Origin of the sequence: Klebsiella sp. K5-45, from assembly GCF_030128605.1 — a bacterium.
GTDB lineage: Bacteria > Pseudomonadota > Gammaproteobacteria > Enterobacterales > Enterobacteriaceae > Klebsiella > Klebsiella quasipneumoniae.
Map to the genome: position 1 here is coordinate 224,622 of NZ_JAKUZW010000004.1, position 115,343 is coordinate 339,964.

Genomic DNA, 115,343 nt, shown 5'->3' on the forward strand with positions numbered 1-115,343 from the left:
TAATCGGATAGCCGTTAAACTCCTGAATTTTCCCGCGCGGCGGCGCCTTCGGATAGAAGTCGAGATCGATATACAGCGCGCCGGTCACCAGGTTACCGGTTTTCAGCGAGCCGCGCAGTCCGCGGTTGATCAGATCGTCAATGTGGGCACGAATATTCGGATCGCCGCCCAGCTGGTTAATCAGACGTTGCGGTTCCACCCGCACTTCCACCGGAATGCGATAATCGTCGTTCAAACGCTGCTTCAGACCGGGAATGAAGAACGGCACTTTGCCGACGGTTCCCAGACGGATGCCGCGGAACTCCACCGGCGCGCCCGGCTGCAGGCCGCGAACCGAGTCTTTGAAGAACATGACATAATCGATATGCTCGGTAAAGACCGAATCCTGGATGCTCTTCTGATCGTCAAATAAATGGTATTCCGTTTTATTTGCCACCGGCTCGCCGAGATCCAATCCTTCAGGAATATCGAAGCTCACGCCGCCGCCAAACAGCGTCGACAGCGAACCCATCTCGACGCGCATCCCCGCCGAAGTCAAATCTACAGCGATGCCGCTGTCCTTCCAGAAGCGGACATTGGTGGTCACCAGGCGGTCATTGGGCGCATTGATAAACAACTGATAAGTGATACGACGTTTCTGGGTGTCGAAGGTGCTGGTTTCCACCGACCCCACGCGATAGCCGCGGAACAGCACCGGATCGCCCGGCGACAGCTGCCCCGCCTTGCTGCTTTCCAGCAGAATACGGATCCCCTTGGCATCCGGCGAGGCCAGCGGCGGAGAATCCAGTAGCGGATACCGCGCTGGCACCGAACCTTTTGTCCCCGGCTGCAGTTCAATATAGGCCCCGGACAACAATGTCCCAAGACCGCTGATCCCCTCGCGACCTACCTGCGGTTTCACCACCCAAAAGACGGAATCGTTGTGCAGTAATTTCTGCATCCCTGAGTTGAGGCGGGCTTTGATTTCCACGTGGGTTAAATCGTCGGTCAGCGTCGCGCTCTCCACTACCCCAACGTCCACGCTGCGGCTCTTGATGCGGGTTTTTCCCCCTTCAATCCCTTCCGCGTTGGTGGTGATCAGCGTGACCTCAGGGCCCTGATGGCTGTAATGATAGAACAGGATCCACGCCCCGATCAGCGCAGTGACGATAGGAAAGATCCACACCGGTGACCAGTTCTTCACCTTCTGCACTTTCGCTTCTCCGCTCTTATTTTCCATGTTGTTGTATTTCCTCATGGCTTGAATCTGGCTCACGATCCCACAGTAAACGGGGATCAAACGTCATGGCTGAAAACATGGTCATCACCACCACCAGCGCAAACATCACCGCGCCGATAGCGGGATAGATATTCATCAACCCTCCCATGCGCACCAGCGCAGAGAGTACGGCGATGACAAAAACATCAATCATTGACCAGCGGCCAACAAATTCCACCACTTCATAGATCAGATGCATACGTTCCGAATCGCGCTCACCGTTGCCATTGGCGTTCCAGCACAGCCAGGCAATAGCGATCATCTTCAGCGTCGGCACCATAATACTGGCGATAAAGATCACCAGCGCCACCGGATAAGAACCTTCGCTCCACAGTAAAACTACCCCAGCCATAATGGTCGACGGCATTTTATCGCCCAACAGATCGGTGATCATGATCGGCATAATATTGGCAGGAAGATAAAGGATAAATGAGGTCACCAGCAGCGCCAGCGTCCACTGCAGGCTGTTTTTACGCCGCGCCGTTCCTTTACTGTGACAGCGCGGGCAGATCGTCAGATCGGCCGGCAACACCGCCGTGCAGCACGCGCAGGAGCGCAGCCCCTGGCGGATACCGGCCACACCGACCTTCAGCGGTTGGGTAATGGCTGGCATGGGGGCGATATCATCCCACAGCCAGCGGCGGTCGACGCACTGAAAAGTACGTAACTGCAGCAGGCAAAACATACACCACGGCACAAAACTCAGACCGATGCCGATATCGCCGTAGGCCATCAGCTTGACGAAGCTCACCAGCACGCCGGCAAGAAAGATCTCCGCCATGCCCCAGGTTTTCAGGTGGAACAGAATACGCGCAAGGAACGCCTTGAGACCGGCGGGCATTCTGACCCGATTGACCAGCAGCAGAATGGTGACCAGGCAAAACGCCGGTACCAGCTGCACAAAGAGTAAAAAGAAAGTGCCGAGGCTGGCGTAATCCTCGGTAAATAACACATTGGGAATTTCCAGTAGCTCTATTTCGCTGCTGATCCCGCCCACTTTCATATAGATGAACGGAAAGAGGTTGGCCAACAGCAGCATAAACAGCGCAACCAGCGCATACGCCGTGGGACGCTGGCGAGGCGCGTCCCACGTGGTGGTTAATGTTGTACCGCAGCGCGGACAAGCGGCTTTCTGGCGATGCTCAAGCTGCGGCAAAGCCACCAGCAAATCACATTGGGGACATAAAATATGTCGCGCAGCATGATGATGATCGCACATGACAACTCCTCGGCTCAGGCGCCGTTCTTTAATCCTTCGAGATATTCCCAGCGTTCAAAGGCCGCTTCCAGCGCCTGTTCCGCTTCGGCCAGCTTTGCCAGCACCTGCTGCGTGCGATCGTGCGGTTGTCCAAAGAAGTCGGGATCGGCCACCTGCTCCTGCAGCGTCTGCAGTTCGGCCTCGAGGGCTTCCAGCTTCTGCGGCAGCTGTTCCAGCTCGCGCTGCAGGTTATAGCTTAGTTTGTTCCCGCCGCGTTTGACAGTTTCTGCTTTTGGCTGAGCGACTTCCAACGTTTTTTTCGCTGCCGGCTGCTTCTGCGCCAACGACTGGGCCTGCTGTCCGCGGGCGTCGTGATAGCCGCCGATATACTGGCCGATGCGACCGCCGCCTTCGAAGATCCAGCATTCGGTTACGGTGTTATCCACGAACTGACGATCGTGGCTCACCAGCATCACGGTGCCCTGATAGCCATCGATCAGCTCTTCCAGCAGCTCCAGCGTTTCGACATCCAGGTCGTTTGTCGGTTCATCGAGAATCAACAAGTTGCTGGGTTTCAAAAACAGCCGCGCCAGCAGCAGGCGGTTACGTTCCCCGCCAGAGAGCGCCCGCACCGGAGTCATCGCCCGTTTCGGATGGAACAGGAAGTCCTGCAGATAGCCCAGCACATGGCGCGGCTTACCGTTAACCATCACCTCCTGCTTACCTTCCGCAAGGTTATCCATCACCGTCCGGTCCGGATCCAGCTCTGCGCGGTGCTGGTCGAAGTAGGCAACTTCCAGTTTGGTACCAACGTGGATCCGCCCGCTGTCGGCCTGCAGCTGGCCAAGCATCAGCTTCAGCAGCGTGGTTTTCCCACAGCCGTTGGGGCCAATCAGGGCAATCTTGTCGCCGCGCTGGATCTGCGCGGAGAAATCTTTCACCAGCACTTTGCCATCAACCTGATAGTTGACGTTCTCCATTTCGAAAACGATTTTGCCGGAGCGCGAAGCCTCTTCAACCTGCATCCTGGCGCTGCCCATCACTTCCCGGCGCTCGCCGCGCTCACGACGCATCGCCTTCAGGGCGCGAACGCGGCCTTCGTTACGCGTGCGGCGCGCTTTGATCCCCTGACGGATCCACACCTCTTCCTGAGCGAGCTTGCGGTCGAATTCCGCATTCTGCAGTTCTTCAACCCGCAGGGCTTCTTCTTTATCCAGCAGATACTGATCGTAATCGCCCGGGTAGGTCACCAGCTTGCCGCGATCGAGGTCGACGATGCGCGTCGCCATATTGCGGATAAAGGAGCGGTCGTGCGAAATAAAGATAATGGTGCCTTTAAAGGTTTTCAGGAACCCTTCCAGCCAGTCGATGGTTTCGATATCCAGGTGGTTGGTAGGTTCATCGAGCAGCAGCACGCGCGGCCCGCTGACCAGCGCGCGGCCCAGCGCCGCTTTACGCAGCCAGCCGCCGGACAGGGAGGCCAGCTGCGCATTGGCGTCAAGGCCAAGCTGCTCAATCACTTCGTTAATGCGGCTGTCCAGCTGCCACAGCCCCAGGTTATCGAGCTGCTCCTGCAGGCGCGCCAGTTCATTTAAATTTTTGTCGCTCGGATCGGTCATGACCTGATGTGATACGTCATGGTAGGCCTTCAGGTAGGCCGCCTGCTCGGCGATGCCTTCCGCGACAAAATCGTACACCGTACCGGCGACATTACGCGGCGGATCCTGCTGCAGACGCGCCACAATCAGATCCTGTTCATAAATAATGCGCCCGTCATCCAGCCCCTGCTCGCGGTTGAGGATCTTCATCAGGGTCGATTTACCGGCGCCGTTGCGTCCGACGAGGCAGACGCGTTCGTTATCTTCGATATGCAGCTCGGCATTATCCAGCAGCGGCGCATCGCTGAAGGAAAGCCAGGCGCCATGCATACTAATCAGTGACATTCTTTATTCCTTTCAGGCTGCGGTAATCAGCCAGCAGTTGTGGATCTGACGGTTGCGGGCAAAATCCTGCGACAGCGTTTTTTGCGAAATCTCTTGCGCCTTCAGGCCAAGCGCCGCCAGCCCGTCATGATCCATACGGAAACCGCGTTTGTTATTCGAGAACATAATGGTGCCGCCTTTACGCAGCAGACGTTTCAGATCGGTCATCAGGCGAATGTGATCGCGCTGGACGTCGAAAGCATCTTCCATTCGTTTGGAGTTGGAGAAGGTCGGCGGATCGATAAAGATCAGATCGAACTGCTCGGTGCTCTCCCGCAGCCAGCCCAGGACGTCCGCCTGCATCAGGCGATGCGCGCGGCCGGTCAGGCCATTGAGACGCAGGTTGCGTTCCGCCCACTCCAGATAGGTGCGCGACATATCCACCGTGGTGGTGGAGCGAGCGCCGCCGAGGCCGGCGTGGACGCTGGCGCTGCCGGTATAGGAGAACAGGTTGAGGAAATCCTTGCCTTTGCTCATCTGGCCAAGCATACGGCGGGCGATCCGGTGGTCGAGGAACAGACCGGTATCCAGGTAGTCGGTGAGGTTGACCCACAGACGCGCGTTGTACTCCTGCACCTCGATAAAGTCGCCTTTCTCCGCCATCTTCTGATACTGATTTTTCCCCTTTTGCCGCTCGCGGGTCTTCAGCACCAGCTTGTTCGGCGCGATTCCTAACACCGCGATAGTCGCGGCGATAATATCGAACAGGCGCTGGCGCGCTTTATGCGCGTCGACAGTTTTCGGCGGGGCATACTCCTGGACCACCACCCAGTCGGCGTAGCGATCGATGGCCACGTTGTATTCCGGCAGGTCAGCATCGTACAGGCGATAGCATTCAATGCCTTCCTGACGGGCCCATTTTTCAAACTTCTTCAGGTTCTTACGCAGACGGTTAGCAAAATCTTCTGCCAGCATCGCCGGCTTGCCGCCTTCGCTCTCCGCCAGGTGATAATTCTTCTGCACGCAGTCCAGCGGGCCGTTCTTGGCTTTAAACTGTTTGTCGGCGCGCAGCTGCAGGCAGCTTAACAGCTCCGGCGAGGCGCTGAACACCGACAGGTTCCAGCCGCCAAACTGACTTTTCATGATCCGGCCCAGCAAGCTGTGCAGGGCGATCAGCGCCGGCTCGCTTTCCAGACGCTCGCCGTACGGCGGGTTGCTGATCACGGTGCCGTACGGGCCTTTCGGCAGCGGATTATTCAGTTGGGCGACGTCTTTGACTTCAAAATCGATCAGCTCGCCGATGCCGGCCCGACGGGCGTTGCGGCGGGCGCGGTCAATGACGCGTGCGTCGACATCGGATCCATAGAAGCGTGACCCATATGCCGCCAGCCCCTGACGGGCGCGGGTTTGCGCTTCCGCTTTGACCTCTTTCCAGATGGCGTCGTCGTGCTGCGCCCAGCCGCCAAAGCCCCAGTGGCCGCGGTGCAGGCCCGGCGCGCGGTCGGTCGCCAGCATCGCCGCCTCAATCAGCAGGGTACCGGAGCCGCACATCGGATCGAGCAGCGGGGTGCCCGGCACCCAGCCGGAGCGCATCACGATCGCCGCCGCGAGGTTTTCTTTGATCGGCGCCATACCGGTGCCATCGCGGTAGCCGCGCAGGTGCAGACCTTCGCCGCTCAGATCCAGCGAGATGTGCGCCGTCTCTTTGTTCAGCCAGACGTTGATCCGCAGATCGGGCGACTCACGATCGACGTTCGGGCGCGGCAGATTCTTACGGGTGAAGCTGTCGACAATAGCGTCTTTGACCTTCAGCGCGCCGTACTGGCTGTTGCGGATCTCCTCATTGAGGCCGCTAAAATGCACCGCGAAGGTGGCGCCAGGGTTGAACATCTCCGTCCACGGAATGGCCTGTACGCCGAGGTACAGATCCAGATCGCTGTATACGCGACACTCGCCCAGCGGCAGCATGATGCGCGAAGCCAGCCGGCTCCACATCAGGCTCTGATACAGCAGGCGCGTATCCCCCTGAAAATGGACCCCGCCCTGGACTACCTGGCAGTCCGTCGCGCCAAGCCCTTCCAGTTCAGTTTTTAACAGCTCTTCCAGCCCACGAGCCGTACTGGCAAACAGAGAATTCATATCGTCACTTTTACTTAAAGAAAATTGGTGCGCATTATAGCCAATATGTGCCCTATGTCATAAAGTTATAGGCTTATTTTTGGAACCCGGAGGCAGCGTATGGTAACGCTCTCGCGTCTTTTTATTCATCCCGTTAAATCCATGCGCGGCATGGGCCTGACCCACGCCTTTGCCGATATCAGCGGCCTGGCCTTCGATCGCCTGTTTATGGTCACCGAAACCGACGGCACCTTTATTACCGCCCGTCAGTTTCCGCAAATGGTGAAATTTATTCCGGCGCCGCTGCATGATGGCCTTCACCTGACCGCACCGGACGGCAGCAGCGCCGTGGTGCGTTTTAACGATTTCGCCCCTCAGGCCGAGCCGACAGAAGTCTGGGGCAACCATTTTACCGCCCTTATCGCGCCCGCAGCGGTTAATCAGTGGCTCAGCGGCTTTTTCAATCGCGACGTCCAGCTGCGCTGGCTGGGGCCACAGTTAACCCGCCGGGTGAAGCGCCACGATGCGGTACCGCTCTCCTTCGCCGACGGCTACCCTTACCTGCTGGCGAACGAAGCCTCCCTGCGCGATCTGCAGCAGCGCTGCCCGGCCAGCGTAAGCATAGAACAGTTTCGCCCTAATCTCGTGGTCACCGGCGCGGCGGCCTGGGATGAAGATAGCTGGAAAGTGATCCGCGTCGGCGAGGTGGTATTTGACGTCGCCAAACCGTGCAGCCGCTGCATTTTTACCACCGTCAGTCCGGAGCGCGGGCAGAAGCATCCCAGCGGAGAGCCGCTGGAAACCTTAAAGCGCTTCCGCACCGCGCAGGATAATGGCGATGTCGACTTTGGTCAGAACCTGATTGCCCGTAACAGCGGCGTGATCCGGGTGGGGGATGAAGTGGAAATCCTCGCCCGCGGCCCGGCGAAAGCCTACGGCGCCGGCGAAAGCGACGATACCCCGGCTCCCGAGGCGCAGCAGCAGGCCACGGTTGCCATTGAATGGCAGAGTCAACAATTTACCGGCAATAACCAGCAGGTGCTGCTGGAACAACTGGAGCAACAGGGCATTCGCGTACCCTACTCGTGTCGGGCGGGGATCTGCGGCAGTTGCCGCATCCGTCTTGAAGAGGGGGAAGTGAGTCCGTTAAAGAAAAACGCGGTCGCCGGAGATGGCACCATTCTTGCCTGCAGCTGCGTGCCGAAAACGGCGCTGCGCCTGGCGCCTTAAACCGCCTGCCCCAGGCTGCAGCTGACCGCGCTCTGCGCCGGCTGCAGCCTGTCGTTCATGATTTTAATGACATCGCCCAGCTGCATAACCCGGCCGGCAAGCGTAAGACCCGGCTGAGCCAACAGACAGAGCGCGGCGTTATCGCCCGGCTCCACCACCAGTAAATTCACCTGCTCGCCGGTATCGCTCAGCCAGACGCAGGCCGCGTCGCCGCCGCTCGGCTGCCAGTGATGGGTATGGGCGATAAAGTGCCAGCTTTTCGGCATCTGCGGTTTGAGAAAACGGATGGCGGTGAGCGCGTTAAGGACTAATTCCGCCCGCTGCTCTTTCGATAGCTCGAGATCGCGACATTTTTCTTCAAAAGAGAAATAGAGCGCGGCGTCATCAACGCAGAATCCCGATGGGGCAAAGGCGTCCGGCGTCAGCATGCGCCGGGCGAAGCGCGAGCGAAATAACATGCCATTGGCCAGATCGAGCATCATGCGGTCGTGCTCTTCATCGTAATACCAACGCCAGTTATCGTCAGGTTTAATCCGCATTTTTCCCCCTGTCCCCTTTCATACGCCTCTGCAAAGCTGTTGCGACTTACCGCAGAATATTTTCTAAAATTAAGAAAAGTCTAAAATGTTTAAATAAGCAACAGTGAGGGAATATAAAACAACCAGGGCCGGAAATAAAGCCCTGGGGGGATTCAAAGGGGTAAAAGATTAGATGTGGGTAACAATTTCTTTAATCAGCGGCGGACCTTTAAAAATAAATCCGGAATAAATCTGCACCAGCGATGCCCCAGCGGCCATCTTTTCCCGCGCGGCAATCACGGAATCAATACCGCCCACGCCAATGATAGGCAAACGGCCATTCAACTCTGCGGAGAGCATGCGAATAATTTCGGTACTCTTTAATTGTAATGGACGACCGCTAAGCCCGCCGGTCTCATCGCAATGTTTCATTCCCTGGACCAGAGAACGATCGAGAGTAGTATTGGTGGCAATCACCCCATCAATATTATGACGCACGAGGCTATCGGCAACCTGGATCAATTCCTCAGGCAAAAGATCCGGCGCGATCTTCACGGCGACCGGCACATATTTTTGATGCTTCTGCTGCAGCTCAAGCTGTTTATTTTTAATACCGGAGAGTAAATCGTCGAGCGCTTCGCCGTATTGCAGCGTGCGCAGCCCCGGGGTGTTCGGCGAGGAGATATTAATGGCGATATAGCCGGCGTAGGGATAGACTTTTTCCATACAAATCAGGTAATCATCTTTCCCGTGCTCAACCGGCGTATCTTTATTTTTACCGATATTGATGCCCAGCACGCCGTCAAAATGCGCCTTTTTCACGTTCTCGACCAGGTTATCGACGCCATGGTTATTAAAGCCCATGCGGTTGATCAACCCCTCAGCATCCACCAGACGGAAGATCCTTGGCTTATCGTTGCCCGGCTGCGGACGCGGCGTCACGGTGCCGATCTCAATGGAGCCAAAACCCATCGCGCCCAGCGCGTCAATGCATTCCCCGTTTTTATCCAGCCCGGCCGCCAGACCCAGCGGGTTTTTAAAGGTCAGCCCCATGCAGGTGACAGGCCTGGCCGGCACCTTCTGGCGAACCAGGATTTCCAGCGGCGTCCCGGTGACACGGCGTAATTGTTGAAAAGTAACTTCATGAGCGCGCTCAGGATCGAGCTGAAAAAGGGCTTTACGAACGAAGGGGTAGTACATGAACTCTCCTGGATTCCCGGTGTGCAAACCGGGGGCGTATTATGTGCGATCTGTTGCGGAAAGGGAATTGACCTGCGACAAAAAATCCCCCATCAGCGCAAACGATTACCTCCCCGCGCGCCGTTATGCGCTTTTCGGCTATCTAACGGTGGATAAATCATTTAGGGAAATAATGGCCCTCTGTCACACTCACTATAAATGTTATCAATTATAGATAAATGCAAACATTTAGTTATAAGGAGAGAGAGATGCGCGTCATTACGCTTGCGGGCAGCCCGCGTTACCCTTCCCGTTCCAGCGCCCTGCTGGAATATGCCAGAGAGACGCTCACCGCCGCCGATATCGAAGTCTGCCACTGGCATCTGCAGAACTTTGCCCCGGAAGACCTTCTCTACGCTCGCTTTGACAACCCGGCGCTGCAGACGCTCAATGAGCAGCTTGCCGGGGCTGACGGCTTGATCATCGCCACGCCGGTGTATAAAGCCTCGTTTTCCGGCGCCCTGAAAACGCTGCTCGACCTGCTTCCTGAGCGGGCGCTGGAGGGCAAAATCGTACTGCCGCTGGCCACCGGCGGCACCATCGCCCACATGCTGGCGGTGGACTACGCCCTGAAGCCGGTGCTGAATGCCCTCAAGGCTCAGGAGATCCTCCACGGCGTCTTCGCCGACGACAGCCAGGTGACCGATTACCAGCACAAGCCGCAGTTTACCCCGAACCTGCAGCGGCGCCTCGATGAAGCCCTCGAGACCTTCTGGCAGGCGCTGCACCGCCCCAGCAGCCGCGCGCCGTCATTAACGTCTCTGCGTGGGGTGGAACATGCTTAATCCTCTCCGCGCTCTGACCCTCGGCGGACTGCTGCTCTTTTCCACCCTGGGCCACGCCGCCCCGGCGGCGCCTGACGCCCTGCGCATCGGTTATCAGAAAGGCAGCGTCAGCATGGTGCTGGCGAAAAGCCATCAGCTGCTGGAGCAGCGCTACCCAAAGACCCATATCTCGTGGATAGAATTCCCGGCCGGTCCGCAGATGCTGGAGGCGCTGAACGTTGGCAGCATCGATATCGGCAGCACTGGCGACATTCCGCCTATCTTTGCGCAGGCGGCGGGCGCCGATCTGGTGTATATCGGTTCGGAACCGCCCAAGCCCAAAGCGGAAGTGATTCTGGTGGCGCAGGGCAGCCCGATTCATAACGTTGCTGAGCTGAAAGGAAAAAAGGTCGCTTTTCAGAAAGGCTCCAGCTCCCACAATCTGCTGCTGCGCGCCCTGCAGCTGGCAGGTTTGAAGTTTAGCGACATTCAGCCGGTCTATCTCGCCCCCGCCGATGCGCGCGCCGCCTTCCAGCAGGGCAATGTCGACGCCTGGGCGATCTGGGATCCGTATTACTCCGCCGCGCTGCTGCAGGGCGGCGCCCGGGTGCTAACCGACGGAACCGACCTGAAACAGACAGGATCCTTCTATCTCGCTTCCCGCCCTTACGCTGAACGCAATGGCGCCTTTATTGAGGGCGTACTCGATACCTTTACCCAGGCCGATGCCCTGACCCATAGCCAGCGCGCGCAAAGCATTACGCTGCTGGCGAAAACGATGGGGTTACCGGAGGCGGTGATCGCCAGCTACCTGGACCATCGTCCCCCCACCTCGGTTACCCCGGTGAGCGCCGAAACCGCCGCTCGCCAGCAGCAGACGGCCGACCTGTTCTATGAGAACAAGCTGGTGCCGAAAAAAGTAGATATCCGGGCCCGCATCTGGCAGCCCGCCGCCGCACAAGGAGCGAAATCATGAGTCTGAATATGTTCTGGTTTTTACCGACCCATGGTGATGGTCGTTATCTGGGTACCGAAGAGGGAGCCCGTCCGGTCGATTATGGCTATCTGCAGCAAATCGCGCAGACGGCGGATCGGCTGGGGTTCACCGGCGTACTGATCCCGACCGGGCGCTCATGTGAAGATGCCTGGCTGGTTGCGGCCTCGATGATCCCGGTAACGCAGCGGCTGAAATTTCTTGTCGCCCTCAGGCCAAGCGTGGTGTCGCCGACGGTGGCCGCGCGCCAGGCGGCGACCCTGGACCGACTGTCAAACGGCCGGGCGCTGTTCAATCTGGTCACCGGCAGCGATCCCGCCGAGCTGGCTGGCGACGGTGTCTTCCTCGACCACACCGAGCGCTATGAGGCCTCGGCTGAATTTACCCACATCTGGCGCAAGCTGATGGAAGGGGAAACTGTCACCTTTAACGGTAAGCATCAGCGCGTTCGCGACGCTAAACTGCTGTTTCCGCCGCTCCAGCAGCCGCGTCCGCCGCTCTATTTCGGCGGCTCGTCTGAGGTGGCGCAGGATCTGGCCGCTGAGCAGGTCGATCTCTATCTTACCTGGGGGGAACCACCGGCCCAGGTGGCAGAGAAAATTGCTCAGGTGCGGGAGAAAGCCGCCCGGCACGGTCGCCGGGTGCGTTTCGGCATCCGCCTGCATGTGATCGTGCGGGAAACCAATGAGGAAGCCTGGCAGGCAGCGGACAGCCTTATCTCTCATCTTGATGATGAGACTATCGCCCGCGCCCAGGCAGCCTTCGCCAGAACCGACTCCGTCGGCCAGCAGCGGATGGCGGCCCTGCACAATGGCCGACGCGATAAGCTGGAAATCAGCCCCAACCTGTGGGCTGGCGTCGGTTTAGCGCGCGGCGGCGCCGGGACCGCGCTGGTGGGCGATGCCGCCACCGTGGCCGAACGGATCAATGAGTACGCCGCGCTGGGTATCGATAGCTTTATCTTCTCCGGTTATCCGCATCTGGAAGAGGCGTATCGGGTCGGCGAACTGCTGTTCCCGCTGCTCGACGTCGCGGTGCCGTCTGTCCCGCAGCCGCAAAGCCTGCGCCTGCAGGGAGAAGCCGTCGCTAACGAGTTTATCCCGCGTAAAGTGGCGCAGAGCTGAGGAGGTCGTGATGGCAAAATCAACCCATCCCCTGTTATTACGCCTCGCCCCCTGGCTGCTGCCGGTGGGAACGGTCATTGTCTGGCAGCTGGCCTCGTCCGTCGGCTGGCTGTCGACGCGGGTGCTGCCCTCGCCGGAGGGCGTATTGAAAGCGTTCTGGACCCTCTCGGCCAGCGGTGAGCTGTGGCAGCATCTGGCCATTAGCTCGTGGCGGGCGCTGGTCGGCTTCGCCATCGGCGGCTCCATTGGGCTGGTGCTCGGCTTGATCAGCGGTCTGTCACGCTGGGGCGAGCGCCTGCTGGACACGTCGATCCAGATGCTGCGCAATGTGCCGCATCTGGCGCTGATCCCGCTGGTGATCTTGTGGTTCGGCATCGATGAGACCGCCAAGATCTTCCTCGTATCGCTGGGCACCCTGTTCCCGATCTATATCAACACCTGGCACGGGATCCGCAATATCGACCGCGGACTGGTGGAGATGGCGCGCAGCTATGGTTTATCCGGCTTTGCTCTTTTCCGTCACGTGATTTTACCCGGCGCCCTACCCTCGATTATGGTCGGCGTGCGTTTCGCCCTCGGTCTGATGTGGCTGACGCTTATTGTCGCCGAAACCATCTCGGCGAACGCCGGTATCGGCTACCTGGCGATGAATGCGCGTGAATTTCTGCAAACCGACGTGGTGGTGGTCGCCATCATTCTTTACGCCATTCTTGGCAAACTGGCCGACGTCAGCGCCCAGCTGCTGGAGCGGCTCTGGCTGCGCTGGAACCCGGCGTATCATCTTCAGGAGGCGAACGCATGAACACTGCCCGTCTAAACCCAGGTATCCCGCTGCTGCTGAACGGGGTGACTAAACGCTATGGCGACAACACCATTCTTAACGAGCTGGATCTGCATATCCCCAGCGGCCAGTTTGTGGCGGTGGTGGGCCGCAGCGGCGGCGGCAAAAGTACCCTGCTGCGCCTGCTGGCGGGCCTGGAAACCCCGAACGCTGGCGAGCTACTGGCGGGCGCAACGCCGCTGGCGGCGATCCAGGACGACACCCGGATGATGTTTCAGGATGCGCGCCTGCTGCCGTGGAAAACGGTGATTGATAACGTGGGGCTGGGGTTAAAAGGCGCCTGGCGCGAAGCCGCCCTGCAGGCACTGGCCAGCGTCGGACTCGAGAGTCGCGCGCAGGAGTGGCCGGCGGCGCTGTCGGGCGGGCAAAAGCAGCGCGTTGCGCTGGCCCGCGCCCTGATCCATCGCCCGCGTCTGCTATTGCTGGACGAGCCGCTGGGGGCGCTGGACGCCCTCACCCGTCTGGAGATGCAGGAGCTGATCGTCTCCCTGTGGCAGGAGCATGGCTTTACGGTCCTGCTGGTGACCCACGACGTCAGCGAAGCGGTGGCGATGGCCGACCGGGTGCTGTTAATTGAAGAGAAGAAGATCGGTCTCGATTTGAACGTGGATATTCCGCGACCGCGGCGCACCGGTTCGGCGAAGCTGGCCGAGCTGGAGGCGGAGGTACTGGATCGGGTGATGAAGCGCGGCAAGAGCGAGAGCGTGCCGCGTTTATTTAGTCATGGCTGACCGGAGTAACGGTCTGCTGTCAGAACGGGGGCATATCGTCATCCGACATGTCCCCGGCTCGCGCTTTGCTCAGCCGGGCGACCAACGACAAATCTGCCGCGTATTCCAGACCGGGTAAGCATCGCGCCACCCGACAACATCACTGCGGCACCAGGTAACCCGGACAGGGCGCAATGTGCGCCGCAATCCGGGTTTACGCCACGGTTACGCCAGCGCCTTACTGATTTTCTCGTACAGATCGCCTGAGAGATCCTTCAGACCCTTCAGCTGCTCCAGCGCGGCGCGCATCAGCGCCTGGCGTTTCACATCGTAACGCTTCAGGCGAATCAACGGCTCAATCAGTCGCGATGCGACCTGCGGGTTGCGCTGGTTAAGCTCGGTCAGCATCTCCACCAGGAACTGGTAGCCGCTGCCGTCTTCCGCATGGAACGCCGCCGGGTTGCTGCTGGCGAAAGCGCCGATGAGCGACCGCACGCGGTTCGGGTTGCTCATGCTGAACGAACGATGGTTCAGCAGACCGCGTACCGTTTCGACCACATTGGCCGCCGGGCTGGTGGACTGCAGGATAAACCACTTGTCCATCACCAGGCCGTCCTGATGCCATTTGTCGTCATACTCCTGCATCAGCGCATCGCGGCACGGCAGCTCAGCGGCAACCGCCGCCGACAGCGCGGCCAGCGCGTCGGTCATGTTATCCGCCTGGTGATACTGCGCCGCCACCAGCTTATCGCCCAGCGTCGGTTCTGCGAATGCCAGATAGCGCAGGCAGGTATTGCGCAGGGCGCGCTTACCGATATCGGCATGCTCCACCCGGTAGCTGTCGAGCTTATTGGCGTTATATACCGCGAGGAATTCGTCCGCCAGCTCGTTCGCCAGGGTGCGGGTGAGCGCCTCGCGCACAGTGGCGATGGCGATAGGATCGATAATGGCGAACATCTCGGCGATTTCGTTGGCCGACGGCAGGGTTAAGATCTCGGCGGCCAGCGCCGGGTCAATCTTCTCGTCGAGCAGAATCGCGCGGAAGGCGTCCGCCACGTGCACCGGCAGCGACAGCGGCTGTCCCTGCTGATGACGGTTAACGTTCAGCTTGATGTAGGTCGCCAGCAGACTCTGCGCCGCATCCCAGCGCGAGAAATCATTCCGCGCATGGCGCATCAGGAAGGTGAGCTGCTGATCGCTCCACTTGTATTCCAGTTTCACCGGTGCTGAAAACTCGCACAGCAGGGCCGGTACCGGCTGGAAATAGACATTATCAAAGACGAAGGTCTGCTCAGCCTGAGTCACATTAAGCACCGGGTGCAGCGGATGGCCGCCCTTCTGCAGGGGGATCACCTTACCTTCGTTATCGTACAGCTCGATGGCAAACGGGATATGCAGCGGCTGCTTCTCGGCCTGCTCGGCGGTCGGCGGCGTACGCTGGCTGATGGTGAGCGTATACTGCTCGGTTTCCGGGTTATAGTCGTCATGGACGGTGACGATCGGCGTACCGGACTGGCTGTACCAGCGGCGGAAGTGCGACAGATCGACGTTCGAGGCATCTTCCATCGCCTGGACGAAATCGTCGCAGGTGGCGGCGCTGCCGTCATGACGTTCAAAATAGAGCTGCATCCCTTTCTGGAAGTTTTCTTCACCCAGCAGGGTGTGCAGCATGCGGATCACTTCGGCCCCCTTTTCATAGACCGTCAGGGTATAGAAGTTGTTCATCTCGATAACCATATCCGGACGGATCGGGTGCGCCATCGGGCTGGCGTCTTCGGCAAACTGCAGCCCGCGCATAGTGCGCACGTTGTTGATGCGGTTCACCGCCCGCGAGCCGAGGTCGGAGCTGAACTCCTGATCGCGGAACACGGTTAGCCCCTCTTTCAGGCTGAGCTGGAACCAGTCGCGGCAGGTGACGCGGTTGCCGGTCCAGTTATGGAAATATTCATGACCAATCACGCGCTCAATATCGAGGTAGTCTTTATCGGTGGCGGTATCGGTACGGGCCAGAACATATTTGGAGTTAAAGACGTTCAGCCCTTTGTTCTCCATGGCACCCATATTAAAGAAGTCGACGGCGACAATCATATAGATGTCGAGGTCATACTCGAGGCCAAAGCGCTCCTCATCCCATTTCATGGAGTTTTTCAGCGAGGTCATCGCCCACGGCGCGCGGTCGAGATTGCCGCGATCGACGTACAGCTCCAGCGCCACTTCACGCCCGGAGCGGGTGGTAAAAGTGTCGCGCAGGACGTCGAAATCACCGGCCACCAGCGCAAACAGGTAGCACGGTTTCGGGAATGGATCCTGCCACTGTACCCAGTGACGACCGTTCTCCAGTTCCCCTTCCGCCATACGGTTGCCGTTGGAGAGCAGGAACGGATATTTGGCTTTATCGGCGATAATTTTGGTGGTAAAGCGCGCCAGCACGTCCGGACGGTCCAGATACCAGGTGATGTGGCGGAAACCTTCCGCTTCACACTGGGTGCACAGCGCTTCGCCTGACTGATACAGGCCTTCCAGCGCGGTGTTCGCCGCCGGGCTGATCTCATTGACGATGGTCAGGGTGAAATGCTCCGGCAGGCCGCCGATCACCAGCTGATTGTTTTCTTCTTTATAGTCGCTCCACGGCTGTCCGTTCACCTGCAGCGAAATCAGAGTCAGATCTTCGCCGTCCAGGCGCAATGGCACATCAGACGCTGCCGCGTGGCGGGAGACCTTGCTCTCGGCCGTAACAACGGTTTTTGCGGCATCCAGGTCAAAGGTCAAATCGATATCGCTAATCAGATACTCCGGCGCACGATAGTCGTGGCGGTATTTGGCTTGGGGCTGTTGTGTCATAAAAAACCTTTCGCATCTTCGGTAAAGTGTCGTCCCAGTCTATTCCCGTTGTGTCAATCGCGCTATGCAGAATCTTCATCTTTTCAACGTGAAACACGGAAATCGCTACATTTTCTTAACACTCGCGGCACGAAATGCCCTCGACCCGACGCAAAGCTTGTGGTGTGATCCATGTTCAATATATTAAACTAGGCCTCGCAAATGACCGTCAGCGTCGCCATTGCTCGCCATCGCGGGACAGAGCCGGGTAATAAAGGTATACTCCGCCTCCTTTTTCCGCGTTGGTTTCGATGGAACGCTCCAGTGAGAGGATGCTACTGCGCACCATGACACAATTCACTTCTCCTGTACTGCACTCGCTGCTTGATACGGATGCCTACAAGCTGCACATGCAGCAGGCTGTCTTCCACCGCTACGGCGATGTACATGTGGCGGCGGAGTTTCGCTGCCGCGGAGACGACCTGCTCGGCATCTATGCCGACGCGATCCGCGAGCAGGTGGAGTCCATGCGCGACCTGAGGCTGCGGGATGATGAATATCGCTGGCTGTCCACCCTTCCTTTTTTTCGCCAGGATTACCTCGACTGGCTGCGCGATTTTCGCTATGACCCACGCCAGGTCACGGTCACCAATGACAATGGCAAGCTGAACATTCGCCTTACCGGCCCATGGCGGGAAGCCATCATGTGGGAAGTCCCGCTGCTGGCGGTGATAAGCGAGCTGGTACATCGCTACCGTTCACCCGAGACGGGCGTGGAACAAGCGCTAAACGCGCTGGAACATAAGCTAGGCGACTTCGCCACCATGACCGCTGGCCTCGACATGAGCGCCTTCCGTCTGATGGATTTCGGCACCCGCCGTCGTTTTTCACGCGAGGTGCAGGAAGCTATTGTGCAACGCCTGCAGCAGGAGCCATGGTTTGTTGGCACCAGCAACTACGATCTGGCGCGCCGTCTCAACTTAACCCCGATGGGCACCCAAGCCCATGAGTGGTTCCAGGCTCATCAGCAGATCAGCCCGAACCTGGCCAGCAGCCAGCGGGCGGCCCTCGCCGCCTGGCTGGAAGAGTATCCTGACCAACTGGGCATCGCACTGACCGACTGCATCACCATGGATGCGTTCCTGCGCGATTTCGGTCCGGAGTTCGCCACCCGCTATCAGGGTTTGCGCCACGACTCCGGCGACCCGGTGGAATGGGGTGAAAAAGCCATCGCCCATTATCAGAAGCTGGGCATCGATCCGCTGAGCAAAGTGCTGGTCTTCTCCGATAATCTCGATCTGGCGAAAGCCGTCGACCTGTATCGCCACTTCGCCTCGCGGGTGAAGCTGAGCTTTGGGATCGGCACCCGTTTAACCTGCGATCTGCCGCAGGTTAAACCGCTCAATATCGTGATTAAGCTGGTGGAATGTAACGGCAAGCCGGTGGCGAAACTCTCCGACAGCCCGGGGAAAACCATCTGCCACGATAAGGCCTTCGTCCGCGCCCTGCGCGAGGCGTTCGACCTGCCGCCGATTAAAAAAGCGAGCTAATTTTCTTAAGGAGCCTTTCAGGCTCCTTTTTCTTTATTATTTATTGCCGAATTATCCGCTTATGATGCGAAATCTACTTGTCTGATGGAAGATGACAGGTAACATAGATATCCCCCCGCTGTAGGGGGAAGAGACTTTTTTATTGGACTATATAGAGAGATTATTATGAGCGTTGTGCCTGTAGCCGACGTACTCCAGGGCCGCGTTGCCGTTGACAGCGAAGTCACGGTCCGCGGATGGGTGCGTACCCGCCGAGATTCAAAAGCTGGCTTTTCATTCCTCGCCGTCTATGACGGTTCCTGCTTTGATCCTGTACAGGCCGTTATTAATAATTCTCTGCCCAATTACAATCAGGAAGTGCTGCGTCTGACCACCGGTTGCTCGGTGATTGTCACCGGTAAAGTCGTGGCTTCCCAGGGCCAGGGTCAGAGCTTTGAGATCCAGGCGACCAACGTGGAAGTGACCGGCTGGGTGGAAGACCCGGACACTTACCCGATGGCGGCCAAGCGCCACAGCATCGAGTATCTGCGTGAAGTGGCCCACCTGCGTCCGCGCACCAACCTGATCGGCGCGGTTGCCCGCGTGCGTCACACCCTGGCGCAGGCGCTGCATCGCTTCTTTGATGAGCAGGGCTTCTTCTGGGTCTCCACCCCGCTGATCACCGCCTCCGATACCGAAGGCGCCGGCGAAATGTTCCGCGTGTCGACGCTGGATCTGGAAAACCTGCCGCGTAACGATCAGGGCAAAGTCGATTTCGACAAAGACTTCTTCGGTAAAGAGTCGTTCCTGACCGTTTCCGGCCAGCTGAATGGCGAGACCTATGCCTGCGCGCTGTCGAAGATTTACACCTTCGGCCCGACCTTCCGCGCGGAAAACTCCAACACCAGCCGCCACCTGGCGGAGTTCTGGATGCTGGAGCCGGAAGTGGCCTTCGCCAATCTGAACGATGTTGCCGGCCTGGCGGAAGCGATGCTCAAGTACGTCTTTAAAGCGGTACTGGAAGAGCGCGCGGACGACATGCAGTTCTTCGCCGAGCGCGTTGATAAAGACGCTATCGACCGTCTGCAGCGCTTTATCACCGCTGATTTTGCGCAGGTGGATTATACCGACGCCGTCACCATTCTGGAAAACTGCGGCAAGCAATTCGAGAACCCGGTGTACTGGGGCGTGGATCTCTCCTCCGAGCACGAACGTTACCTGGCTGAAGAACACTTCAAAGCGCCGGTGGTGGTGAAAAACTACCCGAAAGATATTAAGGCGTTCTACATGCGCCTTAACGAAGACGGTAAAACCGTCGCGGCAATGGACGTCCTGGCGCCGGGTATTGGCGAGATCATCGGTGGTTCCCAACGTGAAGAGCGCCTCGACGTGCTTGACGCGCGTATGGCCGAGATGGGCCTGAATAAAGAAGACTACTGGTGGTATCGCGATCTGCGCCGCTATGGCACCGTTCCACACTCCGGCTTTGGCCTGGGCTTCGAGCGTCTGATCGCCTACGTGACCGGCGTGCAGAACGTCCGCGATGTCATTCCGTTCCCGCGGACCCCGCGCAACGCGACATTCTAAATTTTTCTGACATAAACCTGAAAGGCCAGCGCAAGCTGGCCTTTTTTTATGTCAATTACTGTTATCAAAATTCAACAAACTTAAACATCAAGGCCTCGAATTCACATTTATGTTACGCACTGTTTCGGTGCATCCTGGTGATACAGATCGCACTTTTTGTTCATAACAGAGCAAAACCCCTGATTAATTTGCTCATTTTTTAACCATGCGCCGCACATCTTGCCAAGACAAAGGCTGAATAAAAAGAAGGCGAATTCAACACATAAAATGAGCAAATTTACCTTTATCCAAATTAATCATAAATATTTCATATAGATAGATATGGAAGGGCGATTTACCTCACCATGTGGAACGGAATTTTGATTAAGTTCACAAAGTTCCCAAAAATACATATTTAGTTACATGTTTTTTCGTTTTGTTACTCATATGAGATATTAGTTGCATTTTCCGGCTAGCGAAACGTTGTCGCGGATGGAAAGATGCCTTCAGACACCAAACTCTCATCAATGGTTCTGTAAGTTTTTATTGACAGAACTTATTGACGGCAGTGGCACGTGTTCATATAAAAAATATTAATGAGGGTAATAAATAATGATGAAGCGCAATATTCTGGCAGTGGTGATCCCTGCCCTGCTGGTAGCCGGTGCAGCTAACGCTGCAGAAATCTATAACAAAAACGGCAACAAACTGGACTTCTATGGAAAAATGGTCGGCAAGCACGTCTGGACCACCAATGGCGACACCAGCAGCGACGATACCACCTACGCCCGTATCGGCCTGAAAGGCGAAACTCAGATCAACGATCAGCTGACCGGCTACGGTCAGTGGGAATACAACATGGACGCCTCCAATGTTGAAGGTTCCCAGCCGACCAAAACCCGTCTGGCGTTCGCAGGTCTGAAAGCGGGCGAGTATGGTTCATTCGACTACGGCCGTAACTACGGCGCAATCTACGACGTCGAAGCAGCAACCGATATGCTGGTTGAATGGGGCGGCGACGGCTGGAACTACACCGACAACTACATGACCGGCCGTACCAACGGCGTGGCAACCTACCGTAACTCTGACTTCTTCGGTCTGGTTGACGGCCTGAGCTTCGCGCTGCAGTACCAGGGTAAAAACGACCACGACCGTTCGATTCACAAGCAGAATGGCGACGGCTTCAGCACCGCGGCGACCTACGCGTTCGACAACGGTATTGCGCTGTCTGCTGGCTACTCCGGTTCCAACCGTAGCGTAGATCAGAAAGCTGACGGCAATGGCGACAAAGCCGAAGCCTGGGCAACCTCTGCAAAATATGACGCCAACAACGTTTACGCGGCCGTCATGTACTCCCAGACTTACAACATGACCCCGGAAAACCAGGGTAACTACTTCGCTGGCAAAACCCAGAACTTCGAAGCCGTTGTACAGTATCAGTTCGACTTCGGCCTGCGTCCGTCCATCGGCTACGTACAGACCAAAGGCAAAGACCTGCAGGCGCGCGGCGGCTTCTCCGGCGGCGATGCGGATCTGGTTAAATACGTCGAAGTGGGTACCTGGTACTACTTCAACAAGAACATGAACGTCTATGCGGCGTACAAGTTCAACCAACTGGACGACAACGCTTATACGCGTGAAGCTGGCGTAGCGACCGACGACCAGGCGGCCGTGGGTATCGTTTACCAGTTCTAATTTGCAGTACACCCCTTCGTGATATGCCTTCAGAGCAGGACTTCGGTCCTGCTTTTCTCTATTCGTGAGGCAAAGATCGTATCTTTCGAAAACCTTCGCGCTTTTTGTCGCAAACGGTTGGCAATTCGTTGTTCTCCCGTTAACCTGATAGCGGATTTCCCTTCAGTAATCACAATGGAACCTCGTCATGTTTGAGAACATTACCGCCGCCCCAGCCGACCCGATTTTAGGTCTGGCCGATCTGTTTCGTGCCGATGACCGCCCTGAAAAGATTAACCTCGGAATTGGTGTTTACAAGGATGAAACTGGTAAAACCCCCGTTCTGACCAGCGTCAAAAAAGCAGAGCAGTACCTGCTGGAAAATGAAACGACTAAAAACTATCTGGGCATCGATGGTATTCCTGAATTTGGTCGCTGCACCCAGGAGCTGCTGTTCGGTAAAGGCAATGCGATTATCGCCGATAAACGCGCCCGCACCGCGCAGACCCCGGGCGGTACCGGTGCACTGCGCGTCGCCGCAGACTTCCTCGCCAAAAACACCGACGTGAAACGCGTGTGGGTAAGCAACCCGAGCTGGCCAAACCATAAGAGTGTGTTTACCTCCGCCGGGCTGGAAGTGCGTGAATATGCCTACTACGACGCGGCTAACCACGCGCTGGACTTTGATGGTCTGCTTGCCAGCCTGAACGAAGCCCAGGCGGGCGACGTGGTACTGTTCCACGGCTGCTGCCACAACCCGACCGGTATCGATCCCACGCTCGATCAGTGGCAGACGCTGGCGCAGCTGTCGGTCGAGAAAGGCTGGCTGCCGCTGTTCGATTTCGCCTATCAGGGCTTCGCCCGCGGCCTGGAAGAAGATGCTGAAGGGTTGCGCGCCTTTGCTGCTCTGCATAAAGAGCTGCTGGTCGCCAGCTCCTACTCGAAAAACTTTGGCCTGTACAACGAGCGCGTCGGCGCCTGCACTCTGGTCGCCGCCGATCAGGAGACTGTAGACCGCGCATTCAGCCAGATGAAGTCGGTGATCCGCGCTAACTACTCCAACCCGCCTGCGCACGGCGCGTCCGTGGTGGCGACCATTCTGAGCAACGATGCGCTGAGGGCGATCTGGGAGCAGGAGCTGACCGATATGCGCCAGCGCATTCAGCGCATGCGACTGCTGTTCGTCAACACCCTGCAGGAGAAAGGCGCGAGCCGCGACTTCAGCTTTATCAGCAAACAGAACGGTATGTTCTCGTTCAGCGGCCTGACGAAAGAGCAGGTGCTGCGTCTGCGTGAAGAGTTCGCCATCTATGCGGTCGCGTCCGGCCGTATCAACGTGGCCGGCATGACGCCTGACAACATGGCGCCGCTGTGCGAAGCCATCGTCGCCGTGCTGTAAGCAATATTATTCGATATCAAGAAAAAGGCCGCGAATGCGGCCTTTTTTATGTTCGCGTCAGGTGGGTTACCAGACCGGCATCTCATCCTGCAGGAACGGGTTGTTGCGGCGTTCCTCACCCAGCGTCGACAGCGGACCATGGCCGGGAATAAAGGTCACGTCATCGCCCAACGGCAACAGCTTATCCTTAATGGCAGCGATCAGCTGCCCATGGTCGCCGCGTGGAAAATCACTGCGCCCCACTCCGCCTTTGAAAATCACATCCCCGGAAATAAGCAGTCGGGAAGCGTCATCAAAGAAGACCACATGACCCGGCGTATGACCTGGGCAGTGCAGCACCCGCAGCGCCACATTCCCTACATTAACCACATCGCCTTCATTGAGCCAGCGATCCGGACGCAGCGGCTGGCAATCCTCCAGGCCGAACATCCGGCTTTGCGCCGGTAAGCCTTCCAGCCAGAACTCATCTTCTTTTTCCGGACCAATAACCGGCACGCCATAATGCTCCGCCAGTTCCGCAGCGGCGCCGACGTGATCGAGGTGGCCATGCGTCAGCAGAATCTGCATCAGCGTGACGCCAGCCTCCGTCACCACCGCTTTGATACGTTCAGCATCGCCGCCAGGATCGACCAGCGCCGCCAGCCGGGTTTGTTCGCACCAGATAAGAGAACAGTTCTGCGCGAACGCGGTAACCGGAATAATACGATAGTTCATGACGCTCCTTTCGTTACCAGTGCCTTACGGGACCGGTATCAATATGCACAAAGTTACTACGTGGGTAATATCCTACACCACCTGCGCGCATAGATAACGCCGCTTTGCGAATATTGCTTAACGAAATACCTTCAATATGGAAATCCATTGCCTGCCCCTTGGTGTGATAGCTGTGTTTTGCTACACCACGGCTTCGTGCGCGAAGCTCATCATTGGTATCGAGGGAACGATAGCCAGAGATAAGCTGGACAGGTTTGTTGGTGCCAAGTAGTCCCTGCAACCGATAAAGATGATCGAACAGATTTGGATCGATGGACTTAATTTTATTCGCGCGGTAATCACGGAAAAAATGGTTAAGTCTTGCTAATTCATCCTGAATATAGCCTCTGCCATCGAAAAACTCCGCCTTGAGTGATTCACCAGTATGCAGGTTATTCAGCGTCAAAATACGCGGACGGGGGGTCGAGAGGGTGGCAAATGCCGGCGCAGGGAGAATGGCGGCAGCACCCAGCGCAGCACCACCCAACGCCAGCAATCTGCGGCGATTAGCGTCAAATTTGTCCATGATAATCAGGTCTACAGTCAATGAATCGTTATATACTTTTTCCGCCTTGCGCGATGCTGAACCTCAGCACGCCATCGCTCGCCACAGCCGTGATGCAGCCCGGCAAAAGAGAACGTTCGCGCTGACCGCGCCACGCATTGAGCGGAATGATATGTATATGCACTTCTGGCGCACGAAAGGCACCTTACCGGGCATTATTGCCAACGTCAAGGCAGCCTCACCCCAGGAAAATCGGGCGCTGCAGAGGAGCAGCGCCCTTTTTTACCCAGTGCTAGGACAACAAAATCCATTGAACTACTTCATTTACCTGATTAATTGTTCAGCTTTCGTCAGAATTTGTGCGCTGGATCGCGCGGTGATATCGTAATTGTAAATATCTGTTCGATATTGTGTACGTCCATCAGCGTCCACAAACGCCGTTAAGTAATATAAATTCACCGGTATATTTTGCCGAATATTGACATAGCGCGTGTCCCCTTGCTTCAGGGCATCAGAAATACGCGAGTCATTCCAGCCCGCATCCTGCAGCAGCATATTGGCCAGCTCCGAAGCCTTATTCACCCTCACACAGCCGGAACTGAGCGCACGAACATCCTTCTGGAACAGATTATGGTTCGGCGTATCGTGCAGGTAGATGGCATCGGAGCTCGGCATATTGAACTTGTAGCGTCCGAGCGAGTTACGCGCCCCGGGCGCCTGCTGGAAGCGGAACGGTAAGTTGTTCTCGGTGATGGTCGACCAGTCAACCCGATAAGGATCGATGGTCTCTTTACTGTTCCAGCCGCGCATCACGGTGTAGCCATGCTGCTCCAGATAGCCTGGATTGTTACGCACCTTCGGCAGGATATCTTTGCGCGCCAGGGTTGGCGGCACGTTCCACGGCGGATTGACCACCACGTTATTCAGCGCGCTGCTCATCATTGGCGTTTTGCGGTCCGGACGCCCCACAATCACCCGCGAGGCCAGCACCTGGCTGCCGTCCTGGTAATAGACCAGCGAGAACGCCGGAATATTGACCATAATGCCGGTGGATAGTTTGCCCGGCAGTAAGCGTAAACGCTGAATATTCAGGGCCAGCACCCCTGCGCGCTGCGCGGAAGAGACGTTGAGCCAGTCGCGAGTCGACTGGCCGATGACGCCATCCGCCCCCAGCCCCTGCATCGCCTGGAAGCGCTTAACCCCCTCCACCAGCTGGCGATCGTACACGCCGCGCGCCGCGGGTTTGCTCTTTTTCTTCGCCGACGGGCTCACCACATCGCCAGGCAGAACGATATTGGCGGTATTGTCCAGCATCCCGGTACGCTGGAGGATCTCGCGCAGGGCACCGATATCATTGCTCCATTCGCCGGGGCGCAGCGAGCCGCTGCCGGTCATCTGCGGCCACGGGCGAGAATCAGCCACCAGCGCCAGCAGCGACTGATGCATGGCTTCATACTGCGGATGATGCGGCGCCAGGCCGGCGATAAACGCCGGCAGGGAGCCATTGTCCAGCGCCAGCTGCCACTGGTTAATCACCGACAGCGGCGGGGTCGCCATCTTGTACGGCGTTGAACTGTACAACCAGCGGGTCCCCTGGGTGGGGATGCCGCTGATAAAGTGCAGATAGCCCATCATGGCGTCCGACAGCACCACATCGCGCGCCATACCGCTGACGGCGGGATCGGTCAGCAGACTGACCCAGGTGGTAAACTGCGGCTGAAAACCGGCGATGGCGATCTCCGCCAGCTGCTGCTGGAACGCCTGCACCGCCTCGCGGTTTTCCCACATCGGTTTCATATCCCTGGCGGCGTACAGCGACACCAGCGGATTCATAAAGACGGGTTTATACCCTGCCGGCAACAGCGCCTCGATCTGAGCGCGACTGTTTGCCGCCGTCGCCATCGACAGCGGCTGCTCACCGGCCAGCTTCGCGACCGCCGGCGATTGCCCATCGCTTTGCGCCAGCGCGACAGAGACCTCAGCGGGCGTCGCGGAACTGTCGCCGGGTACGACTTCAGGCTCTTCGGCCTGGACATTGAACAGCGGAGCAAATGCCAGTGCCAGGCTCAGGCTGAGCGCTGACAATGGACGACCATACCGTTTCTTTAGCAACATCCCTTGCCCCCTGTTGTCACACATTGCAGCCCACAAAATTGGGGCTCTTTTTTCAGTATATAAAGACGAAAAGGCTTTTGCCTTACCTAATGTAAAGAAGTTTAAAGATTATACCACCCTCGCATACCGGGCTGGATAGAAAAAAAGGGCAACGTAACGTTGCCCTCTTCACCACTTAGCCGCCAGAATGTAGCCGCAGCCTCAGGAGGCGTCGGCTGTTCCCGGCAGCGCTTCCGGCAGCGGCGCGGCAAACCCGCGCAGCCCCACCACGTGGACGTGTTCGTGATTATTGAACACTTTACGCACCAATTTATAGGTGGTGCCTTTCTCCGGACTGATGTTCTCCGGCGCCGCGATAATCAGCTGCATCTCCAGACGTTCGCACAGCTCGAACAGCGTGGCGATGGAGCGGGCGTCGAGACGCGCCGCTTCATCGAGGAACAGCAGACGGCAAGGCGAGATATCCTTGCCGCGCAGGCGGCGGGATTCATCTTCCCAGCTCTGGACGACCATCACCAGAATCGACATCCCGGTACCGATCGCTTCCCCGGTGGACAGCGCGCCGGACTCCGCGCGCAGCCAGCCGTCGGAGCCGCGGTTAACTTCCACTTCCATCTCCAGATAGTTGCGGTAGTCGAGCAGCTCTTCGCCGATGGTTTGCGGCGTGCGCTGCCCCATGTCGATCTGCGGATTCAGGCGCTGATAGAGCTTAGCCAGCGCTTCCGAGAAGGTCAGGCGGTTGCTGTTGAAGAGATCCTGATGCTGTTCATGCTGCTCGGAGAGCACATCGAGCAGCATCGAATGGGTCTCACGCACATTGACGTTCAGACGCACGCTGTTGACCTGGCCGAAGGAGACGCTCTGCAATCCCTGATTGAGCATCCGGATACGATTCTGCTCACGCTGAATGGTTTTGCGAATAATGTTGGCCACGCTGCGGGAGCTGATGGCCAGCTTCTGTTCGCGGTTTGTTAGCTCTTCGGTCAGGCGGCTGAGCTCAATCTCCATCTGCTCGATCGCTTCCACCGGATCATCGGTGCGGATAATATCCTGGCGGATACGCTCGCGCAGATGCTGGTAGACGGCAACGAAGAACTGAATTTTGCGCTCCGGACGCTTCGGATCTTCCGAGATACGCAGCACGTCGCGCAGATGTTCGTTATCAGCGACAGCCAGACGCAGCGCACCGAGCGCCTTATCCGACATGGAGCGCAGCTCGTCGGCGGAAAGATAGGCCAGCTCGCGACGGTGCAGACGACGCTCGACGCCGTTGTCTTTCACCAGGCGCATCACCGCGCACCAGCCCGCCTTGGCGGTCACCACCTGCTCGCGCATTTCGCAATAATCGCGCTCTAACTTGCGCAGTTTGCGGGTCAGGTTGTCCATTTCCGCTTCGCAGAAGGTCAACGCTTTCTCCAGCTGATTGCGACGGGAGCGGTTATTGCTCAGCTGCATGTGCAGCTCATCGCGACGCGCACGGGCCCGCTCTTCCGCGCCGGCATCGGCGCGTACGCCAATGTCCTGCAGCTCTTTATACAGATCGTTAAGCAGCTCTTTCTTGGTGTCATACGAGCTCTTCAGCGAGGCCAGCACCTGATTGTACTGGCTAAGCTGCGCCGCATGGGCACGCATCGCGTCGCGCGCGCGGCTGCGTTCGGTTTCCGCCTGCTCCAGACGCTGGCGCAGCTTCTCGTTGAGATCGCTGTTGCCGCTGAGCATTTCCGCCGAATCGGAGTAACTGAAGTGGGCCCGGCGCTGGACGACCTCCGCCAGGGCAAAAGCCTGCTGGCGCGCATCGCGCTGGGTCTGCTGCGCATAGGCGTAATCTTCTTTCAGCTGCTCAAACTGCTCCGGATCGCTCTGCAGCACCGAAACAATAGGCTCCAGCTTCGCCAACTGATTGCCGTGCTGCTGAATAAAGCGCGCGGCCTCCTGCGCTTCATCCAGACGTTCCTGGATCTCGTCCACGCGGTCGGCCAGCGTATCATCCGCCAGCAGATTCAGGCGCGGCAGCAGGCGGTTAAGCGCCGACACGCCCTCTTTCGCCTGCTCATACTGCACGCGGTTCTGTTGGTTATCGCTTTCATGGGCGCTCAGCGCGCGCTCCAGCTCGCCGCGGCGGCTGTTGAGTTTGCGGATCTCTTCTTCCGGATCGTCCTCGAAGGCCACCGCCAGATGGCTGCCGATGAAGCGGCTAAAAGCCTGATGCAAACGCTGTGTTTTCTGCACGTCAAACGACAGGGTCGCAAAACGCTCGGACAGCGATTCACGCTCGGCATGCAGGGTTTCAATGCGGTTTTCACGCGCGGCGCGGCCAAACAGCGGCAGCGACGGAAAGCGCGAATAACGCCACTGGCGGTCGGCAATCTTCACCACCACCGCTTTTTCCAGCTCGTCCACGCTGAATACGCTATCGTCAAAGGACTGCGGATCGCCTTCGATCAGATAGAGATCTTCCGGACAATCCTCCAGCCCTTCAAGCTGCTCGGCAACCTGCGACAGATCCGGCACCACGATGGCATGGCGCGACGGACCGTACAGCGCGGAGAAGTACGGCGCATCGTCAAGGCTAACATCATCGTAGATCTCGGACAGCAGAACGCCGCCGAACCGTTCCGCCAGCGCGTTGAGGCGCGGATCTTCCGAACCGCCCGGCTGGCTGAGACGCTCGATTTCTTCGTCGATGGCGCGCTTGCGGGCGCCGACCTCGTCACGTTCAACGATAGCTTCGCGCTCGCGCTCCAGCAGCTGCTGCAGGTATTCGGTAACCTCCTGGCCGGACTCAAACTGCTCGCCGCTCTGCTCGCACAGCTGGTTAAGGCTATTCTGCGCCGCCAGCCAGACCGGCGCCCGGCGCATCAGCGTCTGAGTGCGCGACTGCAGCTGCTCCAGCTCCTGGCGCAGGGTCATGCGCTGTTCCTGAGCGTTAGAAACGCTGTCGGCCAGCGAAGCGATGCGCGCTTCCAGCTCCTGATGCAGCGTTTCCAGATCGTCGATATCGTAGCGTTTGCCCTGGCGTTTGCAGAACTCAGCCAGCTGGCGCTCGGCGTCCTGCTGCTCGCGCAGGCGCTGCTCCAGCTCGTTGAGGCGGCTGCGCAGCCCCTGCGCCTGCTCGGCCTGGTGGCGCTGGTTCACGCCGTCGCGCAGCAATTCGCGCGCCACGTCCCAGGCTTCATTGCGCGCCAGCGGGCCGTTAATCGCCGCCACCAGCTGGTAGGCCTGTTCAAACTGGCTGTGCGCGGTTTGCGCCACGCTCATTTTCTGTTCCAGCGACAGCATTTTCTCCGTCGCTTCCTGCTCTTTCGCCTGGAAGGTTTCCAGCCACTCGTCGGCGCTCTCCGGCGTCAGGTCCGGCAGATGGCACAGCGCCTTCGCGCGCTCCAGCGCCTGCAGCGCCTGGTGATACTGAATGGCTCGGGTCTGCTGCACGTCAAGCGCCTGCTGATAGTCGGCGAGCTGGTTTTTCAGCTCATCCACTTCCAGCTCGGCGGCCTCGGCGCGGGCTTCGTTCTCTTCCTGGCGATCGATGGCTTCCGCCACCACTTCGTTCTGCTCTTCCAGACGGATCTGCAGCTCGTCAAGATCCGCTTCGTAGCGCTCGATTTTTTCCTGCTGACGCAGCGCGGTCTGCACCAGGTTCAGGTGATCGCTGGCGGCCTGGTAATCCGCTTCCAGATCGCCTTCTGCGCCGTTATGCTCCTGCAGCTCGCGCGCCATGTCGACGTGCTTATACTGCTCCGCCGCCAGTTGCGAACGCGAGGTAAAGAGATCGCGACGATACTCCAGCGCCTTATCAAGATGAATACGCCGCTCGTTGGCGTGACGCATATAGTCCGCCGCCACGTAGTTGGTGGCTTCGCTAATCAGATGTTTGAACAGATCGCGATCGGACTGGGTGACGCGGATCGCCTCGAGAGTCATGCGGTTTTCCCGCAGCGCCGCTTCCATATCCTGGAATGCCTTACGCACGCCGCTGTTTTCCGGCAACAGGTAGTCGCGCAGCGAGCGGGTAATGGTGCTGGAGATCCCGCCGTATAGCGAGGCCTCGATCAGGCGATAATATTTACTTCGATCGGAGGCGGAACGCAGACGGCGCGCCACCACGCCCAGATCGAACATCAGCGAATGATACTCGGTGATCGAGTTGAACTGCTTAAACTGGACCCCTTCCATCGCCTCGAGCTTTTCTTTCAGCTCATTGAGACTGACTACGCGCGCCTGGCGATCGTTCAGCGTTTCGGTTAACAGCTGGGTCGGCAGGATAGAGGTGGGCAGCCCCTGAATGGCGAAAGGCTTGATATCGACTTTGCGATCGCGCCCGGCAACCTGCTGCAGGCGCACGCCGACCACCACGCGCTGATGGCGGGAGTTGATAACGTCGAGCACTGAGTAACAGACGCCGGCGCGCAGCTTACCGTGCAGGCCTTTATCGCGTGAGCCGCTGGTGGCCCCCGCTTCGGTGGTGTTACGGAAGTGCAGCAGGGTTAAATCGGGGATCAGCGCCGTGACGAAGGCCGCCATGGTCGTCGACTTACCGGCGCCGTTCCCCCCGGAGAGGGTGGTGACCAGTTCATCAAGATCAAAGGTCCGGGCAAAGAAGCCGTTCCAGTTAACCAGCGTCAGCGAGCGAAACTTACCGCGTTCAATCATTACTCTTCCTCCCCGCTATCCGGCTGGTTCTCTTCATTCTCATCATTGAGTTGCAGGTGATTTTCCAGGGCCATCGCTTCCCCGTCGCGGATCAGGCGGCGCTGCGCCTCGCGCGGGTCGTCGCCGGCGCGTACATCGGCGCCAAAGCGGAATACCGATTCGGTAATGCGGAACTTACTGCTGTCGTGGCCCATAAACCACACCATCCCCAGACGGCGCAGGCGGTTTAGCGACGCGCGCATTTTTTCCTGCAGCTTCTGACGGTCCAGATCCGAACCGGTGGAACGGTTGTTGACCAGCTTCAGCAGCCTGGATTCATCCGCCAGGGTCAGCAGCTCGTCATACAGCTCCTGCTGGGTGAAAATTCCTTCGTTTGCCAGGCGCTCCGGGCTGAGATAGAGATAGCAAAGAATTTTGCCCACCATCATATCCAGTTCGGACAGCACCGAGCGTGAAATCAGGGTTGTGGAACGCGGGCGCAGGTAGAAAAACCCCTCCGGCGCGCGGATCAGCTCGACGTTATAGCGAGCGTAAAACTCTTCCAGATAATCCTGGAAGTCCATCAAAAATGCGTGATTATCCAGCTCGTCGAGGCCGATATGTCGGCCCGCGCGCAAGGCGCTGTCCAGCGCCGGAAATAACGGATTGGCTAACGCCTGCGCCAACTTAACCGGCATCACTTGTTCAATATTTGTCAATGACATGCGCCTGTACCTTGGCTCCGTAATCATTAATCGGCTGCCATTTGGCTGGCAGTCCGGTGAAATCTGCCTGGGCGACGCCCAGCTGTACCGCCTGATCCACGACGATCCGCGCCACGTCGAAGTGACGCCCGCGCGGATACTGCGCCAGGAACTCCCGCGCCACCAGGCCGAGATCCAGCGGTATTCCTTTCTCTTTATAGACCGCCAGCTGCGCTTCGATCAGCGCCGCCAGCTGCTCGCGAATTTCGTTAAACTCTTCAAATTCGAGGTCCGCCGGCAGCTCGCCGGTGACCTCTTCATCGCGCAGGGCCATCTCCTCGTCGCGCATATCCAGCAGACGGTCGGCGTTGGCGTAAGTCAGCGCCCACGGCTCATCAAAATAGGTCTGTACCGACTGGCGCAGACGCTGGGCGAAGACGCGGTTCTTATCCATATCGATAGCGGTACGGATAAACTTGTGCACGTGGCGGTCATAGCCGATCCACAGGTCAATCGCCTGTTGGCCCCAGCTGACGATGCGGTCGAGCTTGCTTTGCAGGTCGAACACCAGCCGGTCGACAAAATGGAGATCGTCGCGCGCCATGGTCGAATCCTGAATGCGCAACAGATTCGCCTGCAGCTTATCCCCCGCCGCATCCAGCGTATCCTGCAGTTCACGCAGGGTGCCGGAGGTTTCCGACAGCAACAGTTCACAGCTGGAAATCGCCGCGCGCCAGTCTTTGTTCAACAGCTGCGCGATATCGTCTTTCACCAGCTGCTGCTGCTCATCCATGATGCGCTGCGTCAGGTCGATGCTGTCGAAAATTTCCGCTACCGAATACTTCAGCGGGGCAAAAACGTTGCGATGCCAGTGAAACTCATCGCCGCCCTCTTCCGCGGCATCCGCTGCGCGCTTCAGCTCGCCGGCGACGATCGACAACTGCATCGAGAGACGCAGCGTCGAAAATTCGCGCTGCCGGATATAATAATCGGTGATCCCGATCCCCAACGGCGTCAGACGATAGATTGCATTGCCTTCGGTAATTTCGCTGGTAAAGCGGTTCAGCAGACGCTGGCGCACCAAATCGTTGATGGCGTTATTGGCGCGCTGGCTGATGGTTTCGCTGGTCTGCTCAAACGCATCACTCACGTGGCGGAACGCATCCACCAGTTCTCCCTCGCTCATTTCCCCTTCCAGCCGTTCGCCATTCAGGGTGGCGATCGCCAGCAGGAAAGAGAGTCTGTCGACCGGCAGCGAGATAGAAAAATCATTTTTCCTGGCCCAGGCAACCAGTTCGGGGACTGTCTGGGAAAATTCACTCATACTTTATCCTTGCATCTGCGGCTATGAGCCTGGCTCTTAAGCGCGGTGACATGAATATAACGGCCCAGGCTGAGGTACGGCTCCTGACGACAGTAGCGCGTCTCCAGCTCCAGCAGCGCCGCATAGCTGTCATGCTGTTGGCGTTTTTCACGCAGATAATCATGAAACACTCGCACGCCGGTTTTGCTGACAATCTGCCAGCCAATCTCTTCCAGCCAGTGATAAACCTGCTGCGGCTCACGCGGATAGTCCGGCGACAGCGTGCGTTTTTTCTTTTTTGGCATGCCCAGTTGTACGTAATCGAAATTACCGGCAACCATATTGTGCATCAGCAGGCCGTTAGCATTGTAGAACATCAACGACAAGCCGCCGCCAGGACGCAGCGTCGACCACAGGGTACGCAGCACCGCCTGGGGCTCCGCCACCCACTCCAGCACCGCATGAAACAGTACCAGATCGACCGGGCTTTCCAAGTGCTGCGCAATATCCTGAGCCGCGCATTGTACAAAATGCATGTTGTCGATCACACCTTTATCGACAGCAGCCTGGCGGGCGCGGGCCACCATTTCAGCGGAGAGATCGCACAGCGTCACGTGATGACCCAGTTGCGCCACTTTAATGGCCGTTTGCCCTTCGCCGCCGCCGGCATCCAGTACTCTCAGCGGCCCCGGCCCCAGCTGCGCCAGCAGCGGCTCCAGATCCTGCCAGAGGATCGCCTGGCGCAGCTGGCCTTTTGTGGTGCCGTAAATATTGCGCGAAAACTTTTCAGCAATGTCATCGAAATTGCGATCCTGCACGGGCGACTCCACAAGCCAACACAAAACTGCTATTTTGTCATACCCACGCCGAGAATGAAGCGATCTGTTATAAGATCCGAACATAACTTTGGTTATATGGTTAAAAAAGGAACCATCTGGCATGCTTTTCACGCTAAAAAAGATCGTCGGCGGTCTGCTGCTACCGCTTCCTGCCCTGCTGTTGCTGATCGGTATCGGGATCGCCCTGTTATGGTTCAGCCGCTTTCAACGTACCGGGAAGTTTTGCGTGAGCCTCGGCTGGCTGTTGCTGACGCTGCTGAGCCTGCAGCCCGTGGCAGACAGCCTGCTTAAACCGATAGAAGATCGCTATCCCACCTGGCGCGGCGAGCAGCCGGTGAGCTACGTGGTGGTGCTGGGCGGCGGCTATACCTGGAACCCGGAGTGGGCGCCTAGCTCTAACCTTATCAGCAACAGCCTGCCGCGCCTGACGGAGGGCATTCGCCTGTGGCAGGAGAATCCGGGATCGAAAATGATCTTTACCGGCGCGGCGGCAAAAACCAACCCCGTCAGCACGGCGGAGGCCGGGGCGAGAGTGGCGGAAAGCCTCGGCGTACCGCGCAGCGATATCATCGTGCTCGATAAGCCGAAAGATACGGAAGAGGAAGCGCTGGCGGTGAAGGGCGCCATCGGCGACGCCCCCTTCCTGCTGGTCACCTCGGCGTCGCATCTTCCGCGGGCGATGATCTTCTTTCGCCATGCCGGTCTGGATCCGCTGCCCGCGCCGGCTAATCAGATGGCGGTCACGTCACCGCTCAATCCGTGGGAGCGGGTCATTCCTTCACCGGTGTGGCTGATGCACAGCGACCGGGTCGGCTATGAAACGCTTGGTCGCGTCTGGCAATGGCTGAAAGGCAGCTCAGGCGAGCCAGGGCAGGAGTGATTTTGCAGCGAGGTCGAAACGGGCGCGGTCAAAGCGCCCGGTATTGACCAGGCTATCCACCTCATCCCACAGCAGATAAAGCCAGCGCCGCCAGACAAAGGCCTCGGAGACCGGCGCCTGCTGCAGGTAACGCCATAGCAGCTGCTCGGCCTGGCCCCCCTCCGCGAGACGGAACAGTTCGTACTCCCGCGGCGCCCACAGCATCATCCCCGGACCAACCATCGCCAGCAGCTGATCGCTGCGCGGATCTTTCAGCATGCTGCGCAGGGTGAAATTGCCGTGCACCAGTACGGCATTATCATTGAAATCGCGGAACAGCTCCGGCAGACACTCGCGGGAGCGGAACAAAACCCGCTTATCCTGCATGGTCAGACCGGTGTCCTGATACAGGTTCAGGGTGCTCCACAACATCGCCACCCGCTGCCGGTACCAGTTCGGCCACAGATTGTCCTGGGTATTATCGACCATCCCCACGCAGCCGCCGCTGTCCTGACGATGCCAGGCCAGCAGCGCCTCGACGATCTGCTCCTGCAGCTGCTCCCAGCGCGCCGGGGTGCGGGTGGGCGCCTCCACCGGGACGCCGCGCAGGCGCTCAAGCAGCAGCACGTCCGGCCCGGGATGCTCTTCATGCGTCATCACGCCATAGACCACCGGCATGCGCACCGTACCGCTGCGCGCCAGAGTGGAGATCTTCCAGGCCAGCTGCCGCGCCACGCCGGGGGTGGTGAAACTTCGCGCCAGCAGCGGCATCGGATTTCCCTGCGCGTCATACAGGGACCACAGCGCCGTAGCGGCTTTTTCACTGACACACTCCACCCGGCTCAGCTTTTCGCCAAGCAGGTGACTCAGTTCGGTTCGCAACTGTTCCATTGTCGATTACCCCTATGAACACTACTGATTTCATAATGAGCGCCCGCACCAGGGTTGTCATCGGATAAGATCAAAAATGGGCAAAAAAAGCATAAAACCGGTGGGAATATCCCCTCCTGCAAGGAGGGGACAGAGGACTAACGCAGTTCAGCGCGGACGCGCGCCAGATCTTCAGGGGTATCGACGCCGGTGCCGGGCACTTCGGCCGCCACGGCGACATGGATCTTCTCGCCATACCACAGCACCCGCAGCTGCTCGAGCATTTCTATCTGCTCCAGCGGGCTTGGCGCCCAGCTGACATAGCGGCGAATAAAGCCGGCGCGATAGCCATAGATGCCGATGTGGCGCAGCAGAGAATCACCAATGGCGTCGCGGGAGTGGGCAAAGCGATCGCGATCCCAGGGAATGGTGGCGCGGGAGAAATAGAGCGCATAGCCCTGCGCATCCATCACCACTTTGACCGCATTTGGATTAAACGCCTCTTCCGCATCGTGGATCGGTACCGCCAGCGTCGCCATTCCGCTGGTGCTGGCAGCCAGATTCTCCGCCACCTGGCGGACGATAGCCGGGGGGATCATCGGCTCATCGCCCTGGATATTGACGATGATGGTGTCATCGCTGAACGCGCACTTCTCCACCACCTCCGCCAGCCGTTCGGTGCCGGATTGATGGTCGGCGCGGGTCATGCAGACCTCGCCGCCGGCGGCTTCAACCGCCCGGGCGACCTCTTCGTGATCGGTGGCGACAATAATGCGATCCGCGCCGGATTCGCGGGCGCGCTCCAGCACATGGACAATCATCGGCTTGCCGTTAATGTCCTGCAGTGGTTTTCCCGGCAGGCGCGTGGAGGCGAAACGCGCAGGAATAATGACCACGAAACTCATGAGTGACTCTCTTCTACCGCCAGCGGACGCGCTTCTGTCTCCAGCAGCACAGGGATACCGTCGCGCAGTGGAAACGCCAGACTATCAAGTTTGCAAATAAGTTCTTGCTTATCCTGACTGTAATACAGCTTACCGTTACAGACCGGGCAGGCGATGATTTCAAGTAAACGGTGATCCATGTTTCCTCCTGATGGACCGGATAGATTTCTCAGCAGCATAACACAGGAAGGTCGGCGCCGGGATCAATCGGCATCGATTTCCCATCCTCGCTCCTGGCCGACAAACAGCCCTTCCGGCAGGCGTCGACACAGGATCCGGTCTGCCGATTGCCAGCGTGCGAAGTCGTTGATCGCCCGGCGCAGCCCCTGCTCCAGACCACGGGTGATCTTCACCTCATCCTCCAGCCACAGGGCGAAGATCTCCAGCTCCCGGCTTTTGCGATGCATTTTACTGTCCATCCGCCCGACCAGTTTCCCCTGGTGCAGCAGAGGCAGTACGAAGTAGCCATACTGACGCTTCGGCGCCGGGGTATAGCACTCCAGGCGATAGCTGAAGTTGAACAGTTGCTCAGCGCGCTTCCGATCCCAGACCACCGGGTCGAAGGGCGAGAGCACGGCGCTATGGCTGGCGGTAAGTTTACCGCCGGGCGCTGACTCCAGCTGCGCCAGCGCGTCGCGATGCAGCCACATCTCGCCAAGCGCTTCCACGTCGACTGGCACAACCAGGCCCTCTTCCTGCCAGGCCGCCAGCAAACCCGGTAGCGCCGGCTGACGTAAACGATAGTAATCCGCCAGCCACTGGGGGCGAAAGATGCCGAGGCTGCGGGCGCTGTTGCGCAGCATGATGGCCTCCGCAGCGTCGCGGGGCAGCGCATCGCGCTCGTCGTCCCAGTGCGGCATCACCCGCCGGGTTAAATCATACACGCGGTGAAAGTTGCGCCGCTCCACCACCATCACTTCACCGGCGGTAAACAGCCCTTCCAGGTGGCGCTTATGCGGTTTCCACTCCCACCAGCCGCTGGCGCCTTTGCGCGGGTGGGCAAAATCCGCCGAGCGAACCGGTCCGTTTTGTCCGATATGCGCCACCAGCTCTGCAATACTTCCGGCATGCTCCTCCATCCACGCGCGATGATATTTCCAGCCCATCTTGTCGGGGTTCAACATTCGGTGGCGCACAAGGGCGAAATCGCTGCGCGGCAGAAAACAGGCTTCATGCGCCCAGTATTCCATCAGCTCGCCGCTGCGTAATGACTCATCCAGCCAGTGCTGCGGATAGCTGCCGAGGCGGCTGAACAACACCAGGTAGGGGCTGCGGGCCACCACGTGTATGGTATCGATTTGCAGCAGCGACATCTGCTGGATGGTGGAAAGGATGTCATTCGGGCGAGCGCGACGCCGGGGCTTTTTTAATAACCCCTGCGCCGCGAGATGGAGGTGGCGCGCCTCATTAAGCGATAGTTGCAATACCGACATGCAGGTTCTCCGTCAGGAATTCCAGCACAGCGGCGAGCAAAGCCGGCGCGTCGGTTAACGTTGCGCCAACGTCGCTAAGTCCGCAAGCAACCGCTGTGCGCGTTCATCGGCCATTATGGCGTCGACCGGTAAATACCACCAGTTCGCAGCGGCGAAATCGCGACATTTCACGGCGTCTTTCTCGGTCATCAGCAGCGTCTGCCCGGCGGTTACCAGAGCGGCGACATCGGCCTGGCTCAGCGCCTGATGGTCCGCCAGCGCCACGGTTTTGACCGGCTGGACGCCACAGCTTTCGAGGGTGGCGAAAAAGCGCGGCGGATGGCCGATGCCGGCCATTGCCACTACGTTAGTGAAGGTAGAGACATCGCGACGTTCGCCGGTGAGCAGGTTGACCGCCATTCCGGGACGCAGCTGCATCGGGATCTCTCCCGGACGCGACACGCCGCCGTTGACGATAATCGCATCAACGCTTTGCAAGCGCGATGCCCGCTCACGCATCGGCCCGGCAGGCAGCCACCAGCCGTTGCCAAAGCGGCGCACGCCGTCGATGACGACAATTTCCCGGTCCCGCGCCAGCTTATAGTGCTGCAACCCATCGTCGGTGACGATAATCTGCAGCTCGTGCGCGCTGAGCAGCGCTTTCACCGCGTCGCTGCGCAGCGGAGAGACCGCCACCGGCGCGCCGGTGCGCTGATGGATGAGCACCGGTTCATCGCCTGCCTGCGCCGTACTGGTCCGGTCAGTTAATACCAGCGGGTAGCGTTCGGCTTTACCGCCGTAGCCGCGAGAGACCACCCCAACGCGAATGCCGCGCTGCTGCAGTTGCTCCACCAGCCAGATCACCACCGGCGTTTTACCGTTGCCGCCGGCGGTCAGGTTACCGACCACCACCACCGGCACCGGCGCGCGCCAGGCTTTTTTCCACCCCAGCTGATAGCTGAGGCGAATCAACGCGCTCACCAGGCCATACAGCCAGGAGAGCGGCAGCAGCAGGCGCCACAGCGGCGACTCACCGGACCAGATGCGCGCGATCATTCGCCGAATTGCATCTTATGCAGCTGGGCGTATACGCCTTTATGCTCCAGCAGGTCGTGGTGCGTTCCGCGCTCCACGATCCGCCCGTCTTCAACCACCACAATCTCATCAGCCTGCTCAATGGTTGACAGACGGTGGGCAATAACCAGCGAGGTGCGGTTTTTCTGCAGCTCATCCAGCGCCGCCTGAATCGCACGCTCGGACTCGGTATCCAGCGCCGAGGTGGCTTCATCGAGGATCAGGATCGGGCTGTTACGCAGTAGCGCACGGGCGATAGCAATACGCTGGCGCTGGCCGCCGGACAGCATCACGCCATTTTCGCCGATGATGGTATCCAGGCCATTGTCCATCTTGTTGATGAAGTCCATGGCGTAGGCCATTCGCGCAGCCTCTTCAATCTGCTCGCGGCTGTACTCTTCAGTACGGGCATAGGCGATGTTATTGGCGACGGTATCATTGAACAGGTGCACGTTCTGTGAAACCAGCGCTACCTGGTCGCGCAGCGAGCTCAGCTTGTACTCGCGCAAGTCATGGCCATCCAGCAGGATCTGCCCATCGTCGACATCGTAGAAGCGCGTGATCAGGCTGGCGATGGTCGATTTACCCGAACCGGAGCGTCCCACCAGCGCCACAGTTTTCCCTTCCGGGATATCGAGATTGATATTGCGCAGCGCGGCCACTTCGCGACCCGGATAGGTAAAGGTGACGTTCTCGAACTTGAGATTGCCTTTCGCCCGCTCAATGACGCGGGTACCTTCGTCTTTCTCCTGCTCGGAATCGAGGATCGCAAACAGCGTCTGGCATGCCGCCATCCCGCGCTGGAACTGGGCATTGACGTTGGTCAGAGACTTCAGCGGACGCATCAGCGCAATCATGGAGGAGAAGACCACGGTAATGGTCCCAGCGGTCAGGGTGTCCATCACGCTCGGGAAGCTGGCGGCATACAGGACAAAGGCCAGCGCCAGGGAGGCGATAAGCTGAATGATCGGGTCGGAGATAGACGAGGCGGAAACCATTTTCATCCCCTGCAGGCGCATTTTATTGCTGACCTTATCAAAACGTTTGGTTTCCACTTCCTGGCCGCCAAACATCAGCACCTCTTTGTGCCCTTTCAGCATCTGCTCAGCGCTGGTGGTGACCTGCCCCATCGTGTTCTGCATATTCTTACTGATATTGCGAAAACGCTTGGAGACCACGCGGATTGCTACCGACACGATCGGCGCCAGTACAATTAGGATCAACGACAGCTGCCAGCTGTAATAGAACATCATCACGAACAGGCCGATAATCGATGCCCCTTCGCGGACCACGGTGATCAGCGCGCTGGAAGAGGAGGAAGCGACCTGTTCAGAATCATAGGTGATACGTGACAGCAGCGTCCCGGTAGACTGCTTGTCAAAGAAAGCCACCGGCATGCCCATCATGTGGCCGAACAGGCGACGACGCATGGTCATTACCACTTTGCCGGAAACCCAGGAGATACAATAGCTCGAGATGTAGCTGGTGATCCCACGCAGCACCATCAGCCCGATAACCACCAGCGGCATCCATAGCAGCACTGAGCGATCCGTTTTACCAAAACCATCATCCAATAACGGTTTAAGAAGCGATAACATGAAGGTGTCACTGCCCGCGTTAAGCACTAACGCCACCGCCGCTACGATTAGCCCGGCTTTAAACGGTGCAATAATCGGCCAAAGTCGGCGGAAGGTCTGCCACGTGGAGAGATCTTTATCGTTCTGCATTCAATAAACCAGCTTGTGTTGAAATAGCCGCATATTCTACCCGTTATCGGCGGGCGCGCCAAACCACTGATGATACCAACGAGGTAAAACTTGATACCGTAAGCTATGGATTTGCCACCCTTCTGCAGAAAAAACCACCGTTATCTGCCCCTGCTGCGGCGTGGCGAACCAGCGATACCCCCGCTGGCGATAGCGCTGAACGACCTTGTGCGAGGGCATCCGCCACGCATTGTAGCGCGAAGCGGAAACCAGCGCGGCCGCGCCATCCACCCGCCGGACCAGCAGTTCGCTGGAAGAGGTGTTGCTGCCGTGATGGGGAACCTGAATAAGTGTAGACGCCAGATGCTGCCAGTAGCGGCTGATCATCGCCTGCTCCGCCTGACGTTCTATATCGCCGGTCAGCAGGATGCTGGAGCGACCATCATCGATTCGCACCACGCAGGAGTGATTGTTTCCCTTTGCCGCGCTGCCCGGCAGCGGCCACAGCGCCTGGAAAGTGAGTCCCTGCCACTGCCAGCGTTCGCCGCGATGGCACGGCAGATGATGCGCCCAGCCTAAAGGGCTGCGCACCCACGCCTGCGGCCAAGCCTGCAGCACAGATTCGAGGCCGCCGCGATGGTCAAGATGCTCGTGGCTCAGCATAATCCCCTGCAGCTGCAGATGGTGCCAGCGCAGCCAAGGGATAATCACCTGTCGACCGCTGTCGCCCTGCGGCCATGCCGGCCCGGTATCGTACAATAACGCCTTGCCGTGACGTTCGATCACCATCGCCAGCCCCTGTCCGACATCCAGCATCGTCACCCGCCATTGGTCCGCGGGCGGTTGCCGGCTGAATGGCCGCGCCAGCAAAAACAGCACACTCAGGCACAGCGCCGGAGTATACCGCCAGCTCTGAAAACGCCAGCCCATCACCAGCAGCCACGGCAGGCTACTGATCCAGAGCCAGCGGGCATCCAGCGTCAGCCAGCCGTCCGGTAAACGTCGTAACCCCCAGAACAACACCGCCAGCACGCGATCGGCTGCCAGCCAGATCAGCGACGCCACCACTTCCGGTCCAGTGAGATGCAGGAGCATTCCGGCGAGAATGAGCGGCACCGCCAGCAGGGTCACTAACGGTACCGCCAGCAAATTAGCGGCCATCGACGTCAGGCTTATGCCATGGAAGAGCAGCAGCTGCAGTGGCATCAGCAGCAGCGTCACACCAGCCTGCAAATGCACGAGGGCGAACAGCGCTTTCCACGGCCAGCGCCAGCGACTGTCAGGCAGCGGTAACCACTGGAACCAGAAGATCAGCCCCGCCACCGCGAAGGCGGATAGCCACAGGCTTTGCGACAACACCGCCAGCGGATCGGCAACAAGAATCGCTCCCAGACAGCAGAGCCACACCTGCCACGCCGTCCAGCGTTGACCCGACAAACGTAAAGCACAACAGACTGCAAGCCCTACGCAAGTGCGCAGGGCCGGTGGCTGCATACCGGTCAGCCAGGCATAGCCGACTGCGCCCGCCAGCCCAGCCAGCAGCGGTAGCCGCCAGCCGATCCAGCGCCCCGGGAAAAGGGACTGTAAACCGCGCAGCAGGAGCACGATCAGGGAAGCCGCAAGAGCAATATGCAAACCGGAGATAGCCATCAGGTGGGAGGTGCCTGTGTTCTGCATCAGGACTTTGATCTCCGCCGGCAGCGCCAGCCGCTCCCCCATCCCCAGGCCCAGCATCACCGGATGCCAGGGATAAGTCTGCAATCGCCGGGTCAGCGACGCCAGGTAGCGGGCGCGCAGACTGCAGCGGGTATCCAACGCGGAAGCGGCGACGATCCCCCCGCTCAGCGGCCGATGCTGGGCCAGCGCATAGCGCTGGCTGTCGAAGCCTCCGTCATTGAGCTGCCCATGCACCGGCCGCAGGCGCAGCGTCATCATCCAGCGCTGCCCCGCACAGACGGGGGCTGGTGCAAGTTCCCCGTATAACGTCACGCCAACCGGGGGGAACAGGAAGCGGTCCGCCAGGCGCACAATCTGTCCGCGGTGCAGAGTCTGGCCATCCGTCTCGTGGAGGAACACTTCCGCCTGCCGGGCGGCGCCGGTGAGGTGCTGCGTTGGCCACAGCGCCTGATATGCGCTCAATACTCCCCAGACCATCAGCAGAAGCGTCATCGCCACAACGGCGATGACCGTCCCGCGCAGACGGGTCAGCAACAGCGCCAGTACGCCGGCGAACGCCAGAATGCCCGGGCCCGGCAACGCGGGTAGCCAGAGTAGCGGCAGTATCGCGATGATGGCGCATCCGGCAAGCCATGGTAGACGCATAAACACCTCCCTGTGAGCGGGCAGTGTTACGCAAAGCGAAGCTGACGTCCTCGGGCAGAATTCAGGCGCGCGTGCAGCGTTCCAGACAATCGTCACGCTTGCAGTCAGGCGCTTTTTTTTTGCGAAGCGGGACGTAAATGGCGGGCACAAAAAAAGCACCCGAAGGTGCTTTTATCGTCAGGCCGGTTGCACGTCGTGCAACTCACCCTTCATAAATATTGGCGCGGTCACGTAATTCTTTCCCGGGCTTAAAGTGCGGAACGTACTTACCTTCCAGTTCGACTTTATCACCAGTTTTCGGGTTACGTCCGGTGCGAGGTGCACGATAGTGCAGAGAGAAGCTGCCGAAACCGCGGATTTCAATGCGCTCACCTTGAGCAAGCGTTGAGGCCATATGTTCCAGCATTTCTTTAACAGCATCTTCCACCGCTTTCGCCGGAATGTGAGATTGCTGGCTGGCAAGTCTTTCAATCAATTCTGACTTGGTCATTATTCCTCCGGTTTCCTTCAAGGCAAAAATTAGCTAACAGCTTAAACAAGGGCGGCCGTAGCCGCCCTTTGTGCTTGATTACAGGACGAATCCTGCAATCTGTCAAGTAAACTCGTCACTATTCAGGTTGTTATTACCTGAATGACAAAGATTACTCGCCTTTCGCTGCTTTGAACGCTTCAGCCATGGCGTTGTTGGAGAAGTTCGCGTCTTCCTGCTTGTTCACGGTAGCGATAGCGTCTTTTTCTTCCGCTTCGTCTTTCGCACGTACAGACAGGCTCACTACGCGGTTCTTACGATCCACGCCAGTGAATTTCGCTTCAACTTCGTCGCCAACGCTCAGAACCAGAGTTGCGTCTTCAACGCGGTCACGGGATGCTTCAGAAGCACGCAGGTAACCTTCTACGCCGTCAGCCAGTTCTACGGTTGCGCCTTTAGCGTCAACTGCAGTGACTTTACCAACAACGATAGCGCCTTTCTTGTTCAGAGCAACGTAGTTGTTGAACGGATCTTCCGCCAGCTGTTTAACGCCCAGGGAGATACGCTCACGCTCTGCGTCAACCTGCAGAACAACTGCTGCGATTTCGTCGCCTTTTTTGTATTCACGAACTGCTTCTTCGCCTGCAACGTTCCAGGAGATGTCAGACAGGTGAACCAGGCCGTCGATGCCGCCGTCCAGGCCGATGAAGATACCGAAGTCAGTGATAGACTTGATTTTACCTTCAACACGGTCGCCCTTGTTGTGGGTTTCCGCGAACTGCTGCCATGGGTTAGATTTGCACTGCTTCAGACCCAGGGAGATACGACGACGTTCTTCGTCGATATCCAGAACCATCACTTCCACTACGTCGCCAACGTTAACAACTTTGGACGGGTGGATGTTTTTGTTGGTCCAATCCATTTCGGAAACGTGAACCAGGCCTTCAACGCCTTCTTCGATTTCAACGAAGCAGCCGTAGTCGGTCAGGTTAGTCACGCGACCGGTCAGTTTGGTACCTTCCGGATAACGTTTAGCGATAGCTACCCACGGATCTTCGCCCAGCTGTTTCAGGCCCAGGGATACACGGGTACGCTCGCGGTCGAACTTCAGCACTTTAACAGTGATTTCGTCGCCAACGTTTACGATTTCGCTCGGATGCTTAACGCGTTTCCAGGCCATATCGGTGATGTGCAGCAGGCCGTCAACGCCGCCCAGATCAACGAATGCACCGTAGTCAGTGAGGTTCTTAACGATACCTTTGACTTCCATGCCTTCCTGCAGGTTTTCCAGCAGCTGATCGCGCTCTGCGCTGTTTTCGGATTCGATAACGGCACGACGAGAAACAACAACGTTGTTACGCTTCTGGTCCAGCTTGATGACTTTGAACTCAAGCTCTTTGCCTTCCAGGTGCAGCGTGTCGCGCACCGGACGAACGTCTACCAGGGAACCCGGCAGGAACGCACGAATACCGTTCAGCTCAACAGTGAAGCCACCTTTAACTTTGCCGTTGATAACACCGGTAACAGTTTCAGCGTCTTCGTAAGCTTTTTCCAGCGTGATCCAAGCTTCGTGACGTTTAGCTTTCTCACGGGACAGCAGAGTTTCACCGAAGCCGTCTTCTACTGCATCCAGAGCAACGTCAACTTCGTCACCAACCTGGATTTCCAGCTCGCCCTGGGCGTTTTTGAACTGCTCAGCCGGGATGGCGGACTCAGATTTCAGACCGGCGTCAACCAGTACTACGTCTTTGTCGATAGCAACAACAACACCACGAACGATGGAACCCGGGCGGGTTTCGATTTCTTTTAAGGATTCTTCAAACAGTTGAGCAAAAGATTCAGTCATGTTTAATCTTCAGGTTAATATTAACGTCCACCTGGCTCCGTGCCGGATGGGGTTGTTTCACATACCCGCTGACCATCCATTGCCGCGGGGTACTGCTATAATTCGGAGTCTTCGGCGCGTTACCGGTTAAGGCTTACGCAACGGCCAATTTTTCGCGCGCATATTGTAGCGCTTTTTCAATCACTTGCTCAATGTTTAGTTCGGTTGAATCGAGAACTAATGCATCGGCAGCCGGGACAAGCGGCGCCACGGCGCGATTTCTATCGCGATCGTCACGCTCTTTTATCTCGGACAAAAGACGTTCAAAGTTAACATCAAAGCCCTTTTCCTGCAACTGCCGCATGCGGCGATGCGCTCGCTCATCGGCCGAGGCATCGAGGAAAATTTTCACCGGCGCGTCCGGGAAAACCACCGTGCCCATATCTCGCCCGTCGGCGATAAGCCCCGGCAGTTCACGAAAGGCGCGCTGGCGGCGCAGCAGCGCTTCGCGAACGCGAGGGAAAGCCGCCACCTTGGAGGCGGCGTTCGCGACCTCCTGGGTGCGAATTTCGCCGCTGACATCTTCCCCTTCCAGCACCACTTCCAGGTTGCCGTCAGTAGAAATAAAGCGCACGTCAAGATGGGCAGCCAGGGGCACCAGCGCCTCTTCGGACTCCACGTCAACATGATGATGCAGCGCCGCCAGCGCCAGAACGCGGTAGATCGCGCCTGAATCTAACAGATGCCAGCCCAGCGCTTCCGCCATTGCCTTGCACAACGTACCTTTACCCGCACCGCCAGGCCCATCAATGGTGATTACCGGAATATTCGCCGTCATCTTTTTCTCCTTCAGCAAGGCGCATGGAATATAAACGCCGCGCATTATACGCATCAATACGCCGGAAAGTGAGCATTGCTTGTAAATTACGGACTACAGGAAATGAAAAGCAGAAGTTTTGCGCAATTATAGCGGGCTGACAGGACATCAGCCCGCGGGATGACAAAGTTTTACTCAGGCAAGGGTACTGATCCGCGCCAGTTGCTCAAAATAGTCGGGGAACGTTTTCGCCGTACATTTGGGATCAAGGATAGTCACCGGCGTATCAGACAGCGCCACCAGCGAGAAGCACATCGCCATCCGGTGGTCGTTATAGGTGCCGATTTCAGCAAACTTCAGCGTCGCCGGCGGGGTGATGCGAATATAATCTTCACCCTCTTCCACCTCGGCGCCTACTTTACGCAGTTCTGTCGCCATGGCGAACAGACGGTCCGTCTCCTTGACCCGCCAGTTGTAGATATTGCGCAGCGTGGTAGTGCCTTGCGCGAACAGCGCGGCGGTGGCGATGGTCATCGCGGCGTCCGGAATATGGTTCATATCCATATCGATAGCCTTGAGCTCGCCACGGGTGCAGGCGATGAAATCGTCGCCCCAGGTGACGGTGGCGCCCATTTTTTCCAGTACGTCGGCGAAACGAATGTCGCCCTGTACGCTGCCGCGGCCAATACCGGTGACCTTCACCGTGCCGCCCTTAATGGCGCCAGCGGCGAGGAAATACGAGGCCGATGAAGCATCTCCTTCCACCAGGTAATCCCCCGGTGACTGATACTGTTGCTTGCCGAGCACTACAAAGCGCTGATAAGACTGGTTGTCCACCTCAACCCCGAAGGTTTTCATCAGGTGCAGGGTGATGTCGATATAGGGTTTCGACACCAGATCGCCCTTAATGGCGATTACGGTATCCTGCGGCGCCAGCGGCGCGGCCATCAGCAGCGCGGTCAGGAACTGGCTGGAGACGCTGCCGTCAACGTCGACGTTGCCCCCCTGGAACCCCCCGCGCAGGCGCAGCGGCGGATAATTTTCCTGCTCCAGATAGTCGATCTGAGCGCCGCCCTGACGCAGGGCATCTACCAGATGGCCAATCGGGCGCTCTTTCATTCGCGGCTCGCCGGTCAGCACGATATCGTTGCTGCCAAGGCACAGAGCTGCCGCCAGCGGGCGCATCGCGGTACCGGCGTTGCCGAGGAACAGCTCCAGCGCCGCTGCGGCATGCAGCGGGCCGCCGTTGCCGGTCACTTCACAGCGGGTACGGTCAGCAGACAGGGTGTATTGAACCCCCAGCGCACTCAGGGCATTCAGCATATGGCGCACATCGTCGCTGTCCAGCAGGTTGGTCAGCACCGTCGTGCCGCGAGCCAGGGCGGCCAGCAGCAGCGCGCGGTTGGAGACGCTTTTCGAACCTGGCAGGTTCACGGTGCCCTCTACGCGTGCGATGGGTTGTAACGTCAGGGATTCCATCAAACTTCACTCTCAAACAAACAGAATAAAAACCCCGCAGACAGGCCGCGGGGAGGAAGAAAGAAACGGGCGATTAACCGTGGCGGCGTTCGAAGTCCAGCATAAAATCGGTTAACGCCTTCACGCCGTCCAGCGGCATCGCGTTGTAGATGGAGGCACGCATGCCGCCCACCACCCGGTGGCCCTTCAGCGCGTGCAGCCCGGCGGCAAACGACTCTTCAAGGAACAGTTTATCCAGCGCGCTGTCCGCCAGCTGGAACGGCACGTTCATGCGGGAGCGGTTGGCTTGCGCCACATCGTTACGATAGAAGCCGCTGTTATCGATCACGCCATACAGCAGTTCGGCTTTCTGCTGGTTGATCTTGTCCATCGTGGCGACGCCGCCCTGCTGTTTCAGCCACTTAAACACCAGACCGGCCAGATACCAGGCGAACGTCGGCGGCGTGTTAAACATCGAGTCATTCTCGCTTAACACGGTGTAGTCGAGGATTGACGGGCAGGCCACGCTGGCTTTACCCAGCAGATCTTCACGCACGATAACCAGCGTCAACCCTGCCGGGCCGATATTCTTCTGCGCGCCAGCGTAGATCACGCCGTAGCGGTTGACGTCAATTTCGCGAGACAGAATAGTGGAGGAGAAATCGGCGGTCACGATGACGTCGTCGCCGAAGTTCGGCGTATCGTCAATCGCGATACCGTCAATGGTTTCGTTCGGGCAGTAGTGCAGATACGCCGCGCCCGGCGTCAGCTGCCACTCGCTCATTGGCTTGACCGCGCGCTTGCCGTCGACGGTGATTTTCGCGTCGATGACGTTAGGCGTGCAGTATTTCTTCGCCTCTTTGACCGCGCTGGCCGCCCAGTAGCCGGCGTCCACATAGTCAGCGACGTTTTTATCGCCGAGGATGTTCAGCGGGATCCCGGCGAACTGGCCGCGGCCGCCGCCATGGCAGAACAACACTTTATAGTTGGAAGGGATGTTCAGCAGAGAACGGAAGTCCTGTTCTGCCTCTTCTGCCACCTGGATGAATTCCTTACCACGGTGACTGATTTCCATGACCGACGTACCCAGACCGTGCCAGTCGCACAGTTCCTGCTGAGCCAGTTTGAGTACTTCCGCCGGCAGCATTGCCGGGCCCGAACTGAAGTTATAGACCTGAGCCATTTCCCCTCACCACGTTGCTATGTTGTTTTGCCCGCGAACCGCCGCGGGCATAAGTTATTCCTGTGGCTATCGGTTTTATCATTCAGTGACACGGTCCGCAATGGCTAAAACTCGCCGACGGCAAAACGCGGCAGCCGTCACACAACAGAATCTATCGGCTTGACGTAATAAAACCGACATATTTGCTGTCAGGTGAGCCGTTTCGCCCGGCTGGCCTTCGACCATTCTGCATTTGCGCAGCGGGGACATATTCGCTTTTCTCCCGCCTGCATCGCCATCACGATGCTGCAGCGTACGCAGGCGTAGATCCCTTCCTGAGGAATAGTGGTATAGCGCGTGGTGCAGTGCGTCGGGAGGATCGACAACCCGGCCCTCACCTCGTCATCGGGATAATAAAACACGCTGATCTGGCCGTTGGTTTCAAGGATCGCCAGCCGCACCTGGCCGAGCTGCTCGACGCTGTTGACCCGCAGCTCCATAAAAAATTCGAATTCGGTCATATTTTCCGCATGCAGTTTCTCCCAGGCCAACTGCCCCTCCTCCACCACCACGATAGGTTTCCCCTCCAGCAGATCCTCCAGCTTTTCGCTATGCCCCATCAGCCACATGATGCCGCGATAAAGCAGCGCCAGCGTGACGAAGACCACCAGCACCGGCAACAGCGGGACATCGTCATAAAACGCCACGTCTCCCGCCGCCGAACCGAGGGTCAAAATAATCAGCACCTCAAACAGCGACATCTGCCGCACGCCGCGCCGTCCGGTAATTTTGAGGAAAATAAAGACCAGAACGAAGGTGTAGAGGCTGCGCAACGCCACCTCGCCGAGAAATTCCACCGGCACTTTATCGAGCGCCATCCGCTGCCAGTCAAAGGCTTTCATTATCATCTCCCTGAGCATTAAAAGATGTCTCTAAGCATAGCCAGATGATGGAGATAGCACCTGTCAGATAAAAGCCGTATCATTGCGCGCTTTCCGTACGACAAAAGTGATCGCCATGACCCAAACGTTTATTCCCGGCAAAGATGCCGCCCTGGAAGATTCCATCGCTCGCTTCCAGCAAAAATTGCTCGACCTCGGATTTGATATCGAAGAGGCCTCGTGGCTGAACCCGGTGCCGCACGTGTGGTCCGTTCACATTCGCGATAAGGAATGCGCGCTGTGCTTTACTAATGGTAAAGGCGCCACCAAAAAGGCAGCCCTCGCCTCCGCGCTGGGCGAATATTTCGAGCGCCTGTCCACCAACTATTTTTTCGCTGACTTCTGGTTAGGCGACACTATCGCTAATGGCCCGTTCGTTCACTACCCGAACGAAAAGTGGTTCCCGCTGACCGAAGACGACGAGGTCCCGGAAGGCCTGCTGGATGCTCGTCTGCGCGCGTTCTACGATCCGGACGATCAGCTGACGGCCAGCATGCTGGTGGATCTGCAATCCGGTAATGATGAGCGCGGCGTGTGCGGCCTGCCCTTTACCCGCCAGTCCGACGGCGAAACGGTCTATATTCCTATGAATATCGTCGGCAACCTGTATGTCTCCAACGGCATGTCCGCCGGCAACACCCGTAATGAAGCTCGCGTGCAGGGCCTGTCCGAAGTCTTTGAGCGCCACATCAAAAATCGCATCATCGCCGAAAGCATCAGCCTGCCGGAGATCCCGGCGGAGGTCATGGCGCGCTATCCGGGCGTCGTGGAGTCGATCGCCAAACTGGAAGCCGAAGGTTTCCCGATCTTTGCCTATGATGGCTCGCTGGGCGGCAAGTATCCGGTTATCTGCGTCGTGCTGTTTAACCCGGCAAACGGCACCTGCTTCGCCTCTTTCGGCGCCCACCCGGACTTCGGCGTGGCGCTGGAGCGTACGGTCACCGAACTGCTGCAGGGCCGTAGCCTGAAAGATCTCGACGTCTTCACGCCGCCGACCTTCGACGATGAAGAAGTCGCCGAGCACGCTAACCTCGAAACCCACTTTATCGACTCCAGCGGCCTGATTTCCTGGGATATGTTCAAGCAGGATGCCGACTATCCGTTCGTGGACTGGAGCTTCTCCGGCACCACAGAAGAAGAGTTCGCCACCCTGATGGCCATCTTCAAGGCCGAAGATAAAGAAGTATATATCGCCGACTACGAGCACCTGGGCGTTTACGCCTGCCGTATCATCGTCCCGGGGATGTCGGATATTTACCCAGCGGAAGATCTGTGGCTGGCGAACAACAGCATGGGCGCTCATCTGCGCGACACCATTCTGTCCCTGCCGGGCAGCGAGTGGGAAAAAGAAGATTACCTGGCGCTGATCGAGCAGATGGACGATGAGGGTCTGGATGATTTCACCCGCGTTCGCGAACTGCTGGGCCTCGCCACCGGCAAAGACAACGGCTGGTATACCCTGCGCGTCGGGGAGCTGAAAGCCATGCTGGCCCTGGCCGGCGGCGATCTGGAGCAGGCGCTGATCTGGACCGAGTGGACCATGGAATTCAACGCTTCGGTCTTCAGCGCCGAACGTGCTAACTACTATCGCTGCCTGCAGACCCTGCTGCTGCTGAGCCAGGAAGAGGAGCGTCAGCCGCTGCAATACCTGAACGCCTTCATCCGTATGTACGGCGCCGAGGCGGTCGAAGCCGCCAGCGCGGCGCTGAGCGGGGAAGCGCCGTTCTATGGCCTCCAGGCTGTCGACAGCGATCTGCAGGCCTTCCCGGCCCATCAGTCGCTACTGAAGGCTTATGAAAAACTGCAGCGGGCGAAGGCAGCGTTCTGGGCAAAATAAGCCCTAAGCGCGCCATCGTGGTTGCCAACAACGGAGCCCAATGTGGCTCCGTTGATTTCACCTGACGAGGTGGCCACTATAGTTTGTAGTTGTAAAGTTAATTAATAGTAAATAACGCGCATATAACATTTACCATTCGTTAATTTTAAATAAAATACTCCATATTAATTAACTCAAGAAATGGCGTAAAAACGAAAAAATTCAACATAATTTATAAATTTTAAAATTTATTTTCCTCATAATATTCAATCACTTAATTCAATAAATCACAAAAACCACACACTAAAAAGGCATATAGTTCCGGTGAGATATGATCTATATCAATTTCCCTTCTATAATGCTTTGTTAGTATCTCACCGCCAACTTATATAAAGAGAGAGTTAGTGTGAAAGCTGACAACCCTTTTGATCTTTTGCTCCCTGCCGCGATGGCGAAAGTCGCCGAAGAAGCAGGTGTCTATAAAGCAACGAAGCATCCGATGAAGACCTTTTATCTGGCGATCACCGCTGGCGTTTTCATCTCCATCGCTTTCGTATTCTATATCACCGCGACCACCGGCACTGCCGCGATGCCTTATGGGATTGCCAAGCTTATCGGTGGGGTCTGTTTTTCCCTGGGTCTGATTCTGTGCGTTATCTGCGGCGCTGACCTCTTTACCTCTACGGTATTGATCGTGGTGGCGAAAGCCAGCGGTCGAATTACCTGGGGGCAACTGGCAAAAAACTGGCTCAACGTCTATTTTGGTAACCTGGTGGGCGCACTGCTGTTTGTGCTGCTGATGTGGTTATCAGGCGAATATATGACTTCCAACGGCGGTTGGGGGCTTAATGTCCTGCAGACCGCTGACCACAAAATGCACCATACTTTTGTGGAGGCCGTGAGCCTGGGTATCCTCGCTAACCTGATGGTTTGTCTCGCCGTATGGATGAGCTATTCCGGTCGTAGCCTGATGGATAAAGCGATGATCATGGTCCTGCCGGTAGCGATGTTCGTTGCCAGCGGCTTTGAGCACAGCATCGCCAACATGTTTATGATCCCGATGGGTATCGTAATCCGCAACTTTGCAAGCCCGGAATTCTGGACCGCAATCGGTTCGACTCCGGAAAGTTTCTCTCACTTGACCGTTATGAACTTCATCACTAATAACCTGATTCCGGTAACTATCGGGAACATTATCGGCGGGGGTCTGCTGGTCGGGTTGACATACTGGGTCATTTACCTGCGTGGCAATGACCATCACTAAGGGTTGTTTCAGGCAGTAAATAAAAAATCCACTTAAGAAGGTAGGTGTTACATGTCCGAGCTTAATGAAAAGTTAGCCACAGCCTGGGAAGGTTTTGCGAAAGGTGACTGGCAGAATGAAGTCAACGTCCGTGACTTTATTCAGAAAAACTACACCCCATATGAAGGCGACGAATCCTTCCTGGCTGGCGCGACTGAAGCGACCACCAAGCTGTGGGACACCGTAATGGAAGGTGTAAAACAGGAAAACCGCACTCACGCGCCTGTTGATTTTGACACTGCCCTGGCTTCCACCATCACCTCTCACGACGCAGGCTATATCGAGAAAGGTCTGGAAAAAATCGTTGGTCTGCAGACCGAAGCGCCGCTGAAACGTGCGATCATCCCGTTTGGTGGTATTAAAATGGTTGAAGGTTCCTGCAAAGCGTACAATCGCGAACTGGACCCGATGCTGAAAAAAATCTTCACCGAGTACCGTAAAACTCACAACCAGGGTGTTTTCGACGTCTATACTCCGGACATCCTGCGCTGCCGTAAATCCGGCGTACTGACCGGTCTGCCGGATGCTTACGGCCGTGGTCGTATCATCGGTGACTACCGTCGCGTTGCGCTGTACGGTATCGACTTCCTGATGAAAGACAAATTCGCCCAGTTCAACTCACTGCAAGCGAAACTGGAAAGCGGCGAAGATCTGGAAGCGACCATCCGTCTGCGTGAAGAAATTGCTGAACAGCACCGTGCGCTGGGCCAGATCAAAGAGATGGCGGCTAAATATGGCTACGACATCTCCGGTCCGGCAACCACCGCTCAGGAAGCTATCCAGTGGACCTACTTCGGTTACCTGGCTGCCGTGAAATCTCAGAACGGCGCGGCAATGTCCTTCGGTCGTACCTCCAGCTTCCTGGATATCTACATCGAACGTGACCTGCAGGCGGGTAAAATCACCGAGCAAGACGCGCAGGAAATGGTTGACCACCTGGTCATGAAACTGCGTATGGTTCGCTTCCTGCGTACCCCGGAATACGATGAACTGTTCTCCGGCGACCCGATTTGGGCAACGGAATCCATCGGCGGTATGGGCGTTGACGGCCGTACTCTGGTGACCAAAAACAGCTTCCGCTTCCTGAACACCCTGTACACCATGGGGCCGTCTCCGGAGCCGAACATCACTATCCTGTGGTCTGAAAAACTGCCGCTGAGCTTCAAGAAATTCGCGGCTAAAGTGTCCATCGATACCTCTTCTCTGCAGTATGAGAACGATGACCTGATGCGTCCGGACTTCAATAACGACGACTACGCTATCGCATGCTGCGTAAGCCCGATGGTTGTTGGTAAGCAAATGCAGTTCTTCGGTGCTCGCGCCAACCTCGCGAAAACCATGCTGTACGCTATCAACGGCGGCGTGGATGAAAAACTGAAAATGCAGGTGGGTCCGAAATCTGAACCGATCAAAGGCGACGTCCTGAACTTCGACGAAGTCATGGAGCGCATGGATCACTTCATGGACTGGCTGGCTAAACAGTACGTCACTGCGCTGAACATCATCCACTACATGCACGACAAGTACAGCTACGAAGCCTCTCTGATGGCGCTGCACGACCGTGACGTTATCCGCACCATGGCGTGTGGTATCGCGGGTCTGTCCGTTGCTGCTGACTCCCTGTCTGCTATCAAATATGCGAAAGTTAAACCGATTCGTGACGAAGACGGTCTGGCTGTTGACTTCGAAATCGAAGGCGAATATCCGCAGTTTGGTAACAACGATGCTCGCGTCGATGACATGGCCGTTGACCTGGTTGAACGTTTCATGAAGAAAATTCAGAAACTGCACACCTACCGCAACGCGATCCCGACTCAGTCTGTTCTGACCATCACCTCTAACGTGGTATATGGTAAGAAAACCGGTAACACCCCAGACGGTCGTCGCGCTGGCGCGCCGTTCGGACCAGGTGCTAACCCGATGCACGGTCGTGACCAGAAAGGCGCTGTTGCCTCTCTGACCTCCGTAGCGAAACTGCCGTTTGCTTACGCGAAAGATGGTATCTCTTACACCTTCTCTATCGTACCGAACGCGCTGGGTAAAGATGACGAAGTTCGTAAGACCAACCTGGCGGGTCTGATGGATGGTTACTTCCACCACGAAGCGTCCATCGAAGGTGGTCAGCACCTGAACGTGAACGTGATGAACCGCGAAATGCTGCTCGACGCGATGGAAAACCCGGAAAAATATCCGCAGCTGACCATCCGCGTATCTGGCTACGCTGTACGTTTTAACTCCCTGACTAAAGAACAGCAGCAGGACGTTATTACCCGTACCTTCACTCAGACCATGTAATTCCCTGTCTGACTGAAAAAGCGTACAATAAAGGCCCCACATCAGTGGGGCCTTTTTAACAAGCAATCCCCGCCCTAGCCTGCTTTGCCAGTTATCTATACTTTGGGTATCTGTCAAAACAGACTCGACACAGCCGCTGAGCTGTGCACCAACACGGCCCCGGATGGGCCACATCTGGAGAAAACACCGCAATGTCAGTTATTGGTCGCATTCACTCCTTTGAATCCTGTGGCACCGTTGATGGCCCGGGCATCCGCTTTATTACCTTTTTCCAGGGCTGCCTGATGCGTTGCCTGTACTGCCATAACCGTGATACATGGGATACCCACGGCGGCAAAGAAATCACCGTTGAAGAGCTCATGAAAGAGGTGGTGACCTATCGTCACTTTATGAATGCTTCCGGCGGCGGCGTCACCGCATCGGGCGGTGAGGCGATCCTGCAGGCGGAGTTTGTTCGCGACTGGTTCCGCGCCTGTAAGAAAGAAGGTATTCATACCTGTCTCGATACCAACGGCTTTGTCCGTCGCTACGATCCGGTTATCGACGAACTGCTGGAGGTAACAGACCTGGTGATGCTGGATCTCAAGCAGATGAATGATGAGATTCACCAGAACCTGGTCGGCGTCTCTAACCATCGTACGCTGGAATTCGCCCAGTATCTGGCGAAGAAGAATATCAATGTCTGGATCCGCTACGTGGTGGTTCCGGGCTGGTCAGACGATGATGACTCCGCGCACCGCCTGGGTGAATTTACCCGCGATATGGGCAATGTCGAAAAAATCGAGCTGCTGCCCTACCATGAGCTGGGCAAACACAAATGGGTAGCGATGGGCGAAGAATACAAGCTGGACGGCGTCCATCCGCCGAAGAAAGAGACCATGGAGCGGGTAAAAGGCATCCTTGAGCAGTATGGTCATAAAGTGATGTACTAATCCCACCCGGGCCGGTGAAGCACCTATGCCGGCCTGCAACGGCGTGGGAAGCCGTGTCCGTCCAGCCGTTTCTCATGCAAAGCGGCAGGTTGGCTGTACAGCAGCAAGCTTAGGTAATTGAAGCGGATGACGCGCAGCATGCGCTGCGCGTTACAGGATCAGGCGTGCGCCACCGGCGTTGGATGATGCCCGGCTTTGCGCAGCAGGGTCAGCAGATAGATAAACGACACGCTGGCGATCATGATAAACAGCAGGTTATCCGAGAAGTTCTGCATCAGCATCGCCGTCAGCGTCGGGCCCAGCAGGCTGCCGATGGTATAGCTCATCAGCAGCGCCTGGTTCATCGCCACCAGCTGATGGTGCTCCACTTTCTCACAGGCCCAGGCCATCGCCACCGGATACAGCGTGAAACCGGATGCCCCAAGCACAAACAGCGCCGGCGCCATTGCCGCCTGGCTGAGCATCGCCAGACATCCCAGAATCACCACAAAAACCTGCACCCGCAGCACCAGCAGGCGACCGTAGCGGTCTGCCAGCCGCCCTACCGGCCATTGGCCGAGGATCCCCGCGCTCACCATCACCGCCATCCAGAAGCCAATGCCGGCGTCGCTGACGCCCTGATGGTTCAGCCACAGCGGCATCAGGCCATACAGCGAACCGAGGACAATCCCCGAGATAATACAGCCATTGACCCCGTGGCGCGCCTGGCGCAGCTTAAGCATCGGCCAGATCCGTACCGTTTCATGCGGCTCTTCGGCCTGCCCCATAATGCGGGTAAACAGCAGCGGCAGGATCGCCGCCAGCGCCAGGCCCGTCACCCACGGCAGGACGCTCATTAAATCTGTGGGTAGTTTACTGACCATCAGCTGGCCCAGTACGGTCCCGACGTAATAAACCATCATGTACGCCGCCAGCAGACGACCGCGGCTGCGAGAAGTGCCGCTGCAGACCAGCGCGCTTTCCACTACCACCCAAATCATCGCGCAGCCTACGCCGGCGATAAACCGCCAGCTCAGCCACGTCCAGAAGCCCACGGTGATCCCCAGCCCTACGCAGCCGACGGCGAAGATTAACGACGCGAGATAATAGCTGCGGTTAAACCCCAGGCGCTTGATCACCCAGCCGGCAAGCAACGTACCGGCCAGGTTGCCGGTAAAATAAGATGACCCCACCATGCCGACCTGCCAGGTTGGCATATTTTCATGGGCGAGCCACAGCGGGACGAGCGTATTCAGCACCGCTATCGCCAGGGTCAGTAAAAGCAGGCCACAGAGCAGCATTTGCACTGGCCGGGTGTAGATGGTCATGGGTAAAAACCGTGAGGAATGTTCAGATCGCGAGCGCATCATGCCACCGCTAAAAACATTGTCAATCCACCTGAAATCAGGCCTGACGCGGTTTTGCAGGGCACGATAGAAGTTTTTTATCCACAGAAGGGGGAAAGGTGAGGCAACAAATAATACGCTATTGTTTTTCTTAATTTATTAATAAATCCCGGCGTTAATTTCAGTCGAAAAATTTCATCTATCAACAGCACGTTTTCATCATGCCGGCACGCCTGCGCCGGCATGATGACGCTGATTAACTGGCGATAGCCATCCCGACGGTCATATGCAGACCATAGAATACGCCGCGGCCAATCATCTCTCCCGCCAGCACCAGAACAAACGCCAGGCCGAGCAGCGAGAGCGCCGGCTTGCGGCCGCGAATCTGCGGCACGTACCAGCAGGCCAGGGCCAGCGCCAGCAGCACCACGCGCCAGGCCATAAGCAGCCCATAATCCGGCACCAGGGCGGAGGCCTGCTGAATTGAGCTGCGGATGGTGGCAAGTTCACTTCCCTGCATCACGACCACCATAATACTGACCAGCAGCGCCAGCAAACTAACCACCGGCAGCAGGCGCATCGCCCAACCGTCGACGCCTGCGACGCGCAGCAGCAGATAGCCCAGCAGCGGGCCGCCGATAAACAGCGTCAGGAAGAAGCTCAGCGGCGTCCAGACGGTATACCAGGTCGGCACCGTGTCGATGGTGTTATAGACCCGCACCATCATCCAGACGAAGATCACCCCCAGCGCCATGGTCACTACCAGCCACAGGCTACGCAGTCCGGCAGGCAGCTTTTTGCACACGGCCAGCAGCCAGCCAATCCCGCCAATGGCGAAGAAGATCGCCCCGCTGGCTATCTCATTACTCAGCGACGAGGCCCCCACGCGATTGAGCGAGTTAAAGGCCCGCAGCGGCGAACCGAGGTGCATTGTCGAGGCGATAAACCCGATCCCCATCAATACCCACAGGCCGAACATGCTGCCCACCACGCGCTGCTCCTGCTCACGGGGAAGCTTACCCGTCATCAGCGTCAGCGCCAGGACGATGAAGCCGCCCGCGACGCACTGGCCGAAGACCGTAAAGATCATCAGCGGCCATTCATGCCATCCGTTTCCCATCTCACACCTCCTTCGGGTTCGCCAGGTAACCAGTGGTATCGCCACACGGCCGGGCATTGGCGTTAGGTTTGATCACGATGCTCGGCCGGGTAAAGTGCGCCGAAGGCAGCGGCGCCACCGCCGCCAGCTGGCCGTGCTTAGCGCGCAGTTCGGCAATCGGCCCGAAATCGAGCGCCCGCAACGGGCAGGACTCGACGCAGATCGGCTTTTTCCCTTCGGCGACGCGCTCGTGGCAGCCGTCGCACTTAGTCATATGGCCTTTATCGGCGTTATACTGCGGCGCGCCGTACGGACAGGCCATATGGCAGTAACGGCAGCCAATGCAGACCTCTTCGTTGACCACCACAAAACCGTCTTCGCGCTTGTGCATCGCACCGCTCGGGCAGACTTTGGTGCAGGCTGGATCTTCGCAGTGGTTACAGGCGATGGAGAGGTAATAGGCGAACACGTTCTGATTCCAGACGCCGTTATCCTCCTGCCAGTCGCCGCCGGCATATTCATAGATGCGGCGGAAGCTGACCTCCGGGGTCAAATTTTTGTAGTCCTTACAGGCCAGTTCGCAGGTCTTGCAACCGGTGCAACGGGCGGAATCAATAAAAAATCCATACTGAGTTGTCATCGGTTACTCCTTACAGCTTCTCAACCTGGACGAGGTTGGTATGCGACGGGTTTCCCTTCGCCAGTGGCGAGGGGCGCTGGGTGGTCAGCACGTTAATGCTGCCCGCCTGATCCACGCGCGAGGCGTCCGGGTTATACCAGGCCCCTTCCCCCAGCGCGACCACGCCGGGCATCATGCGTGGGGTCACCTTCGCTTCGATATGCACTTCCCCACGGTCGTTGAAGATGCGAATGCGATCGCCGTTGGCAATGCCGCGCTGGCGGGCATCGATCGGGTTAATCCACATCTCCTGCCGACAGGCGGCCTTCAGTACATCAACGTTGCCGTAGGTCGAGTGGACGCGAGATTTATAGTGGAAACCGGTCAGTTGTAGCGGGTATTTTGCCGTCAGCGGATCGTTGTAGTTTTCGAAGCCCGGGGTGTATATCGGCAGCGGATCGATGACATCCCCTTCCGGCAGCTCCCAGGTGGCGGCGATATTCGCCAGCGCCTGCGAATAGATTTCAATTTTTCCTGAAGGCGTGGTCAGCGGATTAGCCTGCGGATCCTCACGGAAGGCTTTGTAAGCCACATGGTGCCCTTGCGGATCGCGCTGCTTATAGATGCCCTGCTGACGGAAGGTGTCGAAATCCGGCAGGTCTGGAATCGCTTTGCGCGACTGCTCATACAGATAGCGCATCCAGCCTTCCTGGGTACGGCCTTCGGTAAATTTCTCCTCGACGCCAAGGCGCTTCGCCAGCTCGCTGGTCATCTCATAGATGGTTTTACATTCGAAACGCGGCTTGATGGCCTGGTCGGCAAAAATGACGTAGGACATGTTGCCGCAGGAGGCATCCAGCGCAAAATCCATCTGCTCAGAGGCGGTGCAGTCCGGCAGCAGAATATCGGCGTATTTCGCTGACGAGGTCATATGGCAGTCGATGACCACAATCATCTCGCACTTCTTATCGTCCTGCAGGATCTCGTGGGTGCGGTTGATCTCAGAGTGCTGGTTGATCAGGCAGTTGCCCGCATAGTTCCAGATCATTTTGATCGGCACATCGAGCTTATCTTTGCCACGCACCCCATCGCGCAGGGCGGTCATTTCCGGGCCGCGCTCAATCGCATCAGTCCACATAAACATCGAGATGCTGGTCTGAACCGGATTCTCCAGCGTCGGCATACGTTCAAACGGCAGACTGTAGGAGCCCTCGCGCGCGCCGCTATTGCCGCCGTTGATCCCGACGTTACCGGTCAGAATGGCGAGCATCGCGATAGCCCGGGTGGCGATTTCGCCGTTGGCATGACGCTGCGGCCCCCAGCCCTGGCTGATATAGGCCGGTTTAGCGGTGGCAATTTCCCGCGCCAGTTTAACAATGCGTTCGCGCGGAATACCGGTAATGGTCGAGGCCCACTCCGGCGTTTTGGCGATACCGTCAGTGCCCTCGCCAAGAATGTAAGCTTTGTAATGACCATTGGCTGGCGCACCGGCGGGCAGCGTTTTCTCGTCGTATCCCACGCAGTATTTATCGAGGAACGGCTGATCGACCAGATTCTCGGTGATCATCACCCACGCCAGACCCGATACCAGCGCCGCATCGGTGCCGGGGCGAATCGGGATCCATTCATCTTCGCGTCCGGCGCCGGTGTCGGTATAGCGCGGATCGATAATGATCATCCTGGCATTGGATTTCTGGCGCGCCTGCTCAAGATAGTAGGTCACCCCGCCGCCGCTCATCCGCGTTTCCCCGGGGTTGTTGCCGAACAGCACTACCAGCTGGCTGTTTTCAATATCCGACGGGCTGTTGCCATCTGCCCAACCGCCGTAGGTGTAATTCAACCCGGCAGCAATCTGCGCGGATGAATAGTCGCCGTAATGATTGAGATACCCGCCGCAGCAGTTCATCAGACGGGCAATCAGGGTTTTCCCCGGCGGCCAGGAGCGGGTCAGCGTGCCACCCAGCGTGCCGGTGCCGTAGTTCAGATAGATGGACTCGTTGCCGTAATCTTTAATCAGCCGCTGCGTCGTGCTGGCGATGATATCGAAAGCCTCTTCCCAGCTGATTTGCTCGAATTTACCCTCACCGCGTTTACCTACGCGCTTCATGGGGTATTTCAGCCGATCGGGGTTATAAACCCGGCGGCGCATAGAACGTCCGCGCAGGCAGGCGCGCACCTGATGCAGGCCGTCATAGTTATCGTCACCGGTATTATCGGTTTCAACGTATTTAATCGCGCCATCCACCACGTGCATGCGCAGCGGGCAGCGGCTACCGCAGTTGACGGTGCATGCGCTCCAGACCACCTTCTCACTGGCCGGGGCTGGCGTGTCGGCGGCATGGGCCATACGGGAAAAGGGTAACGTTAGTGCGTTGCTGGCCAGCGCCAGGCCGCCTATTGCCGTGGTTTTCATCAGACCACGGCGGCTTACCTCAGCAGCCAGTAAAGCATCGGGGGCTTTAATTTTCATGGATACTCGCTTTGGTTGCTCACAATAAACTGATAAGCGCTATATAGCCATATATATAATGCTTTGAAATATTATTAGTTTTTTATGCTGATTTAATCCAAAGGGAGTATCACTGCATTCGCGGAAGGGATTATTGCCCGGTATCAATAAGGGTGTAAAAAAAGCGCCCGCAGGCGCTTTTAAGGGAGATGGTAAAAATTAACCGATATATTCGAGGCCGCGCATATACGGGCGCAGGATTTCCGGGATCTCGATACGGCCATCGGCCTGCTGATAGTTTTCCATCAGCGCCACCAGCGTACGACCAACCGCCAGGCCAGAACCATTCAGGGTATGAACGAGACGGGTCTTCTTGTCGGACTTGCTGCGGCAGCGAGCCTGCATACGACGCGCCTGGAAATCCCAGACGTTAGAGCAGGAAGAGATCTCACGGTAGGTGTTCTGCGCCGGGACCCACACTTCGAGGTCATAGGTTTTGCAGGCGCTGAAGCCCATATCGCCGGTGCACAGCGCGACCTTACGGTACGGCAGGCCCAGCAGCTGCAGCACTTTCTCGGCGTGGCCGGTCATCTCTTCCAGCGCCGCCATGGAGTCTTCCGGACGGACAATCTGCACCATCTCAACTTTATCGAACTGGTGCATACGGATCAGACCGCGGGTGTCGCGACCATAAGAACCCGCTTCGGAACGGAAGCACGGCGTATGGGCGGTCATTTTGATCGGCAGATCGTCTTCATCGATAATTTCATCACGCACCAGGTTGGTCAGCGGCACTTCCGCCGTCGGGATCAGCGCGTAGTTGCTGCTGTCAGCCTCTTCTTCCAGCGGGCGAGTATGGAACAGGTCGCCGGCGAATTTCGGCAGCTGGCCGGTGCCATACAGGGTGTCCTGGTTTACCAGGTACGGGACATAGTTTTCGCTATAGCCATGCTGTTCAGTGTGCAGATCCAGCATGAACTGCGCCAGGGCGCGGTGCAGACGGGCCAGCTGGCCTTTCATCACCACGAAGCGCGAACCGGTGAGCTTAACGGCGGCGGCAAAATCCAGCCCGCCGTGCATTTCACCCAGCGTCACGTGATCGCGCACGTCAAAATCGAACTGGCGCGGCCTGCCCCAGCGGCTGACTTCAACGTTGTCGTTTTCGTCACGGCCAACCGGCACGTCATCGTGAGGAATATTCGGGATCGCCAGCGCGATATCGCGGATTTCCGCCAGCAGCGCTTCCAGCTCGGATTTTGCGGCATCCAGCTGTTCGCCGAGTTTGTTCACTTCCAGGCGTAATGGCTCGATGTCTTCCCCGCGCGCTTTCGCCTGGCCAATGGATTTCGATCGGGAGTTGCGCTCCGCCTGCAGGTTTTCCGTTTGCACCTGCAGAACTTTACGACGCTCTTCAAGCGCGCGAAGTTTATCTACATCCAGCTTAAAGCCCCGGCGTGCCAGTTTTTCTGCGACTGCGTCTGGCTCGGTACGCAGCAGATTGGGATCGAGCATGCTTATCCTGTGCTTATCGAATTAAAAAAAGAAAAGTGGCCGCAGGCTACGGCCACGGAAATAGTGTAATAACCTTACCGCAACGCCTCAATTAGCGGTAGCGTTTTATCGGGCTATTTTGATCCTGTTCAGCGAGCCAGGCGAGCTTTTCGCCAATTTTGCCCTCAAGCCCCCGGTTTGTCGGGTGATAATAGCGCGTTTGCGCCATTTCCTGCGGGAAGTACTGCTCGCCGGCGGCGTAGGCGTTAGGTTCGTCATGAGCGTAGCGATACTCCTGCCCGTAGCCCATCTCTTTCATCAGCTTCGTCGGCGCATTGCGCAGATGCACCGGAACGTCATAGTCCGGACGGTCTCGCGCATCGGCCAGCGCCGCTTTAAAGGCGGTGTAGACCGCATTGCTCTTCGGCGCGCAGGCCAGATAGACAATAGCCTGGGCAATCGCCCGTTCGCCTTCCGCCGGCCCGACGCGGGTGAAGCAGTCCCACGCCGATATGGCCACCTGCATCGCCCGCGGATCGGCGTTGCCGACGTCTTCCGAGGCAATCGCCAGACAACGGCGGGCAACATACAGCGGATCGCCCCCGGCGGTGATGATCCGCGCGTACCAGTAAAGCGCCGCGTCCGGCGCGCTACCGCGCACCGACTTATGCAGGGCGGAAATCAAATCGTAGAAACGGTCGCCTTTATTATCAAAGCGCGCGCTGCGCTCGCCGGCGATCTCGGTCAGCAGTTCCGCCTTCAGCACCCGCTTGCCCGCATCATCGCTCTCGGCCATATCGGCCATCATTTCCAGGGTATTCAGCGCCCGCCGCGCGTCGCCGTTCACCAGTTCGGCGATGGCCCTGCGGGTCTCATCCGGCAAAACGATATCCTGGCCGCCGTAGCCGCGGGTTTTATCGTTCATCGCCTGGTCAAGCACCCGCTCGATATCGTCGGTAGTGAGCGATTTCAGTAAATAGACGCGGGCGCGGGAGAGCAGCGCTGAGTTAAGCTCAAAGGAAGGGTTTTCGGTGGTCGCGCCAATAAAAGTGATAGTGCCATCTTCAATATGCGGCAGAAAGGCATCCTGCTGGCTTTTATTGAAGCGATGCACTTCGTCAACAAACAGAATCGTTCGTCGGCCGGCGTTGCGATTCTGCCGCGCGCGCTCAATGGCCTCGCGGATCTCTTTCACCCCGGAGGTCACCGCCGAGATCCTTTCGACATCGGCGCTGGCATAACGGGCGATAACTTCCGCCAGGGTAGTCTTGCCGGTACCCGGCGGCCCCCAGAGGATCATCGAATGCAGGTGCCCGGCTTCGATCGCCCGCGGCAGGGGTTTGCCCGGCGCCAGCAGGTGCTGCTGGCCAATATACTGCGCTAAATTTTCTGGCCGCATGCGAGCGGCCAGAGGTTGAAACGCGTTGTCGGAAAAATCGAGCGACAGATTGCTCACTTTCGCCTCTACTTACGTTGATCGTCCACCGTCACCCCTTTCGGCGGCGTAAAGGTGAACTTAGATGCGTCGACGGCGCCGTTCTGCTGCGATTTCAGCTGATAGCTGCTGCGCTGATCGTCCTGCTCGACGGCGCTGAATTGATGGATGGTGCCGTCCCGACCGACGTTGATCGTGAACTGCTTCAGGTTGCCGCTGCCGCTTTTCGGCGTCAGCACAAAATCATCGCCGTTTTGTTTGATATTGTACTGCTGCCAGTCGCTGGACTGGTTGCGGGCAATCAGCATAAACGGCGTGTTGCTGGTGGCGTCTTTCAGCCAGGTCGCCGTGGCCTGCTCGACGAACGGGTTATAGAACCACAGGGTTTTACCATCCGAAACGAGGACGCTCTCATCCGGCTGGGTCATATGCCAGTTAAACAGATTCGGGCGTTTTACCCACAGGTCGCCCTGTCCGTCCTGCACGGCGTTGCCGCTGCCGTCGGTGACTTTTTGCGTGAAGCTGGCATGGAAGCTGCTCACTTTATCAAGACGGCTTTTTAAGTCACTGGCCGCATCTGCCCAGACCTGGCTGACGACCATACCAGACAGTAATGCACAGGTGATTGCGAGTTTTTTCATTGTTCTTCCTTAATGTGCGTCACTCCCGACGCGGGAGCCTCTTCTGCCCCTAATGTAGGACCGCCAACGGCGGCGGGACAGAAGAATTGGCTGATTTTGCGCTTATTTACCCAACTTTGCACTCATTCAAAGGGCGGCGGCGCCAGTACTTCGCGGTTACCGTTATGGCCCTGCTCGCTGACAATGCCCTGCGCTTCCATCTGTTCGATGATACGCGCGGCACGGTTATAGCCAATGCGGAACTGGCGCTGCACCCCGGAAATCGACGCTTTACGCTTCTCGGTCACAAAGCTGACCGCCTGATCGAACAGCGGATCCAGCTCTTCACCGCCGTCGAAACCGCCGCCGCCGCCTTCGCTTTCGCTGTCGGAGGTAATGCCGTCAACATACTGCGGACGACCGCGGGCTTTCCAGTCCTGAACCACAGCGTGGACTTCCTGGTCGCGAACAAACGCCCCATGGACGCGCACCGGCGTGGTGGAGTTCGGCCCGGAGTAGAGCATATCCCCCATCCCCAGCAGCGATTCCGCACCGCCCTGATCGAGAATGGTACGCGAGTCAATTTTACTCGACACGGTAAAGGCGATACGCGTCGGAATGTTGGCCTTAATCAGACCGGTAATGACATCCACCGACGGACGCTGCGTCGCCAGCACCAGGTGGATCCCCGCCGCACGCGCTTTCTGCGCCAGGCGAGCGATCAGCTCTTCCACCTTCTTACCGACGGTCATCATCAGGTCGGCGAATTCGTCCACCAGCACCACTATGTACGGTAGCTTTTCCAGTACCGGGTGCATGGCGTCCATACTGTCGCCTGGCTTCCAGTATGGATCCGGGATCGGACGGCCCATGCGTGCCGCTTCAGCAATCTTCTCGTTATAGCCCGCCAGATTACGTACGCCCAGCGCCGACATCAGCTTGTAGCGACGTTCCATCTCGTTGACGCTCCAGCGCAGCGCATTGGCGGCGTCTTTCATGTCGGTGACCACTTCCGTCAGCAGATGCGGAATACCTTCGTAGACCGACAGCTCGAGCATTTTCGGGTCGATCATAATGAAACGCACATCTTCCGGCTGCGCTTTGTAGAGCATGCTGAGGATCATGGCGTTGACGCCGACTGACTTACCGGAACCGGTGGTACCGGCCACCAGCAGGTGCGGCATTTTCGCCAGATCGGCCACCACCGGATCGCCGGCGATGTCTTTACCCAGCACCACGGTCAGCGGCGACGGGTTATCACGGAACTTGCTGTTGTCGAGCACTTCACGCAGGTAGACGGTCTGGCGCTTTTTATTCGGCAGCTCAAGCCCGACATACGGTTTACCCGGGATCACTTCCACCACGCGCACGGCGACCGTGGACAGCGAACGCGCCAGATCCCGTGACAGGTTAGAGATTCGCGCCGCTTTGACGCCAGGCGCCAGATTCAGTTCGAAACGGGTGATCACCGGCCCCGGCGAGTAGTTCACCACATCCGCTTTAATGCGGAAGTCGGCGAGTCGCGCTTCCACCAGTCGTGCCATCTGCTCAAGAGCAAAGGTATCGACCGGCTCGACTTCACTGGGCGGCGGCGTGAGCAGATCCAGCGACGGCAGCGGCGTTGTCGGCTTTTGCAGCGGTCGACTATCGCCATTGCGCATCAGCAGCGGGTGGATCAGGCTCTCCTGCGGCGCAGGCGCGGCAGGCTGGTGCCCCTGCGGGGCAACCGGCTGTTGCGGCTGCACGGGCTGCGTCGCAGTCTGGTAAGGCTGCTGCGGCACTGGCTGAGGGTGTACCGGCTGGTGCTGCGCAGGTTGATAACCCTGCTGCGGAGCGGCGGCCGGTTGTTGATAGTGCTGGGCTGGCTGCTGCGGCTGTACTTCCGGTGTCGGCGTAAACAGCGGCTCGCTCGGACCCTCATTGACCAGCGTTTTCATCGGCGAGAATTCATAATCCGCCGGCGAGAACGGATTAGCGCCCGGCGGCTGCTCGGAGGCGTAGCGCTGCTGCTGGGTGGCGGCAAACTGGCGCGCCAGCTCCGCTTCCGCCGCGGCATCGGCGTCATCGTCATCAGTCGAGTTATCGTCTTCCCAGCGATGGCCATAGCGCTGCTGTTGAGTGGCGGCGAACTGGCGAGCCAGCTCATCCTGCTCCATAGCATCCGCTTCCTCATCCGAGAGCAGCTCATCATCATAATGGGGGTCGCGCTCGGCCTGCCGCGCGCGCTGTTCAGCTTCCCGCTGCGACGGTAGCTTGATGCCATAGGAGGCCAGTTCCCGACGCGTCGGGACACGAACGCGATTTGGCCGCGGTAGTTTTGGACCAATGCCCTCTTTCACCTGGACCCGCGGTCCGCTGGAGGCCGGGCTGAACAATGGCGCTGTCGCTGCGGACGCGGCGGTCGCCGTCTTCGCAGCGGCTGCGCCGCCGCTGGCAGCCGTTGCCTGATGCACTCCGGCCGCCACCGCAGAAACTACGGTTGACTCCACGGGCGGTTTGGACGGCGAGGCGGGCGGCGTCAGCGGTTTGGTGGCGATCGGACTTTCCGGCTCCGGAATAGGCTGATACCAGGAAGCCAGCAGCTCGCGTTCGCGCGCCCGCTTCTCTTCCACTTCCTCGAAATAATAGAGCGGCGGACGTTTCACTTCTTCCTGCACGACCTCAGGCTCTGGCTGCGCGGCAGGTACCGGCGCGGGCTCAGGCTGATACGCCTGCGGCGCAGGCTGACCGGCATGCGGATCGTAAGCCGGCTGCTGATACGGTGCAGGTTCGGGTTGATAGCCCTGCGGCGCAGGCTGGACAGCATGCGGATCGTAAACCGGCTGCTGATACGGCGCAGGCTCGGGTTGATACCCCTGCGGCGCAGGCTGAGCAACATGAGGATCGTAAACCGGCTGCTGATACGGCGCCGGCTCTGGATGATACCCTTGCGGCGCAGGCTGACCGGCATGCGGATCGTAAACCGGCTGCTGATACGGCGCAGGCTCGGGTTGATACCCCTGCGGCGCAGGCTGACCGGCATGCGGATCGTAAGTCGGCTGCTGATACGGCGCAGGCTCGGGTTGATACCCCTGCGGAGCCGGCTGACCGGCATACGGATCGTAAACCGGCTGCTGATAAGGCGCAGGCTCGGGTTGATACCCCTGCGGCGCAGGCTGGCCGGCATACGGATCGTAAACCGGCTGCTGATACTGCACTGGCTCAGGCTGATACGCCTGCGGTGCCGGCTGACCGGCATGAGGAGCATAAGCAGGCTGCTGATACGGTGCCGGCTCTGGCTGGTAGGGCTGCGGCGGGTAACCAGCTTCCGGCTGATAAACCGGCGCAGCGCCCTGATGACCAGCCGGTGATTCGGCCCACGGCTGCGGCGCGGCAGTGGCCGCCGCCGCTGCGCCCACCGGCTCAGCGATACTCTGGCCGTTCAGCAACGGATCGTAAGGGTCGAAATCGCCCGGGCGCGCGGCGCTGGCGCCGGAAAACAGTACATCGTCGGCGGCAACAGGCGCACCGCTGGCGCTGTACTGCACTGCCTCTTCCCCGTCATCCATCCGTTTGCCGGAGAAAAGCGCCGCGTCGGTTTTACGCCCCATGGGGTTGGTAAACTTCTCAGCGAGACGTTTACGCCGCGCCAGTGCGCTGCGCAAGATACGGGCGCGACGCGACTCCTGGGGGGTTGCCGCCTCTTCGTCGTCGTACTCTTCATCGTCGTCTTCGTATTCGCCTTCATCGACCCAGGTATCATCCCGACGGGTACGATTGCTGGCAAAGGTGAGTACGGACAGGATGCCGCCGCCCAGTTTTTCCGCAATGCTGACCCACGACCAGCCGGTAAACAGCGTCAGGCCGGCCGCCCAGATGCACAACAGCGCGATGGTGCCGCCGCTGCTGTGCAGCAGCGGTTGCAGGGTGGTGCTGAGCAGGCTGCCAATCACCCCGCCAGAGGCGAAGTACCAGATATCATCGGCGTTAATCGCCGCCAGACCGCAGGAGGTCAGGATCAGGGCTAACGCACCGATGAGGCGCAGCGAAACGGCGAAATAATCAATATATTCGTCATTTTCCTGATGCCGCCAGGCAAACCAGCATCCGCCGATGATGATCACCGGGATGGTGTAGGCCATGACGCCAAAAATGAAAAAGAGGGTATCGGCAAGCCACGCGCCGGGGGCGCCGCCTAAATTATGGATAGGCTCATGCCATGCCGTTTGCGACCAGCTTGGGTCCGAGGGGTTAAAGCTCAGTAATGCCGCCATCAGCCAGATGGCGAAGAGGGAGCAAAGGATGAGCATCGCCTCGAGGAGTCGGCGCCCGCTGCTGAGTTTGGTAAGTTTGACTTCTTTGTCTTCGGTGTATTCCTGGCTCAAGAAAGGCTCTCCAGGTATCAGGCTGTTTCCTGCCTGCTGCTAAAACGGACAACAGCGCCGGGTCTCCCCGGCACTGTTGCTGTATGGATTAACAGGAGTGTAATCAAACTACGTCGAGTTTGCACCTGTTCCGTGTTAGCGCGTCTTAATAACCAGACGATTACTTTGCTTGACTTCTTCCATTACCACATAGGTACGGGTGTCGTTAACGCCCGGCAGGCGCAGCAAGGTCTCGCCCAGTAATTTACGATACGCTGACATATCCGGTACGCGGGTTTTCAACAGATAGTCGAAATCACCGGAAACCAGATGACACTCTTGAATTTCTTCAAGTTTTTGCACTGCGGCGTTAAATTGCTCAAACACATCCGGTGCGCCACGATTCAGAGTAATCTCAACAAATACCAGAAGTGATGCATCCAGATAATGCGGGTTGAGCAGCGCCGTATAGCCCTGAATAAAACCCTGTCTTTCAAGACGACGCACACGCTCAAGGCAAGGCGTCGGAGAAAGTCCCACCCGTTTAGAAAGCTCGACGTTAGAAATTCGCCCATCTTTTTGCAATTCATTCAGGATGTTACGATCAATGCGGTCGAGATCTTTGCCAGGGCGCTTCTTGCTATCTACCATTATTATTGTCTCTCTGTATTCCTTCCCTACTCCTGTTCCGGCTCTGTGCCTTCACTGCCAGAGCCCATCCTGTTATTACCCGTACGACATTGGGTAACCCAGGGGTACGTGAGAAGCCCGTTGCCTGACGGCAGTCACCGACATCACGCATGGCGTCTGTCCACACCATGCGTAGATTTCGTTAACCCGGATAAAAATGGCATTTGCGTGCATGAAAATTCGCCGCACGCCAAATACTGCTTTTCTTCTTCCTTGAATGTTTTCGCAAAAGCACAGGGGATTGTCAAAGCAAAACATCGATTTTTAGTACAAGATGCCAGATATTCATCATCTACCCTGGTTGATTCTCATTTTTTCGTCTTATAATTGTCCCGCCAACAGTAGAAATAGTTATATTCCTTGCCGGGAAAATCGCCAATTCATCGGCCGCTTCTATTGCACACATCGTTAACAAAATCGCTGCGCTCTTTTTTTACGACAACAAATTCCCTACAATCCCAGCCCAATGTATGCCAATTATTATGGGGATCTCATGGGCACAGCCAAACACAGTAAACTGCTTATCCTTGGTTCTGGACCTGCGGGATACACCGCGGCGGTCTATGCCGCACGCGCCAACCTGCAGCCGGTGCTGATCACCGGGATGGAAAAAGGCGGTCAGCTGACCACCACGACGGAAGTGGAAAACTGGCCAGGCGATCCGAACGATTTGACCGGTCCGCTGCTGATGGAGCGCATGCACGAGCATGCCGCGAAATTTGAAACCGAGATTATTTTCGACCATATCAGCCGCGTCGATCTGCAAAACCGGCCGTTCCGTCTGACCGGCGACAGCGGCGAATACACCTGTGACGCGTTGATTATCGCCACCGGCGCTTCCGCCCGTTACCTGGGCCTGCCTTCCGAAGAAGCCTTCAAGGGCCGCGGCGTTTCCGCCTGCGCCACCTGTGACGGATTCTTCTATCGCAACCAGAAAGTAGCGGTGATCGGCGGCGGCAACACCGCGGTTGAAGAGGCTCTGTATCTGTCAAACATCGCCTCTGAGGTACACCTCATCCACCGTCGCGATTCCTTCCGTGCGGAAAAAATCCTCATCAAACGCCTGATGGACAAAGTGGCAAGCGGCAACATCGTGCTGCATACCGATCGCACCCTCGAAGAGGTGACCGGCGACCAGATGGGCGTCAGCGGCCTGCGTCTGCGCGATACCAAAAACAGCGACAACGTCGAGTCCCTGGAAGTAGCCGGTCTGTTTGTCGCCATCGGCCACAGCCCGAACACCGCCATCTTTGAAGGTCAGCTGGAGCTGGAGAACGGCTACATCAAAGTGCAGTCCGGTATCCATGGCAATGCGACCCAGACCAGCATCCCGGGCGTGTTCGCCGCCGGCGATGTCATGGACCATATTTATCGTCAGGCTATCACCTCCGCCGGCACCGGCTGCATGGCGGCGCTGGACGCTGAACGTTACCTCGACGGTCTGGCTGACGCCTGCAAATAATCTTTACAAGTCAGTAACAAAGGTAAAGAAGGCGACGAAAAGTCGCCTTTATTTTTGCCGCGATGTAACATTGCCGTGCCCAATATTCCGATAACGACACCTGCAAAGCGCGCAATGAATAAAACCCGTCAACAAGAGTTAACCCGCTGGTTAAAACAGCAAAGCATTATCTCCCGTCGCTGGTTGATGATTTCCCGCCTCCTTGGCGTGGCGAGCGGTCTGCTGATCGTGGCGCAGGCCTGGTTCCTGGCGCGGATCCTGCATCGAATGGTGATGGAGAATATTCCTGCGACCGCCCTGCTGCTGCCGCTAACCCTGCTGGTGCTGACCTTTGTGCTGCGCGCCTGGGTGGTCTGGCTGCGTGAACGGGTCGGCTTTCAGGCCGGGCAGCATATTCGCTATGAAATTCGCCGCCAGGTGCTCGACCGCCTCCAGCAGGCGGGCCCGGCGTGGATCCAGGGCAAACCGGCTGGCAGTTGGGCTACGCTTATCCTCGAGCAGATCGACGATATGCATGACTATTATGCCCGCTACCTGCCGCAAATGACGCTGGCGGCCTGCGTACCGCTGCTGATCGTTATCACTATTTTCCCGATTAACTGGGCCGCCGCGTTGATCCTCCTCGGCACCGCCCCGCTGATCCCGCTTTTCATGGCGCTGGTCGGGATGGGCGCCGCCGATGCCAACCGGCGTAACTTCAAGGCGCTGGCCCGCCTCAGCGGCCACTTCCTCGACCGCCTGCGCGGCATGGAAACCCTGCGTATTTTTCACCGCGGTCAGGCAGAAATCGATAATATTCGCGACGCCTCGCAGGATTTTCGCCAACGCACCATGGAAGTCCTGCGCCTGGCGTTCCTCTCCTCCGGGGTACTGGAATTTTTCACCTCGCTCTCCATTGCGCTGGTGGCGGTCTATTTTGGCTTCTCATACCTTGGCGAGCTGAACTTCGGCCACTATGGCGCGGGCGTCACGCTGATGGCGGGCTTCCTGACGCTGATCCTCGCCCCGGAATTTTTCCAGCCGTTACGTGACCTGGGCACCTTCTACCATGCCAAAGCCCAGGCCGTGGGCGCCGCAGACAGCCTGAAAACGTTTATGGAAACCCCATTGACCCAGCTGGAGCGCGGCGAAAAAACCTTAAATGACAACGATCTGATTGGCGTGGAAGCGCGCGACCTGCTGATTAAATCTCCCGAAGGGAAAGTCCTGGCCGGGCCGCTTAACTTTTCACTGCCTGCAGGCGCGCGGGTGGTGCTGGTGGGTCAGAGCGGCTCCGGGAAAAGTTCACTGCTGAACACCCTGCTCGGCTTTTTGCCCTATGAGGGTTCGCTGAAGGTCAATGGCGTGGAGCTGCGCGAGCTGGACGCCGATCGCTGGCGTCGCCTGTTAAGCTGGGTGGGGCAGAATCCCCAGCTTCCTGCCGCCACGCTGCGGGAAAATGTGCTGCTGGCGTGGCCGGAAGCCAGCGATGCCCAGCTTCGACTGGCGCTGGACAAGGCCTGGGTGAGCGAGTTTATCGCTCTGCTGCCGGATGGGATCCATACCGCCGTGGGCGATCAGGCGGGCCGTCTGTCGGTCGGCCAGGCGCAGCGTATCGCGGTCGCCCGCGCGCTGTTGGTGCCGTGCCGCCTGCTGCTGCTAGATGAACCCGCCGCCAGCCTCGACGCCCACAGCGAACAACGGGTCATGCAGGCATTGACCCACGCCTCCACCCAGCAAACCACGCTGCTGGTTACCCATCAGCTTGAGGGACTGGCGGACTGGGATGCCGTCTGGGTGATGCAGGACGGACAGATTATCGAACAAGGCGACTACGCCACGCTGGCCCGCGCCGGCGGGGTCTTCTCGGCGCTGCTGGCCCATCGTCAGGAGGAGATTTAAATGCGCGCGCTCTTACCCTATCTGGCACTGTACAAACGCCACAAATGGATGCTGCTGCTCGGCATCGTACTGGCTATTGTGACCCTGCTGGCCAGTATCGGCCTGCTGACGCTCTCCGGCTGGTTTCTCTCCGCCTCTGCGGTGGTGGGCGTCGCCGGGATCTACAGTTTTAACTATATGCTGCCCGCCGCGGGCGTCCGCGGCGCAGCGATTATCCGGACCGCCGGACGCTACTTCGAGCGTCTGGTCAGCCACGACGCCACCTTCCGCGTGCTACAGCACCTGCGCGTCTTCACCTTCAGCAAACTACTCCCCCTCTCTCCGGCGGGGCTGGCGCGCTTTCGCCAGGGTGAACTGCTCAACCGCGTGGTAGCCGACGTCGACACCCTGGATCATCTCTACCTGCGGGTCATTTCGCCGCTGGTCGGCGCGCTGGTGGTGATTGTGGTGGTGACCTGCGGATTAAGCCTGCTCGATGTCACCCTCGCGCTAACGCTCGGCGGTATCATGCTGGTGACCCTGCTGGTTATGCCGCCGCTGTTCTATCGCGCCGGTAAACCGGCCGGAGAGAGTATGACCCAGCTGCGCGGCCAGTATCGGCAACAGCTTACCGCCTGGCTGCAGGGCCAGGCGGAGCTGATGGTGTTTAACGCCAGCGACCGCTATCGCGCGCAAATGGAAAAGACCGAGCTCAGTTGGCAGGAGGCGCAGCGTCGCCAGGCCGAGCTGACCGCGCTTTCGCAGGCGCTGATGCTGTTGATCGGCGGTATCGCCGTGGTGGCCATGCTCTGTCTGGCCTCAGACGGCGTCGGCGGCAACAGTCAGCCCGGGGCGCTGATCGCCCTGTTCGTCTTCTGCGCCCTGGCGGCTTTCGAAGCCCTGGCGCCCGTCACCGGCGCTTTCCAGCATTTAGGTCAGGTGATCGCCTCCGCGCTGCGGATCTCGCAGATCACTGACCAGCAGCCGGAAGTCTCCTTCGTCGAGGGCGAGGCCAGCAAGCCTGCGCAGGTGGCCTTAGCTTTCAGGCAGGTCACCTTCCGCTACCCGCAGCAGTCCTCCCCCGCTCTGGAGAACATCTCCCTGCAGATTGCCGCCGGGGAACATATTGCTATTCTTGGCCGAACCGGCTGCGGAAAGTCGACGCTGTTGCAGTTACTCACCCGCGCATGGGATCCGGCGCAGGGTGAAATATTGCTCAACGACCAGCCGCTGTCCGGGCTCAGCGAAGCCACCCTGCGGCAGTCAATGAGCGTGGTGCCGCAGCGCGTGCACCTGTTCAGCGCCACCCTGCGCGACAACCTGCTGCTGGCGGCGCCTGAGGCTGATGACACTCTGCTCTGCGCCACCCTTGAGAAGGTAGGCCTGGAAAAACTGCTGGAAGATGGCGGACTTAACGGCTGGCTGGGCGAAGGCGGACGCCAGCTTTCCGGCGGCGAACTGCGCCGGCTGGCCATTGCCCGCGCGCTGCTCCACGATACGCCGCTGATGCTGCTGGACGAACCGACAGAAGGTCTGGATGCGGCCACCGAAAGCCAGATCCTGCATCTGCTGGCGGAAGTCTTACGCGAGAAAACCGTGCTGATGGTCACCCACCGCCTGCGAGGCCTGGCGCGTTTTAATCAGATAATAGTCATGGACAACGGCCAGATAATTGAGCAAGGTAGTCACGCGGAGCTGCTCGCTAAACAGGGCCGGTACTTCCAGTTTAAACAGCGTCTGTAGGCTATTATCTAATTTTTGCTGATGCGTATTGAGGTTAAAATGCGTCTGGTTCAGCTCTCCCGGCATTCTATCGCCTTCCCTTCTCCGGAAGGCGCCCTGCGTGAACCTAACGGCCTGCTGGCGCTCGGCGGCGATCTGAGCCCCGCGCGCCTGCTGATGGCCTATCAGCGTGGTATTTTTCCCTGGTTTTCCCCGGCGACCCGATCCTCTGGTGGTCGCCCGATCCCCGCGCGGTGCTCTGGCCGGAACAGTTCCATCTCAGCCGCAGCATGAAGCGCTTTCATCAGCGTTCGCCCTACCGCGTCACGCTCACCCACGCCTTTGGCGAGGTGATTGAGGGCTGCGCCAGCGATCGTGACGAAGGCACCTGGATAACCAGCAGCATCGTTCGCGCCTACCACCAGCTGCATGAGCTGGGGCATGCCCACTCCATTGAAGTCTGGCAGGAGAATACTCTGGTGGGGGGAATGTACGGCGTGGCACAGGGGGCGCTGTTTTGCGGCGAGTCGATGTTCAGCCGGGCGGAAAATGCCTCCAAAACCGCGCTGCTGGTATTTTGCCAGGACTTTGCGCAGAGCGGCGGTAAATTAATTGACTGTCAGGTGCTGAACAACCATACCGCATCATTAGGCGCGGTGGATATTCCCCGCCGCGATTATCTGGACTATCTGTCAGTATTACGCGGCTACCGTCTGCCCGAGCGATTTTGGGTACCGCGGGTGCTATTTCCGGGCGGACAATAAAATGTTTTCAGCACATTTTGCGTCAGGATGGTATAATTGCGCGGTAGAGTAGCTTCTGCCTGTTGCCCCGCCGCCGTTTGGGAATAATAAGAGTCAGATAACGCCCATCGTTCTGTCACTCCCCTTTACGTTTGCGCCTGTCACGCGGCATAGCCGTGTGTGTCCCGGGCAATGCGCCAAAACTACTTCGGCGATTCATACCCGTCATATTTCCATTGCCGGCGTGCTGACTGCGCGCCTTGCGGCAAGGTGAATGATTCAGGGTAGACACGTAAAACTTTACTTACATGATGAACTTCGGCATTATCTTGCCGGTTCAAAACTACGGTAGTGATACCCCAGAGGACTAGATGGCCAAAGAAGACAATATTGAAATGCAGGGCACCGTACTTGAAACGTTGCCTAACACTATGTTCCGCGTAGAACTGGAAAACGGTCACGTGGTAACCGCGCATATCTCCGGTAAAATGCGTAAAAACTACATCCGCATTCTGACGGGCGACAAAGTGACTGTTGAGCTGACCCCGTACGACCTGAGCAAAGGCCGCATTGTCTTCCGTAGTCGCTGATTATTTTCGCCCTTAAGGCGTCAGATGCTGAAGGCCGGGATAATTCCCGGTCTTTTCATTTCTACCGCCAGCAGGCAAAAAAAAACCGGCCCCTGGCCGGTTTTTTACATTGAAGATATCGCCTTAATGGGCGGCTTCCGGTTTGTGCTTCGGCGCGCTCTGGAAGTCGTAGGTCAGCGTATTTTTCGCGCTGTCCAGAGAGACCGTCACCTGCCCGCCGTCGACCAGCGAGCCAAACAGCAGCTCGTTCGCCAGCGGTTTTTTCAGGTTGTCCTGAATGACGCGTCCCATTGGACGTGCCCCCATTGCCCGGTCGTAGCCTTTTTCCGCCAGCCAGTCGCGCGCTTCCTGGCTGACTTCCAGGGAGACACCTTTCTGATCCAGCTGAACCTGCAGCTCGACGATAAACTTGTCGACAACCTGATGGATCACCGTGGTGGAGAGGTGATCGAACCAGATGATGTTGTCGAGACGGTTACGGAACTCCGGCGTAAAGATCTTCTTGATCTCATCCATTGCGTCCGGACTGTTGTCCTGCTGGATAAGGCCAATCGATTTACGCTCGGTTTCCCGCACCCCGGCGTTGGTAGTCATCACCAGCACCACGTTGCGGAAGTCCGCTTTACGTCCGTTGTTATCGGTCAGCGTGCCGTTGTCCATCACCTGCAGCAGCAGGTTGAACACGTCCGGATGCGCTTTTTCGATCTCATCGAGCAGCAGCACCGCGTGCGGATGTTTTATCACCGCATCGGTCAGCAGCCCGCCCTGGTCGAAGCCGACGTAGCCCGGAGGCGCCCCGATTAAACGACTGACGGTATGACGTTCCATATATTCGGACATATCAAAACGCAGCAGCTCAATACCCAGCGCCTTCGCCAGCTGCACGGTCACTTCGGTTTTCCCCACCCCGGTCGGCCCGGCGAACAGGAATGAACCCACCGGCTTGTGCTCATGGCCCAGCCCGGCGCGCGCCATCTTGATGGCTTCCGTCAGCGCCTCGATGGCCTTATCCTGACCAAAGACCAGCATTTTCAGTCGATCACCAAGGTTTTTCAGCGTATCGCGATCGCTGCGGGAGACGCTCTTCTCAGGGATCCGCGCAATGCGCGCCACCACGGACTCGATATCCGCCACATTGACCGTTTTCTTACGCTTGCTGACCGGCATTAAGCGCGCCCGCGCCCCCGCCTCGTCAATTACGTCAATCGCCTTATCCGGCAGATGGCGATCGTTAATGTATTTCACCGCCAGCTCAACCGCCGCACGCACCGCCTTGGCGGTATAACGCACATCGTGGTGCGCTTCGTACTTCGGCTTCAGGCCGTTGATAATCTGGACGGTCTCTTCCACCGACGGTTCGGTAATATCGATTTTCTGGAAACGGCGGGCCAGCGCACGATCTTTTTCAAAGATGTTGCTGAACTCCTGGTAAGTGGTGGAGCCAATCACCCGGATCTTGCCGCTGGAAAGCAGCGGTTTGATCAGGTTAGCCGCATCGACCTGGCCGCCAGACGCCGCTCCCGCACCGATGATGGTGTGGATCTCATCAATGAACAGGATGCTGTTGGTATCCTGCTCCAGCTGTTTCAGCAACGCTTTAAAGCGTTTTTCAAAATCGCCACGGTATTTCGTCCCGGCCAGCAGAGAACCAATATCAAGCGAGTAGATGGTGCAGTCAGCCATGACTTCCGGCACATCGCCCTGCACAATACGCCAGGCAAGGCCTTCGGCGATGGCGGTTTTACCGACGCCGGATTCCCCCACCAGCAGCGGGTTATTTTTACGCCGACGGCACAGGACCTGAATGGCACGCTCCAGCTCTTTTTCACGGCCGATCAGGGGATCGATGCCGCCAACGCGAGCAAGCTGATTGAGGTTGGTGGTGAAGTTTTCCATACGTTCCTCCCCGCCGGCTTGCTCTTCATTGCCAGGCTGGCTTCCGCTGTTATCGGAAGACTGGCTCGGCTCATCTTTGCGTGTACCATGAGAAATGAAGTTCACCACATCGAGTCGGCTCACTTCATGTTTACGCAGCAGGTAGGCGGCCTGCGACTCCTGCTCGCTGAAAATGGCCACCAGCACGTTGGCGCCGGTCACTTCGCTGCGGCCAGAAGATTGCACGTGGAAAACGGCGCGCTGCAGCACACGCTGGAAGCTCAGCGTCGGCTGGGTGTCGCGCTCTTCTTCCGTGGCTGGCAGGACGGGTGTGGTTTGTTCGATGAAGGCTTCAAGTTCCTGACGCAATGCCACCAGGTCCACTGAACACGCTTCCAGGGCCTCACGGGCCGAGGGGTTGCTTAGCAGAGCCAGCAGCAAGTGCTCGACGGTCATAAACTCATGACGGTGCTCGCGCGCTCTGGCGAAAGCCATATTTAAACTGAGTTCCAGTTCTTGATTGAGCATAGGCACCTCCCCCAATTTTCATGCCTGAATTCAGGCTTTTTCCAGCGTACACAGCAATGGATGCTCGTTCTCCCTCGCGTACTGATTCACCATAGCGACTTTGGTCTCCGCCACTTCCGCGGTAAACACGCCACAAATCGCCTTACCTTCATAGTGAACCGTGAGCATCAGTTGCGTTGCACGTTCAACATCATAAGAAAAGAATTTTTGTAACACGTCAATAACAAACTCCATTGGAGTGTAGTCATCATTGACCAATATCACTTTATACATAGATGGCGGTTTAATCGCATCACGAACTTCGTCGTCAACCAGGTGCTCGAAGTCCAGCCAATCTCTCTTACTCATCGTCAGTGTTCATCATCGGTTGCTGTTGCCAACAGGCGGAGGCCTGTCGATGACCAGAGGTTATGCTCATCACAAATCTACAACAGATCATAGATAACTATCATCTATCGCTTCTATCCGCGACGGCTGTCACATTCCCCGGCAATAGCGTTAACTGCTTCAAATTTTGACGCATTTTTCGCCGTTCCCCCTCCTCAATCGCTTGACGCGTTTTCGTATTTCTCTAAATTGTAGTGGCGAGAGTTGGCGAGCAATTGAACAACTCGTCACTCCACCACCGGTTCATTCCATCTTACTAATAAAGATTTACGAAGGATGTCGAAGTATGGAAATGGGTACTGTTAAGTGGTTCAACAATGCCAAAGGGTTCGGTTTTATCTGCCCTGAGGGCGGCGGCGAAGACATTTTCGCCCATTACTCCACCATCCAGATGGATGGTTACAGAACGCTAAAAGCCGGACAAGCCGTTCGGTTTGATGTTCACCAGGGGCCAAAAGGCAACCACGCCAGCGTGATCGTCCCTGTGGAAGCGGAAACGGCTGCATAACTCTTTTGCTTCATTGTGTACATCCTGCTAATAAAATGCCAGTCCTTCTGACTGGCATTTTTATTTCTCATCCCGACTACTCCCGCGCCAGGGCATCCACCGGATCGAGCCGCGCCGCATTGCGCGCCGGCAGCCAGCCAAACAGCACCCCGGTTAACGTCGAACAGAGAAACGCCGTCACCAGCGCCAGCGGCGAAAAACCGATCTCCCAGCCCGGGAGAAACAGCTGAAGAATAAACGCGATCATCAGCGACAACGTTACCCCCAGCGCGCCGCCGACCAGGCAAACCAGCACCGCCTCGATGAGGAACTGCTGCAGCACATCGCTGGCCCGCGCGCCAACCGCCATGCGGATGCCGATCTCCCGCGTCCGTTCGGTCACCGACACCAGCATAATATTCATTACGCCAATCCCGCCGACCACCAGGGCAATCACCGCCACCAATGTCAGGAACAGCTGTAAGGTATGTGTGGTCCTTTCGGCGGTTTTCAAGACGCTGTCCATATTCCAGGTGAATACATCTTTTTTACCATGCCGCAGCTCCAGCAGACGCAGCAGCTGTTTCTCTGCGGTTTCACTGTCGTAGCCTTCATGAACGCGCACAGTGATGGAGTTCAGCCACGACTGGCCCATTACTCTTCCCGCCATGGTGGTGTAGGGCAACCAGACGCGGAGAATTTTGCTGCTGCCGAACATCGACTGCTTTTCATCCGCAACGCCAATCACCGTGGCCGGCATATTGCCCACCAGAATCACCTCGCCCACCACTTTCGCTTTATTGGGAAACAGCTGCCGACGGGTATTGCTGTCGAGCACTACCACCTGTGCCCGACTGTTGAGCTGCAGTTCATTGAAGGTATTGCCTTCGCTAAAGGTCATGCCGTAGACATTAAAATACTGTGGACCGACCCCCTCCGCACTGGCGGCAACGTCAATATTGTTGGCGCGCAGGCGCAGGCTTTTTGAAACCGCCGGCGTGGCGGAGCGCACCCACGGCTGCTTCTGGATCGCCAGCAAATCGTCATACTTCAGCGCCTGCTGGTAGCGCGGGTCGTCGTCGCCAAAATCCTTACCAGGATACACATCAATGGTATTGGTGCCGATGGCGCGAATATCTGCCAGCACCATCTGCTTGGCGGCATCCCCCACCACCACGATCGACACCACCGAGGCAATACCGATAATAATGCCGAGCATGGTCAGCAGGGTACGCATTTTATTCGCCGCCATCGCTCTCCAGGCCATCACCAGCGCTTCGCGAAAGCCGCTGGTAAACTGACGCCACGCCGAAGGCTCCGCCTGCGGACGGGCGCGCAGTCCGCCGCCCTGGCGGCTGGCGGGCGGGTTGCGGACGATCTCGCCATCGCGGATCTCGACGATCCGCTCCGCCTGAGCGGCGACCTGCGGATCGTGGGTCACAATGATGACCGTGTGCCCCTGCGCTTTTAGCTGGTGCAGGATCGCCATTACCTCTTCGCCGGAATGGCTGTCCAGCGCGCCGGTGGGCTCATCGGCGAGGATCACTTCCCCACCGTTCATCAGGGCGCGGGCGATACTGACCCGCTGCTGTTGGCCGCCGGACAGCTGCGACGGCTGATAGTCGGCGCGATCGCCAAGCCCCAGGCGCGCCAGCAGCTCATGCGCGCGCGCCAGGCGCGCGCGCCGTTCACTGCCGGCATACACCGCCGGCACTTCGACATTCTGCGCGGCGGTCAGATGGGACAGCAGATGGTAGCGTTGAAAGATAAAGCCAAAGTGTTCCCGCCGCAGACGGGCCAGCGCATCGCCATCCAGCTGCGCGATATCGGTTCCCGCCACCCGATAGGTGCCGCTGGTGGGTTTGTCGAGGCAGCCAAGGATATTCATCAGCGTCGATTTTCCCGAGCCGGAGGCCCCGACGATCGCCACCATCTCCCCGGCATGGATACTGAGGGTGATCCCCTTGAGGACCTCAACGCTGCCGTCGCCGGAAGGATAGCTGCGACGAATATCACGCAGCTCGAGCAGGGCCGTCATTTTGCCGCCCCGCTCGCGCTCTCGCCGACGATCACCTCATCCCCCTCTTCAAGTCCCTGCACCACCGCGACGTCGGTATCATTGCGCGCGCCAATGACAATCTCACGCTCTTTGACCTCGCCGGTACGCAACAGCCGGACGTGGTAGCGGTTATCACCGACCGCATCACCCAGGGCGCTCAGCGGGATGGTGATCACGTTCTTCACCTCGGCCAGTTGGATATGCACCTGCGCGGTCATGTCGAGGCGCAGAATTCCCTGCGGGTTCGGGACCTCGAAGCGGGCATAATAGAAGATGGCGTCGTTGACTTTTTCCGGCGTCGGCAGAATGTCCTTCAGCTTGCCTTCATAGCGAGTTAGCGGGTCGCCCAGCACGGTAAACCACGCCTTTTGTCCCGGTCTGAGGTGGATGACATCCGCTTCGGAGACCTGCGCTTTCACCAGCATGGTGCTGAGGTCCGCCAGGGTCAGAATGTTCGGCGCCTGCTGGGCAGCGATCACCGTCTGTCCCTGCAGGGTAGTAATTTGCGTCACTTCACCAGCCATCGGCGCCAGGATCCGCGTGTAGTCGAGGTTGGTCTTCGCCGTGTCGAGCGTTGCCTGGTTGCGCTTAATTTGCGCTTCAATGGTGCCGATTTGCGCCTGTTTCACCGCCAGGTCGGTGGCCGCGGTATCGAGGTCTTGTCGCGAGACCAGCTGGCGCTGCGCCAGCTGCTGCTGACGGGCCAGGGTCACCTGCGCCAGCTTACTCTCCGCGCGCGCCTGATTGAGCTGGGCGCGCAGCTCCATCAACGTCGCTTCCACCTCTTTGATCTGGTTTTGCGCCTGCTCAGGATCGATAACCCCCAGCAGTTGGTCCTTTTTGACCTTATCGCCGATATTCACGTGCAGCGTCTTCAGCTGTCCGCTGACCTGGGCGCCGACGTCAACTTTTCGCAGGGCATCCAGCTTGCCGGTGGCCAGCACGCTCTGCTGGAGATCGCCTTTGCGCACCACCAGCGTCTGGTAGTGCGGTAGCGGCGCATTGAGAATCCGCCATCCCCAGACAGCCAGACCCAGCACAACGATCGCCAACAGCCACCAGACGGTCCTGCGTTTTCCCTTCACTTTCATATTCCGATTCCTGCTGTTTCCCTGCCGCTCCAGGCGGTGATTCTATCGAAACCCGTCGGCAACAGGACACCCATTTTTCGCGCCAATGATGTTTTGTTTAGCTGCCGGAGAGCTTTGCGCCGCCGAAATTCCCGACGGCGAAGAGATTAATCAGCGCGACCGCGGGCCAGCCACAGTACCCGCGAGAACATTTTTTTCAGCAGCGTCGGCACAGCGTCCACCCCACGGCGGCCGGCTTCCATTGCCACCTCAATCGCCAGGTCCGGCTTGGATGAGCGATGGATGGCCTTGGTGATCACCCGCCGCATATTCATGGGCACATTATCCGGGATCTGCGCCACCCGGTGGTAAACGTCATCAAATCCCTGACGATACATAAAGTGTTCCATATCCAGCGCCGGCAGAGCGGTCAGATGGTCGCGCTCCAGCTCGCGATCGTTATTCAGCAGACCGCGTACGGTCGCGGCATATTTTTTTCCTGCCTCATCGCCATCCACCAGCACGTGCCACTGGATCCCCATCCGGCGGGCGAATTTGATCAATGGCTTCAGGCCCGACTGGGCGAATTCAATCACTTTCACCCCTTCAGCATCAAAATGATGGCCGCACTGGCGGGCCAGCTCGTTGATAACCCAGGTTTCCGTCTCCCCCTCCACCAGCAGCCAACAGCGGGCGAAGAGCGATGAGGCGCGATTGAAGCGGATGTGAAAGGCAATGCGTCGACTCTCTTCGGCATTCATTCCGCCCGGCCCCAGCCGCCATGCCGACACCCGCGACGATTCACGCACCAGCCGACAAACCTGCTCCACCGGCGTCAGGGACAGCAGCTCTCCGGAGTTGGTGGTGGTCACACGCTGCAATGGCAGCAAATTCAGCAGATGCCAGGCGACGGAGAGCATGATCGGGTGCAGGCGGGTCTCGGGATCCTCAATCAACAGCAGCGGCCGCGCGTCGCGATCGAGGCGCACCGTCCCTTTCGCCTGCAGCAGGGTAGCAAACAGCCCCAGCAGGATCACCCGATGGCTGCGCCCGCCGGGCTTGTCGATCATGCGGTTGATAATATCCAAATAACGCCAGCTACGCTGCTCATCATGGGAACGTCGACGCATCAGGCGATGTCGCGTCTGGGCGCTGCTTTGCTCGGCAAAGTAATGCTCCAGCAGTTGCACCATGGCCGACAACCCCTGACGGATCTGACCGTCGGATAAATTTTGCGGATGGCTGACCAGTTCGCGGGACAGAAAATCCAGCTGGCGGGCGGTGATCTCAATCTGCGGCGAGTGCGGTACCGTTCCGTTATGAATGCGCCGCATAAAGCGCGCATCGCGCAGGCGCAGCACTGGCATCAAACGCACCAGGTGTCTGGCCAGCTCATCGATATCCTCCAGCGCCAGCGCTTCGCCTTCGCCATCGATAAAACTGCGCAGGGTCATCACGCTGTCGTCATCGGCGAGTTCGCCTTCCAGGCGGTAGAAGACCCGGTGATACCCGTCATCACAGGGCACCCAACAGCGCTGAAGCGGACGGAAACGCCGCACCCGATGGCGCCCCGGCTCGGTTTCACGAAAGGTCAGAATAATATGCAAATGGTGCTCGCGCCCCTGGATGTCGCCTGCGGGAAACCAGAAGTCATCGCGGACAAAGTGATAAAGATCGAACTCTGGCGACAAAAGCAGGGTCAGCGCATCAAGCAGACTGGACTTCCCCCACGCGTTCTCCCCGATCAGGACGTTATTTTGCTCCAGCATCAACGACAGACGATTGATACCGCGAAAACCGACGATTTCTACGCGCTCAAGAAGCATATCCCCTCCGCTACACCACCACTCTCCTTCAGTAATCAACAGTATAGCGAGGGCGGCGGCAAGATGACACTCCGCTTAATCACCTCTGCGCATCCTATTCAGGAGATTAAATATATTCATAAAATTACGCACTTATCGTCTATTAACGGCTATTGATTATTCATCAAACAAAATAGTTTTATTTCAGACGTTATGTTCTACACTATTGATAATCTTGGATGGATATAGGAAGAGTTAAACTGGCAAACGCAATCCCTTCACCTTGCCCTAAATCAAATAATATCAATATATTTAACTGGCTCTGGGATGGCGATTATCTCTAGAATAACGCCGCTTTATTTTTATCGTCGTCCCTTATCACGATAAATAAAGACCGGCACGGTCCGCTCGTGCACGTATACATTTAAATTGAGGTGGTTATGTTCAGAAAATTAGCAGCCGAATGCTTCGGCACCTTCTGGCTTGTATTTGGCGGCTGCGGTAGCGCCGTACTTGCCGCAGCATTTCCCGAGTTGGGTATCGGTTTTGCCGGCGTGGCGCTGGCATTTGGTTTAACCGTATTAACCATGGCGTATGCGGTTGGCCATATTTCCGGCGGTCATTTCAACCCGGCGGTAACCTTAGGCCTGTGGGCCGGTGGTCGTTTCCCGGCGAAAGAGGTCATTGGCTATATTATCGCCCAGGTGGTCGGCGGAATTATTGCCGCCGCGGTGCTGTACGTGGTGGCCAGCGGTAAAGCCGGCTTTGATGCCGCCGCCAGCGGCTTTGCCTCAAACGGCTATGGCGAACACTCCCCGGGCGGCTTCTCTATGCTGTCGGCTATCGTTATTGAAATCGTACTTACCTGCGGCTTCCTGCTGGTTATCCATGGCGCGACCGACAAACACGCGCCGGCGGGCTTCGCGCCGATCGCTATCGGCCTGGCGCTGACTCTCATCCATTTAATCAGCATTCCGGTCACCAACACTTCCGTCAACCCGGCGCGCAGCACCGCGGTGGCGATTTTCCAGGGCGGTTGGGCGCTGCAGCAGCTGTGGCTGTTCTGGGTCATGCCGATCGTCGGCGGGATCCTTGGCGGCGTGCTGTACCGCACTCTGCTGGAAAAACGCGATTAATCCTTTCTAAGCCCGGGTCTCCGGGCTTTTTCTTTCTGGCGACAGCTTTACTCGGCCCGGCTATTTGGGTAGTGTCATGAGCGCTATTCTCATCATGCAAGGGCTGCATCGTTCATGTTCTCGGGACTGTTCATCATTCTGTTGCCGCTGGTCGTCGGCTATTTACTGCCTCTTCGTCACTCCTCTGCGCTAAAACTGATTCACCGGATGCTGAGCTGGATTGTCTATGTGATCCTCTTTTTTATGGGTATCAGCCTGGCGTTTCTCGACAATCTGGCCAGCAATCTGCTGGCGATATTGCATTACGCCGCGGTGAGCGTGGTCATCATTTTACTGTGTAATATTACCGCTCTGCTGTGGCTGGAAAGAAAAATGCCCTGGCGCAGTCTGCATCGTCAGGAGAAATTACCCTCGCGCCTGGCCATGGCCCTGGAATCACTCCAGCTGTGCGGGGTGGTGGTCCTCGGTTTTTTGCTTGGCCTGACCGGCCTGCCTTTTTTACAACACGCCACCGAAGCCAGCGAATATACGCTGATCTTTCTCCTGTTCCTCGTCGGTATTCAATTACGCAATAATGGAATGAGTCTGCGACAAATAATCCTTAACCGCCGGGGAATGATCGTCGCCGTGGTGGTCACGATCAGTTCATTACTCGGCGGCATCCTCAACGCCTTTATTCTGGATTTGCCGCTAAAGACCGGTCTGGCGATGGCCAGCGGCTTCGGCTGGTATTCACTCTCCGGTATTTTACTGACCGAATCCTTTGGCCCGGTAATCGGCAGCGCGGCGTTCTTTAACGACCTGTGCCGCGAGCTGCTGGCCATCATGTTAATTCCGGGCCTGATTCGCCGAAGCCGCTCCACGGCGCTGGGTCTGTGCGGCGCTACCTCCATGGACTTCACCTTACCGGTGCTGCAGCGTTCCGGCGGCGTGGAGATCGTCCCTGCCGCCATCGTACACGGTTTTCTGCTGAGCTTGCTGGTCCCGATCCTGATCGCCTTTTTTGCCGCCTGAGTAGGCGCTGGCGGCAGACTTCCTGCCGCCAATTTTGCGCTAAATCAATCTCCCTTTAAGTTGTATCAGAAATACCTTTTCTCCTCACGCGCTCGGGCATAACCTTAAACATGTATATCAAATATAACTTTAAAGGTGTGACCATGTTTTGTGTGCAATGTGAACAAACCATTCGTACCCCGGCCGGCAACGGCTGCTCTTACGCGCAGGGGATGTGCGGTAAAACAGCGGAAACCTCCGATCTACAGGATCTGCTGATTGCGTCACTGCAAGGCCTCTCCGCCTGGGCGCTTAAGGCCCGCGAATATGGCATTATCGATCATGAGGTCGACAGCTTCGCCCCCCGCGCCTTCTTCTCTACGCTAACTAACGTCAATTTCGATTCTCCGCGCATCGTCGGCTATGCCCGTCAGGCGATTGCCATGCGTGAGGCGCTCAAAGCGCAGTGCCTGGACCTTGATGCCAGCGCCAAAGTTGACAGCCCGGTGGCCGACCTGCAGCTGGTCGGCGACGATCTGGGTGACCTGCAGCGTCAGGCGGCAGACTATGCCCCGAATAAAGATAAAGCCGCTATCGGCGAGAATATCCTCGGCCTGCGCCTGCTGTGCCTGTATGGTCTGAAGGGTGCGGCGGCCTATATGGAACACGCCCACGTGCTCGGCCAGTACGACAACGCCATTTACGCCCAGTACCACAAGATCATGGCGTGGCTGGGCACCTGGCCTGCGGATATGAATGCGCTGCTCGAATGTTCGATGGAAATCGGCCAGATGAACTTCAAAGTGATGAGCATCCTTGACGCCGGCGAAACCACCAAATATGGCCACCCAACGCCGACTCAGGTCAACGTAAAAGCCACCGCAGGTAAATGTATCCTGATCTCTGGCCACGACCTGAAAGATCTCTATAACCTGCTGGAGCAGACGGAAGGCACCGGCGTCAATGTCTATACCCACGGCGAAATGCTGCCGGCGCACGGCTATCCGGAGCTGCGTAAATTCAAACATCTGATCGGCAACTACGGCAGCGGCTGGCAGAACCAGCAGGTGGAATTCGCCCGCTTCCCGGGCCCCATCGTGATGACCTCTAACTGCATCATCGATCCCACCGTCGGCGCTTACGACGATCGCATCTGGACTCGCAGCATCGTCGGCTGGCCGGGCGTGAACCACCTGGAAGGCGAAGACTTCTCCCCGGTCATTGCCCAGGCGCAGCAGATGGCGGGCTTCCCGTACAGCGAAATCCCGCATCTGATCACCGTCGGCTTTGGCCGTCAGACCCTGCTCGGCGCGGCGGATACGCTGATCGATCTGGTCAGCCGTGAAAAACTGCGCCATATCTTCCTCGTCGGCGGCTGCGACGGCGCGCGCGGGGAACGTAACTATTTCACCGATTTTGCCACCAGCGTGCCGGATGACTGTCTGATCCTGACGCTGGCCTGCGGTAAATACCGCTTTAACAAGCTGGATTTCGGCGATATCGAAGGCCTGCCACGTCTGGTCGACGCTGGTCAGTGTAATGATGCCTATTCGGCGATTATTCTGGCGGTCACGCTGGCGGAAAAACTGGGCTGCGGCGTCAACGATCTGCCGCTGTCGCTGGTGCTCTCCTGGTTCGAACAGAAAGCGATTGTCATCCTGCTGACGCTGCTGTCTCTCGGCGTGAAAAATATCGTCACCGGCCCGATGGCGCCAGGCTTCTTCACTCCGGATCTGCTGGCTGTCCTCAATGAGAAGTTTGGTCTGCGTTCCGTGACCACCGTGGAACAAGATATGCAGCAGCTGCTGAGCGCGTAAGGAGTCCCTGATGACCATGCCAACTTCGCAATGCCCGTGGCGGATGCAGGTTCACCACATTCACCAGGAAACCCCGGACGTGTGGACCCTTTCGCTGCTGTGCCACGATTACTATCCGTATCGCGCCGGGCAGTACGCCCTGGTCAGCGTGCGTGATTCCGCGGAAACGCTGCGCGCCTACACCCTCTCCTCCACGCCGGGGGTCAGCGAGTATATTACGCTGACCGTTCGCCGCATTAACGAGGGCGCGGGTTCACAATGGTTAACCCACGAGGTCAAACGCGGCGATTATCTTTGGCTGTCCGATGCGATGGGCGAGTTTATCTGCGACGATAAAGCAGAAGATAAATTCCTGCTGCTGGCCGCCGGCTGCGGGGTGACGCCGATAATGTCGATGCGCCGCTGGCTGGCGAAGTACCGCCCGCTGGCAGACGTGCAAGTGATCTATAGCGTTCGTTCGCCGGAGGATGTGATCTTTGCCGAGGAGTGGCGCAACTATCCGGTTACCCTGGTGGCGGAACACAACGCAACGCACGGTTTTGTCGCCGGCCGTCTGACCCTGGAGCTACTGCAGAGCGTGCCGGATATCGCCAGCCGCACCGTGATGACCTGCGGGCCAGCGCCGTATATGGAGAAGGTTGAGCAGGAGGTGGCCGCCCTGGGTGTCACCCGCTTCTTTAAGGAGAAGTTCTTCACCCCGGTGGCAGAGGCCGCCACCAGCGGGCTGAAATTCACCAAACTGCAGCCGGCGAGAGAGTTTTACGCGCCGGTGGGCACCACCCTGCTCGAGGCGCTGGAGAGCAATCAGGTGCCGGTGACCGTCGCCTGCCGCGCCGGCGTCTGCGGCTGCTGCAAAACCAGAGTCGTTTCCGGGGAGTATAGCGTCACCAGCACCATGACGCTGACCGAAGATGAAATCGCCGACGGCTATGTGCTGGCCTGCTCCTGTCACCCGCAGAGCGATCTGGTTCTCGCCTGAGGTCAAAATCCCCGGTGGCGCTACCGCTTACCGGGGCTACAGCGCTGTGCGATTTGGTAGCCCGGAGAAGGCGCAATGCGCCGCCTCCGGGAAAACCCCTGGCGACAATAAACTCTCAGGTGACATGAGATAAACGCTTTCCCGGACTAAAAAGCTGCCAACCGACAACAGTATCGACTTTACGCCCCAGGACGAATGAGGCATTTTTACCGCCAAACCGACTGACCGGCCAGCGAGTAACGCCCGGCGCCCAAAAGCGCAATCGCCAGCGCGCCAACAAAGAAATAGACCAGATTCTCGATCGCCCACGCCCCCACCGCATCAAGCGCAAATGTCTTGCCGAGACCGACCATCAGCCACGCTACCACCATGGTGAAAGCCAACACCAGCGCCGCAGGGCGCGTCAGGATGCCGACAATCAACAAACAGGGGGCGACCACCTCCCCCACCAGCACACCGTAGGCGATAAACCCCGGCAACCCCTTCGCCGCCAGCATCCCGCTAATGCCGTCCACGCCATCCAGCAGCTTGTGCAAACCGTGAAACAGCATTAACCCACCGACGGCGAGTCGTAACAAGAGTTTACCGGCGTCTTCATGCGACAGCGTTCTGTTTACTGCGTTTAACAATCCCTTAACCATTTGATGTGCTTCCTGTTTTACACCCTGTGAGATCCCAGAGTATGCCCAATGCTTCAGCAATAAAACCAGCAAAAAACTGAGGGCAATCGGCAACGTAAGCTGCAGTTTCATCTAAGCTTGAAGGCGTTATCAAAAAAAGGAGATGGAGATCATGAAACAAACCGTGGCCGCATACATTGCCAAAATGCTGGAACAGGCCGGCGTGAAACGTATCTGGGGCGTCACCGGCGATTCCCTCAATGGATTGAGCGATAGCCTGAACCGCATGGGCACCATCGACTGGATGGCCACCCGGCACGAAGAGGTTGCCGCTTTCGCCGCCGGCGCGGAGGCGCAACTGACCGGTGAACTGGCGGTCTGCGCTGGTTCCTGCGGACCGGGTAACCTGCATCTGATCAACGGTCTGTTTGACTGTCACCGCAACCATGTCCCGGTGCTGGCGATTGCCGCCCACATTCCATCCAGCGAGATTGGCAGCGGCTATTTCCAGGAGACCCATCCCCAGGAGCTGTTCCGCGAATGCAGCCACTACTGCGAGCTGGTCTCCACCCCGGAGCAGATCCCGCAGGTGCTGGCGGTGGCGATGCGCAAGGCGGTGATCAACCGCGGCGTTTCGGTGGTGGTGCTGCCCGGCGACGTGGCGCTGAAGGCGGCCCCGGAGAGCGCCAGCAGCCAGTGGTATCATGCGCCGTTGCCGACGGTCACCCCGGCGGAAGAAGAGCTGCGCAAGCTGGCCCAGCTTATCCGCTACTCCAGCAATATCGCGCTCATGTGCGGCAGCGGTTGCGCCGGCGCCCACCAGGAGCTGGTGGAGTTCGCGGCGAAAATTAAAGCTCCCATCGTCCATGCGTTGCGCGGTAAAGAGCATGTGGAGTATGACAACCCGTATGATGTGGGCATGACCGGGCTGATTGGCTTCTCTTCTGGCTTCCACACCATGATGAATGCCGACACCCTGATCCTGCTCGGCACCCAGTTCCCCTATCGCGCCTTCTATCCGACCGACGCCAAAATTATTCAGATCGACATTAACCCCGGCAGCATCGGCGCGCACAGTAAGGTCGATATGGCGCTGGTGGGCGACATTAAATCAACGCTGAAGGCGCTGCTGCCGCTGCTGGAAGAGAAAACCGATCGCCGCTTCCTCGATAAGGCGCTGGAGCACTATCGCGACGCGCGAAAAGGACTCGACGATCTGGCGAAGCCCAGCGAGAAGGCGATCCACCCGCAATATCTGGCGCAGCAGATCAGCCATTTTGCCGATGAAGACGCCATTTTCACCTGCGATGTCGGCACCCCGACCGTCTGGGCGGCACGCTATCTCAAGATGAACGGCAAACGCCGCCTGCTGGGTTCATTCAATCACGGCTCCATGGCCAACGCCATGCCGCAGGCCATTGGCGCCAAGGCCACCGCGCCGGAGCGTCAGGTGGTGGCCATGTGCGGCGACGGCGGGTTCAGCATGCTGATGGGGGATGTTCTGTCGCTGGCGCAGATGAAGCTGCCGGTAAAAATTATCATCTTTAACAACAGCGTGCTGGGTTTCGTGGCGATGGAGATGAAGGCCGGGGGCTATCTCACCGACGGCACGGAGCTGCACGACACCAACTTCGCCCGCATCGCCGAAGCCTGCGGGATTAAAGGTATTCGCGTTGAGAAAGCCTCCGAGGTGGATGAAGCGCTGCAGACCGCCTTCCGCACCGACGGTCCAGTGCTGGTCGACGTCGTGGTCGCCAAAGAGGAGCTGGCGATCCCGCCGCAGATCAAGCTGGAGCAAGCTAAAGGCTTTAGCCTGTATATGCTGCGGGCGATCATCAGCGGGCGCGGCGATGAAGTCATCGAACTGGCGAAAACCAACTGGCTCAGGTAAAACAGAAGCAATACTCTGAACCAGAACAAGGAATAGCCGTGATCGATCTGCGCAGTGATACCGTTACCCGCCCCGGGCGCGCCATGCTGGAAGCCATGATGGCCGCCCCGGTCGGGGACGATGTGTATGGCGACGACCCTACCGTCAATGAACTTCAGCGCTACGCCGCCGACCTGGCCGGCAAAGAGGCGGCGCTGTTTCTGCCCACCGGCACCCAGGCCAACCTCGTCGGCCTGCTCAGCCATTGCCAGCGCGGCGAAGAGTATATCGTCGGCCAGGGGGCGCATAACTATCTGTACGAAGCCGGCGGGGCGGCGGTTCTCGGCAGTATTCAGCCGCAGCCGATTGACGCCGCGGCGGACGGTTCGCTGCCGCTGGATAAAGTCGCAGCAAAAATCAAACCTGACGATATCCATTTTGCCCCGACCCGCCTGCTGAGTCTGGAAAACACCCATAACGGTAAGGTGCTGCCTCGCGACTATCTGCAGGAAGCCTGGGCGTTTACCCGCCAGCGCAATCTGGCGCTGCACGTCGACGGCGCGCGCATCTTTAACGCCGTGGTGGCCTACGGCTGCGAGTTACGCGATATCGCCCAATACTGCGACTCCTTCACCATCTGTCTGTCAAAGGGGCTTGGCGCCCCGGTTGGCTCGCTGCTGGTCGGTAGTGAGGCGTACATTCGTCGCGCCGTTCGCTGGCGGAAAATGGTCGGCGGCGGGATGCGCCAGGCGGGCATTCTGGCCGCCGCCGGGCTGTACGCACTGAAAAATAATGTCCAGCGCCTGCAGGAGGATCATGATAACGCCGCGTGGATGGCGGATCAGCTGCGCGCCATCGGCGCCGACGTTACTCGTCACGATACCAACATGCTGTTCGTTCGCGTCGGTGATGAGCAGGCCCGGGCGCTCGGCGAGTTTATGCAGGCGCGCGGCGTGCTGATCAACGCTTCGCCAGTCGTCCGTCTGGTCACTCACCTGGATGTCGACCGTCAGCAGTTGAGCGAGGTGGTCGCCCACTGGCAGGCTTTTTTACAACGCTAAGGAGTCAGGCGTGTCGCAATCTGTTCTGGTGCTCGGCGCCAGCGGCTATATTGGTCAGCATTTAGTCCGCGAGTTAAGCGCGCGGGGATATCCGGTGCTGGCGGCGGCGCGCCATACCGACCGACTGCAAAAACTCGCTTTGCCCGGCGTCACCTGCCGGTCCGTCGATCTCAATCAGCCGCAGGCTCTGCCTGCGCTGCTCACCGGTATCGATACGCTTTACTATCTGGTACATGGCATGGGCGAAGGCGGCGATTTTATCGCCCATGAGCGTCGGGTGGCGACGCATGTTCGCGATGCCCTGCGCCAGATGCCGGTACGTCAGATTATCTTTCTCAGCTCGCTGCAGGCACCAGCGCAGGAGCAGTCCGACCATCTGCGCGCTCGTCAGGTCACCGGCGATCTCCTGCGCGAGTCGGGTGTGCCGGTCACCGAGCTGCGGGCCGGAATTATCGTCGGTGCCGGCTCCGCCGCCTTCGAGGTGATGCGCGACATGGTCTATAACCTGCCGGTGCTGACTCCTCCGCGCTGGGTGCGTTCGCGTACCACCCCTGTCGCGCTGGAAAACCTGCTCGTTGACCTCGTTGAGCTGCTGAATCATCCTTCCGACGCGCACCGCGTCTTCGAAGCCGCCGGTCCGGAGGTGTTAAGCTACCAGCAGCAGTTCATTCGCTTTATGGCCGTCAGCGGCAAACACCGCCCGCTTATTCCGATTCGCCTGCCGACGCGCTGGATCTCGGTGTGGTTCCTCAATGTCATCACCTCGGTGCCGCCGACCATCGCCAAAGCGCTGATTCAGGGGTTGAAGCACGATCTGATCGCCGATGACCGGACGCTGCGGGCGCTGATCCCGCAAACGCTGATCCCCTTCGATCAGGCGGTTCGCCGCACCCTGAAAGAAGAAGAGCAGCTGGTAAACTCCAGCGACTGGGGCTACGACGCCCAGGCTTTCGCCCGCTGGCGACCGGAGTATGGCTACTATCCGAAACAGGCAGGCTGCACCGTCGCCACTCCGGCGAGCCGCAAAGCCCTGTGGCAGGTTGTTAACCAAATCGGCGGTAAAGAGGGATATTTTTTCGGCAATCTGCTGTGGAAAACCCGCGGCGCGATGGATCTGCTGGTCGGCCACCGGCTGGCCAAAGGGCGACCGCAGCGCGACTATCTGCAGACAGGCGATACGGTCGACAGCTGGAAGGTGATTATTGTGGAGGAAGAAAAACAGCTCACTCTGCTGTTCGGCATGAAAGCGCCGGGGCTGGGCCGGTTAAGCTTTACCATTAACGATAAAGGCGATCGTCGTGAACTGGACGTCCGCGCCTGGTGGCACCCGCACGGTATGCCGGGCCTGGTCTACTGGCTGCTGATGATCCCGGCGCACCTGTTTATTTTCCGCGGTATGGCGCAACGCATCGCCCGGTTGGCCGAACAAATCTCAGGCAGAGTCGAAGGATAAGCATTATTCTTTCATGATTCTCATTGCATAGTCGGGAGAATCACGGAAAAATGCGCACGAAATTCTTTTCTGGGACAGTAGAGTGATATGAAGGTACTGGTTACCGGTGCGACCAGCGGATTAGGCCGCAACGCAGTGGAATATCTGCGCAACAAGGGCATCAGCGTGCGAGCGACCGGGCGCAACGAAGCGATGGGTAAGCTTCTGAGCAAAATGGGGGCGGAATTCATCCCGGCGGATTTAACCGAGCTGGTCTCTTCGCAGGCTAAAGTGATGCTCGCCGGTATCGATACCCTGTGGCACTGCTCAAGCTTTACCTCGCCCTGGGGCACGCAGCAGGCTTTCGATCTCGCTAACGTCCGCGCCACCCGTCGCCTCGGCGAGTGGTCTGTAGCATGGGGCGTACGCAATTTCGTTCATATCTCTTCGCCCTCGCTCTATTTTGATTATCACCACCATCGCGATATTCAGGAAGATTTCCGCCCGCACCGCTTCGCCAACGAGTTTGCCCGCAGCAAGGCAGCCAGCGAAGAGGTGATCAACCTGCTGGCGCAGGCCAACCCGCACACCCGTTTTACCATTTTGCGCCCGCAGAGCCTGTTCGGGCCGCACGATAAAGTCTTTATTCCCCGGCTGGCGCAAATGATGCAACACTATGGCAGCGTCCTGTTGCCACGGGGCGGCAGCGCGCTGGTCGATATGACCTATTATGAAAACGCCGTCCACGCGATGTGGCTGGCGAGCCAGCCGGCGTGCGATCATCTTCCCTCCGCCCGCGCGTGGAATATCAGCAACGGCGAACCGCGCACCCTGCGCAGTATCGTGCAGAAACTGATCGACGAGCTGAGCATCAAATGCCGGATCCGCTCAGTCCCCTACCCGATGCTGGATATTATCGCCCGCAGCATGGAGCGTTTTGGCGATAAAACGGCCAAAGAGCCGGCCTTTACCCACTACGGCGTCTCGAAACTGAATTTTGATTTTACGCTCGATATCACTCGCGCGCAGGATGAGCTGGGTTATCAGCCGGTGGTGACGCTGGACGACGGGATTGTGCGTACCGCCGCCTGGCTGCGCGACCACGGTAAACTTCACCGCTAACCCTGACCATACTTTTCTAACAGCGCCTCGGCTATCGCTTCGGTTTGCGCATCTGCTACGCCATCCCAGCGCTGGGGGCGGAAGTGCATCTGGAAGGCGGTAATCACTCGTTTTTTCTGCGCGGGAGTCATCTCCGGCGTGACCTGATAGCCGTAGCGCGCCAGCAAATCCAGTACTACCTCAGGGTCCACTGGCTCACTGGCCGGGCGCCCGTTCAGATAGAAAGCCACCCGCTGCTCGTCCGGCCAGGCGCCAATCCCCTGCTGCGCCAGCTGTTGCCAGGGGAACAACGGTCCCGGATCGTCTTTGCGCTGCGGGGCGATATCGGCATGGGCTACCACGTTCTGCGGCGCGATGTGGTAGCGGGCGATAATATCGCGCGCCAGCGGGATCAGGGCCGCGATCTGCTCCGGGTGAAAGGGGGTAAAGCTTTTACCCCCCGCAGTCTTCTGCCAGCCGCGGTTTTCCAGTTCAATACCAATGGAAGTATCGTTGATGCGCGTGCTGCCGCGCCAGTAGCTCACCCCGGCGTGCCAGGCCAGATCCTCTTCCGGCACCAGCTGCCAGATCCGCGGTTTATGATGGTGGCGCGGCGGCTGTTCAGGAATTAAATAGTGGGAGCTGACCTCTTTATCAGTCAGGGTTGCCAGGGAGACATCAAAATTATCTGCGGTATAGTGGATAACCAGCACTTTTATGCGCGGATAGGCCGCCTGCGCCGGATGGCGAGTGTCCAGCTGATATCCGTCGCGATCGATGATGCCTTTTTCCCCCGCGCAGCCGGCCAGCAGTAGCGCCAACAGGAGTACATAGGCAATCCGTTTCATCCCTTCTCCCTTGCCCGGTAGCGTCTCCGGGTTAATAAGACCATTGATTACGTCCTTTATTTTTCGCCTGGTACAGCGCACTGTCCGCCCGGGCGATCAGCGTCTCCATCGGGACCGTGCCATCGGAATCGACGATCCCGATACTGACGGTCACCACCGACGCCACCTCTGATGCCTCATGAGGAAGCGCCGCCTCGTGAATTTTCTGCTGAATGCGCTCGGCAATCGCGGTGGCATGCACCAGGGGAACCCTAGGCAACGCCACCACAAATTCCTCGCCGCCATAGCGAGCCACCAGATCATCTTCGACCCGGACCGCCATTTTCAGCACCTGCGCGACAGAAGATAAGCACTCGTCACCAGCCTGATGACCATAGCGATCGTTATAGCGTTTAAAGTAATCGACATCGATCATCATCAGCGACAACGGCGTGTTTTGCTGCCAGATCTCCGCCAGATACGCATTCAGCGCCCGGCGGTTAGCGGTCCCGGTTAATGCATCCTGGTTGGCAATACTTTCCAGCCGCTGAATAAGCTGCATATTTTCCTGATGCGTATCCCAGGCTTCATCGTACCAGCGCTGGAGAATACGTCGTCCATACAGCAAAATCGCCGTAAAGATGGTCCACAGGATCAAAAAGCGAATTTCAGCGTGATAGTGGATCTGAATTCCCGCTAGCAAGGCCGTCCCCCATAGCGGCAGCATAAAAGCGATAATGCCCGGCCAATGGTGATACAACGCAGTGAGGCCAGTGGTCAACAATATAACCAGCAGCGGCCAGGCGAAGGGCAAAGCCCAGAAAAAGATAAAACAGTAATTACTCAGGGACCAGCACAGGCTGAGCACCAGCAGCAGCGCGGTGATGATATTCAGCGTATAACGCCCCTGCGCCAGACGCGGCGTGATGGCAATAATCACTAAAATGGCCGAAATAATAATAACCGCAATCAGCGCTATTTCGATATAAGGAATAACCGCCTGGTGAGTCAGGAGCTTCTTATCAAAATAGGTAAAAATAAAGTTGCGGGAGAAAATCATTAACGCAAACGCGATATTTACAAAAGCCAGCCAGGGCAGACTCATTGACAGCGCATGGCGCTGGACATCATCTCTGGTGGCCCACAACGCGGTTCGCTGCTGCCGGGCGCGCTCTCGCTTATTTGTTAACATCTTATCTCCCTGGTGACCTGCATGACCATAGGCGCAGCCCCTGCTTGTCTATATGATAAACTATGTTTCCGGGAATGTCTGTCCGCGCGCTGTCTCCCCTGCCCCGGCCTCTTAAGCTGATTTTCAGCTAATGTCAGTAGAAATTGGTATGCTCCGTTCACGATGTGTAAACGGCAAAAAAAAGCAAGCATTATCAATGCGAATTCTGTCATCTTTTCTTTAAAAAAGAGTTAACTAGCCGTCATAAAATTGCAGTATTTTGCTTGAAAAAAAAGCAGTGTTAGTACAATCTGAAATCGCTCATTGGTGAGTTAAAACAAGAGCATGATGATAGCAAGATAAACAATGGAGTCTAAAAATATGAAATATGCAGCTTTAGTGGCAGGTGCGGCATTGTTTTTAACGGCGAACGCCTTCTCCGCTGAGATTTTATCGAAAGAAGCTTTTGATAAGGTCCATACGCAATACACCAAGATCGGCACCATTTCTTCTACCGGCCAGACCGCACCGAGCGATGCTCGTGAAGAGCTGATTAAAAAAGCTGATGAAAAAGGCGCGGATGTTATCGTGCTCTCTTCCGGGAACACGGATAAAAAACTGCACATTTCCGCTAATATCTATAAGAAGAAATAACTAATCTTATCTCTCAAGAAACACTACCCTGTTTCCGGGGTAGTGTTTCTTGTTTATGCAAAGCCATAATTTATTTTTATCCCGCCGTGATTTTTTCTGCCTGAAAACCGCCGTCATCCCCCTGCTGATTTCCAGCCCTAAGGCTGTAGCCACATCAAGGTCTTAGCTCTTTGCGTCAAGTACAATCCGCACGCTATACGCTATGCTTTAACGGAAACTGAAAACGTAGTTCGCTTATAAGGAAATCATCATGCGCTACAAACTTCTTGCAGCACTTCTCCCTTGCGCGCTGGCGCTCAGCGCCTGTACGACCGTCACCCCGGCCTATAAAGATAATGGCACCCGCAGCGGCCCTTGTGTCGAAGGCGGCCCTGACGACGTAGCGCAAAAATTCTATGACATTCAGATCCAGAACCGTACTCAGGATCCGGCGGCGCTGCGCCCCTATCTCAGCGACGGCCTGGCGAAGTTACTCAATGACGCCCGTCAGGATCCCGCCAACAGCAAGCTGCTGCAGGCTAACCCGTTCTCCAGCAGCAGCACCCCCGCGGACAGCGCCGTCGTCGCCAGCGCCTCAACCATCCCTAATCGCGATGCGCGCAACATTCCGCTGCGCGTGGAGCTGAAACAGGGAACCCAGAACTGGAAAGACGAAGTGCTGATGATCCAGGAAGGCCAGTGCTGGGCCGTCGATGACGTTCGCTATCTCGGCAACAACAGCCACGCGCCGGCCGGAACGTTGCGACAGAGTCTGGAGAAACGCTAGTTCGGGAGTTGAAGCGACGCCGCTGAAACGATAACCCCGGTAAAATGTCGGTATTCGCCCCGAGAATGCCGACATTTACGCCCCCCTCACCCACCAGGCAATATTTTGTGCTAACTTTAAAGCTAAACGTGGTTTAGATTTAACTTTTAACGCATAAATATTGCATAACTATTCTGCCAAAGGTACTATTTGCGGCCTCAATAGCTATTCGTATCAGACTGCCCAGATGAGTATTAAACTAAACGGCATTAATTGCTTCTACGGCGCGCACCAGGCGCTGTTCGACATCACGCTGGATTGCCCGCAGGGGGAAACGCTGGTGCTGCTCGGCCCCAGCGGTGCCGGGAAGAGCTCGCTGCTGCGCGTACTCAACCTGCTGGAGATGCCGCGTTCCGGTTCGTTAACCATCGCCGGTAACCATTTCGACTTCACCAGAGCGCCGTCCGATAAAGCGATTCGCGAACTGCGGCAGAACGTCGGCATGGTTTTTCAGCAGTACAACCTGTGGCCGCACCTGACGGTACAGCAGAACCTGATCGAAGCCCCCTGTCGCGTACTGGGGTTAAGCAAGGATCAGGCGCTGGCTCGCGCCGAGAAGCTGCTGGAGCGCCTGCGTCTGAAGCCCTACAGCGATCGTTACCCGCTGCATTTATCCGGCGGCCAGCAGCAGCGTGTGGCGATCGCCCGCGCGCTCATGATGGAGCCGCAGGTTCTGCTGTTCGATGAGCCTACCGCGGCGCTCGACCCGGAAATCACCGCCCAGATCGTTAGCATCATCCGCGAGCTGGCTGAAACCGGCATCACCCAGGTTATCGTCACCCATGAAGTTGAAGTGGCGCGCAAGACGGCCAGCCGGGTGGTGTATATGGAAAATGGCCATGTCGTCGAGCAAGGGGATGCCTCCTGCTTCACGCATCCGCAAACTGACGCGTTTAAAAACTATCTTTCACATTGATGTTTTTCGGGGAAATGACGATGAAAAAAGTACTGATTGCCGCCCTGCTCGCAGGCATGAGCCTCTCCGCTTCCGCCGCGCAGACCATTCGTTTCGCCACCGAGGCCTCCTACCCTCCGTTTGAGCTGATGGACGCCAACAACCAGATCGTCGGTTTCGATGTGGATCTGGCTAACGCGCTGTGTAAAGAGATCGATGCCACCTGTACCTTCACCAACCAGGCCTTTGACAGCCTGATCCCGGGGCTGAAATTCCGCCGTTTCGACGCGGTCATGGCCGGGATGGACATCACGCCTGAGCGTGAAAAGCAGGTACTGTTCTCCACCCCGTATTATGACAACTCGGCGCTGTTCGTCGGTCAGCAGGGCAAGTTCACCAGCATTGATCAGCTGAAGGGCAAAAAAGTGGGCGTACAGAACGGTACCACGCACCAGAAATTTATCACCGATAAACATCCGGAAATCACTACCGTCCCTTACGACAGCTACCAGAATGCGAAGCTGGATCTGCAGAACGGTCGTATTGACGCGGTCTTTGGTGATACCGCCGTGGTCACCGAATGGCTGAAGAGCAATCCGAAGCTGGCGGCCGTGGGCGATAAAGTGACCGACAAAGCCTATTTCGGCACCGGGCTGGGCATTGCCGTGCGTCAGGGCAACACCGACCTGCAGCAGAAATTTAACGCTGCGCTGGAAAAAGTGAAGAAAGACGGCACTTACCAGACCATCTATAACAAATGGTTCCAGAAGTAAGACTTAATGAACGAAATTTTTCCATTAGCAAGCGCCGCCGGGATGACCGTCGGCCTTGCCGTTTGCGCGCTCGCCATCGGCCTCGTCCTGGCGATGCTCTTCGCGGTACTGGAGTCAGTGAAATGGCGCCCGGTAGCCTGGCTTGCAACCGGCATTGTGACCATCCTGCGCGGACTACCTGAAATTCTGGTGGTGCTGTTTATCTATTTTGGCTCGTCCCAGCTGCTGCTGACGCTCTCTGACGGTTTTACCATCCCGCTCGGGTTCATCCAGATCCCGGTGCAGATGCAGATTGAGAACTTTGACGTCAGTCCGTTCCTCTGCGGGGCGATCGCCTTGTCGCTGCTGTATGCCGCCTACGCCTCGCAAACGCTGCGCGGCGCGCTGAAAGCCGTTCCGCAGGGTCAGTGGGAGTCCGGCCAGGCGCTCGGGCTGTCGAAAGCGGCCATTTTCTTCCGCCTGGTGATGCCTCAGATGTGGCGCCATGCGCTGCCCGGTCTCGGCAACCAGTGGCTGGTGCTGCTAAAGGACACCGCGCTGGTGAGCCTTATCAGCGTCAACGATCTGATGCTGCAGACTAAAAGCATCGCCACCCGCACTCAGGAGCCCTTTAACTGGTATATCATTGCCGCGGCAATCTATCTCGTCATCACCCTGTTGAGTCAATACATCCTTAAGCGGATTGACCAGCGTGCGACGCGCTTCGAACGGAGACCAGGCTGATGCTCGACTACTTACCCGAACTGCTGAAAGGACTGCATACCAGCCTGACGCTGACCGTGGCGTCGATTATCGTGGCGCTGATCCTGTCGCTGATCTTTACCATTATCCTGACGCTGAAGACGCCGGGGCTGGTGTGGATAGTGCGCGGCTACATCACCCTGTTTACCGGTACGCCGCTGCTGGTGCAGATCTTCCTGATCTACTACGGCCCAGGACAGTTTCCTTCGCTACAGGAATATCCCTGGCTCTGGCACCTTATCTCCGAGCCGTGGCTGTGCGCCCTGATCGCCCTGTCGCTCAACAGCGCCGCCTATACCACCCAGCTGTTTTATGGCGCCATCCGGGCGATCCCCGACGGGCAATGGCAGTCGTGCAGCGCGCTGGGGATGAGTAAAAAGGATACCCTGGCGATCCTGCTGCCGTATGCCTTTAAGCGCGCGCTGTCGTCCTATTCCAACGAAGTGGTGCTGGTCTTTAAGAGTACCTCTCTGGCCTACACCATCACCCTGATGGAAGTGATGGGCCACGGCCAGCTGCTGTACGGACGGACCTACGACGTGATGGTGTTCGGCGCCGCCGGGATTATCTATCTCATCGTCAACGGGCTGCTGACGCTGCTGATGCGGCTGGTGGAGCGCAAAGCGCTAGCCTTCGAGCGGCGTAATTAGCGCCTGGCGTATTTTGCATAATAAGTGAACAATAAGACGGACAAGTCTAATACCTGTCCGTCTTTTTTTATATCAAATAAAATACTTAATCATTTTTATTGCATACAAATTCATTTAATGGCATTGTCACCCTATGCCGCAGACACGGCGAATAATCATAAGATTGACAGACGGGAGTTCCACGATGAAAAAGTTAGTTCTGGCTGCACTGCTCACCACGTTCACCTTCGGCGCCGCCGCCGCGGAGAAAATCAGCTTCGGCGTGTCCGCGACCTATCCGCCGTTTGAATCGATGGACGCTAATAACCAGATTGTCGGCTTTGATATCGATCTGGCCCATGCGCTGTGCAAACAAATGCAGGCAGAATGCACCTTTACCAACCACGCGTTTGACAGCCTGATCCCGGCGCTGAAGTTTAAGAAGTATGACGCGGTGATTTCTGGAATGGATATTACGCCGGAGCGCAGCAAGCAGGTCGCCTTCACCGACCCGTACTACGCCAACTCCGCGCTGGTGATCGCCAAAAAAGACGCATTCCACTCGTTCGATGATTTGAAAGGCAAACGGATCGGCATGGAAAACGGCACCACCCACCAGAAATATCTGCAGGATAAACATCCTGAGGTGAAGACCGTCGCCTATGACAGCTACCAGAACGCGATTATCGATCTGAAAAATGGCCGTATCGACGGCGTGTTCGGCGACACGGCGGTGGTCAACGAGTGGCTGAAAACCAACCCGCAGCTGGGGGCAGCCACGCCGAAAGTGACCGACCCGCAATACTTCGGCACCGGCCTTGGGATTGCCGTGCGCCCGGATAACAAGGCGCTGCTGGAGAAACTGAACGCGGCGCTGAAGGCGATTAAAGCCGACGGTACCTACCAGAAAATCAGCAACCAGTGGTTCCCGGAGTAACTTTTTTGCCGGGTGGCGCTGCGCTGACCCGGCCTACACTTTCCCCGTAGCCGGGTAAGGCGTAGCCGCCACCCGGCAATTTCTCAAAGTGGCACGAAGAACCTGAACCGCGCCCCGCTTACCGACTCCACCAGCCTGATCCCGCCCCCGTGCAGCTCCAGCATTCGTTTCACAATCAGCAGCCCTAACCCGCCGCGATCCTCCCGCGACGCCTGGGCAGACAACGCCGACGGCCGCTGGAACAGATCGTCGCGCAGCGCGGCATCGACGCCCGTTCCGTTGTCAGCCACTTCGACCTGGATCTGTTGATTCTCCTGCCAGACCGCCAGACGAATCTCCCCGCCGACGGGAGTATGCCGCATGGCGTTGTCGAGCAGATTGGTCACCACCCTCTCAATCATCGACACATCGGCGTTAACCAGCGGCAGCGGCCCCGGCACATCAATTTGCAGGTTCACCTCGCGCGTGCGGGCGGTTAATTCAAACTTCTGCGCCACGTCGGAAATCAGCTCCCCCATCGCGAAACGCTCGCGCTGCGGCTTAATGCCCCCGTGCTCCAGTCGCGCCAGCTCAAACAGCTGCTGCGAAAGATGGCGCACTTTGTTGCCCTGGCGCAGGGCGATGGTGAGATACTGCCTGCGCTCCTCGGCGGTCAGCCGTTCGTCCTTCAGGGTCAGCGTTTCCAGATACCCCAGCAGCGAGGTGAGCGGCGTACGTAAATCGTGGGAAATATTGGCCACAAATTCGCGGCGCTGGCGGTCGCTGTCGGCCAGCCGATCCCACTGACCGGCTATCTGCCGGGCAAGGTCAATAAAGCGATTTTCGAGCACCGCCACCTCGTTACCGGGATGGGGCTCCGGCGTGCGGGCCGCCAGGGTTTTGATGGCACTGATGCTGTCCCGATCGTTCGCCGCCACCTGGGCGGTGAGCTGGCGGACCGGCCGGGTCACCCAGAACCATGCCAGGCCTCCCGCCAGCAGGCCAAACAGAGTCACCAGCAGCAGGGTCCACAGAACAATGCTCCACAGCGTTTTTTGCCAGGCGTCGGCCGCCAGCTGATTAAAGGTCTCCCCCTGCAAAATGATATACAGGTAACCGCGCAGCTGGCCGTCGACGCGCAGCGGGGCGGCGCTGAAGACTTTTCGCCCGTCAAGGCTGCGGGGATCGTCGCCATACACCGGCGACGTACTGCCGGTGAGAAAAACCTGCACCGGCGCCATGTCGATCCGCTGGCGTTGGATATGTCCCGGCGGCGCCGCATCGGCCAACAGGTCGCCATCCGGCGACAGCAGATAGAGCTCCACGCTGGGATTAAAGGTCATCAGACGGTCAAACAGCGACTTCAGGGTTTGCCGGTTGACCTCGCCGTGGGCGTCCAGCAGCGGTTCGCGGGCCACAATTTGCTGAGCCAGCCCGGCGGAGAGGCGCTGCACCATGGCGTTGCCATACTGCGCGCTGCTATGTAACTGAACGACGCACACCGCCGCCGCGCACAGTATCAGCAGGGAGACCACCACCAGCGCCAGCCGCTGGCTGAGGCTCAGGCGGCGGATCACGGGGCGGCCTCTTGCGTCACCGGGGCGAACTTATAGCCTTTGCCCCAGACGGTCAGAATGATGTCCGGCTCGGCCGGGTCACGTTCGATTTTGCTGCGCAGGCGGTTGATATGGGTATTGACCGTGTGCTCATAGCCCTCGTGCTGATATCCCCAGACCTGCTCCAGCAGCGCCAGCCGCGAAAACACCTCCCCGGGATGGCGGGCAAAGTAATACAGCAGCTCGAATTCGCGCGGCGTGAGGTCCACCAACTCGCCGCGCAGCCTCACTTCGCGAGACAGCGGGTCGATGCTCAGACCATGGCAGGACAGGCGCCCGGCGTCCATCAACAGGTTCTGCCCCATCGCCTCCTGGCGACGAAACAACGCTTTAACGCGGGCGATAAGCTCCAGCAACGAAAAGGGTTTCGCCAGATAGTCGTCGGCGCCCATCTCCAGGCCCAGCACGCGGTGCATTTCGCTGGTGCGAGCGCTGATGATGATCACCGGCAGATAGCGGGTCATCTGGCGGATACGCCGGCAGATCTCCAGGCCATCGACGCCGGGCAGCATCAAATCGAGGATCACCGCATCCCAGACCCGCGTTTCCAGCCGGGCGAGAGCCTGGCCGCCGTCGGCCTCATGCACAATCTGATAGCCCTCATCCTGAAGATTGAGCCGCAGCAGCGTGGCAATATCCTCATCATCTTCCACCAGCAGAATGGTTTTGGCCATTAGATTCCCCCCACCAATAACAAAACATGCTGCGTCAAGCTTACCCGATCTCTGCGACGCAAAGCCTTCACATTTTGTTTAAACTTCGCGGACCAGCAGGGTCAGCACTTCGTAGTGGGCGGTGTGGGGGAACATATCAAATAGCTGGACCCGCTCGACGCGATAGCCGCTAAGAAGAGCAATGTCGGTCGCCATGGTGCGGGCGTTACAGCTGGAATAGATAATATAGGGCGGCGCCATGCGGCTTAAATAGTCGCACAGTTCGGCGCCAATGCCGCGACGCGGCGGGTTGACCAGCACCAGCTGCGGGATATCCGCTTCATGCGTGGCGAACTGCGTGGAGTCCAGCGCCTGAAAATGCAGATTGCTGAGCCCCAGCTGCGCGGCAGACTGCCTGGCGCAGGCGATCGCCTCCGGGGCAATCTCTATACCGGTCAGGCGCATCGCCGGCGTCGCGCAGTGCAGGCCAAAACCCCCGACGCCGCAAAACAGATCCCACATATGCTGGACCGGCAGCGCGCGCACCCAGTCGCGGGCGGTGGCGTACAGCCGGCTGGCTACCGTCGGGTTAGTTTGAAAGAAGCTTTGCGGACGGATCCACAGCGGCACCTCATTAAAGACCTCCCCCAGCGCCTGCTGTTCAGTGAAGAAGATCTCCTGCTCGCCTTCCATAATAGCCATATGCACTGGCTGGATATTCGCCGTGATCACCTTAAGCTGCGGCAACTGTGCCTGTAACCAGGGCAGCGCGGCGCGCAGCTGGGCCAACTTGGCCTCTGAGCGCAGCACGAAGCGCAGCATCATCTCCCCTTGCTGGCTGGCGGTTAGCAGCAGATATTTCAGCTCCCCGCGCTTGCGCGCGACGTTGTAGGGGGTTAACCCGGCGCGGGCGATAAAGGGCTTCAGGACGGCAAATACCGGCGCAAACTCGGCGGGATAGAGCGGGCAGTCGGTGAGATCCACCGGGGTGCCGTCGCGGTGCAGCATCCCCAGCAGCGGACGCTCAACGCTGCCGCTGACCACCATTTTGGCCTTGTTACGGAATGCCGCCTCCGGCCCGCTGACCGGCTCGCCCCAGTCGGCGACAGGGATCGCCGCCAGCAGCGTGCGCAGGTCGGCCATTTTATCGGCGAGCTGTTGCGGAACCGACCGTTCCAGCCATTGACAGGAGCGGCAGCGGCCGGCGTCGTAGAGTGCGCAATGCATAATTGACCTTCAAAATTCCAGGGGCGGGGATTGTATCACCGTTATTGCAGGCGGAAAAACCGACGGCAGTTCGCGGGCACAAACAGCAGCGTCAGGACCAGCAGATCCGGCAGTTTTTGCATCACCAGCGAGTGGAAGATCTCCCGTTTGGATTCGCCGGGAATGCTGAACAACTCCGGATACCCGTAGCCCAGCGACGCCGCCCACAGGTAGCCGGCGGCTATCATCTGCGTCAGCAGATAGACCCAGCGCGCCCAGTTGCGCCCTTTCACCAGCGAGAAGGCGCACCAGATTTCGATAAACACCAGCGCCAGGCTGCCGAGGAAGACCAGCGTCAGGTTCCAGGTCTGGACGCTACGGTGTATGAATTCGTTCAGACCCTGCAGGCCCAACAGATTGAGGATCATCAGCAGATCCAAACCGCGAATCAAAATAATCGCAAAGGCCGCCACCTGCACCAGCGCAGGGACGTTAAGGCGGGCATGCGATGAGCGAGTTTTCGTAAACAATCCCAACGTAATGTCTTCCATGAAAACGGCGCCACAGGGTGGCGCCGACCGGAGGCTGCTGTACCGATTTTAGGTGGTTCAGCCTTGTCTTGCACGCTGGATATCGCGCACTCGCTGCTTTTCTGCGCGGGCCATCAAATACCAGGCGATAAAACCAACAATACCGACCACGCCGAGGATGAGCGTCGCCAGGGCGTTGATCTCCGGGTTGACCCCCATGCGCACGCTGGAGAAGACCAGCATCGGCAAGGTCGTGGCCCCGGGACCGGAGACAAAGCTGGCGATCACCAGGTCATCCAGCGACAGCGTGAAGGCCAGCAGCCAGCCGGAGATCACCGCCGGCATAATCATCGGCAGGGTGATGACGAAGAAGACCTTCAGCGGCGCGGCGCCCAGATCCATCGCCGCCTCTTCGATCGAGTGGTCCAGCTCACGCAGGCGCGAGGAGATCACCACCGCCACGTAGGCGGTACAGAAGGTGACGTGCGCCAGCCAGATGGTCAACATCCCGCGATCCGACGGCCAGCCGATGGCGTGACCCAGCGCCACGAACAGCAGCAGCAGCGAGAGCCCGGTGATCACGTCCGGCATGACCAGCGGCGCGGTGATCATAAACGCGAAGCCGTTGGAGCCGCGAAAACGCCCAAAGCGCACCATCACCACCGCGGCGATGGTGCCCAGGATCGCCGCCGCCGTCGCCGCGCAGGCGGCGATAGTCAGGCTCAGCCCCACCGCGCTCATCATCGCGTCATCGTGGAACAGTTCGCTATACCAGCGCGTCGACCACCCGGCCCAGACCGTCACCAGCTTCGAGCTGTTGAACGAGTAGATCACCAGCATCAGCATCGGGGCATAAAGGAAGGTGAACCCGAGCACGAGGATCAGAATGCGCCACGGCGAGCGTACTACAGGCAAGTCGTTCATCCCTGCTCCCCCATCTGTTTTTGCTGGTGCTTGTGGAACCACATGATCGGCACAATCAGCAACAGCAGCATGACAATCGCCACCGCCGAGGCGACCGGCCAGTCGCGGTTGTTAAAGAACTCCTGCCACAGCACGCGGCCAATCATAATGCTGTCCGGCCCGCCCAGCAGCTCCGGGATCACGAACTCCCCCACCGCCGGGATAAACACCAGCATGGAGCCAGCGATAATCCCCCCTTTGGTGAGCGGAACGATCACCTGAAAGAAGGTCTTCAGGGGCCGGGCGCCGAGGTCCAGCGAGGCCTCCACCAACGAATAGTCGATGCGGGTCAGCGCGGTGTAGATAGGCAGCACCATAAACGGCAGATAGGCGTAGACGATACCGATATAAACCGCCAGGTTGGTGTGCAGGATCTCCAGCGGCTGATCGATAACCCCTAGCCACAGCAGGAAGTTATTCAACACCCCGTTGCTCTTCAACAGCCCCATCCAGGCATAGACGCGGATCAAAAACGACGTCCACGACGGAAGGATCACCAGCAGCAGCAGAATATTGCGCGTCGATGGCTTGCTGTGCGCCACCGCCCAGGCCAGCGGATAGCCCAGCAGCAGGCAGCAGAGCGTCGAGATGCCCGCCACCTGCAGCGACTGCAGATAAGCCTCGAAATAGAGCGGATCGTCGGTCAGCTGCAGGAAGTTGGCAAAGTTAAGGGTCAGCGTCAGCTGGCCATCCGCCCACTCCATCAGATCGGTGTAGGGAGGGATCGCCCGCGCCATCTCGGCAAGACTTATCTTGAACACGATCAGGAACGGCAGCATAAACAGCAGGATCAGCCACAGATAGGGCAGCGCGATCACCAGCTTGCGGCCATGTGCCATCTGCAGGCGCGCCACCCACAGCGCGAAGCCGCCCGGTTTTTTCGCCCCTGACGGGGATTCAACGGTACTCATCGCCCTCTCCTTACACCGTCAGTACAACGCAGCTGTCCGCATCCCAGCATAAACGCACCTCGTCACCCCAGGTGGGCGTCCCTTTCCGATGGCGGTGCTCATTCTGCAGCTGGGCGCTGATCATCTGCCCACTTTGCAGGCGCACATGATAGATAGAGAGATCCCCCAGATAGGCGATATGAATCACCTCGCCAACGGCAAAATTGTAACCATCCGCCGGCGGCTCATCGCACAGCATGATCTTCTCCGGACGCAGCGCCACCCATACCGGCACGTTGTCCACCACCGAGGCGTCGGGGTCAACCTTCAGCGGATGCACCAGGCCCGGCGAGCTCAGCACCAGGCCATCTTCGAGGCGCTCTTTCACCAGTCCTTCAAAGACGTTCACCGAGCCGATGAACTCGGCGCTGTAGCGGGTGGTCGGGTGTTCGTAAATCTCTTCCGGTTCGCCAATCTGCACAAACTTGCCGCGGTTCATGATGGCGATACGGCCCGCCATGGTCATGGCCTCTTCCTGATCGTGGGTCACCATCACGCAGGTCACGCCAACGCGCTCAAGAATATCCACCACCTCCAGCTGCATGCGATCGCGCAGCTTTTTATCCAGCGCCCCCATCGGTTCGTCGAGCAGCAGCAGCTTAGGTCGTTTCGCCAGACTGCGCGCCAGCGCGACACGCTGGCGCTGGCCGCCAGATAGCTGGTGCGGCTTACGTTTAGCGAACTCCTGCATGTGCACCAGAGCCAGCATCTCCTGCACCCGGGCGGTGATTTCCGCCTTCGGCAGACGATCCTGTTTCAGGCCGAAGGCGATATTCTGCTCAACGGTCATATGGGGAAACAGGGCGTAGGACTGGAACATCATATTGATAGGCCGCTGATAGGGCGGCACGCGCGCCAGATCCACGCCGTCGAGCATAATCTGTCCGGCGGTCGGTTGCTCAAAGCCCGCCAGCATGCGCAGCAGGGTCGATTTCCCGCAGCCTGATGCGCCCAGCAGAGCAAAAATTTCGCCTTTGTAAATAGTGAGACTGACATCGTCGACAGCATGCTGGCCATCAAACGACTTGGTTAAGTTACGGATTTCCAGTAGCGGGGTCAGCGCTTTGGGGGCTTTCGCCTGTGGGCGGGGCATTACGTCGTTCAATCGGGTGCTCTCCGGCAAAAAAACGATCACCATATGGTCCGGTGCCATACTTCGTGCTTAACAGTGCATTTGCACCATCCTGGTGCTTCTGCTCGCCGGGCGCGCTGCTATTTCCCGGCGAGTGCAGATCTGATTTGGCCCGTATTCGACGGGCCGTCAGGAATTATTTGCCGCTCTTCACTTTGGTCCACGCGCGGGTGCGCACGCGGTCAATCTTCGGATCCTGCACCTTCAGCGTGAACAGTTTGGCGAACACATCCGCTGGCGGATAAATCGCCGGGTTGTTACGGATAGTCTCGCTGACCAGCGGCGTGGAAGCCTTGTTGCCGTTGGCGTAGAACACCTGGTCGCTGATTTTGGCGATGACGTCCGGACGCATCAGATAGTTAAGGAACTGATAGGCTTCATCTTTATTCTTCGCGTCGGCCGGCATGGCAAAGACGTCAAAGAACGCCAGCGCGCCTTCCTTCGGAATAAAGTAGGAGACATTGACGCCGTTCTTCGCCTCTTTCGCGCGGTTGGCCGCCTGCCAGACGTCCCCTGCCCAGCCGATCGCCACGCAGATGTCGCCATTGGCAAGGTCGTTAATATATTGCGAAGAGTGGAAGTAGCGGATGTTCGGCCGCAGCTTCAGCAGCAGATCGGTCGCCGGGCCGGTGTAATCATCCGCTTTGCCGCTGTTCGGATCTTTGCCGAGGTAGTTCAGCACGGTGGCGAAAATCTCTTCCGGCGCGTCGAGGAAGGAGACGCCGCAGCTTTTCAGTTTTTCGAGGTTCTCCGGCTTCAGCACCAGATCCCAGCTGTCCACCGGCGCATCTTTGCCGAGGACGGCTTTCACTTTATCCACGTTATAGCCAATGCCCGTCGTCGCCCACAGGTAAGGCATAGCGTATTTATTATCCGGGTCATGCTTGGCGACCAGCTTCAGCACTTCGGGATCAAGGTTCTTCCAGTTGGGCAGCTTGCTTTTATCCAGCGGCTGGAACACCCCCGCCGCCAGCTGGCGCTCAAGGAAGCTTGCCGACGGCACCACCAGATCGAAACCGGTGCTGCCGGCCATTAATTTGCCTTCCAGCACTTCATTGGAATCAAAAACGTCATACACGACTTTAATCCCGGTCTCTTTTTCGAAATTGGCCACAGTGTCCGGCGCAATATAATCAGACCAGTTATAGACATGCAGGGTTTTTTGTTCGGCGGCGAGCGAACCGGCAGAGACGGCCATCAGCGCACCCGTAACCAGACCTGTTAACCATTTTTTACCAAAGGCGGTCATATCTCTTTTCCTTCTCAACGCCCGTTAACTTACGGGCTCAAATATACGCATTTCTACGCATGCAAAAATCATGCATATTTTTTCATTGCCTGAGAAAAGGAGAGCGGATCTCTCCCGGAGTGGTTGCTCGCAACTGGAAGCATCGCCAGAATAACTGTAGCCAGAATAAGAGGCTATAGCCCAGGTAAAAAAACGCCTTTTATCAAATTTTTATGCAGTAACGGTCTACGTGATAAGCCAAAACGGCCTGAATGGCGGTGAATAATGCTTTAAAGAAAGGTTAAATACAGAATAAAAGCGGGTAATACGCAGCCGCTGCGGTAGTGGCTGCGCTAATTTTAGGCAGGTTTAGTGAAGAAAATGGTATTGCACGTTTTCCGCGGCCGGCTCTTCCTCTTCGCCTTTGTACAACAGCTGATTGGCGCCGGCTTCAAGGATTACCATCGAGATCTGCTCTTCGCTTTGGCGGAAGAACCAGGCGAACTGCTCCATGGTCACCCCTGGGCCGATAGACAGCGACTGGCAAACCACCAGCTTGGGCAAATTATCGTCCTGAATGTCGATAAACGCCTTCACGGTTAACGAGCTGGCGTTGATGGCCGAAAGATCCGCCGACAGCGCCAGCAGGGCAGACGGCTTCACCTCCGCCAGGGCGGAAAAGAGCACCACGTTGTCCACCAGGTCAATTTTGGCATCAAAAATACCGTCGAAATTCTGCATATGCGGCAGGTGCAATGCCTGACAGGAATCGCACTCAAAAAAGCTGATGCCGATTTCGTCCAGCCAGCGACGTAGCGTATCCAGACCTGGAACGACCAGTGAATCCATAGTGCCTGTGACCTCTTACAGTGGAAAAACGACGCCATAGCTTACGCAAAAAAAACGCCGCATACCATGGCCGTCTTGCATCCGGCGGTTAGCCGCCTATTTTCAAACAGAATTCCGGCGTCGCCTGGCGCTCGATCCAGGCGATCATCTTGCCGGCGACATCCACGCCGGTGGTGGTTTCCACCCCTTCCAGCCCCGGCGAGGCATTCACCTCCATCACCAGCGGCCCGCGGGCGGCGCGTAAGATATCGACACCGGCGGCGTCCAGCCCGAGAGTTTGCGTTGCCTTGATGGCAATGGCCCGCTCCTCGTCGCTAATCTGCGCCACCGTGGCCATGCCGCCGCGGTGCAGGTTAGAGCGGAAATCCCCCTCTTTCGCCCGCCGCTCGATCGCCGCCACCACCTCATTGCCGACCACCAGGCAGCGGATATCGCACCCTTTCGCTTCGGCAATGTACTCCTGCACCAGAATATGAGCGTTCAGTCCGCGAAAGGCGTCGATCACGCTCTCCGCCGCCTGGCGGGTCTCCGCCAGCACCACGCCGATCCCCTGGGTGCCCTCCACCAGCTTCACCACCAGCGGCGCGCCGCCCACCATGGCGATCAGATCGCTGGTGTCATCCGGGGAGTGAGCGATGCCGGTCAATGGCAGATCGATGCCCTGGCGCGCCAGCAGCTGCAGCGAGCGAAGCTTATCGCGAGCGCGGGTGATGGCGACCGACTCATTCAGCGGATAGCTTCCCAGGAGCTCAAACTGGCGCAGGGCCGCGGTGCCATAGTAAGTGATCGCCGAGCCAATGCGCGGGATCACCGCATCAAAGTGCGGCAGCTGACGCCCTTTGTAGTGGATCGACGAGGCCACCGGGCTGACGTTCATATAACAGGAAAGCGGATCGAGGATCTCGATCTGATGACCGCGCTGTTGCGCCGCTTCGCGCAGGCGCCGACATGAATAAAGCGTTCCATCCCGGGATAATATGGCAATTTTCATCCTGCACCTCTGCGAAAAGACCCGCTCTGGCGGGCCTCAGCTATCGAACACACTTTCACCTTTCCTGCGGCCGGCGGCGGATATCACCTGGCCGGAGCAGCAGTGTACACGTAATCAGCGCGTTGCCCACCCCTGCTTATGCAGATAGTCAAGAATAAACGGACGACTCTCTTTCACGATAGTGCGCCGGATATGGTCGCTCCAGGTATCGCGGCGGGCGTTGCTGCCGCGCGACAGATAATAGTGCGCCAGCTGTTCGTCATACTCCGCCAGCAGCGCGTTATCCAGCGGCTGATAGCGGTTCTCATGCACCAGCATGGCCGCCGGCATCCGCGGCTTGATATCCGGGTTATCCGCCGGCCAGCCAAGGCAAAGGCCGAACAGCGGCAGGACGTGCTTTGGCAGCTCCAGCAGCTCGGTCACCGCCTCGATGCTGTTGCGCAACCCGCCGATATAGACGCCGCCCAGCCCGAGGGACTCGGCGGCGGTCAGCGCGTTCTGCGCCAGCAGCGCCGTATCGACAACGCCGATCAGCAGCTGTTCCGCCAGCCCCAGCTCCGCCTGCGGGCAGATCTGCAGGTGGCGATTAAAGTCGGCGCAGAAGACCCAAAACTCCGCCGCCTGGGCGACATGCTGCTGGCCGCCAGTCAGCGGGACCAGACGTTCACGCAGGGCCGGGTCAGTAATACGGATGATGGAGGTGCACTGTAAAAAACTCGAGGTAGATGCCGCTTGCGCGCTGGCGATAATCGCCGCGCGCTGTTCGTCGCTCACGGGCGCATCGGTGAAGTGGCGGATAGAACGGTGGCTGCGCAGCAGCTCAATGGTCGGCGTCATTTCGTTTTTCTCTGTCAGACAAGGATTCAGGCTCAGGAGAGTGGGTTAACTGCGGGGCCACGATCTGCGCCATCCGCCACATCACGACGATGGCGGCAGGGATCATCAGCACGATCCCGGCAAAGAGCATCACCAGCGCCGCGGTCGGGCTGGCAATGGGCGCAGGCAGCTGGACATACTGGTTAAGCGAGAGCCAGGCGAGGGTTAACAGCCCCATCCCGAGGATCTCAACCAGCAGAATGCTTTTCGGCAACGGGGCAAATTTTCGCATCACGCCTCTCCGGTTGATAAACGCAACGCGCCAGCCAATGCCGCCGCGCCGCCGGGTCAGTATACGGGTTTTGATAGTACGACATTTATCAAACATAGCCGTAAACCATCGAAGCAAAAGGCAGAACCTGCTTTCCCTCACCGGCCAATGCAGGCATCATAAGCGCCATTCGCCATCCGGCTGAGGTTTAAGGAGAGAAGCAATGTTTACCGTTATTTTTGGTCGTCCAGGCTGCCCTTACTGTGTTCGCGCCAAAGAGCTGGCCGAAAAACTGACCAACGAGCGTGATGATTTTAACTACCGTTACGTGGATATTCACGCCGAAGGCATCAGCAAAGCTGACCTGGAAAAAACCGTCGGCAAACCGGTTGAAACCGTACCGCAGATTTTCGTCGACCAGAAACACATCGGCGGTTGCACCGATTTCGAAGCCTGGGCGAAAGAGAACCTTGGCCTGTTTGCCTGAGTAAATTTATTTGCTCGATGAATGACTGCGCCAGGTATCAAGCCAGGCGCAGATAAACAAAAAGCACAACGCCCCCAGCGCACACCAGAACACCGCGCTCAGTACCCACGCCATCTCCTGCCAGAACGTCCGGTGCGTGACGAAAAACAGCCGCATCGTCACCATACAGACCGGCGCCGCCAGCATCGCGCCGAGCAAAGGACGCAGCACCCGCCGACCGGGAGAGAGACAGCTCGCCGCCGCTCCTGGCAGCAAAAAGAAGAGCAGGCCCAGCTCCGGGTTGCCGCTGGCGCGAAAGGCCCCTTTCATATGTAACAACAACGATAAGCACACCACAATGAACAGAACGAAGCCACAGATAATGCCGGCCCAACTACGCTCAGATTTCACCGTATCCTCCTGATGTTGCCTCTAACTCACGTCCACGTCGCCCAGTCAGATAAAGCATTTCGGCAATCCATGCCAATAACTCCCCTGCCAGCCTGAAAACGATTGTCACTAGCCGCCGCATCCAGGAAGGATTAAACTAGCGGGTATATTTTTGCTGGTTATAACAGGGTGCCAGAATAGGTTCGCGACAACGCGAACGCCTGAGCAACCTTAGACCAAATAACC

General features: G+C 58.0%; 93 protein-coding genes and 1 pseudogene (1 of these 94 only partly in view). 37 read left to right on the forward strand and 57 right to left on the reverse strand.

What is annotated here, in order from left to right; genetic code table 11:
- The 4 genes in view from pqiB to rlmKL are tightly spaced (at most 14 nt apart) and all read right to left on the reverse strand, a layout consistent with a single transcriptional unit that may run on beyond the window.
- Window positions 1-1,219, reverse strand: partial view of an intermembrane transport protein PqiB gene (gene pqiB, locus MKS11_RS10350; protein WP_023320078.1) — the 5' portion only. Its footprint begins 419 nt before the window's first position; the window shows 1,219 of its 1,638 coding nt (coding positions 1-1,219); the start codon lies at window positions 1,217-1,219; its stop codon lies off the left edge, out of view.
- Entirely contained in the window at window positions 1,209-2,477 is a 1,269-nt protein-coding gene (gene pqiA, locus MKS11_RS10355) for a membrane integrity-associated transporter subunit PqiA (protein ID WP_004201422.1), read from the reverse strand. Before pqiA ends, pqiB begins: the two co-directional genes overlap by 11 nt.
- A 14-nt stretch (window positions 2,478-2,491) precedes the next feature.
- Window positions 2,492-4,399: an ABC transporter ATP-binding protein gene (locus MKS11_RS10360; protein WP_004201421.1), complete on the reverse strand. Its 1,908-nt coding sequence runs from the start codon at window positions 4,397-4,399 to the stop codon at window positions 2,492-2,494.
- 12 nt (window positions 4,400-4,411) lie between these two features.
- Window positions 4,412-6,517 carry a bifunctional 23S rRNA (guanine(2069)-N(7))-methyltransferase RlmK/23S rRNA (guanine(2445)-N(2))-methyltransferase RlmL gene (gene rlmKL, locus MKS11_RS10365; RefSeq protein WP_049092771.1) on the reverse strand — a complete coding sequence of 702 codons (2,106 nt, stop codon included), beginning with the start codon at window positions 6,515-6,517 and terminating at the stop codon, window positions 4,412-4,414.
- Window positions 6,518-6,616: 99 nt separating this feature from the next.
- Between rlmKL and MKS11_RS10370 the strand changes: the two genes are divergently transcribed.
- Window positions 6,617-7,726 carry a YcbX family protein gene (locus MKS11_RS10370; protein WP_053810591.1) on the forward strand — a complete coding sequence of 370 codons (1,110 nt, stop codon included), beginning with the start codon at window positions 6,617-6,619 and terminating at the stop codon, window positions 7,724-7,726.
- Here the strand turns inward: MKS11_RS10370 and zapC are convergent.
- Together zapC and pyrD are read right to left on the reverse strand one after the other, a co-directional pair.
- Window positions 7,723-8,265, reverse strand: a complete 543-nt coding sequence (zapC, locus tag MKS11_RS10375) for a cell division protein ZapC (RefSeq protein ID WP_064189321.1) — start codon at window positions 8,263-8,265, stop codon at window positions 7,723-7,725. The genes MKS11_RS10370 and zapC overlap by 4 nt on opposite strands.
- A gap of 168 nt (window positions 8,266-8,433) precedes the next feature.
- Entirely contained in the window at window positions 8,434-9,444 is a 1,011-nt protein-coding gene (gene pyrD / locus MKS11_RS10380; protein ID WP_004201417.1) for a quinone-dependent dihydroorotate dehydrogenase, read from the reverse strand.
- A gap of 248 nt (window positions 9,445-9,692) precedes the next feature.
- Between pyrD and ssuE the strand changes: the two genes are divergently transcribed.
- Genes ssuE through ssuB form a run of 5 tightly spaced genes read left to right on the forward strand, consistent with a single transcriptional unit; the run spans window position 9,693 to window position 13,937 of the window.
- Window positions 9,693-10,268, forward strand: coding sequence for an NADPH-dependent FMN reductase (gene ssuE, locus MKS11_RS10385; protein WP_004201416.1), 576 nt, complete (start codon window positions 9,693-9,695; stop codon window positions 10,266-10,268).
- Window positions 10,261-11,223 (forward strand): sulfonate ABC transporter substrate-binding protein, encoded by a 963-nt coding sequence (locus tag MKS11_RS10390; protein ID WP_004201415.1) that lies wholly within the window; start codon window positions 10,261-10,263, stop codon window positions 11,221-11,223. The genes ssuE and MKS11_RS10390 overlap by 8 nt, the downstream gene beginning before the upstream one ends.
- A complete protein-coding gene (gene ssuD / locus MKS11_RS10395) occupies window positions 11,220-12,365 on the forward strand; it encodes an FMNH2-dependent alkanesulfonate monooxygenase (protein WP_004201414.1) in 1,146 nt (381 codons plus the stop codon). Before MKS11_RS10390 ends, ssuD begins: the two co-directional genes overlap by 4 nt.
- 10 nt (window positions 12,366-12,375) lie before the next feature.
- Window positions 12,376-13,167 (forward strand): aliphatic sulfonate ABC transporter permease SsuC, encoded by a 792-nt coding sequence (ssuC, locus tag MKS11_RS10400; protein ID WP_004201413.1) that lies wholly within the window; start codon window positions 12,376-12,378, stop codon window positions 13,165-13,167.
- Window positions 13,164-13,937, forward strand: a complete 774-nt coding sequence (gene ssuB, locus MKS11_RS10405; protein WP_004201411.1) for an aliphatic sulfonates ABC transporter ATP-binding protein — start codon at window positions 13,164-13,166, stop codon at window positions 13,935-13,937. Before ssuC ends, ssuB begins: the two co-directional genes overlap by 4 nt.
- Before the next feature lie 204 nt (window positions 13,938-14,141).
- Here the strand turns inward: ssuB and pepN are convergent, their stop codons facing one another.
- Window positions 14,142-16,757, reverse strand: coding sequence for an aminopeptidase N (gene pepN, locus MKS11_RS10410; protein ID WP_048294447.1), 2,616 nt, complete (start codon window positions 16,755-16,757; stop codon window positions 14,142-14,144).
- Window positions 16,758-17,083: 326 nt separating this feature from the next.
- Between pepN and pncB the strand changes: the two genes are divergently transcribed.
- From pncB to MKS11_RS10430, 4 genes are all read left to right on the forward strand, one after another.
- Complete coding sequence (pncB, locus tag MKS11_RS10415; protein WP_043521086.1) at window positions 17,084-18,286, forward strand: nicotinate phosphoribosyltransferase; 1,203 nt, start codon at window positions 17,084-17,086, stop codon at window positions 18,284-18,286.
- Window positions 18,287-18,451: 165 nt separating this feature from the next.
- A complete protein-coding gene (gene asnS / locus MKS11_RS10420) occupies window positions 18,452-19,852 on the forward strand; it encodes an asparagine--tRNA ligase (protein WP_017899452.1) in 1,401 nt (466 codons plus the stop codon).
- Window positions 19,853-20,443: 591 nt separating this feature from the next.
- Window positions 20,444-21,526 carry a porin OmpK35 gene (gene ompK35, locus MKS11_RS10425; RefSeq protein ID WP_114464925.1) on the forward strand — a complete coding sequence of 361 codons (1,083 nt, stop codon included), beginning with the start codon at window positions 20,444-20,446 and terminating at the stop codon, window positions 21,524-21,526.
- Window positions 21,527-21,713: 187 nt separating this feature from the next.
- Window positions 21,714-22,904 carry an amino acid aminotransferase gene (locus MKS11_RS10430; RefSeq protein WP_017899450.1) on the forward strand — a complete coding sequence of 397 codons (1,191 nt, stop codon included), beginning with the start codon at window positions 21,714-21,716 and terminating at the stop codon, window positions 22,902-22,904.
- 66 nt (window positions 22,905-22,970) lie between these two features.
- Here MKS11_RS10430 and MKS11_RS10435 read toward each other — a convergent pair whose 3' ends face one another.
- The 7 genes from MKS11_RS10435 to cmoM all read right to left on the reverse strand — a co-directional run bounded on the left by MKS11_RS10435 (window position 22,971) and on the right by cmoM (window position 33,731).
- Window positions 22,971-23,618 (reverse strand): MBL fold metallo-hydrolase, encoded by a 648-nt coding sequence (locus MKS11_RS10435; RefSeq protein WP_004201404.1) that lies wholly within the window; start codon window positions 23,616-23,618, stop codon window positions 22,971-22,973.
- A 13-nt stretch (window positions 23,619-23,631) separates the two neighbouring features.
- Window positions 23,632-24,183 (reverse strand): YcbK family protein, encoded by a 552-nt coding sequence (locus tag MKS11_RS10440; RefSeq protein ID WP_004201403.1) that lies wholly within the window; start codon window positions 24,181-24,183, stop codon window positions 23,632-23,634.
- Between the two features lie 303 nt (window positions 24,184-24,486).
- On the reverse strand, window positions 24,487-26,277 hold the full coding sequence (gene ldtD, locus MKS11_RS10445; protein WP_004201402.1) for a L,D-transpeptidase: 1,791 nt from the start codon (window positions 26,275-26,277) through the stop codon (window positions 24,487-24,489).
- 201 nt (window positions 26,278-26,478) lie between these two features.
- On the reverse strand, window positions 26,479-30,927 hold the full coding sequence (gene mukB / locus MKS11_RS10450; protein WP_004201401.1) for a chromosome partition protein MukB: 4,449 nt from the start codon (window positions 30,925-30,927) through the stop codon (window positions 26,479-26,481).
- Window positions 30,927-31,631 carry a chromosome partition protein MukE gene (gene mukE, locus MKS11_RS10455; protein ID WP_004150840.1) on the reverse strand — a complete coding sequence of 235 codons (705 nt, stop codon included), beginning with the start codon at window positions 31,629-31,631 and terminating at the stop codon, window positions 30,927-30,929. Before mukE ends, mukB begins: the two co-directional genes overlap by 1 nt.
- Window positions 31,612-32,934 carry a chromosome partition protein MukF gene (mukF, locus tag MKS11_RS10460; protein ID WP_002898189.1) on the reverse strand — a complete coding sequence of 441 codons (1,323 nt, stop codon included), beginning with the start codon at window positions 32,932-32,934 and terminating at the stop codon, window positions 31,612-31,614. Before mukF ends, mukE begins: the two co-directional genes overlap by 20 nt.
- Window positions 32,931-33,731 (reverse strand): tRNA uridine 5-oxyacetic acid(34) methyltransferase CmoM, encoded by an 801-nt coding sequence (gene cmoM, locus MKS11_RS10465; RefSeq protein ID WP_017899447.1) that lies wholly within the window; start codon window positions 33,729-33,731, stop codon window positions 32,931-32,933. The genes mukF and cmoM overlap by 4 nt, the downstream gene beginning before the upstream one ends.
- A gap of 121 nt (window positions 33,732-33,852) precedes the next feature.
- Between cmoM and elyC the strand changes: the two genes are divergently transcribed.
- Window positions 33,853-34,632 carry an envelope biogenesis factor ElyC gene (elyC, locus tag MKS11_RS10470; protein WP_004201396.1) on the forward strand — a complete coding sequence of 260 codons (780 nt, stop codon included), beginning with the start codon at window positions 33,853-33,855 and terminating at the stop codon, window positions 34,630-34,632.
- Here the strand turns inward: elyC and MKS11_RS10475 are convergent.
- The 13 genes from MKS11_RS10475 to MKS11_RS10535 all read right to left on the reverse strand — a co-directional run bounded on the left by MKS11_RS10475 (window position 34,609) and on the right by MKS11_RS10535 (window position 49,572).
- Window positions 34,609-35,502: a YcbJ family phosphotransferase gene (locus MKS11_RS10475; protein ID WP_004201393.1), complete on the reverse strand. Its 894-nt coding sequence runs from the start codon at window positions 35,500-35,502 to the stop codon at window positions 34,609-34,611. The two genes, elyC and MKS11_RS10475, sit on opposite strands and share 24 nt — an antisense overlap.
- A 137-nt stretch (window positions 35,503-35,639) precedes the next feature.
- A complete protein-coding gene (kdsB, locus tag MKS11_RS10480; RefSeq protein ID WP_004201392.1) occupies window positions 35,640-36,386 on the reverse strand; it encodes a 3-deoxy-manno-octulosonate cytidylyltransferase in 747 nt (248 codons plus the stop codon).
- A complete protein-coding gene (gene ycaR, locus MKS11_RS10485; protein WP_004201390.1) occupies window positions 36,383-36,565 on the reverse strand; it encodes a protein YcaR in 183 nt (60 codons plus the stop codon). The genes kdsB and ycaR overlap by 4 nt, the downstream gene beginning before the upstream one ends.
- Before the next feature lie 63 nt (window positions 36,566-36,628).
- On the reverse strand, window positions 36,629-37,858 hold the full coding sequence (locus MKS11_RS10490) for a winged helix-turn-helix domain-containing protein (protein WP_101865448.1): 1,230 nt from the start codon (window positions 37,856-37,858) through the stop codon (window positions 36,629-36,631).
- 54 nt (window positions 37,859-37,912) lie between these two features.
- Window positions 37,913-38,893, reverse strand: coding sequence for a tetraacyldisaccharide 4'-kinase (lpxK, locus tag MKS11_RS10495; RefSeq protein ID WP_064150391.1), 981 nt, complete (start codon window positions 38,891-38,893; stop codon window positions 37,913-37,915).
- The gene (msbA, locus tag MKS11_RS10500) at window positions 38,890-40,638 is read right to left on the reverse strand and encodes a lipid A ABC transporter ATP-binding protein/permease MsbA (RefSeq protein ID WP_004201387.1); all 1,749 of its coding nucleotides are present in this window, start codon (window positions 40,636-40,638) and stop codon (window positions 38,890-38,892) included. The genes lpxK and msbA overlap by 4 nt, the downstream gene beginning before the upstream one ends.
- 36 nt (window positions 40,639-40,674) lie before the next feature.
- Window positions 40,675-42,939 (reverse strand): ComEC family protein, encoded by a 2,265-nt coding sequence (locus MKS11_RS10505; protein WP_284109522.1) that lies wholly within the window; start codon window positions 42,937-42,939, stop codon window positions 40,675-40,677.
- 202 nt (window positions 42,940-43,141) lie between these two features.
- Entirely contained in the window at window positions 43,142-43,429 is a 288-nt protein-coding gene (gene ihfB / locus MKS11_RS10510) for an integration host factor subunit beta (RefSeq protein ID WP_002898165.1), read from the reverse strand.
- Between the two features lie 151 nt (window positions 43,430-43,580).
- The gene (gene rpsA, locus MKS11_RS10515; RefSeq protein ID WP_002898162.1) at window positions 43,581-45,254 is read right to left on the reverse strand and encodes a 30S ribosomal protein S1; all 1,674 of its coding nucleotides are present in this window, start codon (window positions 45,252-45,254) and stop codon (window positions 43,581-43,583) included.
- Window positions 45,255-45,387: 133 nt separating this feature from the next.
- Entirely contained in the window at window positions 45,388-46,071 is a 684-nt protein-coding gene (gene cmk / locus MKS11_RS10520; RefSeq protein ID WP_004201385.1) for a (d)CMP kinase, read from the reverse strand.
- 174 nt (window positions 46,072-46,245) lie between these two features.
- On the reverse strand, window positions 46,246-47,529 hold the full coding sequence (gene aroA / locus MKS11_RS10525; protein WP_284109523.1) for a 3-phosphoshikimate 1-carboxyvinyltransferase: 1,284 nt from the start codon (window positions 47,527-47,529) through the stop codon (window positions 46,246-46,248).
- Window positions 47,530-47,602: 73 nt separating this feature from the next.
- Window positions 47,603-48,691 (reverse strand): 3-phosphoserine/phosphohydroxythreonine transaminase, encoded by a 1,089-nt coding sequence (serC, locus tag MKS11_RS10530; protein WP_087771563.1) that lies wholly within the window; start codon window positions 48,689-48,691, stop codon window positions 47,603-47,605.
- A 188-nt stretch (window positions 48,692-48,879) separates the two neighbouring features.
- A complete protein-coding gene (locus MKS11_RS10535) occupies window positions 48,880-49,572 on the reverse strand; it encodes a DUF421 domain-containing protein (protein ID WP_004201382.1) in 693 nt (230 codons plus the stop codon).
- 115 nt (window positions 49,573-49,687) lie between these two features.
- On the opposite strand from MKS11_RS10535, the gene ycaO reads away from it, so the two are divergent.
- From ycaO to pflA, 4 genes are all read left to right on the forward strand, one after another.
- Window positions 49,688-51,448 (forward strand): 30S ribosomal protein S12 methylthiotransferase accessory factor YcaO, encoded by a 1,761-nt coding sequence (gene ycaO / locus MKS11_RS10540; protein WP_023320066.1) that lies wholly within the window; start codon window positions 49,688-49,690, stop codon window positions 51,446-51,448.
- Between the two features lie 385 nt (window positions 51,449-51,833).
- Window positions 51,834-52,691 carry a formate transporter FocA gene (gene focA, locus MKS11_RS10545; protein ID WP_284109524.1) on the forward strand — a complete coding sequence of 286 codons (858 nt, stop codon included), beginning with the start codon at window positions 51,834-51,836 and terminating at the stop codon, window positions 52,689-52,691.
- A gap of 51 nt (window positions 52,692-52,742) precedes the next feature.
- Window positions 52,743-55,025 (forward strand): formate C-acetyltransferase, encoded by a 2,283-nt coding sequence (gene pflB / locus MKS11_RS10550; RefSeq protein WP_004201379.1) that lies wholly within the window; start codon window positions 52,743-52,745, stop codon window positions 55,023-55,025.
- 191 nt (window positions 55,026-55,216) lie between these two features.
- Window positions 55,217-55,957, forward strand: coding sequence for a pyruvate formate lyase 1-activating protein (pflA, locus tag MKS11_RS10555; protein WP_002898145.1), 741 nt, complete (start codon window positions 55,217-55,219; stop codon window positions 55,955-55,957).
- A gap of 158 nt (window positions 55,958-56,115) precedes the next feature.
- On the opposite strand, the gene MKS11_RS10560 is transcribed toward pflA, so the two are convergent.
- From MKS11_RS10560 to lrp, 9 genes are all read right to left on the reverse strand, one after another.
- Window positions 56,116-57,264, reverse strand: coding sequence for an MFS transporter (locus MKS11_RS10560; RefSeq protein WP_004201378.1), 1,149 nt, complete (start codon window positions 57,262-57,264; stop codon window positions 56,116-56,118).
- A 274-nt stretch (window positions 57,265-57,538) separates the two neighbouring features.
- A complete protein-coding gene (locus MKS11_RS10565; RefSeq protein WP_087771564.1) occupies window positions 57,539-58,402 on the reverse strand; it encodes a dimethyl sulfoxide reductase anchor subunit family protein in 864 nt (287 codons plus the stop codon).
- Between the two features lies 1 nt (window position 58,403).
- A complete protein-coding gene (locus MKS11_RS10570; RefSeq protein ID WP_004201375.1) occupies window positions 58,404-59,021 on the reverse strand; it encodes a DMSO/selenate family reductase complex B subunit in 618 nt (205 codons plus the stop codon).
- 10 nt (window positions 59,022-59,031) lie between these two features.
- Entirely contained in the window at window positions 59,032-61,470 is a 2,439-nt protein-coding gene (dmsA, locus tag MKS11_RS10575) for a dimethylsulfoxide reductase subunit A (RefSeq protein ID WP_048294441.1), read from the reverse strand.
- A gap of 198 nt (window positions 61,471-61,668) precedes the next feature.
- Entirely contained in the window at window positions 61,669-62,961 is a 1,293-nt protein-coding gene (gene serS, locus MKS11_RS10580) for a serine--tRNA ligase (RefSeq protein ID WP_087771565.1), read from the reverse strand.
- Between the two features lie 91 nt (window positions 62,962-63,052).
- Complete coding sequence (gene rarA, locus MKS11_RS10585) at window positions 63,053-64,396, reverse strand: replication-associated recombination protein RarA (protein ID WP_004201370.1); 1,344 nt, start codon at window positions 64,394-64,396, stop codon at window positions 63,053-63,055.
- Between the two features lie 8 nt (window positions 64,397-64,404).
- Window positions 64,405-65,016, reverse strand: coding sequence for an outer membrane lipoprotein chaperone LolA (gene lolA / locus MKS11_RS10590; protein WP_004201368.1), 612 nt, complete (start codon window positions 65,014-65,016; stop codon window positions 64,405-64,407).
- 122 nt (window positions 65,017-65,138) lie between these two features.
- A complete protein-coding gene (gene ftsK / locus MKS11_RS10595) occupies window positions 65,139-69,359 on the reverse strand; it encodes a DNA translocase FtsK (protein ID WP_284109525.1) in 4,221 nt (1,406 codons plus the stop codon).
- Window positions 69,360-69,494: 135 nt separating this feature from the next.
- A complete protein-coding gene (gene lrp / locus MKS11_RS10600; protein WP_000228469.1) occupies window positions 69,495-69,989 on the reverse strand; it encodes a leucine-responsive transcriptional regulator Lrp in 495 nt (164 codons plus the stop codon).
- Window positions 69,990-70,521: 532 nt separating this feature from the next.
- Here lrp and trxB point away from each other — a divergent pair.
- The 5 genes and pseudogenes from trxB (at window position 70,522) to infA (ending at window position 76,405) form a co-directional block, all read left to right on the forward strand.
- A complete protein-coding gene (gene trxB / locus MKS11_RS10605) occupies window positions 70,522-71,490 on the forward strand; it encodes a thioredoxin-disulfide reductase (RefSeq protein WP_002898019.1) in 969 nt (322 codons plus the stop codon).
- 114 nt (window positions 71,491-71,604) lie between these two features.
- A complete protein-coding gene (gene cydD / locus MKS11_RS10610) occupies window positions 71,605-73,371 on the forward strand; it encodes a heme ABC transporter permease/ATP-binding protein CydD (RefSeq protein WP_087771567.1) in 1,767 nt (588 codons plus the stop codon).
- Window positions 73,372-75,093, forward strand: coding sequence for a heme ABC transporter ATP-binding protein/permease CydC (cydC, locus tag MKS11_RS10615; RefSeq protein WP_284109526.1), 1,722 nt, complete (start codon window positions 73,372-73,374; stop codon window positions 75,091-75,093).
- Between the two features lie 39 nt (window positions 75,094-75,132).
- Window positions 75,133-75,836, forward strand: a pseudogene (aat, locus tag MKS11_RS10620) (leucyl/phenylalanyl-tRNA--protein transferase).
- A 350-nt stretch (window positions 75,837-76,186) separates the two neighbouring features.
- The gene (gene infA, locus MKS11_RS10625; RefSeq protein WP_001040187.1) at window positions 76,187-76,405 is read left to right on the forward strand and encodes a translation initiation factor IF-1; all 219 of its coding nucleotides are present in this window, start codon (window positions 76,187-76,189) and stop codon (window positions 76,403-76,405) included.
- A 123-nt stretch (window positions 76,406-76,528) separates the two neighbouring features.
- Here infA and clpA read toward each other — a convergent pair whose 3' ends face one another.
- Together clpA and clpS are read right to left on the reverse strand one after the other, a co-directional pair.
- Window positions 76,529-78,808 carry an ATP-dependent Clp protease ATP-binding subunit ClpA gene (clpA, locus tag MKS11_RS10630; RefSeq protein ID WP_004201360.1) on the reverse strand — a complete coding sequence of 760 codons (2,280 nt, stop codon included), beginning with the start codon at window positions 78,806-78,808 and terminating at the stop codon, window positions 76,529-76,531.
- Window positions 78,809-78,838: 30 nt separating this feature from the next.
- A complete protein-coding gene (gene clpS, locus MKS11_RS10635; RefSeq protein WP_002896520.1) occupies window positions 78,839-79,156 on the reverse strand; it encodes an ATP-dependent Clp protease adapter ClpS in 318 nt (105 codons plus the stop codon).
- A 325-nt stretch (window positions 79,157-79,481) separates the two neighbouring features.
- Here clpS and cspD point away from each other — a divergent pair, with 325 nt between their 5' ends.
- Entirely contained in the window at window positions 79,482-79,703 is a 222-nt protein-coding gene (gene cspD / locus MKS11_RS10640) for a cold shock-like protein CspD (RefSeq protein WP_002896516.1), read from the forward strand.
- 76 nt (window positions 79,704-79,779) lie between these two features.
- On the opposite strand, the gene macB is transcribed toward cspD, so the two are convergent.
- From macB to MKS11_RS10655, 3 genes are all read right to left on the reverse strand, one after another.
- On the reverse strand, window positions 79,780-81,720 hold the full coding sequence (gene macB, locus MKS11_RS10645; RefSeq protein ID WP_004201358.1) for a macrolide ABC transporter ATP-binding protein/permease MacB: 1,941 nt from the start codon (window positions 81,718-81,720) through the stop codon (window positions 79,780-79,782).
- Window positions 81,717-82,832 (reverse strand): macrolide transporter subunit MacA, encoded by a 1,116-nt coding sequence (macA, locus tag MKS11_RS10650; RefSeq protein ID WP_004201357.1) that lies wholly within the window; start codon window positions 82,830-82,832, stop codon window positions 81,717-81,719. The genes macB and macA overlap by 4 nt, the downstream gene beginning before the upstream one ends.
- A 146-nt stretch (window positions 82,833-82,978) precedes the next feature.
- A complete protein-coding gene (locus MKS11_RS10655; protein WP_049093426.1) occupies window positions 82,979-84,637 on the reverse strand; it encodes an ATP-dependent endonuclease in 1,659 nt (552 codons plus the stop codon).
- 419 nt (window positions 84,638-85,056) lie between these two features.
- On the opposite strand from MKS11_RS10655, the gene aqpZ reads away from it, so the two are divergent.
- The 4 genes from aqpZ (at window position 85,057) to hcr (ending at window position 89,541) form a co-directional block, all read left to right on the forward strand.
- The gene (gene aqpZ, locus MKS11_RS10660; RefSeq protein ID WP_004201355.1) at window positions 85,057-85,752 is read left to right on the forward strand and encodes an aquaporin Z; all 696 of its coding nucleotides are present in this window, start codon (window positions 85,057-85,059) and stop codon (window positions 85,750-85,752) included.
- 114 nt (window positions 85,753-85,866) lie between these two features.
- Window positions 85,867-86,766 carry a lysine exporter LysO family protein gene (locus MKS11_RS10665; protein WP_087771569.1) on the forward strand — a complete coding sequence of 300 codons (900 nt, stop codon included), beginning with the start codon at window positions 85,867-85,869 and terminating at the stop codon, window positions 86,764-86,766.
- A gap of 143 nt (window positions 86,767-86,909) precedes the next feature.
- The gene (hcp, locus tag MKS11_RS10670) at window positions 86,910-88,562 is read left to right on the forward strand and encodes a hydroxylamine reductase (protein ID WP_087771586.1); all 1,653 of its coding nucleotides are present in this window, start codon (window positions 86,910-86,912) and stop codon (window positions 88,560-88,562) included.
- Between the two features lie 10 nt (window positions 88,563-88,572).
- Entirely contained in the window at window positions 88,573-89,541 is a 969-nt protein-coding gene (gene hcr / locus MKS11_RS10675; RefSeq protein WP_043522152.1) for an NADH oxidoreductase, read from the forward strand.
- A 206-nt stretch (window positions 89,542-89,747) separates the two neighbouring features.
- Here the strand turns inward: hcr and MKS11_RS10680 are convergent, their stop codons facing one another.
- On the reverse strand, window positions 89,748-90,182 hold the full coding sequence (locus MKS11_RS10680) for a DoxX family protein (protein ID WP_004201350.1): 435 nt from the start codon (window positions 90,180-90,182) through the stop codon (window positions 89,748-89,750).
- A gap of 151 nt (window positions 90,183-90,333) precedes the next feature.
- On the opposite strand from MKS11_RS10680, the gene poxB reads away from it, so the two are divergent.
- From poxB to MKS11_RS10700, 4 genes are all read left to right on the forward strand, one after another.
- Window positions 90,334-92,052, forward strand: coding sequence for a ubiquinone-dependent pyruvate dehydrogenase (poxB, locus tag MKS11_RS10685; RefSeq protein ID WP_087771587.1), 1,719 nt, complete (start codon window positions 90,334-90,336; stop codon window positions 92,050-92,052).
- A 38-nt stretch (window positions 92,053-92,090) separates the two neighbouring features.
- Entirely contained in the window at window positions 92,091-93,092 is a 1,002-nt protein-coding gene (gene ltaE, locus MKS11_RS10690; RefSeq protein WP_004201348.1) for a low-specificity L-threonine aldolase, read from the forward strand.
- A gap of 10 nt (window positions 93,093-93,102) precedes the next feature.
- A complete protein-coding gene (locus MKS11_RS10695; RefSeq protein ID WP_284109528.1) occupies window positions 93,103-94,545 on the forward strand; it encodes an SDR family oxidoreductase in 1,443 nt (480 codons plus the stop codon).
- An 87-nt stretch (window positions 94,546-94,632) separates the two neighbouring features.
- A complete protein-coding gene (locus MKS11_RS10700) occupies window positions 94,633-95,646 on the forward strand; it encodes an NAD(P)-dependent oxidoreductase (RefSeq protein ID WP_032455772.1) in 1,014 nt (337 codons plus the stop codon).
- Here MKS11_RS10700 and MKS11_RS10705 read toward each other — a convergent pair.
- Both MKS11_RS10705 and MKS11_RS10710 read right to left on the reverse strand, forming a co-directional pair.
- Entirely contained in the window at window positions 95,643-96,473 is an 831-nt protein-coding gene (locus MKS11_RS10705) for an N-acetylmuramoyl-L-alanine amidase (RefSeq protein ID WP_053810609.1), read from the reverse strand. The two genes, MKS11_RS10700 and MKS11_RS10705, sit on opposite strands and share 4 nt — an antisense overlap.
- Before the next feature lie 31 nt (window positions 96,474-96,504).
- Window positions 96,505-97,644, reverse strand: a complete 1,140-nt coding sequence (locus tag MKS11_RS10710) for a GGDEF domain-containing protein (protein WP_048294437.1) — start codon at window positions 97,642-97,644, stop codon at window positions 96,505-96,507.
- A gap of 360 nt (window positions 97,645-98,004) precedes the next feature.
- On the opposite strand from MKS11_RS10710, the gene yahO reads away from it, so the two are divergent.
- The 7 genes from yahO (at window position 98,005) to artJ (ending at window position 103,057) form a co-directional block, all read left to right on the forward strand.
- Entirely contained in the window at window positions 98,005-98,277 is a 273-nt protein-coding gene (yahO, locus tag MKS11_RS10715; protein ID WP_004201342.1) for a DUF1471 family periplasmic protein YahO, read from the forward strand.
- Window positions 98,278-98,527: 250 nt separating this feature from the next.
- Window positions 98,528-99,043, forward strand: coding sequence for a lipoprotein (locus MKS11_RS10720; protein WP_004201341.1), 516 nt, complete (start codon window positions 98,528-98,530; stop codon window positions 99,041-99,043).
- A gap of 226 nt (window positions 99,044-99,269) precedes the next feature.
- Entirely contained in the window at window positions 99,270-99,998 is a 729-nt protein-coding gene (artP, locus tag MKS11_RS10725; protein ID WP_004201340.1) for an arginine ABC transporter ATP-binding protein ArtP, read from the forward strand.
- A gap of 20 nt (window positions 99,999-100,018) precedes the next feature.
- Entirely contained in the window at window positions 100,019-100,750 is a 732-nt protein-coding gene (gene artI / locus MKS11_RS10730; RefSeq protein ID WP_195352371.1) for an arginine ABC transporter substrate-binding protein ArtI, read from the forward strand.
- Between the two features lie 6 nt (window positions 100,751-100,756).
- Window positions 100,757-101,473 carry an arginine ABC transporter permease ArtQ gene (gene artQ, locus MKS11_RS10735; RefSeq protein WP_004201339.1) on the forward strand — a complete coding sequence of 239 codons (717 nt, stop codon included), beginning with the start codon at window positions 100,757-100,759 and terminating at the stop codon, window positions 101,471-101,473.
- Window positions 101,473-102,141 carry an arginine ABC transporter permease ArtM gene (artM, locus tag MKS11_RS10740; RefSeq protein WP_004201338.1) on the forward strand — a complete coding sequence of 223 codons (669 nt, stop codon included), beginning with the start codon at window positions 101,473-101,475 and terminating at the stop codon, window positions 102,139-102,141. The genes artQ and artM overlap by 1 nt, the downstream gene beginning before the upstream one ends.
- 184 nt (window positions 102,142-102,325) lie before the next feature.
- The gene (gene artJ / locus MKS11_RS10745) at window positions 102,326-103,057 is read left to right on the forward strand and encodes an arginine ABC transporter substrate-binding protein ArtJ (RefSeq protein ID WP_004201336.1); all 732 of its coding nucleotides are present in this window, start codon (window positions 102,326-102,328) and stop codon (window positions 103,055-103,057) included.
- An 83-nt stretch (window positions 103,058-103,140) separates the two neighbouring features.
- On the opposite strand, the gene MKS11_RS10750 is transcribed toward artJ, so the two are convergent.
- The 12 genes from MKS11_RS10750 to MKS11_RS10805 form a co-directional block, all read right to left on the reverse strand.
- Window positions 103,141-104,613 carry an ATP-binding protein gene (locus MKS11_RS10750; RefSeq protein WP_004201335.1) on the reverse strand — a complete coding sequence of 491 codons (1,473 nt, stop codon included), beginning with the start codon at window positions 104,611-104,613 and terminating at the stop codon, window positions 103,141-103,143.
- Window positions 104,610-105,326, reverse strand: a complete 717-nt coding sequence (locus tag MKS11_RS10755; protein WP_017899419.1) for a response regulator transcription factor — start codon at window positions 105,324-105,326, stop codon at window positions 104,610-104,612. The genes MKS11_RS10750 and MKS11_RS10755 overlap by 4 nt, the downstream gene beginning before the upstream one ends.
- Before the next feature lie 78 nt (window positions 105,327-105,404).
- The gene (gene rlmC / locus MKS11_RS10760; RefSeq protein WP_017899418.1) at window positions 105,405-106,532 is read right to left on the reverse strand and encodes a 23S rRNA (uracil(747)-C(5))-methyltransferase RlmC; all 1,128 of its coding nucleotides are present in this window, start codon (window positions 106,530-106,532) and stop codon (window positions 105,405-105,407) included.
- Between the two features lie 41 nt (window positions 106,533-106,573).
- Complete coding sequence (locus MKS11_RS10765) at window positions 106,574-107,062, reverse strand: YbjO family protein (RefSeq protein ID WP_004201332.1); 489 nt, start codon at window positions 107,060-107,062, stop codon at window positions 106,574-106,576.
- Window positions 107,063-107,119: 57 nt separating this feature from the next.
- The gene (gene potI / locus MKS11_RS10770; RefSeq protein ID WP_002896372.1) at window positions 107,120-107,965 is read right to left on the reverse strand and encodes a putrescine ABC transporter permease PotI; all 846 of its coding nucleotides are present in this window, start codon (window positions 107,963-107,965) and stop codon (window positions 107,120-107,122) included.
- Complete coding sequence (gene potH, locus MKS11_RS10775; protein WP_017899417.1) at window positions 107,962-108,915, reverse strand: putrescine ABC transporter permease PotH; 954 nt, start codon at window positions 108,913-108,915, stop codon at window positions 107,962-107,964. The genes potI and potH overlap by 4 nt, the downstream gene beginning before the upstream one ends.
- Window positions 108,916-108,925: 10 nt before the next feature.
- Complete coding sequence (gene potG, locus MKS11_RS10780; protein WP_004201330.1) at window positions 108,926-110,059, reverse strand: putrescine ABC transporter ATP-binding subunit PotG; 1,134 nt, start codon at window positions 110,057-110,059, stop codon at window positions 108,926-108,928.
- A gap of 163 nt (window positions 110,060-110,222) precedes the next feature.
- Window positions 110,223-111,335: a spermidine/putrescine ABC transporter substrate-binding protein PotF gene (potF, locus tag MKS11_RS10785; RefSeq protein ID WP_049116974.1), complete on the reverse strand. Its 1,113-nt coding sequence runs from the start codon at window positions 111,333-111,335 to the stop codon at window positions 110,223-110,225.
- 348 nt (window positions 111,336-111,683) lie between these two features.
- Complete coding sequence (locus MKS11_RS10790) at window positions 111,684-112,163, reverse strand: YbjN domain-containing protein (protein WP_002896365.1); 480 nt, start codon at window positions 112,161-112,163, stop codon at window positions 111,684-111,686.
- Window positions 112,164-112,251: 88 nt separating this feature from the next.
- Window positions 112,252-113,154 carry a 30S ribosomal protein S6--L-glutamate ligase gene (rimK, locus tag MKS11_RS10795; RefSeq protein ID WP_002896363.1) on the reverse strand — a complete coding sequence of 301 codons (903 nt, stop codon included), beginning with the start codon at window positions 113,152-113,154 and terminating at the stop codon, window positions 112,252-112,254.
- A 114-nt stretch (window positions 113,155-113,268) separates the two neighbouring features.
- Window positions 113,269-113,991 carry a nitroreductase NfsA gene (nfsA, locus tag MKS11_RS10800; RefSeq protein ID WP_087771570.1) on the reverse strand — a complete coding sequence of 241 codons (723 nt, stop codon included), beginning with the start codon at window positions 113,989-113,991 and terminating at the stop codon, window positions 113,269-113,271.
- Window positions 113,975-114,262 (reverse strand): YbjC family protein, encoded by a 288-nt coding sequence (locus MKS11_RS10805; RefSeq protein ID WP_004201326.1) that lies wholly within the window; start codon window positions 114,260-114,262, stop codon window positions 113,975-113,977. Before MKS11_RS10805 ends, nfsA begins: the two co-directional genes overlap by 17 nt.
- Before the next feature lie 202 nt (window positions 114,263-114,464).
- On the opposite strand from MKS11_RS10805, the gene MKS11_RS10810 reads away from it, so the two are divergent.
- Window positions 114,465-114,728: a GrxA family glutaredoxin gene (locus tag MKS11_RS10810; RefSeq protein ID WP_002896352.1), complete on the forward strand. Its 264-nt coding sequence runs from the start codon at window positions 114,465-114,467 to the stop codon at window positions 114,726-114,728.
- A 6-nt stretch (window positions 114,729-114,734) separates the two neighbouring features.
- Here MKS11_RS10810 and ybjM read toward each other — a convergent pair whose 3' ends face one another.
- Window positions 114,735-115,118, reverse strand: a complete 384-nt coding sequence (gene ybjM / locus MKS11_RS10815) for an inner membrane protein YbjM (RefSeq protein WP_004201325.1) — start codon at window positions 115,116-115,118, stop codon at window positions 114,735-114,737.
- Window positions 115,119-115,343: the final 225 nt, after the last annotated feature.

Bases quoted from the DNA above. Each gene is read 5' to 3' on its own strand.
- pqiA (WP_004201422.1), bottom strand. From the start codon at position 2,477: ATGTGCGATCATCATCATGCTGCGCGACATATTTTATGTCCCCAATGT.
- MKS11_RS10360 (WP_004201421.1), bottom strand. From the start codon at position 4,399: ATGTCACTGATTAGTATGCATGGCGCCTGGCTTTCCTTCAGCGATGCG.
- rlmKL (WP_049092771.1), bottom strand. From the start codon at position 6,517: ATGAATTCTCTGTTTGCCAGTACGGCTCGTGGGCTGGAAGAGCTGTTA.
- MKS11_RS10370 (WP_053810591.1), top strand. From the start codon at position 6,617: ATGGTAACGCTCTCGCGTCTTTTTATTCATCCCGTTAAATCCATGCGC.
- zapC (WP_064189321.1), bottom strand. From the start codon at position 8,265: ATGCGGATTAAACCTGACGATAACTGGCGTTGGTATTACGATGAAGAG.
- pyrD (WP_004201417.1), bottom strand. From the start codon at position 9,444: ATGTACTACCCCTTCGTTCGTAAAGCCCTTTTTCAGCTCGATCCTGAG.
- ssuE (WP_004201416.1), top strand. From the start codon at position 9,693: ATGCGCGTCATTACGCTTGCGGGCAGCCCGCGTTACCCTTCCCGTTCC.
- MKS11_RS10390 (WP_004201415.1), top strand. From the start codon at position 10,261: ATGCTTAATCCTCTCCGCGCTCTGACCCTCGGCGGACTGCTGCTCTTT.
- ssuD (WP_004201414.1), top strand. From the start codon at position 11,220: ATGAGTCTGAATATGTTCTGGTTTTTACCGACCCATGGTGATGGTCGT.
- ssuC (WP_004201413.1), top strand. From the start codon at position 12,376: ATGGCAAAATCAACCCATCCCCTGTTATTACGCCTCGCCCCCTGGCTG.
- ssuB (WP_004201411.1), top strand. From the start codon at position 13,164: ATGAACACTGCCCGTCTAAACCCAGGTATCCCGCTGCTGCTGAACGGG.
- pepN (WP_048294447.1), bottom strand. From the start codon at position 16,757: ATGACACAACAGCCCCAAGCCAAATACCGCCACGACTATCGTGCGCCG.
- pncB (WP_043521086.1), top strand. From the start codon at position 17,084: ATGACACAATTCACTTCTCCTGTACTGCACTCGCTGCTTGATACGGAT.
- asnS (WP_017899452.1), top strand. From the start codon at position 18,452: ATGAGCGTTGTGCCTGTAGCCGACGTACTCCAGGGCCGCGTTGCCGTT.
- ompK35 (WP_114464925.1), top strand. From the start codon at position 20,444: ATGATGAAGCGCAATATTCTGGCAGTGGTGATCCCTGCCCTGCTGGTA.
- MKS11_RS10430 (WP_017899450.1), top strand. From the start codon at position 21,714: ATGTTTGAGAACATTACCGCCGCCCCAGCCGACCCGATTTTAGGTCTG.
- MKS11_RS10435 (WP_004201404.1), bottom strand. From the start codon at position 23,618: ATGAACTATCGTATTATTCCGGTTACCGCGTTCGCGCAGAACTGTTCT.
- MKS11_RS10440 (WP_004201403.1), bottom strand. From the start codon at position 24,183: ATGGACAAATTTGACGCTAATCGCCGCAGATTGCTGGCGTTGGGTGGT.
- ldtD (WP_004201402.1), bottom strand. From the start codon at position 26,277: ATGTTGCTAAAGAAACGGTATGGTCGTCCATTGTCAGCGCTCAGCCTG.
- mukB (WP_004201401.1), bottom strand. From the start codon at position 30,927: ATGATTGAACGCGGTAAGTTTCGCTCGCTGACGCTGGTTAACTGGAAC.
- mukE (WP_004150840.1), bottom strand. From the start codon at position 31,631: ATGTCATTGACAAATATTGAACAAGTGATGCCGGTTAAGTTGGCGCAG.
- mukF (WP_002898189.1), bottom strand. From the start codon at position 32,934: ATGAGTGAATTTTCCCAGACAGTCCCCGAACTGGTTGCCTGGGCCAGG.
- elyC (WP_004201396.1), top strand. From the start codon at position 33,853: ATGCTTTTCACGCTAAAAAAGATCGTCGGCGGTCTGCTGCTACCGCTT.
- MKS11_RS10475 (WP_004201393.1), bottom strand. From the start codon at position 35,502: ATGGAACAGTTGCGAACCGAACTGAGTCACCTGCTTGGCGAAAAGCTG.
- kdsB (WP_004201392.1), bottom strand. From the start codon at position 36,386: ATGAGTTTCGTGGTCATTATTCCTGCGCGTTTCGCCTCCACGCGCCTG.
- ycaR (WP_004201390.1), bottom strand. From the start codon at position 36,565: ATGGATCACCGTTTACTTGAAATCATCGCCTGCCCGGTCTGTAACGGT.
- MKS11_RS10490 (WP_101865448.1), bottom strand. From the start codon at position 37,858: ATGTCGGTATTGCAACTATCGCTTAATGAGGCGCGCCACCTCCATCTC.
- lpxK (WP_064150391.1), bottom strand. From the start codon at position 38,893: ATGATCGCGCGCATCTGGTCCGGTGAGTCGCCGCTGTGGCGCCTGCTG.
- msbA (WP_004201387.1), bottom strand. From the start codon at position 40,638: ATGCAGAACGATAAAGATCTCTCCACGTGGCAGACCTTCCGCCGACTT.
- MKS11_RS10505 (WP_284109522.1), bottom strand. From the start codon at position 42,939: ATGCGTCTACCATGGCTTGCCGGATGCGCCATCATCGCGATACTGCCG.
- ihfB (WP_002898165.1), bottom strand. From the start codon at position 43,429: ATGACCAAGTCAGAATTGATTGAAAGACTTGCCAGCCAGCAATCTCAC.
- rpsA (WP_002898162.1), bottom strand. From the start codon at position 45,254: ATGACTGAATCTTTTGCTCAACTGTTTGAAGAATCCTTAAAAGAAATC.
- cmk (WP_004201385.1), bottom strand. From the start codon at position 46,071: ATGACGGCGAATATTCCGGTAATCACCATTGATGGGCCTGGCGGTGCG.
- aroA (WP_284109523.1), bottom strand. From the start codon at position 47,529: ATGGAATCCCTGACGTTACAACCCATCGCACGCGTAGAGGGCACCGTG.
- serC (WP_087771563.1), bottom strand. From the start codon at position 48,691: ATGGCTCAGGTCTATAACTTCAGTTCGGGCCCGGCAATGCTGCCGGCG.
- MKS11_RS10535 (WP_004201382.1), bottom strand. From the start codon at position 49,572: ATGAAAGCCTTTGACTGGCAGCGGATGGCGCTCGATAAAGTGCCGGTG.
- ycaO (WP_023320066.1), top strand. From the start codon at position 49,688: ATGACCCAAACGTTTATTCCCGGCAAAGATGCCGCCCTGGAAGATTCC.
- pflB (WP_004201379.1), top strand. From the start codon at position 52,743: ATGTCCGAGCTTAATGAAAAGTTAGCCACAGCCTGGGAAGGTTTTGCG.
- pflA (WP_002898145.1), top strand. From the start codon at position 55,217: ATGTCAGTTATTGGTCGCATTCACTCCTTTGAATCCTGTGGCACCGTT.
- MKS11_RS10560 (WP_004201378.1), bottom strand. From the start codon at position 57,264: ATGACCATCTACACCCGGCCAGTGCAAATGCTGCTCTGTGGCCTGCTT.
- MKS11_RS10565 (WP_087771564.1), bottom strand. From the start codon at position 58,402: ATGGGAAACGGATGGCATGAATGGCCGCTGATGATCTTTACGGTCTTC.
- MKS11_RS10570 (WP_004201375.1), bottom strand. From the start codon at position 59,021: ATGACAACTCAGTATGGATTTTTTATTGATTCCGCCCGTTGCACCGGT.
- dmsA (WP_048294441.1), bottom strand. From the start codon at position 61,470: ATGAAAATTAAAGCCCCCGATGCTTTACTGGCTGCTGAGGTAAGCCGC.
- serS (WP_087771565.1), bottom strand. From the start codon at position 62,961: ATGCTCGATCCCAATCTGCTGCGTACCGAGCCAGACGCAGTCGCAGAA.
- lolA (WP_004201368.1), bottom strand. From the start codon at position 65,016: ATGAAAAAACTCGCAATCACCTGTGCATTACTGTCTGGTATGGTCGTC.
- lrp (WP_000228469.1), bottom strand. From the start codon at position 69,989: ATGGTAGATAGCAAGAAGCGCCCTGGCAAAGATCTCGACCGCATTGAT.
- trxB (WP_002898019.1), top strand. From the start codon at position 70,522: ATGGGCACAGCCAAACACAGTAAACTGCTTATCCTTGGTTCTGGACCT.
- cydD (WP_087771567.1), top strand. From the start codon at position 71,605: ATGAATAAAACCCGTCAACAAGAGTTAACCCGCTGGTTAAAACAGCAA.
- cydC (WP_284109526.1), top strand. From the start codon at position 73,372: ATGCGCGCGCTCTTACCCTATCTGGCACTGTACAAACGCCACAAATGG.
- infA (WP_001040187.1), top strand. From the start codon at position 76,187: ATGGCCAAAGAAGACAATATTGAAATGCAGGGCACCGTACTTGAAACG.
- clpA (WP_004201360.1), bottom strand. From the start codon at position 78,808: ATGCTCAATCAAGAACTGGAACTCAGTTTAAATATGGCTTTCGCCAGA.
- clpS (WP_002896520.1), bottom strand. From the start codon at position 79,156: ATGAGTAAGAGAGATTGGCTGGACTTCGAGCACCTGGTTGACGACGAA.
- cspD (WP_002896516.1), top strand. From the start codon at position 79,482: ATGGAAATGGGTACTGTTAAGTGGTTCAACAATGCCAAAGGGTTCGGT.
- macB (WP_004201358.1), bottom strand. From the start codon at position 81,720: ATGACGGCCCTGCTCGAGCTGCGTGATATTCGTCGCAGCTATCCTTCC.
- macA (WP_004201357.1), bottom strand. From the start codon at position 82,832: ATGAAAGTGAAGGGAAAACGCAGGACCGTCTGGTGGCTGTTGGCGATC.
- MKS11_RS10655 (WP_049093426.1), bottom strand. From the start codon at position 84,637: ATGCTTCTTGAGCGCGTAGAAATCGTCGGTTTTCGCGGTATCAATCGT.
- aqpZ (WP_004201355.1), top strand. From the start codon at position 85,057: ATGTTCAGAAAATTAGCAGCCGAATGCTTCGGCACCTTCTGGCTTGTA.
- MKS11_RS10665 (WP_087771569.1), top strand. From the start codon at position 85,867: ATGTTCTCGGGACTGTTCATCATTCTGTTGCCGCTGGTCGTCGGCTAT.
- hcp (WP_087771586.1), top strand. From the start codon at position 86,910: ATGTTTTGTGTGCAATGTGAACAAACCATTCGTACCCCGGCCGGCAAC.
- hcr (WP_043522152.1), top strand. From the start codon at position 88,573: ATGACCATGCCAACTTCGCAATGCCCGTGGCGGATGCAGGTTCACCAC.
- MKS11_RS10680 (WP_004201350.1), bottom strand. From the start codon at position 90,182: ATGGTTAAGGGATTGTTAAACGCAGTAAACAGAACGCTGTCGCATGAA.
- poxB (WP_087771587.1), top strand. From the start codon at position 90,334: ATGAAACAAACCGTGGCCGCATACATTGCCAAAATGCTGGAACAGGCC.
- MKS11_RS10700 (WP_032455772.1), top strand. From the start codon at position 94,633: ATGAAGGTACTGGTTACCGGTGCGACCAGCGGATTAGGCCGCAACGCA.
- MKS11_RS10705 (WP_053810609.1), bottom strand. From the start codon at position 96,473: ATGAAACGGATTGCCTATGTACTCCTGTTGGCGCTACTGCTGGCCGGC.
- MKS11_RS10710 (WP_048294437.1), bottom strand. From the start codon at position 97,644: ATGTTAACAAATAAGCGAGAGCGCGCCCGGCAGCAGCGAACCGCGTTG.
- yahO (WP_004201342.1), top strand. From the start codon at position 98,005: ATGAAATATGCAGCTTTAGTGGCAGGTGCGGCATTGTTTTTAACGGCG.
- MKS11_RS10720 (WP_004201341.1), top strand. From the start codon at position 98,528: ATGCGCTACAAACTTCTTGCAGCACTTCTCCCTTGCGCGCTGGCGCTC.
- artP (WP_004201340.1), top strand. From the start codon at position 99,270: ATGAGTATTAAACTAAACGGCATTAATTGCTTCTACGGCGCGCACCAG.
- artI (WP_195352371.1), top strand. From the start codon at position 100,019: ATGAAAAAAGTACTGATTGCCGCCCTGCTCGCAGGCATGAGCCTCTCC.
- artQ (WP_004201339.1), top strand. From the start codon at position 100,757: ATGAACGAAATTTTTCCATTAGCAAGCGCCGCCGGGATGACCGTCGGC.
- artM (WP_004201338.1), top strand. From the start codon at position 101,473: ATGCTCGACTACTTACCCGAACTGCTGAAAGGACTGCATACCAGCCTG.
- artJ (WP_004201336.1), top strand. From the start codon at position 102,326: ATGAAAAAGTTAGTTCTGGCTGCACTGCTCACCACGTTCACCTTCGGC.
- MKS11_RS10755 (WP_017899419.1), bottom strand. From the start codon at position 105,326: ATGGCCAAAACCATTCTGCTGGTGGAAGATGATGAGGATATTGCCACG.
- rlmC (WP_017899418.1), bottom strand. From the start codon at position 106,532: ATGCATTGCGCACTCTACGACGCCGGCCGCTGCCGCTCCTGTCAATGG.
- MKS11_RS10765 (WP_004201332.1), bottom strand. From the start codon at position 107,062: ATGGAAGACATTACGTTGGGATTGTTTACGAAAACTCGCTCATCGCAT.
- potI (WP_002896372.1), bottom strand. From the start codon at position 107,965: ATGAACGACTTGCCTGTAGTACGCTCGCCGTGGCGCATTCTGATCCTC.
- potH (WP_017899417.1), bottom strand. From the start codon at position 108,915: ATGAGTACCGTTGAATCCCCGTCAGGGGCGAAAAAACCGGGCGGCTTC.
- potF (WP_049116974.1), bottom strand. From the start codon at position 111,335: ATGACCGCCTTTGGTAAAAAATGGTTAACAGGTCTGGTTACGGGTGCG.
- MKS11_RS10790 (WP_002896365.1), bottom strand. From the start codon at position 112,163: ATGGATTCACTGGTCGTTCCAGGTCTGGATACGCTACGTCGCTGGCTG.
- rimK (WP_002896363.1), bottom strand. From the start codon at position 113,154: ATGAAAATTGCCATATTATCCCGGGATGGAACGCTTTATTCATGTCGG.
- nfsA (WP_087771570.1), bottom strand. From the start codon at position 113,991: ATGACGCCGACCATTGAGCTGCTGCGCAGCCACCGTTCTATCCGCCAC.
- MKS11_RS10805 (WP_004201326.1), bottom strand. From the start codon at position 114,262: ATGCGAAAATTTGCCCCGTTGCCGAAAAGCATTCTGCTGGTTGAGATC.
- MKS11_RS10810 (WP_002896352.1), top strand. From the start codon at position 114,465: ATGTTTACCGTTATTTTTGGTCGTCCAGGCTGCCCTTACTGTGTTCGC.